At 71.4% G+C, this 91,370-nt stretch carries 107 protein-coding genes and 2 pseudogenes; 67 read left to right on the top strand and 42 right to left on the bottom strand.

Going from position 1 to position 91,370, the window contains the following annotated elements; all coding sequences use genetic code 11:
• Positions 1-1,006: 1,006 nt before the first annotated feature.
• From ACFW6A_RS28355 to ACFW6A_RS28345, 3 genes are all read left to right on the top strand, one after another.
• Positions 1,007-1,720 carry a hypothetical protein gene (locus tag ACFW6A_RS28355; RefSeq protein ID WP_386643989.1) on the top strand — a complete coding sequence of 238 codons (714 nt, stop codon included), beginning with the start codon at positions 1,007-1,009 and terminating at the stop codon, positions 1,718-1,720.
• Positions 1,717-2,163, top strand: coding sequence for a helix-turn-helix domain-containing protein (locus tag ACFW6A_RS28350; RefSeq protein ID WP_386643986.1), 447 nt, complete (start codon positions 1,717-1,719; stop codon positions 2,161-2,163). The genes ACFW6A_RS28355 and ACFW6A_RS28350 overlap by 4 nt, the downstream gene beginning before the upstream one ends.
• 185 nt (positions 2,164-2,348) lie before the next feature.
• Complete coding sequence (locus ACFW6A_RS28345) at positions 2,349-2,780, top strand: hypothetical protein (protein WP_386643983.1); 432 nt, start codon at positions 2,349-2,351, stop codon at positions 2,778-2,780.
• A gap of 203 nt (positions 2,781-2,983) precedes the next feature.
• Here the strand turns inward: ACFW6A_RS28345 and ACFW6A_RS28340 are convergent, their stop codons facing one another.
• From ACFW6A_RS28340 to tpg (ACFW6A_RS28315), 6 genes are all read right to left on the bottom strand, one after another.
• On the bottom strand, positions 2,984-4,012 hold the full coding sequence (locus ACFW6A_RS28340; RefSeq protein ID WP_386643980.1) for a restriction endonuclease: 1,029 nt from the start codon (positions 4,010-4,012) through the stop codon (positions 2,984-2,986).
• A 133-nt stretch (positions 4,013-4,145) separates the two neighbouring features.
• Complete coding sequence (locus tag ACFW6A_RS28335) at positions 4,146-4,418, bottom strand: hypothetical protein (protein ID WP_386643977.1); 273 nt, start codon at positions 4,416-4,418, stop codon at positions 4,146-4,148.
• Entirely contained in the window at positions 4,418-4,651 is a 234-nt protein-coding gene (locus ACFW6A_RS28330; RefSeq protein ID WP_386643974.1) for a hypothetical protein, read from the bottom strand. The genes ACFW6A_RS28335 and ACFW6A_RS28330 overlap by 1 nt, the downstream gene beginning before the upstream one ends.
• A 293-nt stretch (positions 4,652-4,944) precedes the next feature.
• Positions 4,945-5,715: a hypothetical protein gene (locus ACFW6A_RS28325; protein WP_386643971.1), complete on the bottom strand. Its 771-nt coding sequence runs from the start codon at positions 5,713-5,715 to the stop codon at positions 4,945-4,947.
• 116 nt (positions 5,716-5,831) lie between these two features.
• Complete coding sequence (locus tag ACFW6A_RS28320) at positions 5,832-5,972, bottom strand: hypothetical protein (protein WP_386643968.1); 141 nt, start codon at positions 5,970-5,972, stop codon at positions 5,832-5,834.
• Between the two features lie 12 nt (positions 5,973-5,984).
• Positions 5,985-6,407 carry a telomere-protecting terminal protein Tpg gene (gene tpg, locus ACFW6A_RS28315; protein WP_386643965.1) on the bottom strand — a complete coding sequence of 141 codons (423 nt, stop codon included), beginning with the start codon at positions 6,405-6,407 and terminating at the stop codon, positions 5,985-5,987.
• A gap of 94 nt (positions 6,408-6,501) precedes the next feature.
• On the opposite strand from tpg (ACFW6A_RS28315), the pseudogene ACFW6A_RS28310 reads away from it, so the two are divergent.
• Positions 6,502-6,735: pseudogene (locus ACFW6A_RS28310) on the top strand (hypothetical protein); the annotation flags it as partial.
• A 101-nt stretch (positions 6,736-6,836) separates the two neighbouring features.
• On the opposite strand, the gene ACFW6A_RS28305 reads toward ACFW6A_RS28310, so the two are convergent.
• The 4 genes from ACFW6A_RS28305 to tap all read right to left on the bottom strand — a co-directional run bounded on the left by ACFW6A_RS28305 (position 6,837) and on the right by tap (position 11,507).
• The gene (locus ACFW6A_RS28305; RefSeq protein ID WP_386643962.1) at positions 6,837-7,814 is read right to left on the bottom strand and encodes a hypothetical protein; all 978 of its coding nucleotides are present in this window, start codon (positions 7,812-7,814) and stop codon (positions 6,837-6,839) included.
• Positions 7,815-8,073: 259 nt separating this feature from the next.
• The gene (locus ACFW6A_RS28300) at positions 8,074-8,202 is read right to left on the bottom strand and encodes a hypothetical protein (protein ID WP_386643959.1); all 129 of its coding nucleotides are present in this window, start codon (positions 8,200-8,202) and stop codon (positions 8,074-8,076) included.
• 482 nt (positions 8,203-8,684) lie between these two features.
• A complete protein-coding gene (gene tpg, locus ACFW6A_RS28295; protein ID WP_386643956.1) occupies positions 8,685-9,242 on the bottom strand; it encodes a telomere-protecting terminal protein Tpg in 558 nt (185 codons plus the stop codon).
• 6 nt (positions 9,243-9,248) lie between these two features.
• Entirely contained in the window at positions 9,249-11,507 is a 2,259-nt protein-coding gene (tap, locus tag ACFW6A_RS28290) for a telomere-associated protein Tap (RefSeq protein WP_386643953.1), read from the bottom strand.
• A 362-nt stretch (positions 11,508-11,869) separates the two neighbouring features.
• Between tap and ACFW6A_RS28285 the strand changes: the two genes are divergently transcribed.
• Complete coding sequence (locus ACFW6A_RS28285; RefSeq protein ID WP_386643950.1) at positions 11,870-12,118, top strand: hypothetical protein; 249 nt, start codon at positions 11,870-11,872, stop codon at positions 12,116-12,118.
• Between the two features lie 99 nt (positions 12,119-12,217).
• Here ACFW6A_RS28285 and ACFW6A_RS28280 read toward each other — a convergent pair whose 3' ends face one another.
• The 4 genes from ACFW6A_RS28280 to ACFW6A_RS28265 all read right to left on the bottom strand — a co-directional run bounded on the left by ACFW6A_RS28280 (position 12,218) and on the right by ACFW6A_RS28265 (position 14,517).
• Positions 12,218-12,592, bottom strand: coding sequence for a hypothetical protein (locus tag ACFW6A_RS28280; RefSeq protein ID WP_386643947.1), 375 nt, complete (start codon positions 12,590-12,592; stop codon positions 12,218-12,220).
• Positions 12,593-13,022: 430 nt separating this feature from the next.
• Entirely contained in the window at positions 13,023-13,190 is a 168-nt protein-coding gene (locus ACFW6A_RS28275) for a hypothetical protein (protein ID WP_386643944.1), read from the bottom strand.
• 92 nt (positions 13,191-13,282) lie between these two features.
• Positions 13,283-13,996 carry a hypothetical protein gene (locus tag ACFW6A_RS28270; protein ID WP_386643941.1) on the bottom strand — a complete coding sequence of 238 codons (714 nt, stop codon included), beginning with the start codon at positions 13,994-13,996 and terminating at the stop codon, positions 13,283-13,285.
• On the bottom strand, positions 13,993-14,517 hold the full coding sequence (locus tag ACFW6A_RS28265; RefSeq protein ID WP_386643938.1) for an RNA polymerase sigma factor: 525 nt from the start codon (positions 14,515-14,517) through the stop codon (positions 13,993-13,995). Before ACFW6A_RS28265 ends, ACFW6A_RS28270 begins: the two co-directional genes overlap by 4 nt.
• 490 nt (positions 14,518-15,007) lie before the next feature.
• Here ACFW6A_RS28265 and ACFW6A_RS28260 point away from each other — a divergent pair, with 490 nt between their 5' ends.
• From ACFW6A_RS28260 to ACFW6A_RS28250, 3 genes are all read left to right on the top strand, one after another.
• The gene (locus ACFW6A_RS28260) at positions 15,008-15,694 is read left to right on the top strand and encodes an HNH endonuclease family protein (RefSeq protein WP_386643935.1); all 687 of its coding nucleotides are present in this window, start codon (positions 15,008-15,010) and stop codon (positions 15,692-15,694) included.
• Between the two features lie 193 nt (positions 15,695-15,887).
• Positions 15,888-16,463 (top strand): hypothetical protein, encoded by a 576-nt coding sequence (locus ACFW6A_RS28255; RefSeq protein ID WP_386643932.1) that lies wholly within the window; start codon positions 15,888-15,890, stop codon positions 16,461-16,463.
• The gene (locus ACFW6A_RS28250; RefSeq protein WP_386643929.1) at positions 16,460-17,002 is read left to right on the top strand and encodes a hypothetical protein; all 543 of its coding nucleotides are present in this window, start codon (positions 16,460-16,462) and stop codon (positions 17,000-17,002) included. The genes ACFW6A_RS28255 and ACFW6A_RS28250 overlap by 4 nt, the downstream gene beginning before the upstream one ends.
• 240 nt (positions 17,003-17,242) lie before the next feature.
• Here the strand turns inward: ACFW6A_RS28250 and ACFW6A_RS28245 are convergent, their stop codons facing one another.
• The 4 genes from ACFW6A_RS28245 to ACFW6A_RS28230 form a co-directional block, all read right to left on the bottom strand.
• Positions 17,243-17,491, bottom strand: coding sequence for a hypothetical protein (locus tag ACFW6A_RS28245; RefSeq protein WP_386643926.1), 249 nt, complete (start codon positions 17,489-17,491; stop codon positions 17,243-17,245).
• Complete coding sequence (locus tag ACFW6A_RS28240; protein ID WP_386643923.1) at positions 17,488-17,784, bottom strand: hypothetical protein; 297 nt, start codon at positions 17,782-17,784, stop codon at positions 17,488-17,490. The genes ACFW6A_RS28245 and ACFW6A_RS28240 overlap by 4 nt, the downstream gene beginning before the upstream one ends.
• Positions 17,785-17,846: 62 nt before the next feature.
• The gene (locus ACFW6A_RS28235; RefSeq protein ID WP_386643920.1) at positions 17,847-18,239 is read right to left on the bottom strand and encodes a hypothetical protein; all 393 of its coding nucleotides are present in this window, start codon (positions 18,237-18,239) and stop codon (positions 17,847-17,849) included.
• A 243-nt stretch (positions 18,240-18,482) separates the two neighbouring features.
• Entirely contained in the window at positions 18,483-18,755 is a 273-nt protein-coding gene (locus ACFW6A_RS28230; protein WP_386643917.1) for a hypothetical protein, read from the bottom strand.
• A 95-nt stretch (positions 18,756-18,850) separates the two neighbouring features.
• Between ACFW6A_RS28230 and ACFW6A_RS28225 the strand changes: the two genes are divergently transcribed.
• Positions 18,851-19,288 carry a hypothetical protein gene (locus ACFW6A_RS28225; RefSeq protein ID WP_386643914.1) on the top strand — a complete coding sequence of 146 codons (438 nt, stop codon included), beginning with the start codon at positions 18,851-18,853 and terminating at the stop codon, positions 19,286-19,288.
• A 64-nt stretch (positions 19,289-19,352) separates the two neighbouring features.
• Here the strand turns inward: ACFW6A_RS28225 and ACFW6A_RS28220 are convergent, their stop codons facing one another.
• Complete coding sequence (locus tag ACFW6A_RS28220) at positions 19,353-19,715, bottom strand: hypothetical protein (RefSeq protein ID WP_386643912.1); 363 nt, start codon at positions 19,713-19,715, stop codon at positions 19,353-19,355.
• 35 nt (positions 19,716-19,750) lie between these two features.
• A complete protein-coding gene (locus ACFW6A_RS28215) occupies positions 19,751-20,512 on the bottom strand; it encodes a hypothetical protein (protein WP_386643909.1) in 762 nt (253 codons plus the stop codon).
• 738 nt (positions 20,513-21,250) lie between these two features.
• Here ACFW6A_RS28215 and ACFW6A_RS28210 point away from each other — a divergent pair.
• The 3 genes from ACFW6A_RS28210 (at position 21,251) to ACFW6A_RS28200 (ending at position 22,678) form a co-directional block, all read left to right on the top strand.
• Entirely contained in the window at positions 21,251-21,724 is a 474-nt protein-coding gene (locus ACFW6A_RS28210) for a hypothetical protein (RefSeq protein WP_386643906.1), read from the top strand.
• Positions 21,725-21,969: 245 nt separating this feature from the next.
• Positions 21,970-22,167, top strand: coding sequence for a hypothetical protein (locus ACFW6A_RS28205; protein ID WP_386643903.1), 198 nt, complete (start codon positions 21,970-21,972; stop codon positions 22,165-22,167).
• 145 nt (positions 22,168-22,312) lie between these two features.
• Positions 22,313-22,678 carry a hypothetical protein gene (locus tag ACFW6A_RS28200; RefSeq protein ID WP_386643900.1) on the top strand — a complete coding sequence of 122 codons (366 nt, stop codon included), beginning with the start codon at positions 22,313-22,315 and terminating at the stop codon, positions 22,676-22,678.
• 100 nt (positions 22,679-22,778) lie between these two features.
• Here the strand turns inward: ACFW6A_RS28200 and ACFW6A_RS28195 are convergent, their stop codons facing one another.
• The gene (locus ACFW6A_RS28195; protein ID WP_386643897.1) at positions 22,779-23,306 is read right to left on the bottom strand and encodes a hypothetical protein; all 528 of its coding nucleotides are present in this window, start codon (positions 23,304-23,306) and stop codon (positions 22,779-22,781) included.
• Positions 23,307-23,547: 241 nt separating this feature from the next.
• Here ACFW6A_RS28195 and mobF point away from each other — a divergent pair, with 241 nt between their 5' ends.
• The 3 genes from mobF to ACFW6A_RS28180 all read left to right on the top strand — a co-directional run bounded on the left by mobF (position 23,548) and on the right by ACFW6A_RS28180 (position 28,861).
• Complete coding sequence (gene mobF / locus ACFW6A_RS28190; RefSeq protein ID WP_386643894.1) at positions 23,548-27,573, top strand: MobF family relaxase; 4,026 nt, start codon at positions 23,548-23,550, stop codon at positions 27,571-27,573.
• 128 nt (positions 27,574-27,701) lie between these two features.
• Positions 27,702-27,965, top strand: a complete 264-nt coding sequence (locus tag ACFW6A_RS28185) for a hypothetical protein (protein WP_386643891.1) — start codon at positions 27,702-27,704, stop codon at positions 27,963-27,965.
• A gap of 95 nt (positions 27,966-28,060) precedes the next feature.
• Positions 28,061-28,861: a DUF6461 domain-containing protein gene (locus ACFW6A_RS28180; RefSeq protein ID WP_386643888.1), complete on the top strand. Its 801-nt coding sequence runs from the start codon at positions 28,061-28,063 to the stop codon at positions 28,859-28,861.
• Here the strand turns inward: ACFW6A_RS28180 and ACFW6A_RS28175 are convergent.
• Positions 28,851-30,248 (bottom strand): IS4 family transposase, encoded by a 1,398-nt coding sequence (locus tag ACFW6A_RS28175; RefSeq protein ID WP_386643999.1) that lies wholly within the window; start codon positions 30,246-30,248, stop codon positions 28,851-28,853. The genes ACFW6A_RS28180 and ACFW6A_RS28175 overlap by 11 nt on opposite strands.
• A 345-nt stretch (positions 30,249-30,593) precedes the next feature.
• Here ACFW6A_RS28175 and ACFW6A_RS28170 point away from each other — a divergent pair, with 345 nt between their 5' ends.
• From ACFW6A_RS28170 to ACFW6A_RS28140, 7 genes are all read left to right on the top strand, one after another.
• Complete coding sequence (locus ACFW6A_RS28170; RefSeq protein ID WP_386643885.1) at positions 30,594-30,794, top strand: hypothetical protein; 201 nt, start codon at positions 30,594-30,596, stop codon at positions 30,792-30,794.
• A gap of 441 nt (positions 30,795-31,235) precedes the next feature.
• Positions 31,236-32,681 carry a pentapeptide repeat-containing protein gene (locus ACFW6A_RS28165; protein WP_386643882.1) on the top strand — a complete coding sequence of 482 codons (1,446 nt, stop codon included), beginning with the start codon at positions 31,236-31,238 and terminating at the stop codon, positions 32,679-32,681.
• A 201-nt stretch (positions 32,682-32,882) separates the two neighbouring features.
• On the top strand, positions 32,883-33,029 hold the full coding sequence (locus tag ACFW6A_RS28160; protein ID WP_386643879.1) for a hypothetical protein: 147 nt from the start codon (positions 32,883-32,885) through the stop codon (positions 33,027-33,029).
• Complete coding sequence (locus tag ACFW6A_RS28155; protein WP_386643876.1) at positions 33,026-33,421, top strand: hypothetical protein; 396 nt, start codon at positions 33,026-33,028, stop codon at positions 33,419-33,421. The genes ACFW6A_RS28160 and ACFW6A_RS28155 overlap by 4 nt, the downstream gene beginning before the upstream one ends.
• Positions 33,414-34,364: a recombinase family protein gene (locus tag ACFW6A_RS28150; protein WP_386643873.1), complete on the top strand. Its 951-nt coding sequence runs from the start codon at positions 33,414-33,416 to the stop codon at positions 34,362-34,364. The genes ACFW6A_RS28155 and ACFW6A_RS28150 overlap by 8 nt, the downstream gene beginning before the upstream one ends.
• 7 nt (positions 34,365-34,371) lie before the next feature.
• Entirely contained in the window at positions 34,372-34,644 is a 273-nt protein-coding gene (locus ACFW6A_RS28145) for a hypothetical protein (RefSeq protein ID WP_386643870.1), read from the top strand.
• A gap of 9 nt (positions 34,645-34,653) precedes the next feature.
• Positions 34,654-35,115 (top strand): hypothetical protein, encoded by a 462-nt coding sequence (locus ACFW6A_RS28140; RefSeq protein ID WP_386643867.1) that lies wholly within the window; start codon positions 34,654-34,656, stop codon positions 35,113-35,115.
• A gap of 64 nt (positions 35,116-35,179) precedes the next feature.
• Here the strand turns inward: ACFW6A_RS28140 and ACFW6A_RS28135 are convergent, their stop codons facing one another.
• Both ACFW6A_RS28135 and ACFW6A_RS28130 read right to left on the bottom strand, forming a co-directional pair.
• Entirely contained in the window at positions 35,180-36,898 is a 1,719-nt protein-coding gene (locus ACFW6A_RS28135) for a pentapeptide repeat-containing protein (protein ID WP_386643864.1), read from the bottom strand.
• Between the two features lie 111 nt (positions 36,899-37,009).
• Positions 37,010-37,744: a hypothetical protein gene (locus ACFW6A_RS28130; protein ID WP_386643861.1), complete on the bottom strand. Its 735-nt coding sequence runs from the start codon at positions 37,742-37,744 to the stop codon at positions 37,010-37,012.
• A 105-nt stretch (positions 37,745-37,849) separates the two neighbouring features.
• Here ACFW6A_RS28130 and ACFW6A_RS28125 point away from each other — a divergent pair, with 105 nt between their 5' ends.
• Entirely contained in the window at positions 37,850-38,137 is a 288-nt protein-coding gene (locus tag ACFW6A_RS28125) for a hypothetical protein (RefSeq protein ID WP_386643858.1), read from the top strand.
• Positions 38,138-38,336: 199 nt separating this feature from the next.
• On the opposite strand, the gene ACFW6A_RS28120 is transcribed toward ACFW6A_RS28125, so the two are convergent.
• On the bottom strand, positions 38,337-38,477 hold the full coding sequence (locus ACFW6A_RS28120) for a hypothetical protein (RefSeq protein WP_386643855.1): 141 nt from the start codon (positions 38,475-38,477) through the stop codon (positions 38,337-38,339).
• Positions 38,478-38,589: 112 nt separating this feature from the next.
• Between ACFW6A_RS28120 and ACFW6A_RS28115 the strand changes: the two genes are divergently transcribed.
• Complete coding sequence (locus tag ACFW6A_RS28115; RefSeq protein ID WP_386643852.1) at positions 38,590-38,961, top strand: hypothetical protein; 372 nt, start codon at positions 38,590-38,592, stop codon at positions 38,959-38,961.
• A 24-nt stretch (positions 38,962-38,985) separates the two neighbouring features.
• On the opposite strand, the gene ACFW6A_RS28110 is transcribed toward ACFW6A_RS28115, so the two are convergent.
• Together ACFW6A_RS28110 and ACFW6A_RS28105 are read right to left on the bottom strand one after the other, a co-directional pair.
• Positions 38,986-39,354, bottom strand: a complete 369-nt coding sequence (locus tag ACFW6A_RS28110; protein ID WP_386643849.1) for a hypothetical protein — start codon at positions 39,352-39,354, stop codon at positions 38,986-38,988.
• Between the two features lie 147 nt (positions 39,355-39,501).
• Positions 39,502-40,536 (bottom strand): IS110 family transposase, encoded by a 1,035-nt coding sequence (locus ACFW6A_RS28105; RefSeq protein ID WP_351853620.1) that lies wholly within the window; start codon positions 40,534-40,536, stop codon positions 39,502-39,504.
• Between the two features lie 319 nt (positions 40,537-40,855).
• On the opposite strand from ACFW6A_RS28105, the gene ACFW6A_RS28100 reads away from it, so the two are divergent.
• Complete coding sequence (locus ACFW6A_RS28100; RefSeq protein WP_386643845.1) at positions 40,856-42,070, top strand: IS110 family transposase; 1,215 nt, start codon at positions 40,856-40,858, stop codon at positions 42,068-42,070.
• Positions 42,071-42,087: 17 nt separating this feature from the next.
• Here the strand turns inward: ACFW6A_RS28100 and ACFW6A_RS28095 are convergent, their stop codons facing one another.
• A complete protein-coding gene (locus tag ACFW6A_RS28095) occupies positions 42,088-42,339 on the bottom strand; it encodes a hypothetical protein (protein ID WP_386643842.1) in 252 nt (83 codons plus the stop codon).
• A gap of 367 nt (positions 42,340-42,706) precedes the next feature.
• Here ACFW6A_RS28095 and ACFW6A_RS28090 point away from each other — a divergent pair, with 367 nt between their 5' ends.
• Both ACFW6A_RS28090 and ACFW6A_RS28085 read left to right on the top strand, forming a co-directional pair.
• Positions 42,707-43,558: a hypothetical protein gene (locus tag ACFW6A_RS28090; RefSeq protein ID WP_386643839.1), complete on the top strand. Its 852-nt coding sequence runs from the start codon at positions 42,707-42,709 to the stop codon at positions 43,556-43,558.
• A gap of 145 nt (positions 43,559-43,703) precedes the next feature.
• The gene (locus ACFW6A_RS28085) at positions 43,704-44,393 is read left to right on the top strand and encodes a hypothetical protein (protein ID WP_386643836.1); all 690 of its coding nucleotides are present in this window, start codon (positions 43,704-43,706) and stop codon (positions 44,391-44,393) included.
• A gap of 27 nt (positions 44,394-44,420) precedes the next feature.
• Here the strand turns inward: ACFW6A_RS28085 and ACFW6A_RS28080 are convergent, their stop codons facing one another.
• Positions 44,421-46,064: a hypothetical protein gene (locus tag ACFW6A_RS28080; RefSeq protein ID WP_386643833.1), complete on the bottom strand. Its 1,644-nt coding sequence runs from the start codon at positions 46,062-46,064 to the stop codon at positions 44,421-44,423.
• A gap of 248 nt (positions 46,065-46,312) precedes the next feature.
• Between ACFW6A_RS28080 and tcmP the strand changes: the two genes are divergently transcribed.
• Complete coding sequence (gene tcmP / locus ACFW6A_RS28075; protein WP_386643830.1) at positions 46,313-47,440, top strand: three-Cys-motif partner protein TcmP; 1,128 nt, start codon at positions 46,313-46,315, stop codon at positions 47,438-47,440.
• 52 nt (positions 47,441-47,492) lie between these two features.
• On the opposite strand, the gene ACFW6A_RS28070 is transcribed toward tcmP, so the two are convergent.
• The 10 genes and pseudogenes from ACFW6A_RS28070 to ACFW6A_RS28025 form a co-directional block, all read right to left on the bottom strand.
• Positions 47,493-48,239, bottom strand: coding sequence for a DUF5131 family protein (locus ACFW6A_RS28070; protein WP_386643827.1), 747 nt, complete (start codon positions 48,237-48,239; stop codon positions 47,493-47,495).
• A 313-nt stretch (positions 48,240-48,552) separates the two neighbouring features.
• Positions 48,553-49,395 carry a DciA family protein gene (locus ACFW6A_RS28065; RefSeq protein WP_386643824.1) on the bottom strand — a complete coding sequence of 281 codons (843 nt, stop codon included), beginning with the start codon at positions 49,393-49,395 and terminating at the stop codon, positions 48,553-48,555.
• Positions 49,392-51,980, bottom strand: a complete 2,589-nt coding sequence (locus tag ACFW6A_RS28060; protein ID WP_386643821.1) for a hypothetical protein — start codon at positions 51,978-51,980, stop codon at positions 49,392-49,394. The genes ACFW6A_RS28065 and ACFW6A_RS28060 overlap by 4 nt, the downstream gene beginning before the upstream one ends.
• Before the next feature lie 859 nt (positions 51,981-52,839).
• Complete coding sequence (locus ACFW6A_RS28055; protein ID WP_386643818.1) at positions 52,840-53,106, bottom strand: helix-turn-helix transcriptional regulator; 267 nt, start codon at positions 53,104-53,106, stop codon at positions 52,840-52,842.
• 116 nt (positions 53,107-53,222) lie between these two features.
• Positions 53,223-53,687, bottom strand: coding sequence for a deaminase (locus tag ACFW6A_RS28050; protein WP_386643815.1), 465 nt, complete (start codon positions 53,685-53,687; stop codon positions 53,223-53,225).
• Positions 53,687-54,367 carry a RibD family protein gene (locus tag ACFW6A_RS28045; RefSeq protein ID WP_386643812.1) on the bottom strand — a complete coding sequence of 227 codons (681 nt, stop codon included), beginning with the start codon at positions 54,365-54,367 and terminating at the stop codon, positions 53,687-53,689. The genes ACFW6A_RS28050 and ACFW6A_RS28045 overlap by 1 nt, the downstream gene beginning before the upstream one ends.
• A 4-nt stretch (positions 54,368-54,371) precedes the next feature.
• Positions 54,372-55,412 (bottom strand): DNA-binding protein, encoded by a 1,041-nt coding sequence (locus ACFW6A_RS28040; protein ID WP_386643996.1) that lies wholly within the window; start codon positions 55,410-55,412, stop codon positions 54,372-54,374.
• Between the two features lie 219 nt (positions 55,413-55,631).
• Positions 55,632-55,802: pseudogene (locus ACFW6A_RS28035) on the bottom strand (helix-turn-helix domain-containing protein); the annotation flags it as partial.
• A gap of 115 nt (positions 55,803-55,917) precedes the next feature.
• Positions 55,918-56,505: an ATP-binding protein gene (locus ACFW6A_RS28030; RefSeq protein ID WP_030220465.1), complete on the bottom strand. Its 588-nt coding sequence runs from the start codon at positions 56,503-56,505 to the stop codon at positions 55,918-55,920.
• A complete protein-coding gene (locus tag ACFW6A_RS28025; RefSeq protein WP_386643808.1) occupies positions 56,502-57,260 on the bottom strand; it encodes a GntR family transcriptional regulator in 759 nt (252 codons plus the stop codon). The genes ACFW6A_RS28030 and ACFW6A_RS28025 overlap by 4 nt, the downstream gene beginning before the upstream one ends.
• A 339-nt stretch (positions 57,261-57,599) precedes the next feature.
• Between ACFW6A_RS28025 and ACFW6A_RS28020 the strand changes: the two genes are divergently transcribed.
• The 8 genes from ACFW6A_RS28020 to ACFW6A_RS27985 all read left to right on the top strand — a co-directional run bounded on the left by ACFW6A_RS28020 (position 57,600) and on the right by ACFW6A_RS27985 (position 64,018).
• Positions 57,600-58,484 (top strand): hypothetical protein, encoded by an 885-nt coding sequence (locus tag ACFW6A_RS28020; RefSeq protein WP_386643805.1) that lies wholly within the window; start codon positions 57,600-57,602, stop codon positions 58,482-58,484.
• Positions 58,485-58,591: 107 nt separating this feature from the next.
• Entirely contained in the window at positions 58,592-59,017 is a 426-nt protein-coding gene (locus tag ACFW6A_RS28015) for a hypothetical protein (protein ID WP_386643802.1), read from the top strand.
• Positions 59,018-59,262: 245 nt separating this feature from the next.
• Positions 59,263-59,529, top strand: coding sequence for a WhiB family transcriptional regulator (locus ACFW6A_RS28010; RefSeq protein ID WP_386643799.1), 267 nt, complete (start codon positions 59,263-59,265; stop codon positions 59,527-59,529).
• Between the two features lie 290 nt (positions 59,530-59,819).
• A complete protein-coding gene (locus ACFW6A_RS28005; RefSeq protein ID WP_386643796.1) occupies positions 59,820-60,155 on the top strand; it encodes a hypothetical protein in 336 nt (111 codons plus the stop codon).
• Between the two features lie 113 nt (positions 60,156-60,268).
• Entirely contained in the window at positions 60,269-60,634 is a 366-nt protein-coding gene (locus ACFW6A_RS28000; protein WP_386643794.1) for a hypothetical protein, read from the top strand.
• 67 nt (positions 60,635-60,701) lie between these two features.
• Entirely contained in the window at positions 60,702-62,981 is a 2,280-nt protein-coding gene (locus ACFW6A_RS27995) for a hypothetical protein (RefSeq protein ID WP_386643791.1), read from the top strand.
• A gap of 168 nt (positions 62,982-63,149) precedes the next feature.
• Positions 63,150-63,797: a hypothetical protein gene (locus ACFW6A_RS27990; protein ID WP_386643788.1), complete on the top strand. Its 648-nt coding sequence runs from the start codon at positions 63,150-63,152 to the stop codon at positions 63,795-63,797.
• A gap of 2 nt (positions 63,798-63,799) precedes the next feature.
• The gene (locus tag ACFW6A_RS27985; protein WP_190223666.1) at positions 63,800-64,018 is read left to right on the top strand and encodes a hypothetical protein; all 219 of its coding nucleotides are present in this window, start codon (positions 63,800-63,802) and stop codon (positions 64,016-64,018) included.
• A 384-nt stretch (positions 64,019-64,402) separates the two neighbouring features.
• On the opposite strand, the gene ACFW6A_RS27980 is transcribed toward ACFW6A_RS27985, so the two are convergent.
• Positions 64,403-64,753, bottom strand: coding sequence for a hypothetical protein (locus tag ACFW6A_RS27980; protein ID WP_386643785.1), 351 nt, complete (start codon positions 64,751-64,753; stop codon positions 64,403-64,405).
• A 16-nt stretch (positions 64,754-64,769) separates the two neighbouring features.
• Here ACFW6A_RS27980 and ACFW6A_RS27975 point away from each other — a divergent pair, with 16 nt between their 5' ends.
• The 11 genes from ACFW6A_RS27975 to ACFW6A_RS27925 all read left to right on the top strand — a co-directional run bounded on the left by ACFW6A_RS27975 (position 64,770) and on the right by ACFW6A_RS27925 (position 73,639).
• Complete coding sequence (locus ACFW6A_RS27975) at positions 64,770-65,240, top strand: hypothetical protein (protein WP_376602340.1); 471 nt, start codon at positions 64,770-64,772, stop codon at positions 65,238-65,240.
• 25 nt (positions 65,241-65,265) lie between these two features.
• A complete protein-coding gene (locus ACFW6A_RS27970) occupies positions 65,266-65,658 on the top strand; it encodes a hypothetical protein (protein ID WP_386643782.1) in 393 nt (130 codons plus the stop codon).
• Between the two features lie 16 nt (positions 65,659-65,674).
• Positions 65,675-67,906, top strand: coding sequence for a hypothetical protein (locus ACFW6A_RS27965; protein WP_386643779.1), 2,232 nt, complete (start codon positions 65,675-65,677; stop codon positions 67,904-67,906).
• Complete coding sequence (locus tag ACFW6A_RS27960) at positions 67,903-68,361, top strand: hypothetical protein (protein ID WP_386643776.1); 459 nt, start codon at positions 67,903-67,905, stop codon at positions 68,359-68,361. The genes ACFW6A_RS27965 and ACFW6A_RS27960 overlap by 4 nt, the downstream gene beginning before the upstream one ends.
• Before the next feature lie 14 nt (positions 68,362-68,375).
• Positions 68,376-68,582 carry a hypothetical protein gene (locus tag ACFW6A_RS27955; protein WP_376400353.1) on the top strand — a complete coding sequence of 69 codons (207 nt, stop codon included), beginning with the start codon at positions 68,376-68,378 and terminating at the stop codon, positions 68,580-68,582.
• Positions 68,583-68,682: 100 nt separating this feature from the next.
• The gene (locus ACFW6A_RS27950) at positions 68,683-69,018 is read left to right on the top strand and encodes a hypothetical protein (protein ID WP_386643773.1); all 336 of its coding nucleotides are present in this window, start codon (positions 68,683-68,685) and stop codon (positions 69,016-69,018) included.
• 173 nt (positions 69,019-69,191) lie between these two features.
• Complete coding sequence (locus ACFW6A_RS27945) at positions 69,192-69,431, top strand: hypothetical protein (RefSeq protein ID WP_386643770.1); 240 nt, start codon at positions 69,192-69,194, stop codon at positions 69,429-69,431.
• A gap of 27 nt (positions 69,432-69,458) precedes the next feature.
• On the top strand, positions 69,459-69,851 hold the full coding sequence (locus tag ACFW6A_RS27940; RefSeq protein WP_386643767.1) for an RRQRL motif-containing zinc-binding protein: 393 nt from the start codon (positions 69,459-69,461) through the stop codon (positions 69,849-69,851).
• An 88-nt stretch (positions 69,852-69,939) separates the two neighbouring features.
• Positions 69,940-71,067: a tyrosine-type recombinase/integrase gene (locus ACFW6A_RS27935; protein WP_351847695.1), complete on the top strand. Its 1,128-nt coding sequence runs from the start codon at positions 69,940-69,942 to the stop codon at positions 71,065-71,067.
• Positions 71,049-71,387, top strand: coding sequence for a helix-turn-helix transcriptional regulator (locus ACFW6A_RS27930; protein WP_014677494.1), 339 nt, complete (start codon positions 71,049-71,051; stop codon positions 71,385-71,387). The genes ACFW6A_RS27935 and ACFW6A_RS27930 overlap by 19 nt, the downstream gene beginning before the upstream one ends.
• A gap of 1,181 nt (positions 71,388-72,568) precedes the next feature.
• Complete coding sequence (locus ACFW6A_RS27925) at positions 72,569-73,639, top strand: hypothetical protein (protein ID WP_351847698.1); 1,071 nt, start codon at positions 72,569-72,571, stop codon at positions 73,637-73,639.
• A gap of 55 nt (positions 73,640-73,694) precedes the next feature.
• Here ACFW6A_RS27925 and ACFW6A_RS27920 read toward each other — a convergent pair whose 3' ends face one another.
• Entirely contained in the window at positions 73,695-74,312 is a 618-nt protein-coding gene (locus tag ACFW6A_RS27920) for a DUF6000 family protein (protein WP_351847746.1), read from the bottom strand.
• A gap of 263 nt (positions 74,313-74,575) precedes the next feature.
• On the opposite strand from ACFW6A_RS27920, the gene ACFW6A_RS27915 reads away from it, so the two are divergent.
• The 18 genes from ACFW6A_RS27915 (at position 74,576) to ACFW6A_RS27830 (ending at position 86,547) form a co-directional block, all read left to right on the top strand.
• On the top strand, positions 74,576-75,088 hold the full coding sequence (locus ACFW6A_RS27915) for a hypothetical protein (protein ID WP_386643762.1): 513 nt from the start codon (positions 74,576-74,578) through the stop codon (positions 75,086-75,088).
• 116 nt (positions 75,089-75,204) lie between these two features.
• Entirely contained in the window at positions 75,205-75,861 is a 657-nt protein-coding gene (locus ACFW6A_RS27910; RefSeq protein WP_386643759.1) for a hypothetical protein, read from the top strand.
• Positions 75,862-75,979: 118 nt separating this feature from the next.
• A complete protein-coding gene (locus ACFW6A_RS27905) occupies positions 75,980-76,288 on the top strand; it encodes a hypothetical protein (protein ID WP_386643756.1) in 309 nt (102 codons plus the stop codon).
• A gap of 146 nt (positions 76,289-76,434) precedes the next feature.
• The gene (locus ACFW6A_RS27900) at positions 76,435-77,403 is read left to right on the top strand and encodes an AAA family ATPase (protein ID WP_386643753.1); all 969 of its coding nucleotides are present in this window, start codon (positions 76,435-76,437) and stop codon (positions 77,401-77,403) included.
• Between the two features lie 86 nt (positions 77,404-77,489).
• Positions 77,490-78,332: a hypothetical protein gene (locus ACFW6A_RS27895; protein ID WP_386643750.1), complete on the top strand. Its 843-nt coding sequence runs from the start codon at positions 77,490-77,492 to the stop codon at positions 78,330-78,332.
• A 96-nt stretch (positions 78,333-78,428) separates the two neighbouring features.
• Complete coding sequence (locus ACFW6A_RS27890) at positions 78,429-78,809, top strand: hypothetical protein (protein ID WP_386643747.1); 381 nt, start codon at positions 78,429-78,431, stop codon at positions 78,807-78,809.
• The gene (locus ACFW6A_RS27885) at positions 78,806-79,348 is read left to right on the top strand and encodes a hypothetical protein (RefSeq protein ID WP_386643744.1); all 543 of its coding nucleotides are present in this window, start codon (positions 78,806-78,808) and stop codon (positions 79,346-79,348) included. The genes ACFW6A_RS27890 and ACFW6A_RS27885 overlap by 4 nt, the downstream gene beginning before the upstream one ends.
• Before the next feature lie 211 nt (positions 79,349-79,559).
• Positions 79,560-80,237, top strand: coding sequence for a GGDEF domain-containing protein (locus ACFW6A_RS27880; RefSeq protein ID WP_386643741.1), 678 nt, complete (start codon positions 79,560-79,562; stop codon positions 80,235-80,237).
• Positions 80,234-80,677 carry a hypothetical protein gene (locus tag ACFW6A_RS27875; RefSeq protein ID WP_386643738.1) on the top strand — a complete coding sequence of 148 codons (444 nt, stop codon included), beginning with the start codon at positions 80,234-80,236 and terminating at the stop codon, positions 80,675-80,677. Before ACFW6A_RS27880 ends, ACFW6A_RS27875 begins: the two co-directional genes overlap by 4 nt.
• A complete protein-coding gene (locus ACFW6A_RS27870; protein WP_386643735.1) occupies positions 80,674-80,928 on the top strand; it encodes a hypothetical protein in 255 nt (84 codons plus the stop codon). The genes ACFW6A_RS27875 and ACFW6A_RS27870 overlap by 4 nt, the downstream gene beginning before the upstream one ends.
• Positions 80,929-80,957: 29 nt before the next feature.
• The gene (locus tag ACFW6A_RS27865; RefSeq protein WP_386643732.1) at positions 80,958-81,131 is read left to right on the top strand and encodes a hypothetical protein; all 174 of its coding nucleotides are present in this window, start codon (positions 80,958-80,960) and stop codon (positions 81,129-81,131) included.
• Between the two features lie 7 nt (positions 81,132-81,138).
• Positions 81,139-81,981, top strand: coding sequence for a hypothetical protein (locus ACFW6A_RS27860; RefSeq protein ID WP_386643729.1), 843 nt, complete (start codon positions 81,139-81,141; stop codon positions 81,979-81,981).
• 3 nt (positions 81,982-81,984) lie between these two features.
• Entirely contained in the window at positions 81,985-82,476 is a 492-nt protein-coding gene (locus tag ACFW6A_RS27855; RefSeq protein ID WP_386643727.1) for a hypothetical protein, read from the top strand.
• A gap of 2 nt (positions 82,477-82,478) precedes the next feature.
• Positions 82,479-82,919: an NUDIX domain-containing protein gene (locus ACFW6A_RS27850; RefSeq protein WP_386643724.1), complete on the top strand. Its 441-nt coding sequence runs from the start codon at positions 82,479-82,481 to the stop codon at positions 82,917-82,919.
• Positions 82,920-83,027: 108 nt separating this feature from the next.
• Entirely contained in the window at positions 83,028-83,441 is a 414-nt protein-coding gene (locus ACFW6A_RS27845; protein WP_386643720.1) for a hypothetical protein, read from the top strand.
• The gene (locus ACFW6A_RS27840; RefSeq protein WP_386643717.1) at positions 83,438-83,941 is read left to right on the top strand and encodes a hypothetical protein; all 504 of its coding nucleotides are present in this window, start codon (positions 83,438-83,440) and stop codon (positions 83,939-83,941) included. Before ACFW6A_RS27845 ends, ACFW6A_RS27840 begins: the two co-directional genes overlap by 4 nt.
• Before the next feature lie 249 nt (positions 83,942-84,190).
• Positions 84,191-85,438 (top strand): ParA family protein, encoded by a 1,248-nt coding sequence (locus tag ACFW6A_RS27835; RefSeq protein WP_386643714.1) that lies wholly within the window; start codon positions 84,191-84,193, stop codon positions 85,436-85,438.
• Complete coding sequence (locus tag ACFW6A_RS27830; protein ID WP_386643711.1) at positions 85,435-86,547, top strand: ParB/RepB/Spo0J family partition protein; 1,113 nt, start codon at positions 85,435-85,437, stop codon at positions 86,545-86,547. The genes ACFW6A_RS27835 and ACFW6A_RS27830 overlap by 4 nt, the downstream gene beginning before the upstream one ends.
• Positions 86,548-86,718: 171 nt before the next feature.
• Here the strand turns inward: ACFW6A_RS27830 and ACFW6A_RS27825 are convergent, their stop codons facing one another.
• Positions 86,719-86,865 (bottom strand): hypothetical protein, encoded by a 147-nt coding sequence (locus ACFW6A_RS27825; protein ID WP_386643708.1) that lies wholly within the window; start codon positions 86,863-86,865, stop codon positions 86,719-86,721.
• A gap of 478 nt (positions 86,866-87,343) precedes the next feature.
• Between ACFW6A_RS27825 and ACFW6A_RS27820 the strand changes: the two genes are divergently transcribed.
• Together ACFW6A_RS27820 and ACFW6A_RS27815 are read left to right on the top strand one after the other, a co-directional pair.
• Positions 87,344-87,676 carry a trypco2 family protein gene (locus ACFW6A_RS27820; RefSeq protein ID WP_386643705.1) on the top strand — a complete coding sequence of 111 codons (333 nt, stop codon included), beginning with the start codon at positions 87,344-87,346 and terminating at the stop codon, positions 87,674-87,676.
• A gap of 161 nt (positions 87,677-87,837) precedes the next feature.
• On the top strand, positions 87,838-91,370 hold a 3,533-nt coding region (locus ACFW6A_RS27815), incomplete at its 3' end, for a tetratricopeptide repeat protein (RefSeq protein WP_386643702.1).

Raw genomic sequence — 91,370 nt, 5'->3', positions numbered from 1 at the left:
TGCGCCCGGGCGTTGCGCTCCCGCTCCGCGGGAGCGCCGGCGGGTGGCTGCGCCACCCGCACACCGAGCCTGCTGCGCAGGCTCGGTGACGGTCCGTCCGCTGCGCTCCCGGACCGGCGGGACTTCGTCCCGCTACCAGGCTTCCGCTTCGCTCCAGCCTGGCTGGCGGGTCCGCTGCGCTCCCCCGCCTGACGGTCCTTCCGGCTGCGCCTCCAGAACCGTTGGGCCCGCGTTGCGGGCCTGGCTGGCTAGGGGGAGGGGTGGGGGGGCTCGTTCGTGTGGGTTTCAGTGTAGCGGGTGCATCAGGTTGATGCAGCATGTAGCGTTGGCGAAAACACAGGACACCCCCAGACCGATCCGGGTGGGGCGCGGGTTTTGAAGCTGCATCAGAACCCTTGCTCGACCCGCCGATTGGGCGCGGAATTACTGATTGGGGCGGGTCGGGCCTCAGCAACAGAACGGTAATTGGAAATTGGTGAGTCGAAATTTCGGCATTCGGAGATACCTAAGCCGCCCGGCCCGTTGGGCCGGGCGGCGGGCCAGACGCGAAGGCTGACCTCGTCTCCCGGAGCTGACGCCGCCTACGTCCTGTGCGGCTCACGGGCGCGCACAGGACGTGCCCTCGGCGAGCTCGCGTGGGGCGGGTGCGGGTGACCTCAGCCACTGATATATGGCCAGATCAAGAAACCGCAGGTCAGAGGCTCGCGATTCTTGAGATACGTACCGGGTGAGGGGACGTATCGCGATCGATGTGTCACGAGTGAGGGGGCATACCGACCCTCCAATGTCAACTGGAGGCGACACGAATTCCCGCCGCATGTCAACTGGAGGCGACATGCGGCGGCAGATGTGTCCCGGGTGCGGGTCGCGGGACGCCAGGGGGGAGATCTGTCCCCCCTGAGGGGACACAACTCGTGCGGCATGTCGTGTCGAAGCGACATGCATGTCAAGCAGAGGTGACATACTGCTCCGCGTCGCAGAGATCAACAGCTTGGAGAGCAGCCTCGTGTCGACAGAGCCGCAGCGCCGCCGTCCGGGGGCCCGAGGGACGCCGCAGTCGCAGCCGAAGCTGCCGCTGACCGAGAACCCGGCCGATGCCTGGGACCGGCCGCTACGGCCCGTCAAGGACCTGGACGACGTCGCCCGCGCGTATCCCGGCCGCAAGCTCACCCTGGACAGCGAGCGAAAGCCGCTGGAGTTCTACGGCCCTCCGGACGAGCCCAACGCCTTCTCCATGGACAGCCTGGAGTTCTTCCTCGTCATCGCGCAGTTTTTCCGCGAGGCGCTGCCGCTCCGGCTGATCCTGCTGCTGATCGCGTGTCAGAAGGCCGGCGGGCGGATCCCTCTGACCCAGGACGAGATGGCCCACGTCCTGGACGTCGGCCGCACCAAGGTGAACGAGGCGCTGCAGGAGGTCATGGGTCACGGGATCGTGTTCCGGGTGAAGCGCGGCGTCTACCAGTTCAACCCGCCGTACTCCTACCGGGTCGCCGAGTTCATCCCGGGTACGGAGACCATGGACGCGCAGTACATCCGGGTCGACCAGCACGAGACCATTGCCAAGATCCGGTCGGACGAGAGCCTGCCCGAGCTGGTGCGCTTCCCCTCGCTGGAGCGGATGCGGCAGGAGATCGAGCGGCTGCGTGAGGAGCGGGCGAGCATGCGTGCTGAGCGCCGTCGGAAGCGGGTACAGCAGAAGGAGAAGGGGGCCGAACAGTGAGCGGTCTGCAATTCGCCGCGGTCAACGCCGAAGGCATCGTCGCCGACCTGGACCTGCTGCCCGCGGCCTACCGCGTGCTGCTGAAGATGCGCGCCCACAGCGAGCCGGGCGGCCGGATCGAAGTTGACCAGACCACCCTCGCTCAGATGCTCGGCCTGAGCCGGGCCGCCGTGAACGCCGCGCTGCGTGACCTCGACCTGGCGCAGCTGGTGAAGAAGAAGAGGGCCGGCATCTACCAGCTCAACCCCATGCTCGCCGCCTACTCCTCCCCCGAGGACGCGATCGCGGCCGTCAAGGCGATGCCGAAGAACGAGCGGCTGAACGCGCCCGGCTTCGTGGAGAACTACCGGAAGGCCGTGGCGGCCTACCAGGACCAGCTCGCCGAGAAGCGCCGGCTCCGCGAGGACGCCAAGCGTCGGCAGAACCTCAAGGCCGTGTCCTGACCCGACGATCCCGCCCGAACATGACGGCGCTGCATCCACGGTGCGGCGCCGTTCTCGCGCCAAGACGGCGTACAGCGTTCCCCTGGAGGGAAAAGCCGCAGGCCAAACGGCCCGTACGAGCGTTCCCCGAAGGCCCTGCCGCGCGCCGCCCGCACGAGTGCCGGCCGTCGCGGTACGAGTGGAGCGTGACGCACAACTTCGGCCTCCACCCCGCCCTGGAGCTGGGCAACCGCTTCGGCTCGCCCACCGGCAGCTGGCCTCCCAGTGCCGAGCCGGTGACCCCGTTCCTGGCGATCGTCGTCAACGCCCTGGGGGCGCAGGAGGCCGTGCGGTGGTTCGACGCGGCCCGCCGAGCTCACCAGAGCGTGGTGGCCGCAGACGAAGCCCGCACGCACCAGTTCGGCTTCCCCTCCTGCCTGGACAGGGAGCTGGGCCTCGACCGAGCGCCGTCTCTCGCTGTCGTGGCTGCGTGGGAGGCGATGAAGGCGCTGTACGTGGTCGCCCGCCGGGACGCCGCCCTCGACATCGACGTGCTCTTCGAGTGTGCGCTGCGGGCCTGCTCGCGCAGCAGCGGCCTGCCCGCCGACTCCCCGATTGCAGCAGCAGCGACCGCGTAGCCGTCTCGGACGCAGCGCTCCCTGCTGCACGAGGAAGGCCGGCCTTGCTACCCGAGCAGCACCCGCGTGCCGTCCGGGTCGTGCGAATGCTGCGATGCACTCCTCACCGGGGAGCAGCAGACCTCTTGCACCCTTCACCGCCAGGAGCAGTAGCTGTTGGCTTCCCGTCGAACGGTCGGCAGAGCCGACAGCAAAACTCGCCCCTACGGGGCGGCGCGATAACGACGGACCCGAGTGGAGACGTGCTCTTCGTACAGGTCGAGCGCGTGGATCTCACCGCTGAGCAGCCGTTGGATGTCGCTCTCGTCCCACAGCAGGACCGTGCGCTGGTTGGGCTCGCTCGCCGCGTTATCTCGGCAGGCGTCGGTGAAGCCCGACATCGCCACGTAGATTCCGGCGATGATCGCCGGGCGCCGGGCGAGCTTCCCGGTCAGGTCGTTCAGCGCGCGCGGCTGGAGCCTGGCCTGCTGCCAGCGGCATTCGATGATGGCGCGGAAGGGTTTGTGGACGAAGAAGTCGACCTGCTCACCAAGATGCTTCTTACCTCCCTCCGCCTCACAGCCGTGGGCCTGCAGGAGTTCGCCGACCCACGGCTCGAACTGGTTCCCGCGCGCGCTCGCTTTCAGCTGCCGAATTCCTTCCAACCGTTCGCGCAGCTCTGCGAGGGCCGCGTGGTCGATCGTTCGCCCGGTCAGAGCGTCGATCGCCTCCCGCCACTGCGGGGCCCTAACTGCATTCCTGGCGTCCCTATCGGCCTTCTCGCGGGCTTCGTAGCGTTCGTTCCCGCCGTGGAAGTTCAGGGCGTGCTTGACGTCGATCTTGCGGGTGTAGTCCTCGGCCTGAAGCAGCTGGAAGTCGTCGCCCACCGCGGTGACGCGCCGGACGATGCTCTCCGCGTCGGCGCGGTCCAGCAGGCCGCGCGTGGACAGCTGGGGGTCGTCCCATCGCTCGTCCAGAGTGAGGGCGTCCTGGGCGGCTGGGCGGATGAACGTCCACTCCCCCACCAGACAGACCACGATCCGCAGTTCCACGGGGCCGAGCAGCGCAAACTCTTCCGGGTGTGCCTTCGTCAGATCCGGGTATTCGGCGGCTCGCTCGCGGTAGCTGGCCAGGATGGTCTGCCATCGTGAGCGTGTGTAGGGCTGCCAGCTGTCCACGTACTCCTGAGATGGCACCCACCAGTCCTCGCCGATGCGAAGCGGGGCGGCGGGCCCGGGGTTCGGTGTAGTCATGTCCACAGGATCGCGCGCGGAGCCGCTGCCGGGCTAGCCGTACCGCGCGTCAGCGAAAGGACGCCGGAACACTCTACGAGTTGGAGGACTGCCTGAAGGAAAACGCGGTCGGCCTGGTCCAGGACGTCGCGGGTCAGAGCTCGAGGTAGGCGACCACGACCACGGTCCGCAGAGCCGTGACCCAGTACAACAAGCGCATGCGTTCGACCTCGTCAGCGTACTCGCGCAGATGGGGGCCGGCGGCGCTGCCGGGAATCGGTACGCCGACCTCGGGGTCGACGGAGACGACGACCAGGGCGCGGTCCAGGGCGTGGATCTCCGCCTCGCTGGTGATGTTCTCCAGTTGCTTGGCGGCGGAGTCGGGGAACGCGATCCGGGCGCGGCGCCGGGCGTGCTGTGGGGGCATCAGGCGACGGCCGGGCGCTGGGAGGTGAGGCGGGCGAGGTGGGCCTCGCGCAGCTCCTCCCAGGGGGTGCACTGCTCGGGGTCGGGCAGGCCGCTGGTGGCGATGTCCTCCAGGACGACGGCGAAGCGGTCGGCGTCGGCGCGGGTCTTGGCCGCGTACGCGCGGACGGCGTCGGCGGCCGCGGGCTCCAGCTGGCGGGCGGCGGTGTCGGCGGGGGCCGGCTGTTCGCTCATCGAGGGCTCCAGGCGGGGCAGAACTGGCAGTGCTCACCACGGTATCGCCGGGCCAGGGGGCCCGGGACCACTCCGGCGGAACCGACCCCCGCGACTACGGTCCGTACTGCTCGCGAGCGTTCAGGCGATCAACTCTCATGTGTCACGCTCGGCTCCCGAAGCGGCCCCAGAGGCCCCTTCGGGAGCCGCAAAACGGATATAGGGGCGCGTATTCGAAGAGCGTGACATCTTCCCGGGGCCGGATGTCACGCTCACGCTGAGTCAGCGTGACACCCGGCCGGGGCGTGGCGCGGTCAGCTGACCTCGGCCCAGGCGCGGGCGAGGAACGCGGCGAGGTCACCGGCGGCCTCGGGCTCGGTGGCGGCGAGCCGGGCCGCGAACGCCAGCTCGTCGACATCGGCGCCGGGGACCAGGCGGGCGAGTTCGGCGAGCAGCGCGGCGTGGGCGAGGACCGGCGGGGTGAGAAGGCAGGCGGCGGCTTCGCGGGCGGCCGGGTCGCGATAGTGTCCGAGGTGCGCGGCCAGGGCACGGGCGAGCCAGGCGTCGACGTCGGCCTGGACGTACCCGCCGGCTCGCCGGGTCAGCTCGTCCCGGGCGGCTTCGTCCCCGGCGCGGGGCTCGGTCTGCTCCAGGGCGTGGAGCTCGCGCAGCGCCTGGAGCTCGTCGGCGCGGGCCGCGACCCGGGCGGCTTCACGCAGCTCGGCTTCCCGGGCGGCGGCCGCCGCGGCTTCGGCGGCGAGCTCGTCCTGGACGACGGGGCCGGTGTCCGGGTCGTAGACGGTGCCCGCCGGTGCGGCGGCGAGCAGCTGGTCGAGGCGCTCCCACTCCGCGAGCTCCGCCCGGCCGCGGACGTCGTCGGCCAGGTCCTCGTGGCGGGAGTCCTGGCGCGCGTCGAAGCGGGCGTTCTCGAGGGCCGCCGCGACGGCGCCGGCGTTCATGCCCTTCGCCCGGCGCCGGACGGCGCGGCGGCCGATGCGGGCCGGGTCGACCGGCTCGCGGGGCGCGGCGACGCGCGGGGCGAGCGGGCGGCGGGCGGTACGCCGGAGCGGCCAGGGCGTGGTCATTGTCGGCCTCATCTTCGTGGTGCGGATTCATGAGCAGGCCGCCGCCAGAGCGATGTGCGGCGGCCCGCCGGATATGTTTCTAGCAGGTCGTGAATTCGTCCGGGTCAAAACCGGAATTATATTTTCAAGACCTGCGTGAAATCCGCGCGCAGGCCATCGGCGCGGGTGCCCCAGTCGGTGAAATACGACTCCGTGATGGCCTCCGCGACGATCGGATGCAGGTCCTCCTCCGTCGCACCGGCCTCCTGGAGCTCCAAGATCTGCTTCGCTTAGGTGGGCGAGATCTCCGTGGTGACCTGGCGCTCGCGGCCGTCGTCCGAGCTGCCCTTGCACGTGAATCCGAAGAAGGCCGTCACGTCCACCATCATCCCTCTGGAGGTGGCCGCTGCCGCGTGTACTTGTGCCCTGACCTGCTGTTGCCACTCCGATTCCGTCTCCTCCACCAGGGCGGCCCGCAGGCGCTTCTGCGGGGTCGTCAGGGTACCGGCGCGGTAGCGCCCCGCCGTGCGGCGTGAGACGCCCAGGCGCTCGGCCAGAGCCTTGGTCGAGCCCTTCGCCCGCGTGAGGAGGAATTTCATCTGAGCCTTTGCGGATTTCGGTGCGGACCTGGTGAACACCTGCCGCTCCGCCCGCGCGAGGGCCTCCAGGACCTTCCCGCGGCGCGGGGCCGGCTGCTGCTCGTGATCGTTCATGGAACCAGTCGGCCACGGCGTGCCTGTGGACGGAGGCCAGCGACCGTGCAGGCCGTGCCGATCGTCGTCCCGGCGCTCGTCCGTACGGTAGGGCATGACGACATCCTCCGACCCCGAGCCGGTGCCCATCCGGGTGCTGCTGCCCGGGGACCAGGAGGTCGTCGCCCGCCTGTGGTCCTGGTGCCAGACGCCCGACGGCTGGCGGTACAAGGTCGGGCTCCCGGCGTACCGCAACGGCCCCGGGGAGTCGGTGGAGCCTGCCGAGTACCGGGTCTGGGTCCGCGCGCCCGACCACGTGCGGCCCGTGGACGGCGTCTCGTACAGCAGGCGTAAAGCAAGCGAACCCGGCGAGGTCTGATCCGGAAGAAACCGCCTAACGAGCTCGTGCACGGTAAGCGATGAGACGTCGGGCCACGTGAGGACGTAGCCTCACCCGACATCGCCGAAGGAGCCCTTGACGAGCGGGGGAGGCGACTCGGCGACTCGTGGTCCTTGCAGGACGGGGCGGTTCTCCACGTACTCGCTTACTACAGAAGTGTCGTAGCGCACAGGGTTTCCCGCCACCTCGTACGTCATCCGCTGGCCGGGAAAGACCACGCGGTACCACTCACTTCCCCTGCCCGCGGCCATCGTGTTCACTTCGACGCCGAACTCGCAGTCCTGGTTGCCAGTGAAGAACCAGAGGTCGAAGGCTCTGGCATCGAAGTCCTCTCCGCCGTCGAGGTAGACGACCTTCGCGAACGCGTTGCCCGACAGGTACCTGCCGCCCTCGCCCGGCGCGGCGTTCTGGGCCCCCGGCTTCATCTTCCAGGGGCGTGGGACGGACTCTCTAAGATCGAACGCGACCATGGTGGGCAGCCCTTCCCCGCCGCTGTCCCCGAAGGGTGGGGGAACCACAACCGTTCCGGTGTGGCGGGTCGGCCGGCAGACGCGGTCGGTGATGCGCATGCCCTGGATTACCACGGTGCCCTGGTGGATGGGGAAGATCGTCACGCGCACGCTGCGCTTGTTGACCGGTACGCCCTTATTCTCGGCGAACCAGGTCCGGTACTCCTCCGACATGTAGCCGCTCTTCGGCAGGCCCTCTTTGCTCTCCGTACGGTGCGGGAAAGCGAAGGGACCTCCGAAGAAGAGGTTCGGCTCCGCAGACTGGATGTCGATCGCTGGTCCGACGGTGAGCCGCTCTTCCTTCTCCTCCTCCTGCTGGTCCTTCTTCCGTTCGCGCTCTTCGGCCTGCTGCGCGATGTCCGCGCTCCGTACGGCGACGGGAAGCCCCCAGATCGCGACGACCGAGGCGACCACGACACCGAGGGCTCCAATCCCGGCAAACACCCTCAGCGTCCACTCCCACCACCCACCCCCTTGGGCGATGGCCGTCTCCGAGCTCGCCGGGGGAGATGCGACCACAGGGGGTGACACTGATGGAACCGACTGGTCCACCGCCGTCGCGTTCGAAGGCGTGATCCCGGCCGGAGCTGCGGAGCCGGCCGGAGCTGCCGTCACGTTCGAAGGCGTGGACCCGGCCGGAGGAGTGGACCCGGCCGGGGTGTTCCCCTCTGGTGGAACGGAAGGAGGTGGAGCAGTAGACATGAGGCCCCCGTGAGTTGATGGCTCCGACCGATACTCGTTCTTTGTTCAACTCCCATGAGATATAAGCGTGTTGAGGTCACATTTCTTCGTCGGTGCGGGTCGATTCAATGCAGCTCCGTGGTCTTCCCAGGGCGTACGGGGTGCCGTCGAGCCCGGCGGCGAAGTACATGCTCCGGGTGAGCGGGGTGTTGATGTGCGGGGGCATGGGGTCGATGCCCCAGGCTGTGGGAGGCGCTGACCGAGCGCGGCCGGGCCGTTCTGCTGGCGGGGCTCGCCTGCGTGGGCGGCGCGGCCCGGGCCCGGATCGCCGGAGGCACCGACGTGCAGAGCGGCCTGGCGGGTCTGGGGTGCGGGGCGGAACTGCTGGCGCAGGAGAGGATCATGAGCAAGCAGGCCGTCGCCGCGCTGCGCAAGCCCTTCACCCGGATCGCCGCCGCGGCCGCCCCGACCCGGCGCTCGTCACCGCCACCGAGGAACTGATGAACGCCGCCGGGAACCTCGAGCACACCGCGCGTCTGGAGGAGAAGCTCGCGGCGTTCGGCCGGGCCGCCCAAGCCGCCCCCACGCCACCGCCGACCCGGCGGGAACGCCGCCCCGCTCCTCGGGCCGGCCGACCGTAGGATGCGAAACGCCTGGTCCCCGGCAGCTCCAATGCCGGGGACCAGGCGCGTGGTGCGCGGAGGCGGTCTACAGGTCGAACTCCAGGTGCTGCACGTCGGTGAAGCGGACTTCCTCCAGGGACCCGGCGCGGCGGCCGTTGTCCTGGAAGTAGACCTCCTTGAGGGCCTCGGCGGCGATCTCCTGGAGCTCGGCGTCGCTGGCGCCGGCGTCCTGGGCGTCGAAGAGGCGGGCGGCGTACTGCGGGGGCAGGGCGACGGTCAGGTGCCGGATGCGGTCCTGGTCCGTCGACCCGATCGGCGCGACGTAGCCCATGCGGGCGCGGGTGTCGATGACGATGCCGCCCGTGGACGCCGCCTTCGCCCTGGCCTTGGCGCGGATCTGCGGCTGCCAGCGCTTCTTCACCTCGCGCTCCAGGCGCGCGGCGAGGTCGGCGCGGGGCTTCTTGATCTGGTCCTTCACGTACCGCTCGACGGTGCGCTGGGAGATCCGCAGCATCTGGGCGACCGCCTTGGTGCCCTTGAGCTGCTTGACCAGGTAGCGCATCTGGGCGCCGGCCGACTTGGGTGCGGGGCGGGTGAAGGCCTTCTGCACCGCCTTCTCCAGGCCGTCCCCGAACAGGCTCATCGCGACCTACTCTCCGTTGTCTTCGTCGGTGACGGTGCCGTCCTTGATGTACCGGGCCAGGTTGAGCTCCGGAGCGTTGAACTGCTCGCGGACTCCTTCGCCCCACAGGACTTCCTGCGTGCCCTCGTGCTTGACCAGGCCGGGGTTGACGCCGAGCTTGAAGCCGCCGGGCAGCGGCTTGCCTTCCCGGTAGGGCAGGAAGTCCAGCGGCGAGGGCCCGTTCGCGGCGTAGACGACGCAGTCGGACAGGATCGCGATCGGGTACTGGCCGGTGAACGAGGCGTGCTTGACGATTTTGCGGTGGAGGTTGATCCGGGTGCGGGAGATGACCGCCGCCCGGATGTCGGGCCGCCACGTCGGGCGGGACAGCGCGCGCCACGGCTCGCCGGGCCGCCAGCCCTCGGCGCGGGGCCGCTCGCGGAGCTTGCCCAGGCCGCCCTTGACCGTGGCCTTGATCGCCCCGGCGACGATCGCCAGCTCGGGGTCGCGGTCCTTGTAGCCGTTCATCGCCACGAGGAAGTCCTCCGGCGACAGGTCGGCGTGGACGCCGAGGTCGGCCATCGTGGCGAGGTAGGCGTCACGGAGCCGGGTGTACCAGCCGTCCAGGTAGCGGCCGGTCTCGTACCGGACCCACGCCTCGATCGGCGCAACCTCGTAGCCGAGCTCCGCTGCGTAGGCGACGGTGGGCGTGGAGTACCAGGCCGGGCCCTCGGGCCGCTCGCCCTTCGGCGTGAACGGGGAGGGCAGCAGCGAACCGTCCAGGTTCACCCACTCCTTGCCGGCCTTCACGCGGGACAGGTCGACGTGGGAGAGGTCGACTAGCCAGGAGCCGGGCAGCTTCGGGTCGAAGACGGGGGCCTTGACGTGCGTCGCCTCCCCGAGGCCGACGGTCAGGCCGTTGGCGCCGGCGGCGAAGGCCATGTTGACGTCGATGCCGACGAGGTAGCGCAGGGCGTACTCCGCTTCGGTCATCGGACGGGCCCAGTCGTACGCCTCCTCGATCAGCTTCTCGTCGGCGCCGCGCACGTGGAACTTCGGGAGGTCCTTGAGGGCGGGGTGGCCGTCGGGGACCTCGCACGGCGGGAAGTTCAGCGGGTCGATCGGGTCCTTGCCCAGCGAGCCGGGCGTCTTGGTCTCGGCCTGCCGAAGGACGCCGGTCTCCTCGTCGCGCACGGCGTAGGTCGGCGGGTGCAGCGCGGTCATCAGCTCCAGGCCCGTGACGGCCGTGGAGCCGCGCGGCGTCATCACCCTCGACGCGTACACACCCAGGACGCGGGCGAGCTCCGCCGGCGGCAGCTGCCCGGCGTTACCCCAGAACCGGGTGTCCAGCGCGTTCCACGACGGGATGCACAACTGGACGCACTGCCGCTCCGAGCCCTTGGCCGGGCGGTAGATCCGCGCCCACGGCCCGAAGCCGCGCTTGGTGAGCTGCCACTCCGCGCGGGTCAGCTGCTTGATGACCTTGTGGCCCTCCGGGATCCGACCGGAGACCTTCTCCTCCTCCGTGAGCGTGACGGGCAGGCCGTAGCGCTCGCACGCGGCCGCGGTGAGCACGAGCAGCGGGTCGGCCGGCCTTCCCGGGCCCGACAGCTTCGGCTGCCCGAGCTTGGCCTCCTTGAGGGTCCAGTCGACCAGGGACGGCAGGGACTTGGCGGGCACGTCCAGGACCAGGCCACCAACGCAGTAGGCCAGCACCTTGCCGTCCTCGACGTCGACGACCGCCAGCGGCCCGTTCTCGAACCGCGGATCGGCGCCCGCCGGGGTTCCGGCCGGGGTCGCCTTCTTTGCACCCGGGCGGCGCGACGTCGACGACGGCCTGGTGGTGCGCGCCGGACGCGGCGCGGCCGCCGGAGTAGCAGGGGCAGGGGCCTGGGGGGTGTCGGGTGAAGCCGTGGCCACAGCCTCGGGGGCCGGGCCGGTGGACAGAGTCGGCGCTTCCGCCGGAGCGGGGGCGGCGAACGTCGTCGGCACCACAGCAGGAGCAGGAACCGGGGCGGGGTCGGGCGTGGCCGTGTCGGCCGGAACGGCGGGGTAGAGCTCCGCGAGCTTGTCCAGCAGCCGGGCGTAGGCGTCGCGCTCCGGCGGGCGGGGCTCGGTCTTTCCGGACTCCCAGCCGGACACCGTGGCCCGCCGCACCCGCAGTGCGGTGGCCACCTCGTCGATCGTCAGGCCGTGCGCGGCACGCAGCCGCTTGCGCTCCGCCGGCGGCGGCAGCACGGCGCGGGACGCGAGCAGGGCGTCGACCGCGTCGAACAACTCGGACATGAAACACCTCCTGAGCGACACCCTACACCGCGAAGCGCATCTTTCGCGTACGAACACCGTACGAACTGCGTACGCTCCCCGTTCGGTTGGGGTGTTGTCTCGAGTAGCCCTGGACGCCCGGGGCCTGCGGACCCTGTGTCCGCAGCGTGGTAAGCCCGACCTCTGCCTCCTATCAGCTCCGCTCTCAGCACCCCCTTCCACCTGGAAAACAGGGGCCCGGCCTATCAGGTCGGACCCCTCACTCACCACGGCCCGGCAGGCCGCCGACGCCTGCCGGAAACGCCGGTGCGCCAGGCTGGACCTCCAGCGGGGCCGCGCGCGTGAAGTCGCCCCTGACCAGCGCGACAGGAAGGACCGGCACCGTGGACAGCTCGGCCCGCGAGGACCAGGCCGCCGCGTACGCGGTGGAGCTCCGCTTCCGCACGGGCGGCCCGGCCATCTTCAGCGTCTGGTCCCGTCCCGAAGTCGCCGACCGCAAGTTCACCGAGTGGCTCGGGGCCTACAGCCGGCCCGGCGCCGTCCTCACCCTCACCTCCCTCACCGGCGGCACCGCCCGGCCGGTGAAGACCTGGACCTACGAAGGCGGCCTGACGACGACCGGGACCGTCTGACCCGAAAGCGGCCCCGGCGCGCACCACGGGCCTGTGACCTGCGGTGGTAAGCCCGGTGGTGAGTGTGATGGTGAGCGGGCGGAGCGTACTTCTACCGGCTTACCGCGAAGACCGGTCGAAGATGCCCTGCGCATCGGGGCCGAGGCCGCGCCGCCGGGGCCGGTGCCCCGTACGCGGGCCGGGCACGCCCGGCGGCGTCGCGGCACGGTCCTGCTCCTGGCCCGTGTCGGTGGGCAGGCCCAGGCGGAGACGGGCCCTGGTCGCCGCCGCCGTCACCGCGGCCAGTGCCTCGCCCACGTCCGGGCCGATCCGGGCGAGCGCGGCGGTCAGGGTGTCGATGGCGACCAGGACGTCGTCGTCGGCGGCCGCGCTCCAGGCGGATCCGGCCGCGGCGTCGGCGAGTTCGCACGCCGCCTCCGCCATCTGATCCGTCTGCTCCTCGATGCCGCGCCCCGCCCGGTCCACCAGCCCCATGCCGCCCCCAACGCCGCGTGCGGTCGCGGGGACACTGCCAGACCGCCCGGCAGCCTTTCTGCCGGGCTTCCGCCCGCCCGTGAGGAGATCGGCCTCGGCATGCACCGGCAGCTGGGCGGGCACGTCGGCGAAGGCGCCAGCGCCCCGCCGAAGCGCGGGCCCGGTCAGCAGCTCTACCTGTGCTCGCCACCGCACCGCTTTTCCCGGCGGTGCAACAGGCGCTGGCCGGCGGAGGCGGTTTCGGGTCTGGGCGCGGTAGTCGGCGAAGGCCGCCTGGGTGCTTGAGGGGATGCGGGGGTAGTCTCCGTCGCCGGGCGCGGCGAGACCGGCTGGGCGTGGCCCGCTCCGTCATGCATGCGCGAAGGTCCCCGCACCTGGTGGGTGCGGGGACCTTCGCGTGTGCGGGGTCCGGCCCGGGGATGCCGGAGGGTCAGATCTGCTGCTGGAGCAGGACGAAGCCGAGGCTGACGATGCCGGCGCCGGTGGCGTAGGCGGCGCCGCGCAGGGCGCTGGAGAGCACGGCGGTGCGGCGGCGGTGGATCCAGGAGCGCATGCGCGCGGCCCTGTCCCCGGCGCGGGGGCGGCGGTTACTGTGCATGGTGGGTACTCCGTTCTTCGGGGTGCTGTTGTGTGGTCCGGCGGGGGCTGGGCGGCCTAGGAACCATCAGCCCCGTGCCGGACCTCGCTGTTTCAGGGGCGGCCGGCGAGTTCATGGATGCGGTCGGTCAGCGCCGGGTCGGGGCGGCAGACCAGGCCGTCGCCGTCGTCGGTGTGCCGGCCGGCCAGCCGGTCGACGTCGGCCTCGAGGCCGCCGGTGAGCACAGCCCGGCTGGTGTCGTGGCGGGCGGAGTAGCCGGTGAAGTGCTCCAGCGCCTTCAGGAACGTCTGCGGGTCGACGGCGGGGCCGCGGTTGGGGCGGAACAGGGCGGTGATCTGGCGCTTCCAGAACTGGGCGTCGCGGTCGTCGCCGAGGGCGAGGTGATCGAGGTAGAGGCAGTACGCCGCGGCGCTGGACCCGGCGCCGGCCGCGAACCGCCACCAGAACCGGGCGCTCTCGGGGTGACGGGCGAGGTAGAGCATGCAGGCGAAGACGAGGACGCCTTCGATGTCGACGCCGGTGGTCCAGCCGTCGAACTGGGCGACGGTGTCGTCGTCGCCGAGGAGCGCGGTCAGCTTCTCCATGTGGGAGGCGGCCCCGGCCTGGGTGACCGTCACCCGCGCCATCACGCCGAGCCGGCGCCGCGCGCTGGGGTGTCCGGCCGCGGGCTGCGGGTCGGGGGCCGGCAGGTGGCTGGTGGCCTGGGCGATGCGGCGGAGGCCGGCGCCGACGTCGAAGGCGCGGCGGGGCTCGCGGACGGCGTTGTCGGCGGTGGCGAAGAGCTGCTCCCAGGTGGTGCTGCTCACTGGGTGTCCTCCTTCTTGATCGGCCGCGTGGCGCGGCGGTGGATGGGGGCCAGGCGCTCTTGGGCCTTGCGGATGTGGTGGGTGACGGTGCCAGGGGTGAGGCCCATGTACAGGGCGGTCTTCTTGGTGTCGTACCCGGCGATGTAGCGCAGGACGATCGCGTCGAACTGGCGGGGGGAGAGCTTGGCGAGGGCCGGGTAGAGGCCGATGCCGCTGTCGCGCGCCGCGAGTTCCTCGCGGAGGCCGCCCATCAGCTCGTCGAGGATGGCGCGGCGCAGGATCAGCCAGGTCTGCGCCTGGAGGTCGTTCTCTCCGAGCAGAGCGTCCCAGCGGACGCGGATCTCCACGTAGGCGTTGTGGACGGCGTTCTCGGCTCGTTCGTTGCTCAGCAGGATGCCCAGCGCGTACTCGTGGAAGGCTTCCTGGTTGGTGAGGTAGTGGGCTTCGTACTCCAGCGGGAACGGGAGCGGTGCCTCGGCCACAGGCACGCGGCCGTCCTCCTCACGCACGTTGTCGGTCATGGATCCTCTTCGTTGAGGTCTGATAGGGCTGGCGGCTCCCCGGCGCCGCCATGGATCACTCAACCGGCCCAATCGGCCGAACACGCATGCGCGCTCCCACTAATTTCACGCCCTGCGACGAAGTGGGGGCATTCCGTGATCACGCAACGGTCATACGTGCTCTGACGTGCGGAAATGAAGGTCTAATGCGTAGCACGTGTGCACTGAAGTGACGGACGTCACAGCCGGGGCTTCCGATGCGTGAGCGACTTCTTGCCACCAACGAGTGAAACCCGCCAACCCGCCTGCTTGGGAAGCGAGTTGGATGGATCCCGCTCTGCCCGTTCATTGCGTTGGACGCCTTGATCGGCCGGTCCCGGCTCCTGCGAAGAACCTGATCCGTCTGCGGGAGCGGAGGACCGTTTCCCCGGTGAACTTCGTCCCCCATAGGGAGGACACCCCTTTAGGTTCGTGCACGTCAGACCTGCCGGTCCCGCTATCTCTAACGTCCGTGATCAAGAACCTGGCGCGCACCGCCGCCCTCACTCTGCTCCTCGCCCCGCTCGCCCTCCCCACTCAGGCAACCGCCGCCGGCGCGCCCGCGACTGCCGCTCCGGCCGCCGCCGTGCTCGCCCTCGCCGACGCCGTCTCCCAGCTCCCGGTCGCGGACGAGGTCCGCGAGGGCTACACCCGCGACAAGTTCCGGCACTGGAACGCCGGCCTCGACCTGACCGACGGCTGCAACACCCGCGCCGAGGTCCTCCTCGACGAGGCGACCGCGGCGCCGGAGGTCGCGGCCGGCTGCAAGCTGTCCGGCGGCGCCTGGCTGTCGTACTACGACGGCCAGGAGGTGACCGACCCCGGGAAGCTCGACATCGACCACATGGTCCCGCTCGCCGAGGCCTGGGACTCCGGGGCCTCGAGCTGGGACGCGAAGCGGCGTGAGGCGTACGCCAACGACCAGGACGCCGCGGTGTCGCTGGTCGCGGTGACCGCGCGCTCGAACCGCGCGAAGGCGGACCGGGACCCGGCGGAGTGGATGCCGCCGCTGCCCGAGGCCCACTGCCGGTACGTCGGCGAGTGGACGGCGACAAAGCTGCGGTGGGGCCTGTCGGTGGACCAGGTGGAGGCCGACGCGCTCGCGGTGTACGCGGAGGCCTGCGAGAGCACCGTCGTCCACTACACGCCCGCCCCATAACCGCAGGCGCCCCGGCTCCCGCCCGGGCCCCCTTCCGGCCGGCCGCCGCTCGCTCCGCGGACGCGCACGCCCTCCCGGGCGCCCCGTGCGCTCCTTCGCCCCGCCCCTGAGCGGGTGACACGAGATCCGTTCGGGCCGGCCGGCCCCCGGCGGCCCTCTACCGTCCTGGTCCTGATCCCTGGAGGAGACGTCGATGACGACCCGCCCGCTGCGCATACTCCTGACGCTCGCCGTCGCCACGGCCACCGCGACCGCGAGTGCGACGGCCGCGCACGCTTCTGCGGCCGCCCCGCGGGCCGTCCAGCCGGCGCCGTGCGTGGGCGGCGCGAGGGAGACCCGGGGGTTCTCCGCGGTGGACGGCCGCGAGATCCGCTGGACCGAGGCCTCCCGGTACGACGCCCTGCGCTCGCACGCGATCGCCGAGTGGAACAGGTTCCGGAAGATCGATATCGCGCCGGACAGCGCGATCACGGTCAACGACCTGGAGTTCCGCGACTACTACAGCAAGAGCGACCGGGCCGCCGGCAAGTACGAGCGGCACGGCGACACCGCGCAGACCGACTTCATCTTCCTGAACAGGTACTGGCTGGACGAGGTCTTCAAGGACAAGGACGACTACCGCAAGAACGTCGTCATCCACGAGCTCGGCCACGCGCTCGGGCTCTGCCACAAGGCAGACCGCGTCAACTCGGCCCTGCACGTGGCGACGAACGACAAGTCCGCACCGACGGCCGTCGACAAGGCCAACTACCTGAAGCTGTGGGGATGATGAAGCGCACCGTACTGCTGTCGCTCGCCGGGGCCGTCGTCCTCGCGGCGTCGGTCACCACCACCGTCGTCGTCTTCCAGGACGACGACGTCACCGTCTCGGCCGTCTGCGTCCCGATCATGGACACCGACCGGGACAAGGCCGGCATCGCCGACAACGTCGCCGTGGTGACCGCCTGGGAACAGTCCGAGGCCGCCCGCGGCAGCGACGGCGAGCAGCGCGTCACCGTCCAGGTCCGGGTCGACGAGGTTCTCAAGGGCTCCCTGCCGAAGACCCTGCCCATCGACCAGACCGCCGGGGACACAGCCCGCCCGGAGGTTGAGCAGCAGCCGCTCGTCCCCGGCCACCGGTACGTCCTGGGCGTCCCGAACGCGCAGCCGGAGAACGGGGCCCCGGGCCCGGGCCGCTGGGCGTTCTTCGCCACCAGCGCCGACGGCGCGCAGCTCGAGACCGCACGGAAGCGCTGGACGGACGCCATCGCCCACCAGAACCCCAAGCGGATCGACCCCGCCTGCGAGGACACCACGTACACGCCGTAGGCCAGAACGCGCGGTGCCCCGCACTCGAGGAGCGCGGGGCACACAGGGAGCGGGTTCAACGACCAGTCGGCCCTCCCCCTGCAGACGACCGTAGCCGGGCCCGAGCGGCCGCCCGGCCCGTTCCCGGCGCCAACCACACGGACGAACTACAGGTTTACGCCCACGGTGAGAGGCCCGTTGATGAGGGTGATCCCGAAGGCGTCCCGGACGCCGGCGACGGCCTCGCGGGCGAGCAGGTCCTCACTCGCCGGCGTACGCGATGGCGAGCACGGTGATCGTGCCGGTGTGCTCACCGATGAGGATGACGGCGGTGACGTGGCCGCGGGCGACGGTGCGGATGATGCCGTCGTCCTCCCCGTACGGCTCGGAGACCTGGAGCGGGTCCTGCTGCGCATCGACCAGGGAGACGGCGAGGTCGCGGCGGGCGCCGTCGGGGAGCTGCTTGTAGGTGTCGAAGACGTCGGTGGGGAAGTGGAGCCGGTAGGTCACGCGGCGCCTCGGCCGGGCTGGCGGTCGCCGCGGTGTCCGGCGTCGTGCTGGATGTCGGCGGTCCGGTCGTCCGCGTCGTCGTGGTGCTGGCCGGCGGCGGCCTGGGCGCGCGCGACGGCGATCCGGCCGGCGGCGGCCTGGAGGGTCTCGGCGGCCCGCGCCCACCGGTCGAGGACCGCGGGCAGCCGGTCGAGCGGGGTGAGGTTGACGTCGGCGAGGAGCTGCTGGCGGGAGGCGGAGTGCGGCAGGGCGTGGTGGAGCCGGTCCACCGTCCACGTGTCTCGTGCCGTCACATCTGCCTCCCCGGGGCGGTCGTTCTCGTCTCCGGCCAGCGTACGCGGTGCAGTGCGTTCGGTCAGTCGGTCACGGCGGCTTCTGCGGTGTCCTCGGGCACGATGGCGCCGACGTAGGCCAGGCGGTTGACGACGTGCTGGAGGGCGAGGGACGCCTCCTGGACGGCCTTCACGGCGTCGAGGAGGTCGGTCTTCGAGTCGTCCAGCAGGTCGTCGACGTTGGTGTCGTTGTAGGCGTACAGGCGCTGCTGGCCGTTCACGGCATCGAGGCCCTGATGGATCTGGTCCAGGGCCTGGGGCAGGCCGAGGAGGACGGCGGCAAGGCCGGTGACGGTGTCCTGGATCTCGCTGGGGTAGGTGAACGCGGCGCGGGGCGTCAGGGTGCGGTGGTTCAGCGCGCGAATCTGTTCCCCGGCGGCTCGGGCGATCTCTGCGGGAGTACGGTCCAGGTCCATGCGTGCGCCTCCTCAGGCCGGCCGGGTGCCGGTGCCCGCCACTCTGCCAGCCGGCACCGGCCCCACGGTCGCGTTCCCGCCAGGTCAAGCCAGCTGACGGCTCTGCTCGTTGCCCGGTGGCGGGGCCGGGGAAGCAGGGCCACGTCTGACCCGACGGCCTCGGGCCGCTCGCCTCATCAACGAGCGGCCAGGGGCGCGAACCTCGGGGCAGCCAGCCGTGGGTCCGGCCTTCGGGCCCGCGCGCTACTCCGGGGTGGGCTCGCCGCGCAGCGCCTGCCCGACGTGCGCCGGGCTCAGGCCGATCAGGCGGGCGATCGTGTCCTTGTCGACGCCGCGGGCGTGGGCGGCGCGCATGGCGGCGTTCCGGCGGGCGACGGCGGCCCGGCGGCGGTCGCGGGAGGCGACGGTGTGCTGGAGGAGGCGTGCCCAGTGCAGGAGCAGGCGGCCGGTCCACAGGGTGAGGGGTCGGGGTTCGGGTGCGGTCGGGTTGGCCAACAGGTCCCCCTTCGTCGACACGGGTGTCGTCCTCGAAGGTGCCGGGCACCCGGTTCGGCCACAAGGGCGCGAATTCGGCCGTCGGGGCGGGTGGGGCGGGTGAGAGGATCCGCCGTATGAGTGAGTGGGGGATCGCCCTGATCGCCGCCGGGTCGGCGGTAGCGGGCAGCATCACGACGGGCTGGTTCGCGTGGAAGGCCGGCCACCGGCAGGCCGCCGCCGCAGAGGCAGCGGGGCAGGCACAGGCCAGCGCGCTGATCTCGACCGTGCAGGCCACCCTGAACGACCAAAGGCAAGCACGTACGGAAGAGCGTAGGCGGAGGGTGTATACCGACCTGTTGACCGCAGGGCAGGCGTGGGAACTCGGCGCCAGCGAGGGAGAGTCGAGAACACTGAGCGCCTTCCACGCCGTCGAAGTGGAAGGGCCTGACTACGTAGCTTCTGCCGCACTGGACTACGCGAGTGCTGCCGGAGGCCACGGCCGGGATATCACGTTCGGTTCTGCTCCCGCACGAGAGAGGTACCTGGAAGCCGTACGCCGTGCCCTCACATAGGGATGATGGCGTGGTGGCCTAGTCAGGCCCGAGACCACCACATCCCCTCTGCACCCGGCGCCGGTCAGCCCTCCTCGCGGTGCCTCGCGACTTCCTCGACGCTCCAGCCCACGACGGCGGCCACGTCCTCGTCGGTGGTGCTCAACCTGTCGAGCCACTCCTGCAGGGCTTCTGCGAGGCTCGCGGGGACCCCTGCGGGGTCCATCTGGGGGGTGTCCATGTGCTCGATGTGGTCAATGTGGATCCACTTGCCGTCGGGGTCGAGGCGCTGGCTGGCCTCTCCGTAGGCGTCATAGTCGCCGACGCCTTCCGCGATGGCCTCGCCGGTGCGCCAGTCAGTGATGTCCCAGGTGGCCTGCCCGTCTTCCTGGCGTCCGGTCTGGCCTCCGCCGACGATCCGGTGGCCGGCCTTCTCGAGCTCCTCCATGGTCCTCATCCTGGTGGATGTCCGCTGTTACGGAGTTACGGCGCCTGGTCCTCGCGGGTGCAGAGGTGCCCGGTCGGGCAGGCGTCGCAGCCCTTGTAGTCGACGTAGCCGGAGGCGTGGGCCTTGTCGTAGAGATCCTGAGCCCGTTCGAGGGTCTCCACACCGCGGTTGCCGAGGAGGGCCTCCGGATTGGCGTCCTGGAGCTGGGATTTGCGGGCCCTGAGGAGCATGACGGCGCCGGCGACTTCGACGGGAAGCTGCTCGATTCCGTGGGGGATGCAGGTGGTGGCGGCCGACACGGACTTGTCGTCCATGAAGCCCCACTGCTCCCCCGGGTGGTCCGGCTTCCTCGACACGAAACGGACGAGGGCGATGTCGTTCTCCTGATCGGAGACCACGAGGAAGGCGCCCACCGCGTGAAGCCGGTGGATCGATTCGCGAACGCCCTGATCGTCGAGGTCCGGGGCGGTACCGACGATCTGCTGGAGCGGAAGGAGGCTGGCTTCCTCCCCGTCGTGGTAGACGGGGAGGTGGCCGGTGTCGATCACCGTGTCGAGGACGAGGGCGGCCATGGGGACCTCGTCTCCGTAGAGTGGTCCGAGCCGGGCGGCCCGGCGCAGGAAGTCGATCTCCTGCTCCCCGACCTCGGGGTGTGTGATCTCGTCGAACCGCATGTTGGCCGGCACGCTGAGCCACTCGTCGTAGCAGTCGCCGGGCGGCTGGAGCTGGCGCAGCGTGTAGCCGCGCTGGCGGGGCATCTTGGCGCGGCGGGGCTTATTCGGCCGCTTCCGGCCCATGAGTCCTCCTGAGGTATGCGAGCGGCCCGTGCGGAGCAGGGGCAGCTGGGCAGCGGTGGCGGCTGCCGCAGCTGGAGAACTGCGATTGGCCCGTTTTGGTCGCGGCCAGATCTTCGGAGGCACCCCGGTTGGAGTACGGCTGGGTGCCTCGTCCGACTGCCAGGCCCGAGGCCGTGCCCCCCTGCGCCCTGCTCGCGGGTTAGACCTGGGCCATGTCGATGAAGCGGCTGTAGTGCAGCTGCGCGGCCGCGGTGACGGTGGCCAGGGGCCCGAACCGGTTCTTCTCGATTCAGCACGGCCCGGCTCGCCTACCTCGCCCAGCCGCCGGCCACCGACAATTGAGCCTCCCCACCAGCAGCGCCCCTGGCAGAGCACGCGCCAGGGGGCGCTCGCCGTCCCGAGACCCGCAGCCGGCCGCCGGGCCGGTGCCCGTACGGGCCCTCCCCCGGTGTGGGTGGCGGGGCGTGCCGGGGAGCTTGGGTTCTGGCCGGGGACGGCGGGGAGTTCTTCGGGCTCCCGAAGATTTTTTGGATTTCTCTCTCACACTTTGCCGCCGGCCCTGCTGATTACTTCTTGGTGGTCACGGCAACCCGGAGCCGCCGCCCCTGACCGGTCTCGACACGAGAGGCGACGGAGATGAGCAGCGACGGAGCGAAGGGAAAGATCCCGCGCCAGCGCGAGCCACTGAGCTCGGATGCGCAGGCGCAGTGGGATCGGATGAGGGTGCTGGAGGGCTCGGTGAGGCGCTTCATCTACTTCCGCACCAGCCTGCCGAGGTGGGAGATCGACGACATCGAGTCGGAGGTGTGGGAGTCGATCTACCGCAGGCTCCTGCTGTCCGGCCCTCTCGACCACATGGTCGAGCGCTACTTGTACATGGTGGTGGGCCAGAAGATCCGGGAGCGTCTGGCCGAGCTGGGCCAGCGGGCGGCGAAGATCGTTGAGGGCGGCGAGGAGGTCCTCGAGCGGATCGCGTGCCCGGGCCCGGAGGAGCAGAGCCTCGCCGATCTCGCTCCCGCCCTGAAGCGGCTGCGCAGTTCGACGAGCGAGTTCCAGCTGCGGGCCTTCGTGCTGGCCGAGGCCTACGACATGAAGGCGCCGTACATCGCGAAGGCGCTCGGCGGCACGGCGACGGCCGGGTCGGTCCGTGACGCCCTTCGTCACGCTCGCCGTAAGCGGGACCTGCTGTTCGGGGGCGTCGCCGAGGAGTAGCCGAGTAGCCGCTTCCAGGAGGCGCAGGCCGTGCGCAACGAGGACGTCCCGGCCTGCGGCCCCGAGTGGTTGCTACTCGCCACCGGACGCACCCGCGCCCAGGAGCAGTGCCAGGACACGAAAGGAGCGGAGCTGAACGACTGCGGGGAGCTGCCGGCTCCCGCACTCACACATGCACTCACCGGAGGGCCAGGTTGCGAGTGGCCCTCCTTCCTCAAGATCGTTTCTACCCAGAGGGAGGAATAGTGGAAGCTGTCATTTCGCCCATCCGAACCGTGGTGATCGTGCTCATCACGGTGCTCCTGGCGGTCGTCACATGGACTCGCTGCCGCCTGGAGACGCTGCTTGTGTTGCTGCCGGGCCGAGCCGCCGACGGGCCGGGCGGAGGGAAGAGGATCAGCCGTATCCGTCCGTTGTCGGGGGAGGTCGGCTTCGTCAAGTAGAGCGTAGCCGGGGGAAAGCCGGGCCGGGCCTCTCACAGAAGAGGCCCGGCCCGGCTGTTACTACGTACCGGCGCAAACGCGCCGGGGTCCGCGGCCTCCAGGCGACCAACCCAGGCGGCGGGCAGGCACTCAGCAAGGAATGCCCATGACCACCATGCCTCCCCGGAGCGGCGAGGGCCAGGACTTCCCCGTCCCGTCGCTGTTGAACAGCACCGTGGACGACCTCCTCGCCCAGATCGAGCACGAGGCGAAGTGCCGCCGGCGCGAAGCCCGCGCTCTTCGCCGCCGTATCCGCCGCCAGCGCCGGCAGGCACAGCCCCTGCACCTGCGCGTCATCAGGACCGGCAGCATCATCGTCTCCTCCGGCCTGGTCCTGACCGGGCTGGTCGCCTTCGTGGCCTCCGGCGTCATGTTCCTGAACGGCGACGAGGCCACCGCGAAGGCGCTCCTGGCCCTCGCCTCCGCCGCGTGGGGCGGGGCGGCCGCCGTGGCCTTCTTCTCCCGCAGGTAGCCGGAAGACCAAGAAGAGGGGCGCCCGAGTGGCGCCCCTCTTCGCGTTCTCGCCGCCGCCGAACCGGAAGGCCGACCTCGCCTCGGTTCGGATGGCTGGCCTATTCGGAGGTCCGTTCCGGGCGGAACTTTCCGTACCGCTCCCAGGCGGCCTGCTTGGAGATGCCGAGGGCTTCGCCGATCTGCGACCAGGAGTGGTCCAGGTAGCTCGCGCGCAGGGCCGCGTCGCGGGCCTGGCTGGAGAAGTAGCCGCCCGACATTCGAATCGCGGCCAGGGCGTTCATCGGCTTGTCTGCCTCGATCAGCGCGTCGAGCTGCTTGGCGACGGAGCGAATCTCATTGGCGAGGGAGGTCGGGACGAGCGTGTGCTCGATGTCGCCGATGTGCTCCTCCAGCCACTCCTGCTCGGCAGCGAGTTCGGCCTCTCCGTCGACGTCAGTGAGGTGGTGGGCGACAGGGCCGTTGTAGCCGCCCTTGCCCTCCATGCCGGGGGAGACGGTGGAGCCCTTCCAGCCGCAGCTGCATCTGGCGGCTACAGCTACAAGCTCGACGTCGTGAGGGTCGGGTCCGCGCTGGTCGAGGACGGGGATGGTGTCGAACCGGTGGCCATCAAATTGATTGGTCGTCATGTTCGTCAGGGTTCCATTACGGCGACCGGGAGTCAATTTTGCCGTCAGGATGTCATTACGGCGGTAGCGGAACTCTCATGATCAAATAACGGGGATGGACAAAGGCAGTTCCCCCCTCTCGGGGGGAGCTGCGGCAGGGGCCGGACAGGCGGAAGGGCGGGGACCTCGGGGTGCGTGGCTGACGAGGATCACGGCGGACGAGCAGGTCGACTACCGGCTGAGGCAGGGCGCCGGCTGCGACTTGGTTGTCGAGGAGCGGGCCGACCTCGTCGAGGGCGCCGACCCGGCGGTCGACTACCGAACGCGACAAGACGGCGAGACGCCGCTCGTCTGGCTGGGCTCCGGCCTGGAGGCCGTCGGGCTCCGCGCGGGCGACGTGCTGGACGAGGACGGCAAGGCCGCCGCCCGCCGCCTGATGAGCGGGTGCCACCCGCTGACCGGCGCCCGGCTGATGACGTCGGGGAACTCCTCCAGGGCGCACCCGGAGGCCAAGCTCACGGTCGCCCGGGTGCTCACCGCCATCGAGGCCGCGGCCGCCGAGCAGGGCGTCGAGCCCGCCGACCTCCTCGACGGCAAGCCGAAGCAGCAGCGGCTCCTCGCGCAGCAGCAGCGGATGGTCCACCGCCGTGGCGAGGCCCACCGGCTCCAGGTCGCCACCCTGAAGAAGCTCGCGGGCGCCGCCGGCGTCGACATCAAGGACGTCTTCACCGAGGAGGAGCTCGCCCGCGCGCTCGCCCGCAAGGAGGCCCGGGTCGACACCCGCGTCCGCGGGTTCGATCTCGTCCTCGACGTCCCGAAGTCCGACAGCGTCCTGGCCGGCCTGCTGCCCGAGGGCGCGGAGGCCGCGTACCGGGAGCTGGTTCACAAGGCGGCCCGCGACGCGGTCGCCCTGTACGAGCGGTGGATCGCCTACTCGGTCGGCGGCGAGGACGGCGACATGGTCCGCCTGTCGACCGGCGGCCTGCTGGCCTGGGCCACCGAGCACCGCAGCGCTCGCCCCGTCGGCGACGGCACCCCCGGCGACCCGCACCTCCACCTCCACATCAGCATCGCGAACATGGCGCTCTGCTCCGACGGGAAGTGGCGGGCGGTCGCCGCGCGCGGCCGGGACATGCACCGGCACGCCTCCGCGATCGACGCGTACTTCAAGGCCCGCGTTCGCGCCCTCGCCCACGCCCGCTTCGGTGTACGGCGGGAGCAGGCGGAGAAGACCCGGGCGTGGGAGGTCGACGGCGTCCCGGGCGAGGTGCGGGACCTGTACTCCCGGCGGGCCCGGCGGGTCGAGGAGATCGCGGGCGAAGGCGCGGGCCGGGAGGAGATGGCCCGGGCCTCGGCGGCGACCCGGCGAGCCAAGCACGCGACCGGCTCCGCGGGCATGAGGGCGTCGTGGCGGGAGCGGGCCGAGGACGCGGGCGTCGACGTCGACGAGCTGCTCGCCGCGGCCGCGCCCGGGCCGCCCGGACCGGACGGAGCCGGACTCGCCCCGGCCGGAGGCGGCCCGAGGATCCCGCCGTCGGCCGACCTCGCCAAGGTGGTCTTCGACCCCGAGACCGGCCTCACCGCCACCCGCAAGGTCTTCGACCGCGCCGAGCTCCTGGCCGCCGTCGCCAACGCCCTCCCGTACGGGATCGGCGGCGGCCCGCGGGCGCTGGACCGGCTCGCCGACGACGTCCTGCGCATCGAGGGCTACGCGGTCGCCCTGCCCCACCTCGGGCCCACCGTCATGTCCTCCACCGACCGGTACACCACCCGCGACGTCCTCGACGCCGAGGACGTCGCCGTCACCCAGGCCCGCGCCCGCCACAAGGACGGCAGCGCCGTTCTGACGCCCGCCCAGGCCGCCGCAGCCCGCGCCGTGTTCCAGGTGGCCGCCGGCTTCGAGCTGTCGAAGGAGCAGACCCGGGTCGTCGACCGGCTGCTCACGGCCGGGCACGGCGTCGACGCGGTCGTCGGCGTCGCCGGCGCGGGCAAGAGCACGTTGATGGACGCCTGCCGGATCGCCTGGGACGCCACCAGCACCACCTACGCCGGCGCCTGCCTGTCCGCGGTCGGCGCCCAGGGCCTCCAGGACGCCTCCGCGATCCCCTCCCGCACGGTCGCCTCCTGGCTCCAGCGGATCGAGACCGGGCCCGGCCTGGCGGGGATCGACGTCCTGGTCCTCGACGAGGCCGCGATGACCGACGACCGCTCGGCGGCCCGCCTGCTCGCCGAGGCCGCCCGCACCGGCACCAAGCTGATCGCGATCGGCGACCCCAAGCAGCTCCAGGCCGTGGGCGTCGGCGGCTGGTTCGCCGAGGTGCACCGGATCGTCGACGGCGAGGTCCTCACCGAGAACCGCCGCCAGGAGGACCAGGCGGAGCGGGCCGCGCTGGAGGTGTGGCGGACCGGCGACCACCAGGCCGCCCTCGACCTCCTCGCCGCCGGCGGCCGCGTCCACGCCGCCGAGACCGCCGACGACGCCCGCTCCCAGATGCTGATGACCTGGCAGGAGCTGCGCACCGACTGGCCCGACGAGCTCGACCTCCTGGACCGCCTGGTCGTCCTCGCCGCCCGCAACATCGACGTCGACGCGCTCAACGCCGGCGCGCAGCAGCTGCGCCGCGCACTCGGCGAGCTGGGCACCGAGCACACCTACGCGCTGCCCGGCGGCGACGAGCTCACCCTCGCCGAGGGCGACCTCGTCCGCGTCCGCACCAACGACTACCGCAGCCGGCGAGGCGCCGGCCCGGACGTCCTCAACGGCTACGGCGGCGTCATCACCGCCGTCGGCGAGGACCGGAGCGTCGAGGTCACCTGGCGCACCGCCCAGCGCCTGGCGGACGGCACCCGCGCCACCGCGTCCGCGTGGATGACCCCCGCCGACATCGCAAGCGGGACACTGTCCCTCGGCTACGCCATGACCGTGGCCGCCAGCCAGGGCATGACCTGCGACACCGCGCTGCTGTACGGGCACGGCGCCAACGCGTTCGCCGCCTACCCGGGCCTCACCCGGGGCCGGAAGGCCAACCACCTCTGGCTCCCCTTGGAGGTCATCGAGGACGAGCGGACGAAGACCGAGCTCGGCGCCGCCCGGACCGAGACCGAGCGCCTGCACCGCGCGGTGACGGCCTTCGCCCGCTACCTGGGGCAGTCCCGCCCGGACGTGATGGTCTCCGACGAGCTGCGGCCGGCGCCCGAGCCCGCCGCCCGGGTGCCGCACCAGGTCCAGCTCGACCAGGCCCGCCGCGACGCCCAGGCCGCCGTCGAGCAAGCCCGCCGGACGGTCTCCGCGCGGGCGGCCCGGATGCGGTCCACGACGGCCTCCGGCGCCCTGCGCAGGGACGCGGAGGACGAGGCCGCCCGCGGCACCCGCCCGGCGGGCGAGGGGCCCGAGGAGGAGCGGTCCTGGAAGGAGCGGCCGTACGGGACGCAGACCGACGAGCAGCTCGCCGCCACGATCCGGGCCTGCCTCGCCGAGGCGCACCGGCAGGACGCCCTGGCGGCGAAGACCCGCGAGGACTACGAGGAGCTCCGCGACCGCCTCGCCCGGCAGGACGCCGAGGGCCTGACCCGGGGAGCGCGGTGGGCCGCCGAGGCCGGCGCCGTCCTCGACACCGCCCTCGGACACCTGAAGACCGCCATCGAGGAGGCCGGCCGCGCCCGCTGGGCCGCCGAGGCCGAGCGCCAGGCCCGGGCCGTCCTGCCCGACCTCGACCGGCAGATGGAGACCTCCTGGCTCACCCTCCGCCTCGCCGGCAGCAGCAGGAAGGAGGTGAACGAGCTGCGCGAGCACTACCTCGCCCAGGCCCGCGGCGGCGCCGACGAGCAGGCCCGCGCCCGCCGGGCGAGTGACGACGCCCGCGCGGCCGCCTGGCGCACCCTGACGGACAGCCCGTACGCCCAGGCCCTCGGCGCCACCGGGCCCGCCCCGGTCCTCGACGAGCTGCCCAAGACCCTCGCCGCGATCCGGGAGACGGTCTCGCAGCACGCCCAGCGCATCGACGCCCGCGACGAGACCACGCTCAGCCGGCTGTCCGGGACGATCCGCTCGGCAGCGGCGGAGGCCGCCGACTGGCGCGGGCACGCCGCCCTCGCCGTCGCCGAGCAGCAGCGGCGCCGGCTCCTCGCCGAGACCCGGCCGGACGCCCACCGGGCGGAGACCCTCGCCCGCCGGGTCGCCGCCGACGCGCAGCAGCGTCAGCAGCCTGCGGCCCGGGCCTGGGCCCGGCACGAGGCGCCCGCCGCGGTTCAGCCGGTGCGGCAGCGGGGGCCGAGGGCGAGCAGGTGACCGCCGGTGGCCACGGGGGGCCTTCGCCGGCCAATGCAGTTGCCTTTGAGTTGTGGGGGATCGTTGCCCTGTCTGTGACGGAGTAGGGCGCGGGCCAGCAGGTTAGGCACACTCCGTACCATCCCTAGGTGATCAACCCGTTCTTCCGCACACCCGGACGCCGCTTCATCACCCTGGCCGTGCTGGCTGCCGTCGTCGCCTTCGGGTGGTACGCCGTTCAGCCGGTCTATCCACGATGCACGATCTACTCAGGGGTCGGCTCAGGGGCCATCATGTCCGCCGGCATCTCGGCGGAAGAGATGGAAGCCATAGCCCGGCAGGCTTACGAGGACGCCTTGGCCGACGGCGCATGCGGACCATCACACGCCCGATTCCGAGACTGGATTGGCTGATCTGAGCCCGCATCCCCGAAGCGCTGCGGCCCTTGGTGCCGTCGTGGGGCCCTCGGGCTGCAAGCCTGTCAGTGCGGGGAGGCAGACTGCTGTGCATGACTTTGGCAACTGCGCGGGATTACGCCTGGATACGCTCCTCCCGGATGTTCGGCGACGCAATGACGGGCGGATACGGCCTGGCCCTCGTCCACGGCACCACCCCCACCGACGTACTGCGTCTGATGGAGGCCGAGCCGAAGGGCACGGGTGAGGGACTGGACGCTCTGGTCGACGAGCATATGGAGCATCGCGATGCAACGGATTACTGGGACGACTCCTTCATCGCGGGAGCCTTCACCGTGCCGGGCACGAACGGCGAGTGGACGCTCGTCTTCGACTTCAACGGTGGCGTAGGGATGTCACGGTTCATGCCGTCCCTGGCGCAGAACGGGCGAGCCGTGTCGCATTCCACCAACGGGGGCGCGCCGATCGACCTTTTCGACTGGTTTGAGGACGGTGAGCTGCGGACCAGCTTCGAATGGCCCACGAACAGGTACGGCAGCACCCCGGACGAGCTGGTTCCGATGATGCGTGAGATCGGCTTCGACCTGACCGAGGACGAGGACGGCACAGGCTCGAGCACCGATACCAAGGCGGCGGTGCTTGCCCTCACCGAGCGTCTGACGGGCGTACGGCTCACAGAGGAACTTCTCAAGAATGCCGAGTACCACCTCGGACACGTTCCGGAGGCGCCCGCCGCGGAGTGGACCAAGATGGTCATCGACGTCACCGGCGCGGATGGGGAACGATTTTACAAAGAGATCACCCGAGAGGAGGCGGAAGCCGCCACTGCCCTCGCCCGGGCCCGGGCCGAGGAACCGATCGTGATTCTCGGTCCCTCGTCACCTACTCCTTAGGCGGTGACGGGGCTCGAGTTCCCCCGAGGACCGGTCTTCCAGCCCGGCGGTTGCTCTTCGGCTTCGTGGTCTGGTTGTGGGCCCAGCGGCCGGGCTGGACCATGTCCCGTCTGGCCCGGGTCCTCAGGACGGGCCAACGGTTCGGCTTCTTGATCGCACGTGGGCAGTCCCGGCCACGCCGGGCCGGCAGGAGGCGTGCACGTGCCTCCCACCCGGCCTCGGCGAAGGAACGGGTGAGTTTGGTGGCGGTCGCTCCGAGCTGGGACGGAACGCTGCGGCGGACGATGCGTACACACCTCAGGTAGGAGACACGGTCACTGTCCACGGTCGGTCGGGCAAGTGCGGCTGTGTGGGCGAACTGGCGGATCGCGTGGTGGACCGCGAGGTAGGCCCACAGTTCCTGCCGGACACCTTCCGGGGTCCGTGACCTGATCGGCCCGGCGGGGCCGAGGTGGTTCTTGATCTCGTCGAAGGCGAGCTCGATCTCCCAGCGTTCCCGGTAGAGCGCGACCAGCTCGTCGGCCGGGTACTGCTCGGGATCCAGCAGTGTCGTGCCCAGGTAGGCGACCTTGTCGCCCTTGGCGAAGGTGATGACGCGGTAGATCACGTGCCGGGGCAGAGTCCGGCCCTCTCGCGCGGCTCGGCGCCGGACATCCTTTCCCGGTCGCGCCATCGACAGGTACGAACCGTCCGGAAGCTCTTCCTGGACGGTTCCGAGGTGGTTGGACTGGAGCCTGACCAGCAGATCCGCGCCCGCCGTGGCGAAGGCGTAAGCGAACTCGACCGACCAGAAGCCGCGGTCGGCGATGACCAGGTCGCCGGGGGCGGTGGAGCCGGCCAGTGGGTAGGCGAGGCTGCGCTCACCGTCGCGGTAGCCGCCGAGGCGGGCATCGAGGACTCCGTGCGTTCCGATCTCGGTGAGGACCACCGCCCTGACCTGGGGGAAGCCGAAGGGGACGCCGCCGGTGGTGGATGGGCCATCGAAGGTGTCGCCGTTGCTCGTCGAATCAGGGAGATCGAACTGGGTGCCGTCCAGGGCGAGGAGCCGCAGACCTCGCCACCATGCACCGGGCGTGTCCCTGGTGGCGAGTGGGCCGGCCACCTGGCGGAACACGGTCTCCAGCACGTCCTCGCCGAGGCGGGCGCGGGCCCGGCACAACGACGACCGGTTCACCCGCGCGAGGGCCCGGCTGCCCGGGATGCCGTTGGTCAGCACCCGCAGCACCTCCTCGTACGACTCCCTGGCGAACAGGCACAGGGCCAGGACGAAGTACACGACAAGTCGCGCCGGAAGGAGGCGTCGCCGTCGCTCGGCACGGTCGTGCTTGGCTATCGCCGCGTCCACCAGCTCAGTGGTGAACACCTTCGTCAGGATCCCGATCCGCACCCGCTGGCCCGCGCCCCACCCTGTCACACGCGGGGCAACGATCCCCGCGACTCAAAGGCAACTGCATTGGCCTTCGCCGGCCCCCCGGCCCCCGCTCCGGTCACTGCCGACCGGCGCGGACCGCCATCGTCGTGGCCGGCCCCGGCACGCGCCGGACGACAGCGCCCTCGTAATCGAACCCGCCGCCCCATAAGACCCGCCGCCAGCGTCAACTTCCGGGATCCCTCTTACGTGCGGCTATGTGAAGCTGTCTCAGTCGTTCACCGCTGGGACCATGCCGTCATGTCTTGTACTTGCGCGGAAGGCTTCACCGTTCAGTTGCACGATGGCGGCTCCCGGTACCCCGTGGCGCCGGTCGCGGAGCACACGGAGATCTCGTACTACTTCGATGCGCGGTGCGCCAAGTGCCGCACGAGGTATGAAGCCCCGTTCGCCCGTATCGACCGCGAGGGCCAGGTCCTCGCCGACCAGATGCAGGACGTGCCGGTCGAGGACCGCGTCTGGTTCAGCAGGCAGTGCGGCCCCTTCACCTGTGGCTGCGGCTGATCCATCCGCGAACACCGAGCCCCTGGACCCACCTGGGGCCGCCGGTCACGTGATAGCGCCCGGCGGCTCCTGGGTAGTGGTCAGCGGTCTCGTTGCACCTCGGTGCTCTCCCTGATCGCGGAGGCGACTTCAAGCAGGGCGTACGCGATGGCGCCCAGCCCCTGGCCGATCGCCTCGACCTCGTTATCCGCCCCGTTCATGTCGGTCGCCATCCTCGCCGCGTACCTGGCCTCTCCCTCATAACTTTCCACGTACTCGCTCCCCTCCCGCGTCGCGCCGGACAGTCCGGCGCCGCCTGCACCCTGCCCGCCGTCTGGGGCGAGGAACCGTTGGGTCGAATCGTCGGCTGGTCCGTTCAACCTGGGGGGTGGAATCGGTCACCCGCGTCCTGAGGCCACAGGCGCCGCAACCACAAGCCTGCGAGTTCTTGTCCTCCTCACCGTGATAGCGAACCGACGGCCTCGGCCGACCTCAGACGACCGGGAGCTGCGGCTCTGGAAGGTCGGCCGGGCCCTGATCATCACCTTCGCCGCCGCGGTCCTGGTGGCCGGCGGCATCTTCTACGGCCTGGTGTACCTGCTGGACTTCCAGGAGATCGACACCACCAAGAAGCTCGATGCCAAGACGCTCTTCGACTTGGTGAAGCTCTCCTTCGGCGTGGTCGCCGGGGCCGGCGCGCTCGTCGCCCTGGTCGTCGCCTACCGCCGCCAGCGCGTCGACGAAGCCGGCGCGCACCGCGAAGCCACCCGGCTCCACACCGAACGCTTCTCCCAGGCCGTCGACAAACTCGGCTCGGACTCCCCCGCCGTCCGCCTCGGCGGTGTCCACGCCCTGGCCGGCCTCGCCGATGACGCCCCCAACGACAACCTGCGCCAGACCTGCATCGACGTCCTGTGCGCCTACCTCCGGCTCCCCCACACACCCGACCCCGGCACCGCCGATCTGGAGAACCACCACCTCTACCTCGCCCTGCGCGAGGTACGGCACACGATCCTGCGCCTCATCGGCGACCACTACCGCCGCCCCGAGGGCACCCACCACTCCTGGCAAGGCTGCGACCTCGACCTCACCGGCGTCACCATCGATGGCGACATGGACTTCAGCAACGCAAGGTTCGCCCGCGGCACGGTGACCTTCAGTGGCGCGACGTTCTCGGGCGGCATGCTGGACTTCGGCGGCGCGACGTTCTCCGGCGGCATGCTGGACTTCAGCGACGCGACGTTCTCGGGCGGCACGCTGGACTTCAGCGACGCGACGATCACCGGCGGCACGCTGGACTTCAGGGACACGACGATCACCGGCGGCATGCTGGACTTCAGCAGTACGACGATCACCGGCGGCAGGGTGGACTTCAGCAACGCGACGCTCTCCGGCGGCAGGGTGTTCTTCGCCGTCGCGACGATCTCCGGCGGCACGGTGTTCTTCGGCGGCGCGACGCTCTCCGGCGGCAGGGTGCACTTCGGCCACGCGACGATCACCGGCGGCACGGTGTTCTTCAGCGACACGACGCTCTCCGGCGGCATGGTGCTCTTCGGCCGCGCGACGATCTCCGGCGGCGCCGTGTTCTTCAGCCGCGCGAGGATCTCCGGCGGCACCGTGTTCTTCCGCGAGGCGAGAATCTCCAGCGGCACGATGGCCTTCAACGGCGCGACGATCTCCGGCGGCAGGGTGGACTTCGGCCGCGCGACGATCTCCGGCGGCGCGGTGCCCTTCATCCACGCGACGATCTCCAGCGACACAGTCTCCTTCGACAGCTCGACGATCTCCGGCGGCACGCTGGACTTCAGCGACACGACGGGGCCAGCTCCCTCCGGGCTTCTCACTGCCGTCGGCAGCCCTGTGCCGAGAACCGTGATCCTTCCCCAGGCATGGGCCCCGATTCCATAGTCACCAGGGGGCGCAATCAGTCGTATATGCCCCCTCTTGCCGATCCGATCACACGAGTCGCCCAGAAGGGTGAAAAACGGGCCCAGGACCCGCCGCGGTCCATTGGAATCCGATCCGTCATTGCGCCCCCCCTTTTCGCCTCTCCTAGGGTGGTCATCAGGCACCGAGCCATCCCGGCCCGGCCCACCCGAGGGGAAACCCATGTCCGAGCTCGACCAGAAGCACACCGAGCCCTCCAAGCACCACCGGAGGAAGCCGTTCGGCCTCGACGACGAGGAGTACGCCGCCGCGCTAGCGCTGTGCGCCCTCGGCGACGACGAACACAGCATCACCGGGGAGGGCCAGTGAACGCCGCTCAGCTCATCGACAACGGCGTCTCGGAGGGAGAGGCCGGCCGCATCGCCGCCCGCTGGAACTCGGTCTACGGCTGCATCCGGGAGGAACTCACCGCACAGGTGAAGACCTCGAAGGCGCTCGGTGGCGACCCGACCCGGCTCACGGAGCTGCGCCGGGAACTGGGCCAGCTCGACCGGTGCATGCACCGGGCCTGCACCCAGTCCCCGCCCGGCTTCTCCGCGAGCGCGGCCCTGCGCTTGGTCCAGGAGGTCCTGCGCCGCCTCCCCCTGGAGCTCCAGGGCGACACGCACCGCCTGGCGGCCCTGCTCGCCGACTGGGCCCGGGTCGAGCGCGAACGTGCCGAGCGCGCCGCCCAGCACGCCGAGGTGTACCGCCGTGGGTGACCGGCTGTACCTGCGGCACTCCACGGACGAGCAGGCCGACGCCCGGCAGAAGCACGCCCTGGCGGCGCTGCTCGCCGCCGGCGCCCCGGTCTACGAGGACCCCGCGACCTCCAGCCGGGTCCTGTGCCTGGAGCGGACCGGCTTCCAGCGGCTCCTCGACGAGGCCGCCGCCGGCGACACGATCCGCATCGCCGGCGCCGCCCGCCTGTTCCGGTCGGTCGCGGACATCGTCGCGCTGCGGCCGGTGCTCATCGGGCGGGGCCTGCACCTGCGGGTGGAGTCCGGGCTGCTGTCCGGGATCGACCTGGCGTCGGACGACCCGGCCGCCGCGATGACCGTGCAGGTCCTCGCGGCGGTGCTGGAGTTCCAGCGCGAGATGGTCTCGGAGAACACCCGCGAGGGCGTGGCCGCGGCCGCCGCCTCCGGCAAGACCCTCGGCCGCCCGGCCGCGCTCGACGAGGACCAGGCCGCCGGCGTCGTCGAGGCCTACCGCGACGGCGTCGCCGTCAAGGCGCTCGCCCGGCAGTACGCCGTCTCCCCCAAGACGATCCGCCGGGTCCTCGACGACGCCGGCGCCCGCGAGGTACCCGGCTTCGAGGAGGTCCTGGCCGACGAGGGCGTCGAACTCGCCTTCCTGGCCGAGGTCTCGGGCGCGGCTGCCAACCCGGTCCTGGTCGTCGACGTGCCTGGTCTCGTCGCCGAGCACCTCCAGACCGCGACCGAGGACGTCGCCATCCGCTACTCGCTCGCCGCCGGCCAGAGCGTCCGCCGGGGCCAGGGCTACTCGGTCAGGGTCACCGCCCCGGCCGACGTCCACCAGGCGATGGTCGCCGCCTCCGCCGGGCTCATGAAGTCCCCCGCCGGACGCAAGGCCCGCCGGATCCACACCGACCGGGTCACCACCGCCTACGACCGCGTCACAGCAGCAGGGATGGAGCCCTGACCCAGGGATGTTCATCGCTTCGGAAGGCACCATGCAGGAACCGGACATCGACGGCCGTGCCATCGGGCGAGGGCCGGACGGGATCCACTACGAGATCAGCGGCTATACGGCGGCCACCCGCGTGCGGCGTCTCCAGCCCACCGTCCGGGACGCCAGCCGCCCGCCGCAGACCTCCGACGAGATCCGCGCCGCCCTCGCCGCCGACGGAGCCGCCCCGGCCGGCCGGAAGGCGTACCGGGTGTACGCGGACCGGCTCAGCACCGCATCGACCACTGCCTGAGGAGGCACCGTGCACGACCTGTCCGCTCCCTTACCGCTGGCCACGTCCCCCGAGTACCATCTGCGGCTCGCCCGGAAGGGGGCCCTGGGCCGGGCCCTGCTCATCGCCGAGCGCTACCAGCCCGCCGACCGCACCGTTCCCCGCTACCTGACGGTCCTGTACGGCGCGGCCGTCCTCGACACCCTGGGGCTGGAGCCGGAGCCGGATGCCGTCGAGCAGGTCCTCATCACCGAAGACCAGGCCGCCCTGGACGAGATCGACCGGCTCTACCGGCCGCTCGACCGGGCGGCGCTGCTCCTCCCGGAAGCCCTTCCCGAGGAGCACATCGAACCGCTGCGGTCATACGGCGCCCGGGTGGCCGCCTCTCCCCGTCTGGCCCGGAACCCGCTGCACAGCGGCGCCCTCCACAATGTCCCGGAGCTGCTGGAGGACCGGCCCACCCTGTACGGCTACCCCGGCCTCGGGGAGTAAGGGTTCGGTGGGCAGCGAGTGGGTGTTCAGTTTGCTGAACAGCTTCTCGCGTCGGGGGGGGTGGTCAGCGTTTGATGCGTCCGCGGATGGCGAGGACGGCGAGGGCGAGGAGGGCGGGTTCGAGGATGCGGGAGGTCATCTCGATGTAGGTGCCGGCGGTGGTGAGGTCCTGCCCGCTGGAGCGGAACACCACCGAGTTCAGGGTGACGCTCAGGGCCTTGTCGAAGCGTTTGGTGCTGAACCGGTCCTTCACGGGGTTCTTCGGGTCCTGCTTGTCGATGACGAAGGTGACCTTGCCCCCGCCGACCGGGACTGTGCCGGTGGCCTCCTGCTTCGGAGAGGAGGCGGGCAGGCCGAACGCCATCAGCAGCAGGATCGTGGTGAGCATGGCGGCGGCGAGCCAACCCAGGGCACGGGAGGCGCGCAGGCCGTAGCCGGAGAGCGCCCAGTACGCCCACAGCAGACGGCGTTCCGTCTTGGGGGTGCCGGTGCGGTCGTGGCGGCGCATCTCGCACTCGCCGTAGTAGAAGTCCGCCGCGCCGGGTTCGTTCTTGCCGTCCTCGAACGCTTTGCGGAGTTGGCGGTAGAGGGCGGCGACGTCGTCGGGGTCGGGGGTACGGGCGGGGTCGCCGTGGTGCGGGCCCGTCCGCCACCGGCGGGGCTCGGGCGGGGCGCCCGCAGGTGCGAGGGGTTGCCCGGCGCTCTGGGCGCGCCAGTGGTGCTCCTCGGCCAGGGTGCGCCGGCGGGTCCAGCGGATCGGCGATATGCCCTTGCGGTGCCAGCCGGTGGGAGTGGGGGCGAGGGAGGTGCGGCCCTCCAGGCGGAGCTGGTCGAGATGGAAGGCGCCGGAGAACAGACAGTCGGACAGGTCAGTGTCGGTCAGGACCAGGTGCGCAGCGTCCACGCCCTGCACCGACGTCACCCGCACCCGGTCAGGACCGGTCAGCAGGCTCTCATCCATGGTCTCGGTGCCCAGGGCAATGCGGGTGGTGAAGGGGGCGGGGTGGGCGGTGACTGCGACCGGGGCCGCCAGCACCGCGTAGCCGAGATCCACCTCAGCCCGCCGCACCCGCACCGTCGCCGTTGACTCCCACCGCGTCCGCACACACGCCACTGCGCTCGCCGCGATCTCCAGCGTCACCGGCGCCCCGAACACCGCATTTGACAGATCCACCTCCCGTGCACACACCACCGGCCCCAACCAAGCAGACGTCAAGAACTGCGCCCCGCCGAACCTGGCGTAGTCGGAGAACTGCGCCCCGCCGAACCAGGCGTCGTCGGAGAACCGCGCCCCGGTGAACCAGGCGTCGCCGGCGAACTGCACCCCGATGAACGAGGCGTCGCCGGTGAACTGCGCCCTGAGGAACACGGCGCTGCCGGTGAACTGCGCCCCGACGAACACGGCCTCGCCGGCGAACTGCGCCCCGACGAACACGGCCTCGCCGGCGAACTGCGCCCTGCTGAAAACGGCGTCGCCGAAGAACTGCGCCCCGCCGAACATTGCGGTGCCGAGGCGGGGTTGTCGGGTCGTGGGGTCGGTGAGGGCGGCCAGAAGCTGCTTGAGGAGGTCTGCGGTGAAGGGGGTTTCGCGGTGGTCGATGTCGGCGCCCGGGGCCAGGCCCGCCAGGTACGCGGTGCGGTCGGCGTCATTCAGGTGGGCGAGGCAGGCCCTGTGGCCGGGGACGTGGATGCCGCGGCAGCCGACGGGATCGGTGACCGGGTCGGCGCCGTGAGTGCAGTGTGGCCAGGACGGTGCTTCCGTCGGGGGCGGGGGAGTGCTCATGGCGGGACGGCTCCAGAGGGGAGAGGCTGCGTGCCGGTGGTCGCCGGACGGGTGACGGGCGTCGGGAATGCGGGTGGCGCCGGATCAGACGCGCCGGGGATGGAACGGGTTTTACGCGGTGTACGGGTCCTGGTCCGTCTCGCCGCGGCGGTACCGCTCAGCCTGGTAGGCGTCCCAGGCCGTCTGACCCTGCTGGGTGGAGTGCCACGGCAGGTTCTTCCTGCGGGTGAACTCGGCGTACTCCAGGTCCGGCTCGGCGAGCCGGCGGCGGCGCTCGGCCCGCGGGCCGTCGCCGACACGGACGCCGGTCAGGTCGTCCACGTTCCGGGCGCGGGCGAGTTCGTCTACGCCGAAGGCGATCCGGCGCAGGATCGCGGAGAGTCTGGCGGAGTCCACCGCGACGTTTGCTCGGTCGGGGAAGTCGGCATCGGAGCAGAGGTCGGCGACGGGCATGTAGGACTCGCGGTCCAGGTGGTCGATCCAGTCGGCGCACTGCCGGATCCATCCCACCTCGTCCACCAGCCGCTCAGCGACGCTCGCACGGCCGGAGAGTTCCTCGTCGTCGCTGCCCTCCGGGTCCTCCGGCGCCGTCCAGCCCGCCGCTCGGAGCTCGCCCAGGACGACGTCCAAGGCGTCCAGGTCGGCGTCCTTCGTCAGCTGATGCACCCGGCTGGGCGACAGCCCGGCCGCCTCCGCGGCCTTCCGCACCGACACCCCCTCCACCCTGGCCGCCACCAACGCCCAGGCCCGCTCCCGCTCCGCCTGCTCCAACCGCCAGGCGGCCCTGCGTACGCGTGCCAGGACACGCCGTTGCCGCCGGACCTTCCCCAGCCAGTCGCCCTTCACCCCGCCCAGCCTGCCAGCCTCCGATCACCCCGCACAGGCCGTTCAGCAAACTGAACACCCCACCGCTACCCACGTCGGCCATGCTCCCCGAGGCCGTGCTCCCTGGTGGCGCCGTACACGGAGGCCGAGGCCGAGGAGCAGGTCCTCCTGCGCGAGTACGTCCCGGCGGCGCGCGAACCGCTCGCGGACCCCCGCATCACCCGTCTCGCCGCCCTGGTCCACGAGCTCCTGGGGGCGTACGAGGAGGCGACCGGCCGCCCGCCGCAGACCGCCGACCAGATCCGCGCCGCCCTCGCGGCCGTCGCGGAGATCCCCGAGGAGGCCCGGCGCCGGGCCAGCGCCGGACGAGCGGCGGCGGCACACGCGGCACACCAGCGGAGACGGCACAGGTAGCGGGCGGCAAGGAAGAAGGGCCGTGCCCTCGTGCAGGACAAGGCACTTCGCGCGTTGGTGGCCGGCGAGGACGGCGACGATCCGCTCCTGGTCGAGGCGCCGCCCGGCACGCACCCGTACCCCGGAAGTGCCGGCCGCCCCCGGGAACAAGCGAGGCCCGCACCGGGGTGCGGGCCTTCTCCTGTGTCCGAGGGGCGGGTCAGCCCCAGCCGATGTCGCCCTGGACGTCCCAGCCGGGCTCGAAGCCCCAGCCGGCGTCTCCGGCCGGGCGGTTCCAGCCCGGGTCGGCGGTGACGCCCCAGCCGGTGTCCGCGTAGCCCCATCCGCTGTCGCTGCTCATGACGGTCCCCTCCCAGTGCGCGGCGCTGCGGTGCTGCGCCGTTGGGGTGACCGTAGCCGCAGGTCTCGGTCGGCACCAGCCCCATGAAATCGAACAGGCATAGGATTCTGGTGTGAGCGAGCACGAGTTCCCCGACGACCTGACGAAGCTCCAGGCCGAGCTACACCGCGCGTACGCCGAGTACCGGGCGCTGTGCCAGACCCTGCCCTGGTCCACGGAACCCCTGCCGGGCTGGCCCGGGGTCAAGCACCCCCACACCGACGAGGTCGCCGCCAGCCGGGAAGACAGCCCCGGCTACACCCCCGAGCAGGCCACGGCCGAGGCGCAGCTGTGGGCGCGGATCCAGGAGCTGTCGATCGAGGTGTCCACGCACCCGTACTGGAGCACCCTGGAGCGCGGGCCGAAGCTCGTCGAGGCCAGGACAGCGCTGAAGCACCACGACGCGGTCCTGGCCGCTCTCGGCGACAACGCGCCCGCAGCCTGACTCCGGCCGGGACTGGGGCGGCTTCTACGGTCGGGTGATCCATACCCGGAGCTCGTAGCGGCCGCCCCGGTCGATCGCTGCGACCTGCTCGGCGAGGTCGGCGTCCGTGAAGGCGAACCGGGCGCCGACGGCGGCCGCGCGGAGCAGCGGCAGGATGTCGATGACCGGCCGGCCCCGCATCGTCGCCGCGAGGTCGGTGAACGCCCGCTGGTACGAGCCGCCCAGGCCCTCGCTTCGACGGTAGGAGCCCGGGCTGACGCCCCCGGCGGGGCGTCGGCTACTTCTTGACGGGCTCGATGCGCACGTCGGAGACGCCGGGCCCGGCGGCGGCATCGGCTTCGAGGTGATGTGGGCGCCGCCGGGCCCGTTCAGGGTGTCACGGAGGTCTGACATTGATACTCGTAGCGGGTTCCGGTGGTCGTGGCTCAGGGTCTGACTGACGTCCTGCTGGGCTGTCCTGCGACTGTTCTGTCCGGCCGCCGGGACCCGTTCTCCATGGCTCCGGCCAGGTGGAACATGACCTGATAGCGCCTCTGTGTGTCAAGCGGCTTGTGCGAGGTGGGTTCGCTGGTCTCGTTTCATGATCCGGTAGACCACGTTGGACAGCCTTCGCTTGAGAGCCCTGCGGGCTTCCGAGGGCGTCTTGCCCTCGCTGATTTTGCGGAGGTAGTAGTCCTGCCCGCGGCCGCCGTCGCGGATCTGGCAGACGGCGATGGTGTGCAGGACCGAGTTCAGCGCGCGGTTGCCGCCGGTGTTGAGCCGGTGGCGGACGTTGTTGCCGCTGGAGGCGTCCAGGGGTGCGCTGCCGGTGTAGCTGGCGAAGTGATGCTCGGTGGGGAACCGGCCGACGTCCCCGATGTGGCCGATGACCTTGGCGGCCAGCACGGTGCCCAGGCCCGGCAGGGTGGTCAGCGTGGTGCGGGTCGCGGCGACGGCCTCGCGCATTTCGGCTTCGTTGTCCTTGACCTGCCGGTCGAGTCTGCGCAGGTCGGCCAGCAGGTCGCGTGCTATGTCCCGGCGGCAGTTGTCGGTGGCCGTGACCGGCCGGATGCCCTTCATCAAGGCGGCGGCCTTGTCGGCCGACAGGCCGGTGGGTGCTCCGCCGGGCAGGAGATCGCGCAGGACGGCGTGGAGCCGGTTGAGGACGCGGGTGCGCTCGTGGACCAGGTCGTCACGTCGCTCGGTCAGCAGCCGCAGGATCGTGGTCTGGTCTTCCCGCACAACGGGGCGCAGGTCATGGCGGAAGAGGGCGACCTGGGCGACGTGCAGGGCGTCCTTGGCGTCGGTTTTGCGGTCTCCGCCGGTGGCCAGCAGTCGGGCCCGGGCCGACAGGGTGGAAGGCACGTCGACCACGTTCTCGCCTGCAGCGGCCAGCTGCTGGGCGAGCGAACGGCCCAGGCCGCCGGCACCCTCGACCGCGAAACGGCGGTCGGGCCACTGCTCGCACCAGCGCATCAGTTGGCGGAAGGTTCCGGCGTTGACGACGAACCGGCGCTGGGCCACCTGGTGGCCGGCGGCGTCGACGGCGACGGCGGTGTGGGACGACTTGTGGGGATCGACACCGATCAGGATCACAGGCTGCTGCCCTCGCACTCGATGAGACAGGAAGGGGAGTGCGGTGGGCACCCTGACTTGAAGTCACCGTGTCACCTTCATGCCTCTGTCGAGCCACACCGCGCGGGTGTCGGCCAGCGGCGGCACGCTATCAGTGAGCCAGCCCGAGGGCGGCAAGGAGCACTGCGGGCCCGTGCCGACCGACACCCTGGACGCTACGGCTGCAGACCGAGCGTCTGGGGCCGATTCAACAAGTCAGGAGCTTGGCCAGAGGCCCCCTCAATGTCCTGTCTGACCCACCCGGCCGGCGTCACCTCCGGCCAGAAGGGCAGCCCACAGGATGACAGCGACGACCACGCCCGCCACCGAACTGGATGCGGTGTTCGGCGGAGTGGACTCCCACCCGGACACGATCCACGTCGCTGTCATCACCGACCGGGGCGGCCACATCGCCGACGCCGAGTTCCCGACCACGGCGGCCGGATACGCCGCTGCGATCGCGTTCCTGAACGCCCACGGCACCGTGACCGCCGTCGGGGTCGAGGGGACCTCCTCCTATGGCCTGGGGTTCACCCGTGCCGCCCGCCACACGGGCCTGACCGTGGTCGAGGTCAACCGGCCCGACAAGGCCGAGCGTCGCCGGATCGGCAAGTCCGATCCCATCGACGCCTACGCAGCCGCCCGCGCCGCGCTGTCCGGCCGGGCATCGGTCATCCCCAAGGACGACACCGTCAGCGGCATACGCGCCCTCCACAACGCCGCCCGGTCCGCCGTCAAGGCACGCACCGCCACCCTGAACCAGATCGCGCACATCCTCATCACCGCCCCGGACGACATCCGCGTCAAGTACACCGCCCTGCGCGGCAAGACACAGGTCGACGCCATCTCCCGGCTCCGCCCCACCGGAGACGGACCGCGCGTCGCCCTCCTGACCGCGCTGAAGACCCTCGCCCGCCGGGTCCAGGCCCTGACCACGGAACACGACACCCTCACCGCCGCCCTGGACACCGCCGCCACCGAGAGCAACCCCGGCCTGCGCGCCGCGTTCGGTGTCGGCCCCGACACCGCGGCCCAGCTCCTGGTCACCGCCGGCGGCAACCCCGACCGCCTACGCACGGAGGCATCCTTCGCAGCGCTCTGCGGCGTCGCACCTGTCCCCGCCTCCAGCGGCAGGACCAACCGCCACCGTCTTTCCCGCGGCGGCGACCGCGGCGCGAACTCAGCCCTCTACCGCATAGCTCTCGTCCGCATGTCCAGCGACGCCCGCACCCGCGAATACATCGCCCGGCAGGCCGCCGCCGGACGCACGAAGAAGGAGATCATCCGCCTACTCAAGCGGGCGATCGCCCGGGAGATCTTCCGCTACCTCACCACACCGGTCACCGTCCCGGACATCTCCGACCTACGACCCGCACGCCAGGCCAAGAACATCACCCTCACCACCGTCGCCGAACACTTCGGCGTCTGGCCGGCGGTGATCTCCTGCATCGAACGCGGCACACGCCGCGACGACGACCTCGCCAGCGCCTACCGGGACTGGCTCACCGCGGCCTGACCGCTCCAGCAGCGGATTCACTCATAGACGGTGGCGGCCTGAAGTGCTCTGGCCAGGAAGGTCCAGTCCCCTTCCTCGGGGAGCTGCTTCCCGAGGTTTCGATACCAGCCCGGCGAGTCATCCATCCACGCCGCGAGGGCCTCAAGGAAGTGGTCGAGGCTCTGGTTCTCCCACTCATGGCCCCGGCGGAGGTGGTCCTGGCGCAACTCTCGGACGAAGGCGACCAGCTCAGCGCGGCTGCGGACCTCGCCGTCGGGAGTAAGTGACATGGAGTGAAGGTACCTCGCTCCTGCGAGCGCATCCTGACCCTTGACGATCAATAGGAGCATCAGGGGGCCGGTCGCCCGGGAATTCGACGATGCGCTGCGCGCCGGCCGGACCCCGGACCTCGACCACGGATCGCTGTCGGCGTACCGCAACGGCCGCTGCCGGTGCCCCGAGTGCCGGGAGGCCAAGGCACGGTCCGGGGCGTGGAGTCGGTAGGCGCCTGCATCCGGCCCCGCCCTGCCACCAGAACCTCAGCCGAGCGTCCGCCGACCCCGACGGCGGGCGCTCGGTGGTTCGGCGAGGGCCTGCACGACCTGCTGGCCCCGCCGAACGTGCGCGACGGTACGCGGCCTGGGCTTCCTGTACGGCGTGGAGGTCACCGCAGGCAGCCTGTGGCCCCTGATGCGGGCGGCGGAGGAGCGGGGCGGCGGCACGGCCGGGGAGGAACCGGCCACCGGGACCACGCCGGAGGCGACCGCGCCGGCGCTGTCCGAGGAGACCGTGCGCGAGGCCGTCCGCGAGGTCCTCGCCCAGGAGCTCACTCCCCTTGTCGAGCAGCTCACCACCCCGGCCGTCACGGCCGAAGAGCGGCCGGACGGCGCCGAGCAGCTGCGCCAGGCGGCCCGCGAGGCGGTCCTCGAGGTCGCCGGGCAGGTCCGGGACGAACTCGCCACCGTGCTGGAAGCGACCCGCGACGGCTTCGTCTCCCTCGCGCAGGAGATCGCCGGGCTGCGCAGGGCCGTCGACGAGCTCCAGGCCCAGCCCGCCGAGACCCCCGAGCCGGTGCTGCCGGACGAGGAACACACCGCGCTGCTGCGGACCGCGGCCCGTATCTCCTCCGCCGACCTGCGCTGCCACCGCGACACATGGGAGTTCCTCACCGCCCGTACCGCCGGCCACCCCCACTTCCGCGTCCCGCCCCGCGTCACCGACGAGGCCGACAAGCGTGTCTTCGCCCCGCTGTCCGGCCGCTCCCTGATCGCCCTGCTGATCAGCCTCCACACCGTCACCAGCTCCACCCCGGACGGCAGCGGCGACCACGAGCTCGCCGCCACGCTCTACGACCGGATCAAGCAGCGCCTGACCCGCCTTGGCCCTGGCGAGGGCGAACGCGTCACCATCGCCCTCGACGACCGCGTCACCCCCGAACCGGACGACGACGGCGACGACCAGGACGGCGAGACCGGCGGGACCGGGGCACCGAGCAGCTGGGGAGCGTAGAGGAAGCAGGTGTGGTGTCGGGCCCGCGCCCATCGGCACACGGCACCGGGCGGCAGCGGAACGCACGGCGGGGTGACTTCGCGGATCGCGCCCCGCCCGGGCCCGGGTGCGCCTTACGGTCGTCGACCCCGAATGGGCACCGGAGATGTTCGACTTCACCCCACTGGGCGGGCCGGTGCCGTACTCGGCCGTCCTGCTGCTCCTCGGTCTGCTGGCGCCCGCCAGCAGGTCCACCGAGCTGGAGCTGGAGTCCCGTAACGGCTTCCACTCCCTGATCGTGGGGTGCGGCGGCCGCCGCTTCGAGATGGTCCTCTCTCAGGACGACTACGTCACCGAGCGGTGCCTCATCCCCGGCTGCGAGTCCGGGCCAGTGTCGGCGCACTCGATCCCCTACTGCGCCCACCGGCACCTTCCCGAGCGTCCCGAGGACGAGCTCGTCGAGATGGCCCGGGCGTGGGGAGGCGCCCAGCGCGAAGAGTTCAGCGCTCGGAACCCCGCCGCCGTGCCGCTGGGCGAGGAGGGCGACCAGCTGATCGCGGCCGCCGTCGCCCAGTGCGCCTTCTTCCCGGTCAAGACCGCTCTGATCGAAGCGGCCTACGAGGAACCCGAGATGGTCGACGTCGTGTACTTCGGCGAGCAGGCCATGAAGGTGCAGCACGCGATGGACACCGAGCACTTCCGGCTGGAGCGGGTGGCCCAGGCAGCCCACCGCCGTATCCAGAGGATCGCCGGCGGGCGCTGTGCCTGCGGTGCGACGCTCCAGAACGGCGCAGGCCCGAAGGTGCCGCCCCAGTTCTGCTCGGCCATGTGTGCGGCCGCCGCAGGACGGCAGTAACAGCACGTCGGCCCCGGCCGGCCCCCTTCAGAGACGGGGCTTTTGCTGCTCGGTGAGTTTCCTGGCCTCTTTGGAGCGCGCGGAGTGGGGCTCGCCAGACGTGAGACACCAGGCTCCGGCATCCTGGCCGCAGTGAGGGCAGGGCACGTCGTACGCCCGCCACACGGTCCGGACGGCCCCATGCTGCTGCTGCTGTTCTTGGAGTTCGTCGATGACGGGGCGCAGCCGATCGGCGTGCGGTACTTCCCGTACGCGGCCGGCATGTGGCCCGCCGTCGATCACGCACTGCTGGCCGTGGTCCGCTCCGCACTGGGGGCACGGCCTTGTGGTCCAGTACGCGCGGCCGACCTGCTGGTGCAGCGGCACACGTTCTTGCGGCCTGGACGGCTTGGCCGGGCGGGGCGGGAAGGGCAGGTACCGAAGGCGCGTACTCCACAGGTCGAGCTGAGCCTGCCGGTGCTCCCCGAGCTTGCCGGCGCCGGTTGCTACCTGGAACAGCTGCTCGACCTTGGACTTCAGGCGCCACGGGTCCTCGTTCGCCGGGAGACGGCTGACGTCCTCGAGGAGCGTGTCCAGGCGCGCGAGCTTGGCCGCCTCGACGGCGGCCAGGTAGGCGGTGGCCTCGCGGACCGTATGCTCTTCCTCCTCGGTCCGGCCGCTCCGCGTGCCCGTCTTGATCTCCCCCAGGAGCGCCTTGACGCTCCCGGTCTTCTGAGCGGCCACCGCCCGGCTCAGGCGGGCGAACAGCTCCCGACGGGCATCGGTCTCCTTCTTCACCCAGGCCAGAGCGTTGCGCCGGGCAGCGTCCAGCTGGTGCTGGAGCTGGAGGCTCACCCCAGACAGTTCGGTGATCTCGCGGCACACCTCTTCCGCCAGCTCGGTGGACTCGGTCCGGCGGGCGTACAGCAGCCGACGCATCAGCTCGTGCGCCTGCACGTCCTGCGCCGGCTCCTGCTGCTTCTTGCCCGGCGTCCACCGGGTGGAAGGGGGCGCGCTGCGGGCCTGGACGATCCGCTCGATCGCCGGGGTGGAAAGGCCACGGTCGGTGATCTCGCATTCGTCCAGGGCGAACCATTCGGTGGGCCGGGCGAACGCCTCGGTGCCGATCCGGACGCGTCGGGCGGTGCCTTCGCTGTCCAGGCGGATGCGGTGTACGTACCAGCGGTCGATCAAGGTGTCGGAGTCCACCGGGATGGACACCCCGAGAACCGGTTCGTGCTCTGCGTCCCAGTCCGGCGCCACCTCCTGGTCCAGGTGCACGCGGAGTTTCTTGTGCGGGAGCTGGATGTCGACGATCGACCCGACCGGCACCCCGTCCGGCTGGACGAAATCGAAGCCGGCCTGCGTACCGCGAGCGCGCAGCCAGGCGTCGGCCGCGGCCTTCACATACAGATGGTCGGCGCTCGCCACGCCGCGGGCACTGCGGCCGCACAGGTGAGGGTGCCCATCAGGGCCGGGGTAGTGAGCGAAGTGGCAGACCCGGTCGGTGTACAGCTTGGTGGTCAGCTGCAGGCCACAGCCTCCGAGCAGCAGCCCGCACCAGAACGTGTCGTGCTCGTGCTGTTGGCGGAAGGCGTCCAGCTCGATCGCTTCCAGCGGGAGCATCAGCGGCTCTTCCGAGTCCGCGCTGCCCAGAACCGCCGTCTGAATCTGCCGCTTGTCACCCCGCACAAACCCTCACCTTTCGTCCTACAAACTCAGCGTGCCACCACACCCGCTGGGTCCGCAGCCGATCACCCTGTTCGCCGCGCTGTCTGCGGAGGCAGAAGCTCTCACCTGGGCAAGGCTCCAGCCTTGGGGCTCTTGCCGGGGTTCCCCGCTGTGCCTCACCATCTGTGATGGGGCGAACACGGAATCTGGGGGTGGCGATGTCGTCGGGTACCAGCGGGGGCTACTGGGCGGACAAGGCGTTGCCCAGTGTGCTCAAGCACGATCTCCTCAAGCGGTACCTGCCGCAGTTCGGAGGGATGACGGGCACGCGGGCGCATGACCGGCGCGTGGTCTACCTGGACGGGTACGCGGGCGAGGGCCGGTACGCGAACGGCGAGTCGGCGTCCGGGGAGATCGCGCTCCAGGTGGCCGCGGGACTGAAGACGAACGCCGGGATCACGCTGGAGTGCTTCTTCTCCGAGGCCCAGCGCAAGTCGTTCGACCGGTTAGACGAGGTCGTCCGGCAGTACCGAACCCAGGGCGTGCGGGCCCATGCCCACCGGGGAGAGGTCGACGGCGTACTCGACCAGGTCGTCGAGCGCGCCGTCAAGGAACCGCTGTTTCTCTTCCTCGACCCGTGCGGACTGGTCCTCCCGCAGGACCGGCTGGTGGATGTACTCGCCCACCGGCGGCTGGGGACGTGGCCTCCGACCGAGCTGCTGATGAACTTCAGCATGATGGCCGTCTGGCGGCTGGGCGGGCACGTCCGCTCCCCGCACGGCAACGAGAAGTCGCTTCAGCGGTTCGACGACGTGTGCGGCGGTCCCTGGTGGCGGGAGTACTTCGCTGACGCCGTGGCCTCCCACGACAAGGACGGCGCGGCCGAGGATGCCATCGAAGCGGTGGCGGCCGAGTACGGTCGCCGGCTGGAGCGGCGGACCGGGATGCTGGTGCAGTCGGTGCCGGTGTCGCACTCGCCGCGCAAGCGGGCGGTGTACCGGCTGGTGTTCGCGACCCGCAGTCCGTACGGGCTGTGGGTGTTCGGCGACGCCGTCGCCCGTGCGCGGGCGACATGGTGGGAGACGCTGGAGGAGCGCGAGGAGGATGCCCTCTTCTCCCTGGCCTCGGTGACGCGCCCGGACCCGAAGGAGATCGAGACCAAGGCGGTCCCGGAGATCGCCGCCAATCTGGAGAAGCTGCTGGCGAGGACCCAGCACCGCGTCAAGCTGGTGGACCACACGCTGGAGGTCTTCGGCTCCTACTACGGGCAGGTGACCGAGCCGGTGGTCCGCCAGGCGGTACGGCTCCTGCACTCGCAGGGCAAGACCCCGAGCACCGGAGCGCGGGTGAAGCGGACGCGCGAGATCGTCCTCGAGCCCGGGAACCTGATGGTCTGACGCGGGTGGCCGGGTCCGAGCAAGCGGGGCCCGGCCACCACAGTCGTGCAGGTCAGACCGCGACCGGCAGGGGCATCTGGTCCCAGGTGCGGCCCTCGAGAAGGCGACCACCAGCCTTCGGGGTACGGCCGCCCCACTGCTTGAAGAAGAAGGCGACGCCGGCGTCCTGGCAGGCGTCGCGGATCTCAGTGACCCACCCCTCTTCGAGGGGACGGTGGCTGGGGCCGGACTCACCGCCGGCGATGACCCAGTGGATGCCGTCCAGGTTCAGTCCGGGCAACGGGCCCAGCAGCGGTTCGCAGGACAAGAACCGTACGGCGGCGGGAACCTCGCGCAGGTCGTCGACTCGGACGAGTTCCTTCTCCGTCTCCACCGAGACGCCCATCCAGAGGTTGTTCGGCCAGTCCAGCCTCGGAGCGACCTGCCGAAGGCGCCGGGCCCGCTTGGTGAGGACCTGGTAGGTGTGCTGCGGAGTGTCGGCCATGACCTGGAAGACCTGGCGGACAAAGTCGAGCGGCACCCGAGCGTGGAACAGGTCGGACATCGAGTTCACGAACACCGTCCGCGGGCTCTTCCACCCGTACGGCACGTCCAGGGCATCCGGGTGCAGGGTGACATCGAACCCTGGCCCTGACGTACGCGGATCGCCGTCGTTCTGGTACTTCGCCGCTCCCATCGCCTTCAACCGCTTTGCCAAGGTCAAGGCGTAGCAGTTGTCGCACCCCGAAGAGACACGGTCGCAGCCGGTCGTCGGGTTCCAGGTCGCCTCGGTCCACTCGATCGCGCTGCGGTCGCTCACCGGTCTCCTCCTGCCCTCGCACACCCGGTCGCGCCGCCCAGGGCGGCTCCCGTGTGCTGCCTAACGATGCCCTCCGAGACGGGACACCCGGGCGTGGACGCCGGTATCCGCACGCGCTCGATCGCTTCTCGTAACTTCACCTGTCGAACCTCCGTTTCGAACCTAGTGCTTGCGATCAGCCCCGGTCGACCCGCCCTCAGCCGGCGCCTGGCCGCATGAGGCGACCTCCTCCCGGTGAAGAGGTCTTCGACCCGTGCCGGTGTGCGCAGACGCCTTGCTCGTGACCAGCGCGTGCCTTCCGACCGTTCGCAGGTCACGCCGCAGGCTCCTCGTACGAAACGGCACGCTCCTCGGGGCACGGGCCTGTGGTGTGTTGTCGGGCGGCTCGTTCCGCGCGTGCTCTGCGCAGCGCGGCTGCCTGAGTCAGGGCGGCCCGGTGCCGGCGCAGCAGCTCCGTCTCAAGGGAGACAGGCTCGTCCTCGGCCGGCTCGGGGAAGTCGAGGAGGCTGCGCTCGCGCATCGCCTGGATCTGCCGCTCGGCGACCCTTTCGGCGGCCGGGTCGGAGAACGGCTCGGGCGCGGCGGCCCGGTGCGCTTCGAGGGCGAGGCGGTAGCCGGCCGATGCGGTCTCCCTGGTCTTCACCGGCCCGGCCGGGACCGCGGCCGCGCCGGGGGCGGGCCGGTCGGCGGCCGGGGGCGGGGCGGTGTCGACGGCGCCGGGCGGCAGGACCCGCAGCGCCTTCACCGCGGAGGCGCCGACGTGTTCGTTGGCGGTGGCGATGATCCTGGGGGTCAGGAGGCGGAGCTGGGTGGCGTAGGCCGGGGAGTCGGGGCGCAGGTCGAGGCGGCCGGTGTCGGGGTCGTAGCCGGTGGCCTGGACGTGGCCGGGCAAGGTCGGGGAGACGGCGGCGGCGATGCCGGGCCACTGGGCCAGGACGCTGCCGCCGGCGGCCGGGGCGACCAGGCCGCGCTCGGTCATCATCATGCTGATCGCGGCGCCCAGCCCGAGGGGCTCGCGGCCGTCCCGCCGCAGGACCGTGCCGGTGCGCCGCTTCGGCTTCTTCGTCTGGGCGCCGTTCTTCTTCGCCGCCTCCCGGGCGGCGAGCAGGGCCTGGCGGGCGAGGTCGACGCCAGACAGCTCCGGGACGGTGCTCACGCGATCACCTCCAGGGCCTCGCCGTCCAGCGGGCGGACGGCGAGCTCGGGCAGGCGCCGCGACCACGGCGCGGGCCGGACCGGCTCGGGGCGGGCCTGGGTGTGCAGCTGGCCCAGTCGTGCGGCGAGCAGGTGCTCGGCGGTGCGGGTCTGCGCCTGCGCGGCGGCCTCGGTTGCGGCGCGCTGGGCGTCATCGCTGTCGGGCAGCGCCTGGAACCAGGGCTTGGCGAGCTCGGTCGCGTACGCCTTGCGGGCCTCGGCCTGGGCCTCCGTGCTGCGGCCGAGCATCACCAGGGCCTCGTGCCGGTACTCCCCGGCGGCGCTCTCCGCGACCACGAACGCGTTGTGCGCGGCGGCGTCCTCGACAACGTCCGGACCGGCGGCCTCCAGGGCGGCCGGGTCGGTGATCTGCTGGAACTGAGCCCACGAGGCGGCGATGGCGTCCTCGATGGCCGTACGGACCTCGGCGGCGACGGCCTCGACAGCGACCTGGTCGGTCGGGTCGGCCGACCAGGTCGCGGCGAGGAGACCGGCCTCGCCGATCAGGACCTCGGTCTGCCGCCTGTGGTCGCACGCCTCGCACAGCCCGGCCGACCGCTCCCGGCCGCAGTCCGCGCACGCCACGGCCTGCCGGACCGCCGCCTCGACCGCCGCCCGCTCCCGCTCGACTGCGGCCTGCACCTCGGCCTCGGCACGAGCCGCCGCACGCCGCTCCGCCCGCTCCCGGGCCTCGGCCTGACGGGCCACCAGGTCGGCGGCTTCGGCCTCGGTGTGACGGCGCATCCGGGCCTCGATCGCCCGGTAACGGGCGTCCGTCTCCAGGCCGGGCAGCTCCTGGTCGACCTCGGCCGCGATCCGCACCCGCCACGCTCGCCGAAGGTGGAGCACGTTGTCGCAGTTGTCGCAGTCGGCGCCGGTGTCGAGCCGGGCGCCGTCGTCGCACCGCACGTCCGAGCACGACGGCCGGCGCACCAGCCCGCGGTGGGTGATCCAGCCGTACGGGCGGGCGATCAGGGCCTCGCCGCCGGTCTCCTCGAGCCGGGACGTCAGCCGGGCGGCCAGCACCGACGGGGCCTGCCCCGCCCACTCCAGCACCTGGCGCAGCTGGGCGAGCTCCGCCTTCGCGGCCTTCACTACCTGGTCTTGCTGCCAGCGGTTCAGCTTCGTCCACAGCCAGGACACCGGCGCCAGAGCCACCCGCAGATCAAGATCGGCCGGAAACTCCGACCGCCCCTGCTGCTGCGTCTTTCGACCACCCACGACCGTCAGCCGGGCACCAGCACCAGCGGCAACGCCGCCTACCTGCTCCTGCCCGTCGACCGGTGACTCCTTCGGCTTTTCACCGCGAAGCGGGTCGGCCCCGGCCACCGGGCTCCCGAATCCGGCAACGGCGGACCTGCCGTCGACGGCCTGGTCCTCGCGCACGCATGCAGGTCCCGGCCGACGGCCTTCACCTTTACGGCCTTCGCCGGAAAAGCCACCAGAGAGCGAGAGATCCACAGCGGGAGTAACCAGGTGAGGGTGGTCAGTGTGAAGGGCTGCCGCAACGTCGGGGTCTGCAACATCCGGCTCATCCGTCACAGACGGGCCGCTGACCTGCGGTTCGGCCGCCGCCTTCAGGACCTCACTAGGCCCTGCCGTAACGTCGGGGTCTGAAAAATCGGGCTCCAGGTCCTCCTCGCGGTCCTCCTGGACATCATCGGCGGCCGTGCGGCCGTGCGCGGCGGCGACCGCCGGCACCATCAGCCGCGACCTGTTCGGCATGCCCGAGCCCGTCTTCAGCCGCACCCGCAGCACCAGCTCCCGGGCCTCCAGTCGCTCCAGCACCCGCTCTCCCGCTGATGCCGTGCACCCGAGCAGCCGGGCCACCGTCGCCGCCGCGCGGCCGCGCTTGGTGTCCACCGTGCCGCCGCACTGCCGCACCCGCCCGGACTCCCGCGCCTCCAGCACCAGCAGCAGCAGCGCCAGACGGTCCGTCGCCGCGCCCCGGCCAGTACGCGTACCGATCAGCCCTGCCGGAGTGACGCGGCCGTCCTTGTGCTTCCAGCCCGGCGCCATCACGGCCTCCATCAGCCGTTGGAGCGTCGCGTACTCCTTCTTTGCCAGGTTCAGCGGGTGCCCGACGATGTCCTGCGCCGCCCACAGAGGCAGCACCTTGCACTCCAGGCCGATGTCCTCGTGGTACTCGCCCTTCTCGGTCTCCACCGACACCACGCCCGAGCGGCGCAGCCCCGACACCACTGCGGACGCCGTGTACGACGCCGACATCCCCAGCCACCGGCCGAGCTCCGAGGTATGGATCTTCGCCACACCGTTCTCCGACGGCGTCCGCGACGCCAGCACCAGCACCGCCAGACGTACTGCGTCCGACGTGCCCGCCAGGCCCTCCGCATCCAGGAGAGAGCGCACCGCACCGCCCAGACGCGCACGCGCGTCGCGACCGAGCGACAGCGGATGACCCGCAGCCCGCTTCGGGACCGGCCCGGCATGCGCCGGCACCGACCGAAGCCGACGACGCGAGGCCCCGCCGGCGGACACCGTGCGGGAGCGCGGCAGCACAGCGGCCGACGCCGCCATGCCGCTCATCGAGCACCCGCAGCGGTCGGAAGGCGAAACGTGGCTGTGAGTACAGCGGTGCAAGTGATCATCTCGGCAGCCTGGACCGGACGACCTGTGGACAGAGTCCGCTCAGCGCGGATTGCCCCCCGCGCTCCCGCACGGCGGGCAACGACTTCGGATCGCGTTCCGCTACACGGGACGATCTCCTCGAGGACGCCATCGGCAAAGTCGTTGCAGACGCGGACGGGCACCGACCGGGTAGGCCCGGTCGGATTACGGCTTCCTACAGGAAGACCTTCTTCCTGTCCAAAAGGTGCGAAGGGGCGGATTGCGGGCGCCTGTTCCGTCACGCGATTCGCACGAACCGTGCGAATCGCACCGAAACGGACGGCGCTCGACTTTTCAGGGGACACCAGATCGGGCACTATGAGGACGTCCGCCTCTCTGTATCTCCCGGCGTATTGCCGGATGGATGTTTCAGCAGGTAGGTGGGTGCGCCCACTCCGTGAGGAGCGGGCGACCGGACGAAGAACCAGAGGCGAGTCCTTTCTCTCCTTTGCGTGATTCGAACGGGCGTTCTAAAGGCCCTTGCCGGGGTCGATGGAACGGAACTGCTGTGCAGCAGCCCCCTTGCCGAGGGGTCACTGCGGTACTGCGGTACTGCTGTTGAGGTAGAACCCAGCTCAATGAGCTGGAGCCGAGAGCCGGGTGCGAACCGGAGACTCGGCAGCCGACCTGGATGTTGATCTGGTCGGCGCGAAGGGCCGCGCGAGGCCGAAGTGGATTGCCGTCCACTCATCTGGCGCGCGCGGCCGGTGGCGGCTACGTCACCCCGACCCCCTCGAAACCGAAGGCGGAGTCGGCGTACCCGAAACCGGGGCCGAGGTCAGTCCTCACGCGGACCTCCCTGGGCAACGGCCGGGTGTTCCTTGGCCAGGCTCCGAAGGAACTCCGCGTACCGCAGTCGGTTGCTGCGGTGGGGCTGCGTGCGGCCGGCCTCCCATCCAACGACGGCGAGGCGCTTGACGCCGAGAGCCTCCGCGACCTCCTCCTGGGTGAGGTTCGCAGCGATGCGCAGCTGCCGGCGAATGTGCGGCGGGGGCAGAGTGTCAGCATCTACTAGGGCATCGTCGCGACGCAGCGGATCCGACATGGCAGCCTCCATCCCATCTGATGTTCTACGAAAACATACATCACTGGATCTTTGCGAGGGAAGCGCCTGGCCTGCCGCAAACGAAACGGCGATGCCGAATTCACGGACAGGCGCGGTCACGAGAACCCCAGATGCAAGTTCACGGCGCGTGCGGCCTCCGCGAGTTCCGGCAGCTCCACGACGTCCACGCCCGCCTCGGCGAGCTGCTCGACCCCTACGCAGTCGGCAACGAAAAACGGCGGTTCGCGCCAGGCGATGACGACGCGCGGGATCCCGGCTTCGAGGATCCGCTGCGTGCACGGAGTACGATCCGCGCTCCGCTGGGAGCACGGCTCCAGGGACGAGTAGATCGTCGCCGTGGCCAGCCGCGGGTCGCCCACCGGGAGCTTCGCGAGGGCGGCCTCCTCCGCGTGCTCACGCGGATCGGTCTCGCGCGAGTAGCCGGCTGCGAGCTCGGTGCCGTCCTCGGCAACGATGACCGCGCCCACCGAGTACGCCCCGTCGGCCGGGGGACACAGCGCGGCGAGGCCGATCGCGCGCCGCATCCAGCGGAGGTCCTCGTCTCGGTCGGGCACGTACATCAGCCGCGCTCCTTCGGGGCGTAGCGCATCAGCACGACGTCGCCGATCGCGCGGGCCTCCAGCAGACGCATCCGGGAGGTCGACCCACCCGGGTAGTCGGCGGCGCCCAGGAATTTCGGGGCGTCTGCCTGGCCCACGAGCAGCGGCGCGACGGCGAGGTGGACCTCGTCGGCCAGGTTCTGCGCCATGAGCTGGGTGTGGATCGTGCCGCCGCCCTCCACCATGAGCCGGCCGACGCCACGGCGCCCCAACTCATCGAGGACCAGGCCCCAGTCGAGGTCGGGCCCGACGCTGACGACGTCAGCGAGGTCCCCAAGCGTCGTACGGACCTTTTCCACCCCGCTGTCGACGGTGAAGACCAACTTGTCGCCGCCGTGGTGCCAGAACTTCAGGTCGGCGGCGAGGTCGCCGGTGCGGGTGACCGTGACCTTGAGCGGGTAGGCCGGCTTGCCGTCGGCGACGCGCTGAGCACGGCGTTCGTCGCTGTTGACCAACAGGCGCGGGTTGTCCCGGCGCATGGTGGTCGCGCCGATCAGGATGGCGTCGGACTCCGCGCGGACCTGGTCGACGCGGTCGAAGTCCTCGGGGTTGGAGAGCAGCAGCCGCTCGGAGCTGGTGTCGTCCAGGTAGCCGTCGACCGACATGGCGGCGGACAGCAGAACGTACGGGCGGGCAGTCATCTGCTCAGGCTTCCGTTTCGGTCTCGTGGAAGAGGGTGGAGTCGAAGGTGGCGCGGAACTCAGCTACGGCCGGTTCGCGCTGCCAGGGGATCAGGGCCTTGTCGAGCCGGACGAGCTCGTTCGTGATCCGGCCGGAGCCAGTGTCCTCCGCGACGGTCAGCGCGTGCATCCCGAGGGCGGCGGCTTGCTCTGGGTCGCGGGCGCCGGCCAACGCCACGGCCTGCCGCGCCATGTAGACGCCCCGGTCGCGGTGGTAGCCGTCCGGCATCAGCTGGATGGCGGCGCCGAACGCGTCCGCGGCCTGGTCGTGCTTGCCGAGGGCCTCGAGGCCCTGGGCGCGGTGGACCTCCACGTACGAGGCGTTCAGCCACACGCCCCACGGGGTGGGGTCGGCAGCGGTGCCATCGAGGGCGTTGCGGACGTCGTCGATTGCCCGCTCGCTTTCGTCTGCGTCACCGCGCAGCGCGTGTCCGTACGCCTCGTAGGTGCGTGCGACGGCGGCGAGGCGGCTGCGCGGACGGGCCATGCGCTGGGCGGCTTCGGCGAGGTCGACCACGTCGACCAGGTCGGCTGTGTCGCCGGCCAGCTGTGCCTTGCGGGCCATGACGTACGTGGTCAGGTCGTTGTCACCGACGGTGTGGGACCACTGCATAGCCCGGTCCAGCCAGTACGACGCCGCCTGCGGGTTGCCCAGGTCCTGGTAGAGCCAGGACAGGAACTCGCCGTACTGCGTCTGGAGCTCCATCAAGTCCCGCCGGTCGGCGCCCTTCGCGTCCCGGCGCAGCTCCTGGATGACCTGGATGTGGTCGCGCACTGCGGCGACGGCGTGCCGGGGTCCCAGCAGGTTGTCGTTGTCGATCAGCAGGCGGCGGGTGCGACGCAGGTGCTCCACCGGCGTCGAACCGTACGCGTACGCGGCCCGGGCCTTGCGGACCAGACTGGGAACGGCACCGGAGTCCGCGAAGGCCGGCGAACCGACGCCGACCGCGGCCGCAGCCCCGAGCCCCATCCCGGTGCGCAGCAGCGCACGCCGATTCAGAGCCACCCAAATCACCGACCCATCAGCTAGACGACACGGGACCGAGATCCCCTCGTCCGACGCTGCCTGGTCGGCCCTGGCGAAAGCTAGGTCCATTGATGATCTGGCCACATGGGACGGGGGATTGGCCACATGGCCACGCTCGTCACCGATCCGCTCCCACAGGCGGAGCAGCATGCCGCTGGCGTCCAGCTTGTCGTCCAGGACCACGGCCTGCGACCGGTCGGGCGTTCGCTCCGCTCGCTCGAATCGTCCCAGGTGGCTGTGGTCGATACGAGTGATCTTGCCGAGCTCGCGAAGGCTCAGGCCCCGTGAGGTCCGCAGCTCCCGCAGCTGGTACCCCCAGTTATGCAAGGGCGACACCCAGGGCGTCAGCTCCCTCGGCTTTTGTGCCATCCCGCCCCCAACCTCGTGGCCTGTGTGGCCAGATGATCCGGCCACATGTCAGATCTGGAACTCCCGAGTGTGGCGGACCTAGAACCGAAACGAACGGTCCGCCGACTCGGGAGGCTCAATGTTCTACGGTTCCATCCGCATCCGGCTGCTGCGCGCGGCGGAGCAAGGCGAGGACGCTGTCCGGATTGCCGTCGTACACGAGGTGCGGCTCGTCGTCGGTCGGCGGGGAGAAGCGTCCCGCATGCCGAAGGAGGTCCTCCTCGCTGAACTCGATGGAGTTCGCGTCGATCAGCGATTGCTCGTTGCGCTTCCGGATCCGGTCCCAGCGCACCTCGTGCGGGAGCGGCAGGTAGATCAGAATGGGCTCACCGCCCGCTCCCACCACAGTCGCTGCCCACTGGGCCCGCTCCTCCGGAGTCCAGAAGCCGTGGTCGACCACGGCGTCGTGTCCGGCCGCCAGGAGCTCTCTGAGCTCAAGGGCGATGTCCTTGAGCACGGGTGCCTCTCTGACCCTGAACTGTCCGCGGGGGAAGTCCCGGCCGTAGTGGCCGTAGCGGCGGAACATCTCCTCGTCGGGGCAGAGACGCCGGAAGCCGGCCTTCTCCAGGGCACGAGCGAGGGTCGTCTTGCCCGCGCCCTGCAGACCCGACATAAGGATCGCGCGGGGCGTGGGAGCCGGGCGGCCGGTGGCAGGCCCGGTCACCGCAGGACCTCGGACGTGGTTCGCCGGGTGCGGCCGGGGGCCCCTAGGTCCACGCCGTACTCCAGTAGCTCGCCGTCGGCGTCCAAGAAGCGCGCGGTCAGTACAAGGATCGCTGCGACGGTGTCGGGCTCCAGTTCCAGGAGCTCGAGGTCGCGGGCGGTGGCGATGCGTGCCGTCTCCTCATCCACACGCTGTACGGCGTGGCGACCAGTGGCTTCGGCGATGAGGTCCAGCGACAGCCCGCCCTTGAGGCGCTCGCTGCGGGCGAGCTCGGGTAGCGCCTGGGCGAACTCCGCCGGGATCCAGGACGTTGAGTGGGAGATGATCCCGTGAGCATCTCGGTAGACACGGCTTCGGCGAATCACGTCCTCACCAGGCTCGATGCCGAGCGCATCCGCGACGTCCTCGGGAGCCGACACCATGCCTGCGGTGTGGCCGGAGGATTTTTCCCCCACGCCCCAGGACGACTTCGTCGTGGCACTCCGATCGTGGCGCTCCGATCCGGAGGCGAGCGACACGGGACGCGCCATGACCTCGGTCCCAACGCCCGGGATGCCGTTGACCAACTTCTCGTCGCGCAAAAGTTTCATGGCGCGGTCGGCCGTTGCGGTGCTGACCTGCCACTGATCTGCCAGGGCGCGGATGCTGGGCAGCAGGTCGCCCGGCGCCAGCTCCCCAGAGCTGATGAGGTCGCGGTAGTGACCTGCGATGCGCGCGTATGGCGGCCGGTTGTCGGCCCGCGGTTGCCCTGGCATGTCGCCTCGCCCCTTCTCTTCCGTCTAGGTGCCTCACTATACCGCTTGACACCTGAGGGTACCTGAGGCAACCTGATGTAGGTAAGGCGGTGATCCTCCGGGAACACCGCGTAGTCGCACCACCGCAGTTTCTGCAGCTCGTCTCTTCGGAGTCGGGCAGGTGGCCGGAGGCGGTAGCCAAGACCAAACCCCCCGGCCGGCGGAACTGCTTGCACGACCTCAGCGCTGATGCGCTGTCTATCCGCCGGGACGCGGGCCTCTGGCTCGTGGGCCTGGTGGGTGGAGAAGGCATCCGCCCCGTGCACCCCCTCCCTCCCCTTCTCCTGCCGAGGAGTCGCCATGTCCGAGCTCGCCATGCCCAAGGCCGCCAAGCGCCGGGGCCGCACCCGTACCTCCCGCGTCAGTCCCCTCGCCCCGATCGTCCTGTCGACCCTGTCGCCCGGTCACATCGACATGCGGCGGGTCGAGTCCACCCAGAAGCGCCGTATCTCGCTGGTCTGCCCGAAGTGCGAAACCTGGGTGCCCGTCACCCCCCACCGCGGCACCTACCTCCTCAAGACGGTCCCGCACCACACCGGCCGGGCCGGCGTCGACGCCGCGATCCGCTGCAGCTCCAGCAACCGCCTCGTCGACGTCGACATCACCCCGGCCACCTGGAGCCGCCAGTACGAGGAGTGGGCGCGCGAGGAGCGCCTCGCGGTCGACCTGACCCGTCACCGCCGCGCCACCGTCCAGACCCTCAAGGTCGCCCGGCCCCAGGAGCGGCCCGCCGACCGGCGAGCCCAGTGGGAGCGTGCAGTTCCCGCCGCTCGCCAGGCCGACGCCGCCCGCGCGGTTCCCGCCGACGCGCTCCCCACCACGCGCGGTCGGGCCGTCGACGGACCCGCCGGCGCCCTGCCGGCCATGCCCCGGCAGAACGCCCGGGACGACAGCTCCGTCCAGGCCCTGGCCGCCGGCACCCTGCGCGTCCTGGCCGACGCCGCCCCGGGCCGCTTCGCGAGCGACGTCCTCGACGAGCACCTCGCCCGCGTCGCCTACACGCACCTGGCCACGCTCTGGCGCCGCCCCCTGACCCCGGACGACCAGTCCACGCACACCGAGCTGGTGGCCGCGGTCCGGGCCGCGCTGCCCACCCCGGCCCCGGGCGAGACCGCCGCCGCGTACACCGCCCGCTGCAAGCCCGTCTTCGGCGCCCGCCGCCGCAAGCCCGCTCTCGCGGCCTGACCCGCACCACCGACCCGGCCCCGGCCTCGGCTCCCGCACCGCGCGGGGGCCGAGGCCGGGGCCGTCTGCTCCCGTCCCTGCCCACTCACCGCACCCTGGAGGTTCCGATGCCCGCCACTCTGCCCCTGACGTCCCACCGGCCCAGCAGCGGCGAGGTGTTCGACGCCGAGACGCTCGCGCTCCTGGACGAGCTCGACATCCCGCTCCCCACCGACCTCACCGACGCCGAGATCGGCCTCGACGTCGCCTTCGGTACGCCGCTGGAGATGTACGAGCCCGCGGGCACCGCCCGGGAGATGCGCCGGTACGCGGCCGCGGTCCTGACCGTCCCGCCCGACCGCCGCCACGAGCTCGCCCTCGCGCACGGCGCGGAGATCGCCGCCCGCGTCGACGCCGGCCGCGACATCCTCGCCACCGACCCGACCATCACCGCCCGCGTCTGCGAGCGCCTGGTCGACGTCCTTCTCCCCCACGCCGCTCGGCTGCGCCGGACGATCCGCTCCGGATGCCGCCCTGAGTACGCCGCCGCCTGACCCACCGGCACCGGATGGACGCCCACGATCAACGGCCACCCCCTACTGCACCAAGGGGGTGGCCGCTGGTCGTGGCCGGTCGTACGACCCGCCAACACAACGACAGCCCCGGGGATTGGGCCCCCGAGGCTGTCCAGGACCTGTATGGAGGACCTGATGCAGAACAGCATCGCACGGAACAACGGCGACTCCGACACGGACATGGACGAGGCCCTGCGCCGCGTCCGCTCGGGACGGTGACCCCCATGGACTGGCGCCACAACGCGGTCTGCCGCGACGAGGACTCCGAGCTGTTCTTCCCCATCGGCAACACCGGTCCGGCCCTGCTGCAGATCGAGGAAGCCAAGTCCGTCTGCCGCCGCTGCCCCGTCATGGAGGCGTGCCTGCAGTGGGCGCTGGAGTCCGGGCAGGACGAGGGCGTCTGGGGCGGCCTGGCGGAGAACGAGCGGCGGGCGATGAAGCGCCGCGCCGCCCGCAACCGCGCCCGCAACGGACAGGGGACGGCGGCATGAAGACCTTCCTGGCCGTCCTGACCGCGCCCCTGCGGCACCTGTGGCAGTGCCCCACGTGCAGCTGCTGGTGGGACACCCCCTCCTGCCAGAGGTGCTGACCCGACACCGAGCGTCGCTCCGCCGACAGTCGGGCTCCCGGCCACCGTGACCGCCGGCCGGGAGCCCGACCCAGATCCCTTCCCGCTTGACCGCACGCGCCTTCACCGGCGGCCCGCCTGACGGGTCGCCGGCCTTCCTCACGCCCTCTACCGGGCATCGGCTGGAGCCGACGCCCGTCTCCAGGAGGCACCATGCGCACCATCCGCCGCGACGGCTGGACCGCCGCCGACTACGAATCCGAGCAGATCCTCCACCAGCTCGGGCACCGCGACGCCGCCGCCCGGGTCACCCGGGCCCGCCGCGCCCGCCCGCTCCGCCGGGCCTGGCGCACGCTGCGCGCCCGGCTCCACCGCCCCGCCCCCGCCGAGACGCCGGCGGCGCCGACGGGCATCGACTGGGACGCGGCCCGGGCGGCGGCCGACGCCGTCAACCGCGGCGACGTCGACGAGGCCGACCGCATCGTCCAGGCCACCGCCGACCCCCGCACGACCGCCTTCGCGGCCTTCCGCTTCGTCGGCGTCGAGTGACCCTTCCCCGCCTGTCGGTTGCCTCCCCCGCCCGTCCCGGCCCGTGTGCCGGTACGGACGGGGCCGAGGGGAGCCGGACAGCCCGGACCACCACGACCTGCGAGGAGAGCTGGATGCACGCCAAGGCCCGAAGCACTACTGAGTCGACCAAGTTCAAGGCGGGCGACCACGTCCTGTTCCGCGACCCGAGCCTGTTCTGGGCGGGTAAGCCGGACCACACCTTCGTCTGCCGCGTCGAGTACGGCTGGCTGAGCGGCGGCTACGACCTGGTCTGCCTGAACACCCGGCGCAAGGTCTCCCAGGCGGACCCGGACTACATGCGGCTGCTGCCCGCCGTCGACGCGATGCGCGACATCGACACCGCCCCGCTGCACGCCGACGGCGCGGCCAACGACATGACCGCGGCCGCGCTCGCCTGGCTCACCCAGCAGCACGCCACCGCGAACGGCCAGCCGGAGCTGCCCGCCCCGCGCGACTGACCCCACCCACCGAGTACCACCGCCGCCCCGGCCTCCCGGGGCGGCACCCGACCTGGAAGGAGGCGGCGTGGCCGCCAACCGAACCCGTAAGAGGGCCACCGCCCGCACCAAGACGCCGGCCACGACGGCCGTGAAGCCCGCCGCCTCCACCCTGCCCGCCCCCGCCCCGGCGCCGCTCTCCGAGATGGCGCCGGTCTCCGAGACGGAGACGACGGTGGCGCCGGAGACGGACTGGGTGGCGCTGGCCCGGGTCGCGGACGCCCGCGACCGAGCCGCCGACATCATCGACACCGCCCGCGAGCAGTCCCTCGCCCTGCAGACCCAGGCCGAGGAGCAGGCGGCGCGCACCGTCGCCGACACCCACGAGCAGACCACCGCCCTGCTGGCCGACGCGCGCACCCGCGCCGAGGCCGTCACCGCCGGCGCCCAGGAGGAAGCCACCGCCCAGCGGGCGGCGGCCACCACCGAGGCCGAGACGGCGCGCGAGGAGGCGCAGCAGCTGCGTGGCGAGGCCGACCGGCTCCTGGCCGAGGCCCAGACCCGCGCCGACCAGCTCCTCGCCCAGGCGCGGGCGCAGGTCGCGGAGCTGACCGAGCTCGCCGCCGCCGACCACCAGGCCACCGCGACGGCGGTCGCCGAGCTGCGGCGCCTGGCCGAGGCCGACCTCACCGAGATCGGCGCCCTGGTGGAGACCCGCCGCACCGAGGCCGGGCAGATCCTCGCCCGCGCCCGCGCCGAGGCCGACGAACTGCTCGCCGCGGCCCAGGCCGAGGTCGAGCAGGCCCGCGAGCGCCACGCCCAGCTCGCCAAGGCCGCCGCCGAGCAGTACGACGCCCGGCGCACCGAGGCGGAGGCGCTGCACGCGGACGCGGTCCAGGCCGCCGCCGAGCGGCGCCGCGAGGCCGACGCCCACGTCGCCGCCGCCCACACCGAGGCGGAGACCGCCCGCGCCGAGCTGCGCGCCGAGCTCCGCGAGCTCGGCGAGAAGTTCGACGCCGACGCCGAGGCCAAGCGCCAGGCCCTGGCCGAGGAGCTCGCCGGGCTGAAGAGGGCGTGCGACCAGCAGCGCGAGAAGCTGCGCACCGAGGCCACGACCGTCGCCCAGGAGCTGCGCGCGGCCGCGCAGAAGGAGGCCGAGCGCATCACCGCCGAGGCCGAGCGCAAGGCGAAGGCTGTCACCGAGCGGGCGCAGGCCGACGAGGCCCGCGCCCGACGGCTGCTGAACGAGGCCCGCGAGGCGAAGAAGGCCGCCTCGAAGTGGCGCGGCCGTCGTCAGAACCTCGGCGGCAAGCTGTGGAAGACGGCGCCGTGGGTCGCGCTCGCCGCCGGCGTCGGTCTCGCCGCCAGCGGCGAGTACGAGCTGGCCCGCATGGTCGGCATCAACCAGTACGTCGCCCCGCTCCTGCCGGTGTCGATCGACGTCTACTGCGTCACCGCGTTCCGCACCAAGAAGGACATCGCGCCGGCGCTGATCCTGATGGCGTCGGCCAACGTGATCTTCCACCTCTCCGAGCAGGCGCACCTCGTCCCCGAGGGCGGGTCGGCCCCGTGGTGGCTGACGACGTTCGTCGTCCTGATCTTCGTGGCCGTCATCTGGCGCGTACACACCCTCATGCACAACGACGGTACGGACGGCCACGGCGGTACGGACACCTCGTCCAGTACAGCCACCGGTACGCCGGACCGTACCGGTACGGACGGCGGAAGCGGAACGCCCGCCCGTACCGGTACGCACCGCCGGACGAACGGTACAGACAGCATCGCGTCCGGCCGTACGCAGCCCGCGTACGGCGACCTGTACGCCGCGAACAACGGCGGAGGAGCCGACGGTACGGGCGCCGGACACGACGGTACGGACCCGGCACACGCCCTTTCCCGCCCCGCGCACCACGACGGGGTTGAAGGGGCGCTGACCAGGCCGTACAGCGACCGTCCACACGGCGTACACACCCCCCTGGACGGGGCGGCGCGTACCGGTACGGCGCCCCGGGGGCGTACCGGTACGACGCACGCCGCCGTACAGGAGCGCAGCGGCACGGTCAGCGTCCGTACCCAGCTCGGCTCCGACGCCGTACAGGGTGGCCGTACCGGTACGACCACCGCTTCCTCCCGCGCAACCGGAACCGCCGGTACGGGCCGTACAGCCGGTACGGACCGACCCGGTACGCCCGCCCGTACGGACGCCGAACTCCTCCCGCTCGTACAGGCGCTGCCGCGCGATGAAGACGGCTACGTCACCCTCTACCGCGTCCGTACCGACCTCTCGGTCAACCTGCCCCGCGCGGTCCGGCTGCTGAAGGAGGCCGGCCTGCTGCGGCCCGAGGACGCCGACAAGCACCTCACCTGACCCACCGTCCGGCACACACCAAGGAGGGCCAGCCCGAAGTCAGCGGGCTGGCCCTCTTTGCGACTGCCGGAAGCAGTCACGACCAGTACAGCACGTTTCCCCTGATCAGACCCCGCTTCCGGCATGCCTGGGCGGGCTCGACCCACACCGAGAAGGAGTTCATCAGTCATGTCCGGCATCGACTGGGACAAGGAGCTCAGCCTCATGACCCCCCAGCCCCAGCCTCCGACCCCGCAGACCCCGGCCCCCGAGGCCCCGGAGAAGCCCGCGACCTCGAGGTTTTCCACCGCGGTCGACGGGATGCGCCGCAACACCGCGGCCCTCGCCGTGTGCGGCACGATCGCCGTCGTCGCCGTGTGCGGGACGGTCATCGCCGTCACCAACGCGCAGGCCGACCAGGCAGCCCAGGAGCGTGCGCGCGCCCAGCAGGACGCCGCGAACGCCCTGGTGGAGGCCGAGGCCGACAAGCAGCGGGCCCAGATTGAGGAGGCCACCGCCAAGGCCGCGTACGAGCGGGAGCTGACCGTCTACCGCGAGTGCATGAAGGACCGCGCGGCGGCCGTCGCCAAGGCGTCCTCCTTCGAGATCTCCCGGATCCCCGAGTGCCCCGCCCCGGTCTTCAGCGGCACCTCCGCCCGGGCCCAGCAGCCCGCCGGCGCCAGCTCCAGCAGCGGCATCACCTCCAGCCCCTGGCTGTGGGTGGCGCTCGTCGGCGGCGGCGGATTCATCGCCTACAAGAAGCTCTCCACGCCCTCCGGTTCGGGCGCGGCAACCCCCGTCAGCAACAAGGGATTCACCTTCGAGAAGGGTGCGTAAAAATGACGCTTCAGTTCTTCGCCCTCGCCCTGTTCTGCTGGGCCCTGTTCTTCACCTTCAAGAAGACCAAGGGGAAGCAGATGGTCGTCTGCATCATGCTCATCGTCTCCGGCATCTTCCTGCCGTACACGCCGTTCAGCGAGTCGATCCGCGGCACGCTGGAGTCCGTGTTCAACACGGCGAACACGACCGTGAACAACATCGGCTCCGGGTCGCGCTGAGTGAGCAAGCCCGGTTACCGGTTACCGGTTACAGCCCCCAGAGACCCCTCGAACCCCCCGCCGGAGGGCCCGAACCGGCGCTCCTGGGGGCCTGTAACCGGTAACCGGTAACCGACCTCAACCACACAGAGTCACAGAAGGGAGGGTCATGGAACTGCTCTTGCTCCTCGCCATCAGCTACGTGTTCGGCGTGGAGAAAACGCACGGGAAATACGAGCAGGCGGGAATCAAAAAACCCCCCGCTAAAACAAAAGAGAAATGGAATCCGACCCGGGCTCCGGAAACGTTCCGAAATACGCCGTACAACGTCGCGGCGAAAATGCATTACGGTCTTCTGGTGGGCGCGCATATGGCCGGTGGTCTGCGCGACGGATGGCGCTCGGCCTACCTCAAGGAGCCGACCGAGACGCCTTCCGTTTCCCCTTCAGCAGACCCCTCTGCGGCGAAGTCGCCGAAGGGCAAGCCGACGAAGGGGAAGCCGTCCTCGAAGACGGCGCCGACGGGGACCTCGTCCTCGACGACCGCGCCGACCGGGACCCCGTCCTCGGCGACTCCGCCGGCGGGCACCCCGTCCTCCACGGCGACGCCGCCGTCCGCACCCCCACCGCCGACGGCGCCTCCTCCCCCGACGACTCCGCCGCCGACGACCCCGCCGGTGACGGTGCCGCCGGGGTCCGCAGTTCCCCCGGCCGGGACCATTCCGCGGCCCCGCACCGTCAAGCTGCCCGACCACATCCGGAAGGACCCCTCTATGCAGCCCAACCCGCCCGTCCCGCACGCCGCGACCGTCGACGACAAGGGCGTCCACGTCACGACCGCCGCGGGCAAGTCCCGCACCTACAGCGGCGGCGAGGTCATGACCCTCACCCAGGTCATCGACCTCGCCGACGGCTCGGCCACCCTGTGCCAGGCCAGCACCGACACCGCCCTGGAGCTCATGGACGAGGCCTTGGAGCTGGCCACGGACTGCGACACGCTCATCGCCGACATCACCGCGAAGGGCGTCGGCGCGAACCTCATCGCCAAGTGCGAGGTGCTCAAGGAGCAGCTCGACCTCCAGGCCGCGGCCGCCAAGGACGTGCACGACAAGATTCAGGGCGGCGAGGAGGCGTGCCGCACCGCCTCCGCGAACGCCGAGGCCCGGCACGGCGGGATCTTCCGCGCCGTCGCCGACTCCCCCCTGACCAAGCCCGCCGAGCGCGACTTCTACAACGCCCGCTGACCTAGAGACACAGGAGAGGCCCCGCATGAGCGCCACCGAAACCCTCAAGGACGCCGCGAACTACGCGGCCCTGCGCACCAAGCTGGCCTGGCTCACCCACAAGGTCCACGCCCACGCCCAGACCGTCACCACGCTCGCCGCCGACATCGACGACGCCGCCGAACAGATGCTGGACGCCTCCGAGACGATGAAGGCGCTGGCCGTCGACGACGCCACCACCAGCGAGTTCGCCGACGCCGCGCTGACCATGACCGGCGTCAAGGACGCCGCCGGCGCCTACACCTCCGCCGCCGACAGCGCCTCCGCGGCCGCCGACGACGCGAAGACCACCACCGAGAACGACCACGGCGGCATCGCCGACGCCGTCGCCACCTCCCCCGTCGACATGGCCGAAGCCGGCTTCTACGCCCAGCAGTAAAGGAGATTGAAGGACCATGGGGCCGACCCGAGCACAGTTCATCCAGTACGCGCCCGCCGCTCTCGCGGTGGTGCCACTCGCCGCCGGCCCCTGGTCCGCCCTCGCCGCCGCGGCGGCCGGAGCCGGGGCGTGGGCCGTCGGCGCCTCCGCCCCCGTTCTGCGGTCCCTGATCGCGTGCGGGCTCACCACCACCGGCTGCGGCATCGCCGCCAGCGAGGCCCTCGCCGCCGGCATGAACCCGCTGATCGCCCTCGGGCTCGCCGTCCCGGCCGGGGCGGCCGCCCTGGCCCACCACCGCAACCTCGCCGGCCACCTCCCCGCCCCCGAGCTCATCCCCGTGACCACGGGAGCGGGAGCGGGAGCGGGGACGGGGGCGGCCACCGGGCAGACGTCGCAGGCGCAGCTCATCACCGCCTGGTGGCGCGAGTACATCTCCGGCCCGACCCAGACCGAGGGCCGCGTCCTCATCCAGGCCGGGGCCAACCTGGAGCACCTCGGCCTCGAGATCGACGCCGACCACGTGGCGTTCACCGGAATCATCACCCTGCCCCAGGGGCAGCAGGTGCGGGTCCGGGCCGCCGACATCGCCTCCGTCTACCAGATCCCCGTCTCCCAGGTGGAGCTGGGCGACCCCAAGCACTACGCGCCGAACGCCCTGCCGGTCACCGTGCACCTGAAGGTGCCGGCGGAGCAGCCGCAGATCGCGGCCGGGGCCCCCACGACGCCCGAGGAGCTGTGGGCCGCGTACGTCGGCGCCCCGGAGGGCGCGATGCCGGGCACCACCCTGACCCTGACCCGCTACGACGGGCCGCTGGACTGGGAAGGCATCGCCACCCGCGACCGCAAGGCGATCGGCACCGTCAACCTCCAGGACCTCGCGGGCAACTTGGACCTGGAGACGATCCAGATCGCCCTGGCCCCCGGCGACAAGCCGTCGCAGATGGGGATCCGGGTGATGAGGGAGCATGCGCTGATGCACGGCACGATGCTCTCCTCGGTCCTGGACGAGCTGGCGATGGACTCCCGCGGCTACATCCGCGCCGGCACCTACGTCGACGGCCGCCCCGCGCTCCTGCCCCTCGCCCAGCCCGGCTCCGGCGCCCGCCACCTCTACCTCGTCGGCGGCTCCCGCTCGGGCAAGTCGGGGCTGCTGGAGCAGATCCTGCTCTCCGCCCACCTCTCCGGCATCGCGGTGATCCTCGCCTCCCCGCAGGCCGGGACCATCGCCGGCGCCTCCCTCTCGGCCTACCTCGGGGACGGCTTGGACGAGGCGATGGGCGCGCTGCGCCTGGCCTACGCGATGCTCCTCGACCGCGAATCCCGCTACCGCAGCCCGGCGTTCCCGTTCACCGACCCGCTGGCCCTGGTCATCATCGACGAGGCCCACATGCTGCTGTCGGCCTCCTCGCCCTACGCCGAGGAGGCGAAGGCGATCGTGGAGCAGCTGACCCGCCGCTCCCTCAAGCGGGGCATCGGCGTCGTGCTGGCCACCCAGACCCCGCTCGCCGAAGACCTCGGCAACTCCACGGTCATCCGATCCCAGCTGCTGATCGGCGGCGGCGCGGTGTTCCTGCGCTGCGCCAAGGGCCAGGGCTCCCTGGTCGGCACGAACGCGGTGGAGGGCGCGGAGGGCCTCGACCTGTCGAGGATCCCCTCGCAGTGGCCCGGCCAGTACGCCAAGGTCGCCGACCGGGACATGTCCGGCCTGGCCACCGAGGCCGCCGCCGCTCCCGAGGACGGCACCTTCGGCCTGGGCTACCTCCTCACCCCCGGCAGCCAGGCCGTGCAGTTCCGTTCCCTGCACCTGGACGTGCCGCCGGTCTCCCTGGCCGGGGGCGAGCGGCCGGTCGGGATCGAGGACTGCGACGCCTGGCGCGAGCGCGACGCCATCGCCCAGACGCGGATGGTCGACAAGCGCGGCAAGAACCTGGTCGGCAGCCTCGCCGACCTCCTCGCCGCCGCCGAAGCCGCCTCCTCCTCGCAGGAGCCGGCGGCCCACCACAACCCCGCCGGTCTCCACGCCGTCCCCGGGCCCGCCCGGCCGGGCGGAGCACCGGCGGCCCCCGAGGGACAGGAGCTGATCAAGCCGCGCATCCTCGAGCTCCTCCAGGAGCACTCCATCCCCATGACCGCCGAAACCATCGCCCGCAAGCTCGAGATCCCCGCCACTCGCGTCAAGCCGCGGCTGTCCGAGCTGAAGAAGCAGAACAAGGTCATCAACGAGAGCGGCCTGTGGAGGGCAGCATGAACACCCACACGAAGACCGACTTCACCCCCGTCGACCAGGACCTGTACGAGAAGGCGTTCCAGCTCCTGGACCCCGACCCCGACCCCATTCCGGAACCCGCCGCCCCCGCCGCCCTCGCGGCGGTTCCCCTCACCGCCACCCTGCCGATGCGCCTGACCGGCCCGGTCGAGAAGGTCCTCACCGACGCGCTCAACTTCCTCGACACCCACGGCTGGACCAGGTACTCCCTCATCAACACGGAGGGCGCCCGCTGCTCCATCGGCGCCCTGCGCGCCGCGGCCGGCTCCCGCAACGCGGCCTACTGCGACGCCGGGAACCTCCTGCTGGACGAGGCCCGGCGCCAGCACGGCAAGAAGTGGGAGGCCATCCCGTCCTGGAACGACTGCCACAGCGGAGCGGAGGTGCGTAGCGTGTGGGAGGCCGCCATCCGGCGGGCCCACCACCTGAACATCTGACGCTGGAGCTGCCCGTGTCGTTCTCGTTCACCAACCCGCAGCCGGACCGCGGCGGCCGTTCGTTCTCCTTCACCGACCCACAGCCGGAAGATGACGGCCGCTCGTTCTCGTTCACCGGCCCGGACCCGGCCGACATCGACAGGCAGCTCCAGACGATCAGCGACATGGCCACCGAGATCCTCCGCCTCGTCGCAGACGTCCGCAGGCAGATCAACACCTGACACACCGCACAGCTCGGCCCAGCGCCCCGCCCGGAACCTCCTTCCGGGCGGGGCGTCGCCGTTCCCTGCCCGAACACCGCCCCCTCGGGAGACCGCCACCGTGCGCCGCTACCGCTACCGCTGCACCATCTGCCGCACCACCAGCCCCGTCGTCCTCCACCCCGACGACCTCGACGCCGAAGGCGACGCCCACCGCCAGGCCGTCCACGGCGGCCACTTCCCCGACGACGAACTCGCCGGCGAGATAGACCGCCTGGGCCGCTGGTACGCCGCCCTGTCCCCGCTCGCCGTTCTCCATGCCCGCATCGCCGACGGCCTCAGCGACCTGCGCGACGAGAAGACGCTGGGCCACTACTGGTGGGCCAGCGCCGGCGCCGCCCTCCTGATCGGCGGCTCGGCCGCCCTCATCGTCCTCGTCGTCTCCGCCGCCCTCTGACACCGGCACCGACCGACCCGCCCGGCCACCGGCACCGGCCCGCCCCGTTCCTCGGCGGCGGCCGGTCCCGGTGACCGGACAGGCCGACCGGCCACCACCCGCGCCCCGCAGACCCCCCGGTCGGCGGGGCGCCGCACTTCCCGCCCTGCTCCACCGCCCCTCGGGAGACCCCGATGCTCCGTCTGATTCGCACCCGCACCCTCCGCGAGCTCCACACCCACGTCCAGGAGCTCCACGACCGCGCCGCCAGCCAGGAGCGCGGCCGCCTGGCCGCCGAGTACCGCATCACCCAGGCCCTGGAGCTCCTCAGGACCGAGGACACCGAGCTGTCCACCCGCCTTGCCGACGCCCTGACCGGTGACGGCCAGTTCACCGTCGCCGCGACGAGGAACTCCGCCCCGCTCCCCCACTGACCGCCCGCCCACTCCGGGGAGGCACCCGTGTACGCCCACGAGACTGACGAGGACCTGGTCGACATCGACCCGCACGACCCCGGCGACGGCTCGCTGCCGGTCTTCCGGTGGCGCCAGGCCGGCCCCGGGCTCGCCACCCGCCGCCAGCTGCGGGAGATGGGCCTGCGCCCCGGCGGCCAGGAGCCCGTCGCCCGTATCGAGTGCCGCGGCGGTCGGCGGTTCGCGTGGCTGTACCGGATCGACCTGGCGAGGCCCAAGTTCCCGATGACCCTCGCCAAGGAGGCCCCGCTCGACGCCGCGATGGCCGCCCGCCAGACCTGCGGCACCTGCCGCCGACGCTACTTCCACTGCATCCAGGCTGCCGTATTCCATCGCATGCAACACATTTCGCACCGCGCCAACTCGCTGAGCTGCAGTTGATGCCCAGGTTAGCGTCGGCTCGGTGGTTGGTTGGGATGCGCTGACCTGGCACCCGTTACCGACTCAACGATGATGCGTTAGATGCATCGTGAGTGCTGTCGTTGATATGCCTGGAGCCGCGCGCCTGGTCCTCGCCGACGGAGTCGTGCACCTGGACCCCGAACCTGCCGTCCTGGAAGCGATGTTGGAAGGCTGGGCACTACAGCAGCGCACGCGTTTCTTGAGGGAGTCGACGATCAACCCCCGGATCGCGCTGGTCCGTCGACTGGCCCGATTTACCAATGAGTACCCGTGGCAGTGGGACCCCGCCGAGGTGGAGGCATTCTTCGACGCTCTTCGTACCCGGCGCCCTGGCAGGCCGCTCGCCGTGTCGACCGTACGGAATTACCAGAACGACCTTCGGCTGTTCTTCGACTACATCACCGACGCCCGCTACGGCTGGCCGTCCACATGCAACGAGCGATTCGGGCGGGCTCCGGTCCAGCTCCTGCACGAGTGGAACACGATCACCCACGCCAGCGAGTACGAGGGAGCCGCCGAACGGCGTCCGCTCACCTACGACGAAGTCCAGACCCTTTTCGACGCCGCCGACGGCCGTGTCGAGGAGATCCGCGCACGACGACGCAAGGGCTCGCTCGCGGCCCTTCGCGACGCCATGGTCTTGAAGACGGTCTACGCCTTCGGCCTGCGGCGCCAGGAAGCATGCGGCCTGGACCTGTGCGACCTGCGCCGGAATCCCAAGGTCGCCGACTACGGCCGCTTCGGAGCGATCTTCGTCCGTCACGGCAAGGCATCCAAGGGCGGACCTCCCAAGCGCCGCAGCGTTCTGACCGTCCCGGAAATGGACTGGATCGTCGACGTCCTGGACCAGTACGTCAGCGAGGTCCGCCCCGCTTTCGTGCCGGGCAAGCACCCGGCGTTCTGGATCACCGAGCGCCGCGACCGGATGTCCCTGAGACGGCTGAACGACGCCTTCGAGACAGTGCGCCGGGCCGCCGACCTGCCCGCGGAGCTGGACCTGCACTCGCTGCGGCACAGCTACGTGACCCATCTGATCGAGTTCGGTTATCCAGAAAAGTTCGTCCAGGACCAGGTCGGCCACGCCTACGCCAGCACCACGGCCATCTACAGCCACGTCTCGGACGAGTACCGAAACCGGCTACTACGACGCTCACTGCAAGCCCGGCACGGCGATCTATGGGGGCAGGAAACGTGATCAGAAAGATGGCCATCGACTGGCAGCTACGGATCCGGATGGCAGAGAAGGGCATGTTCCAGACCACGGAACTGGTCCCGCTGCTGGCCGAACGCGGCGTGCATCTGTCACGTGAGCAGGTCTTTCGTCTCGTGACGCAGACACCGCAAAGACTGTCCATGGACACGCTCGCCGCACTGTGCGACATCCTCGCGTGTGAGCCCAACGACCTGATCCGGGTGGAGGTCACCAACGCTGAGGTGCGTAAGACTGTCGGCGAGCAGCCGGTGTCCCGGCCGCAGGCGCGTCGCACGACGATCCGACGCCCTGGCGCGGAATGACCGCTCCCCTCCGCCTCGGCGAGGCACATCGACAGGTCGTCGCATACCTCACCTCCCAGCTCACAGGGGTGACCGGCGAGCAGGCTGCGGAGGCCCTGGAACGCGCGAAGATCACAGCACGTTCCTGCGTCGCCCTTGCCCGCCACTTCCAGCAGCACCAAGACGCCCTGACGAATCCGGGCCCGACGCCTCCACAGAACCTGGTGAGGCTCGCCCATGCCCTGGCGGCCGCCGGGCACGGCCCGGTCACCCTGCCGACGTGCGCCGGCTGCGGAAAGATCTCGCGCGAGCTCACGCATCGCCTCCCGGCCGGACACTGCTGTTCGAGCTGCGCCTACCGGGTGCGGCCGCCGAAGACCTGCTCAGGCTGCGGCCGCCAAATGAGGATCAATGGCAGCGGTCCGAACGGCCCGCTCTGCGGCACCTGCTACGGCAAACACGTTGCCACCGCATGCGGGCAGTGCGGGCGCGTACGCCGCGCGACCTACCGCATGCCCGACGGCAGTGTCCGCTGTCAGGGATGCCACCCACGTCCTGAGCGCACCTGCTTCGGGTGCGGAGTTCAGGCCCCAGTCCAAGCGATCTCGGCGGACGGACCGGTCTGCCGACGCTGCTACCGACAACCTGAGCGCCGCTGCGGCAGCTGTGGAGAAGTACGTACGGTCGACCGGCGCGGTGGCGACGATAGGCCCGATCTGTGCTCCCGCTGCTATCACGCTCCGCCGGTCGCCTGCTCCTCCTGCGGCCGGCTCCGGACCTGCGCGCGCAGGGTGGCGGGCAAGCCGTTCTGCCAGAGCTGCTGTCCTCGCCCTACGCGACCATGCGCGCGCTGTCTCCACGACCGTCCTGTCCATGCCTACTGGCCGATGGGACCGGTCTGCCAACACTGCTACGCGGCAGTGCGCGCACGCCCCGGCGCCTGCGCTCAGTGCGAAGAGCGACGTCCACTGATCGGTTCCGCCGAAACAGAGGCCGGCATCTGTGGACCGTGCGCCGGAGTCGATCTCACCTACGCGTGCCTACGCTGCGGCACGAGCGACAAAATCTTCCGCGAGCAGTTGTGCACCCGCTGCTTCATCACGAAACAACTGGCCGAAGCTCTCGGAGGGCGAGATCAAGCGGTCCCCGCACAGCGGCAGAACTTCCACTCGGCTCTCGCCACCGCAGGACGCCCCCGCAGAGTGGCGCATTGGCTGACCCGCGCCGGAGTGCCTGGCCTCCTGTCTCAGCTAGCCATTTCCGATGAGGAGATCACCCACCAACAGCTCGACGACCTCCCCAACACGCCGACCACTCGCTACATCCGCGACGTCCTCGTCGTCGCCGCGGTGCTGCCGCCGCGCGACGAACGATTGGAGGCCCTCCCCCGCTGGGCGGACGCCCTCTTGGCCCAGGCACCGCTCCCTCAGAGGCAGCTCGTCATCCCCTTCACTCATTGGTATCTGCTCCACCGCATCCGCCGGGCCCATCGGCACCGCCCGCTACGCGCCAGCACACAGCACCAGATGCGATCGCGACTGCGCCGGGCCCTGGAACTGCTCGACTGGCTCGACAAGCACGGCACCGCTCTCGGGGAACTCACACAGCCAGAACTCGAGATGTGGCTGGAGGAAGGGACTGTAGAACGTCGTGAGGTGCGTGCCTTCATCACCTGGGCGCGAGGTCGGAGCCTTGTCGGCGAGCTCGTAGTTCCCCGGGCACGCATCGCCGCACCCAGCGTCTTCATGACGGACGAGGAGCAGACCGAGCAGCTACACCGGTGTCTCGGCGACGATTCTCTGCCTCTCGATGTTCGTACGGCTGGTGCCCTGACGCTCCTCTTCGGCCTGCAGCACACCAAACTGCTCGAACTCACCGTGCGCGACGTCGTAGACGACAACGCGATGGTGGCGCTCAACCTCGCAGGCCATCGTCTTCTGCTGCCGCCCGAAGTCGCCCGGTTGGTCCGTGCGCAACGTGACCAGTGTCGGGCACGCTGGCAGCTTGATCAGACAGCCAGCACAACACCGTGGCTGTTCCCCGGCCAGGAACCCGCCCGCCCTCTCGGAGCCACCTACCTCAATTTGAAGCTCCGCCGACACGGCATCGCACCTCGCGCTGGCCGCAACAATGCTCGTCTCGCGCTCGCCACAGACCTGCCGGCGTCCGTCCTCGCCGACCTCACCGGCACCAGCATCAGCAATGCCACCCGCTGGACCGGATACGCCAGACGCGACTGGCTCGACTACATCGCGTCCCGCACGCAGATCTGACTGCTTCTCCGGGCGGCGGCCATGGTCCAGAGAGACCACCACGAGATGGGAGCGGTCATAGCGCCTCTGCGCATTCGTCAACGAATGCGCAGAGCCGACGAGTGAGGCTCAAAAAGTAGGGGGCGGGGTCCGAGTCGTCCTGCATGTGAGGTGCGTCCTGGAGCCACTGCTGCCACAGGCCACCCGGTTGCCGGAAGCGGTCGGCTTGACCGCCTCCGAGGTTCAGATCGATGAACTGGAGAGCGCCCATGACGACAGTCTGGTCGTATCCGAGGTCAGGACGACGGAGGTAGCGATCCAGATAGTCGGCGAGCAGATCAGCGTCGCGTGCCGTTCCAAAGCTGGCCAGGGCCACGCTGTAGGCCAGCCCAGCGCAGCAGACCTCGCTGGCCAGCAGGAGTTCCCCGAGACGCTCACGGAACTCGGTCCGGCGGGAGACGGCTACGAGCCAAGCCGCAGTTCTCCGCTCACGCCAGCTGCCCTCAAGAAGCTTGGCGATCTCCTCTGCGGTGATGAGTCCCGCGTCCTCACGAAGGTCTCGCATGAATCGGTCGGACTCAGGACTTTGCATGCTCAGCAAGCCACCGCCGAGCTTCAGGTAGCGCCGCTCGGGCGTGACGTACCGGCGAACCAGGGCTAGCAACTCGGCATCGTCACGAGGATCGCGTATCACACGACCGATCTTGCCTTGCTGATGCGGAACGGGGCCAGCCCGTTCCCTGCCCGGCTTGTCCGAGGACAGGCGATGGCCCACGCGGCTTCCGCGGCGCCTTGGCACTGGAATACCGCAGCTACGGAACAAGTGCACTCCGCCAACACCGCTCAAGACCTTGGGCTCGTGCCTGGAGTGCTACGACAGCACGCCCGCCGACCCCGCCTCCTACACCGCTCCCCCGGCCCCGCACCTTCTGGCCGCCTGACCCGAGAGGACCCCTCATGCAGGCTCACCGTCCCGCCGTCTTCGCCGCCCTGCTCGGACTGACCCGAGCCGCCAGCGCCGCCGGCGACTTCTGGGTGCAGAGCGACTTCTGCGCCCGGGTGAAGGGCGCGTCCGACGACCACCCGGTCACCTACCAGGACCCGGTCACCGAGAAGAAGACGGTCCACGGCACGGCCGACGGCCGCAAGGCGTGCCTGGAGCACTGCCTGACCTACACGGCCACGCAGGCGATCGTCGCCGGGCTCGGCGCCCGCGCGCTCGGCATCCGGGTCCACCCGACTGCCGCCGCGGCCGCCCTCGCCATCTCCTTCGGCACCCACTACGCCGCCGACCGGCGCGTCCCGGGCAAGGGCCTGCTGGAGAAGCTCGCCACCAGGACCGGCAAGACCAACTTCTACAAGCTCGCGGACTTCGGTATGAACGGGGCCTTCCACTTGGACGCCGCCTGGCACCACGGCTGGGAGACGGTCGCCGCCCTGGTCGCCACCACCGGCGCGAAGTCCCGGTAACCGGCCGCCCGCACACTCTCCGTCCGCGCCGCCCGGCCGGGCATCACGAACTCCCTCGCTGAACCGGCCCGCTGTCCTGCGGGCCGCCCTCCCCGCATCTCCGAAGGAGAACCGCTGTGCGCGCTTCCGTACGCCGCTCCATCCAGGCCCTGCTCGACGGCGCCGACATGGTCACCATGCTGGCCGGTGCCGCCAGCGGCGCCGTGGTCGGATACACCTACTACCCGGCCACCCTCGACGCCGACCTGCGCCTGGCCGCCACCGGCGCCGTCGCGCTCGGCGGCGTCTTCCTCTTCACCACGGTCGCCGACGCGCTGCTCGCCCCGGTGTGCCGCCGCTTCGCCCAGGCCGACGCCGCCGACATGCGGGCCGCCGCCCAGACCCGCGCGGCCGAGGCCCGCGGCGCCGCCGTGCCGAGCGGCCTGGGCGAGGCGCTCGACCAGGTCACCGCGGCCGCCGAGGACGACGCCGCACGCCGCGCCGCCCAGGCCGCCTACCGTATCGACCTCAGCGACCAGCTGCTGAGCAACCCCGGCCGGTGGCGCGGCTACATCAACGGCGAGGCCAGCTACTACCTCGCCCCCGGCACGGTCCTGCACTACAGCCGGGAGGAGAGCGAGCGGGGCATCGCCGAGCCCCGCTACACGCTCCTGACCGCTGACGACCCGACCCCGGTCCCCGTCACCAACGTCCGGGACATCCTCGACTACCTCGCCCCGCGCGCCCGCAAGACGGCCGAGGACCTCGACGCGGTGGCGCCGAGCACGGTCTGACGGCTCCCTGTGCCGCCCCCTGGCCCGCGCACCGCGCGGAGGTCCGGGGGCGGTGCGGAGGACCGGACAGCCCGGCCCCGGCCGCCACATCGGCCGAACCACCGTGCAGGAGACGACGATGACCGCCACCGTGCTCACCGCCGAGACCCTCATCCGCCGCTACGCCGACGACATCGCCTACGTCGCGCAGCAGCCCCCGGCCACCGACCTCGCCGCCCTCATCAGCCAGCTCGACACCGCCGCCCCGCGCTACGAGGCGGCCGGCATCAACGGGCACGAGGACCTGGAGACCGCCTCCCTCCACCTCGACGAGGCCCTGCGTGCCACCGGCACCGACCGCGACGTCTTCCTGACCCGGGCCCACGAGCTCCTGCGCCCGCTCGTCGGGGACATGACGCAGGAGTACCGCGCCGCCGCCGGCGACTGACCCGAACCGCCGGCCCGCTCCGCGTGCACCCCGCCCCCGTGCCCCTGACGAGGGGCGGGGCGCACCGAGCGGCGGCCCTCACCGCTTCCCTCGCTCTTCGCCCTCCGGTGCTCGCGCCCCTCCCCCGCGAAGGAGAAATCGCACTCATGGCACGTACCTTCAACGCCACGCTGCAGCCCCTCGACACGACCATCCCCGACCCGGCTGTCGTCGTCCTGATCGGTGCCGCCGGCTCCGGCAAGTCGACCTTCGCCTCGACCTGGAAGCCCTCCCAGGTGCTGGAGCTCGACGCCTTCCGGGCGATGGTCTCGGACTCCGCCGGTGACCAGGGTGCGACGGCCGACGCGGTCGCCGCCCTGCGGACCGTTCTGGAGGCCCGCCTGGCCCGCAAGAAGACGACCGTCATCGACTCGACGAACTGCGAGCGCGCCGTACGGGCCGGGTTGGTGCAGGCCGCCCGCCGCCATGGCGTCCCGGCGGTCGCGGTCCTCATGGGCACCCCGGTCTCCCTGTGCGTCATCCGGCAGACTGCCCGCACCCCCGACCGCGCCGTGCCCGCCGACACCGTCCGCGCCCAGCACGCCGCCGCCGTCACCGCCTACCCGGGCCTGCGCGGCGAGGGCTTCGACCACGTCGTTTTCGCCGACCAGCTTCACCGCCTGGAGCCGCTGCTGCAGCGGGCCAGCGACGCCCGCCGCGCCGACCTCGGCTGGGACGGCCACCCGGGTCTCGGCTCCCTCCTCCTGGTCCGCCGCGTCTTCGGCGACACCGTGCTGCCGCTGTGGCGGTGGGTGGAGGGCTCCACGCTCGCCGGCGGCGACCGCGTCGCCGAGATCACCCTCGGCGCCGACCGGCTCATCCTCGCCCTGCGCCGCGACGTCGACGGGGAGGGCGACTACGGCTTCGACCTGCTGACCGCCTGCCCCGTCGACGAGTGCACCGCCCCGGCCTGGGCCCCCGCCCACTCCGTCACCACGCTCCTCGACGCGCTCACCAGCTCCCTCACCGGCGCGGACACCGTCTGCACCGTCCACGGCGACGGTGCCGAGCACGACGACCAGGAGGACGACCTCGAGGACCTGGCCGCGCCGTACGCGGACGCGATCCGCGCCTGAAACGCCCCAACGCCTCGCCGGACAACCACAACCCGCCGCGCCCCGGCCCCGCCGGGCGCCCGCCGACCAGGGAAGGACCCCAGGCCATGAGCATCACGATCACCACCACGTACGGCACTCCACACAACGTCAGCGACACCAACCCGACCCACGTCACCAGCTGCGACCGGTACCGGCTGCCGCTCGTCGGCACGATCGCCCCGGGCACCCCCGGATACGAGGACATGGTCGAGATGCTGCGGGAGAACGACCACCACACCCGCGAGGGGTACGGGCTGATCTTCCTGGAGTCCGAGGAGTTCTCCGCGATCTACTTCGGATCGATCGAGCAGATTGAGCAGTACAAGCACGACAACGCCGACGGGTCGGCGACCTTCGATCCCTCGCAGGGCGTCATGTACGCGAAGTGGCCCCACGGCAAGGGCTGGGACGACTACATCCCCCGCACCTTCTGGAACGTGCAGGCGCGCGGCGCGGTCGCGGACGGCGTCGGTCTCGTCACCGCCTTCGCCCACACCCAGGTCCGGGGCGCCGAGGTCATCGTCTACGAGTTCGAGGGCACGTGGAGCCGCGGCGGCGAGCCGCAACAGATGGTCACCTACCACTGCACCGCCTGCCACCTCGACACCTTCCACAGCGGCGGGGACGTGCACGAGAACACCGGCCCCAGCAGCCGCCGCTGGGCCGCCCGCCAGGCCCGCCAGCACATCGTCAGCGCCCACCGGAACGGCGTCGGCACCACCAACAGCGCCTGCCGCCCCAGCGACGGCGAGATCCTGCGCGCCGTCAACGCGGTCGCCCGCGACATGTGGGGCGCCCAGGGCAACGCCCTGCCGGACACCGACGACGCGTACTGCGCCGCCAAGGGCCCCTGCTCGATCATCCGCGAGCTCCGGGCCGGCATCCGCCCGGCCGTCTACCGCGCCTGACGGCACCCCGCGCCGCTTCCCTCCTTCCGGCTCTCGCCGGGCCGGGCCTGCCATCACGGGCCCGGCCCGCTCTTCTCCCGCGTGAGGAACACCCACATGAACCCCGTCCCCTCTGCCGACCGGCTGCCCGAGATCCGGGCCCGCCTCGCCGCGCTGCCCGACGCCGCCTGGCGGCAGCGCGCCGGCGACAGCGGTCTGATCGAAGACCACACCGGCCGCCCGGTCGCCGTCCTCGGCACCAGCGGCGACGTCCCGCTCCCGGCGGGCGAGTTCATCGCCTGCGCCCCGGCCGACATCGCCTGGCTCCTCGCCGAGGTCACCCGGCTGCGCTGCCGCGACGCCATGGTCACCGCGCTCCACCAGCAGCTCGACCGGTCCGGCCACCTGCTCTCCACCCGGCAGATCGCCGCCGTCATCGGCCCCCCCGGCCGCCCCCACCACCACGCCCCCATGGCCGCCGACAGGAGCGCCCAGTGACCCGCACCGACACCGACCCGACCGTGCGGCCCGACCCGCTGGAGCGCCTCGGCGCCCTCCTGATCGAGCGCCTGGGCTCGGCCTGGGTGCCCGACACCCGGCCGGGCGACCGGGCGGTCACCCTCGTGCACACCGTCACCGACCGCAGGGTCGGCGCCGACCCGTACCAGGGCCGGATCATCCTGCAGGCGTGGACGAAGGGCACCACCGCCGTCACGCCGACCGGTGCCTACACCCCGGACCTGACCGGGCACGAGGGCCTGGAGGACTGGCTGTCGACCGGCGACCTCACCGACGCGAGCACGGTGATGGCCGCTGTGGTTCACCAGCTCCTCGCGCAGCTGCCCGCCGCACCGGGCGACACCGCGGCCGAGGAGGTCCTCGCGACCCAGGCGAGCGAGCTCGCCGAGAAGAGCACCGCCTTCGCCGCCGACCTGATCCACCGCCGACCCGTCCGGGACGCCGCGCGCGAGCTCCACCGCCTGGCCGCGCAGCTCGTGGAGACGGCCGACGTCGTCGACGACCACCGCGGCTACTGACCACGTGAGAGCACTCCGTGCCGCCCAACCCCCGAGCCCACACGGCCCGGGGGCGGGGCGGACGCGGTGGCCCCTCACGGCCTGTCCGGCACACCGCCGGACCATCGGCACCCCGACACGAAAACGCCCCGAGGCAGACGTCATGGCGTCCAAACCGGCGCCTGCCCCAGGGCTGAGCCCGTCCCGTACACGACGAGAGGGAAACCCCAGTATGGACCCCGTCACACAGCTGCGGACCCGGATCGAGACCCGCGCACTCCTGCTGACCACCGCCGCCGTGCCGCTCACCGGCTGGGCCGTCCACGCCACCGCCCTGCACCGCCGTCTGGCCGCCACGAAACGCGACCCGCTGACCGGCCTGCTGCGCCGCGACGCCTACACCCACCGCGCCCGCCGCCTCCTCGCCCGACACGGCGACAACACGGTCGTGGCCATGGTCGACGCGGACAAGTTCAAGGCCATCAACGACAGCCTGGGCCACGCCGCCGGCGACAGCGTGCTCGCCGCGTTCGGGGCCCGGCTCGCCGCGTGGGCCGGGCCGGCCGCCGCCGTCGGGCGTCTGGGCGGCGACGAGTTCGCGCTCGTCCTGGAGCTGCCCGCCGCTCGCCGCGTCCAGCGCCTGGAGCAGCTGGTGCGGATGCTGCACACCTCGGTCGTCCTCGACGACGGCCGGACGGTCGACGTCGCCGCGTCGGTCGGCGTCGCCACCCCGGCCGCGGTCGCCTCCCGCGACCTGAGCGTGCTTCAGCGGGCCGCCGACACGGCGCTGTACGAGGGCAAGCACTCCGGCCGGGCGGTCTTCGCCACCGCCGCGCACGCCTCCGTGCCGTCCGTCAACGGCCGCCGTGCCGGGCGTCCGGGCACCGCTTCGTGGGGACGGGCCGCATGAGCACCGCCCCTCTCCCCGAAGGCGACTGGATCCGGGGCATCACCATCAGGCAGCCCTGGACGGCCGCGATCCTCGCCGGGCACAAGACGATCGAGAACCGGCCCCGGCCGCTCTGGCGACCGGGCTGGGTCCTGCTGCACGCCGGCGGGCAGATCGACCGCCGGGCCCTGCGGGACCCGCTCGTCGCCCACGCGGTCCGCGGCCGCGAGCTGATGACCGGCGCCGTCCTCGGTATCGCCCGCATCGCCGCCCTGCACCAGGACCCCGACGACGCGGCCCCCTGCACGCCGTGGTCGCTCCCCGGGGCCTGGCACCTCGAGCTCACGGGCGTCCAGGAGCTCGCCCTGCCGGTTCCCGCGACCGGACAGCTCGGCCCCTGGCGCCCGGCGCCGGACCTCCTGGAGCGCGTCCTCGACCAGCTCCCCGAGTTCCGGCCATGAGCACCCGCCGCCCGACACCCGCACCGCCCGAGCCGCCCGTCGTGCCGGTCCGCCTCCTGGACTGGCGCGACGGCTCGCACTTCGCCTGGCCCGAGCGGTGCGTGCTGTGCCGCCAGTTCACCCCGCTGCGCTCCCACGACGGCGAGCCCGTGCACAAGACGTGCGCGGAGAGCTGGAACGCCGCCAACCCGGGCGCAGCCCGGTTCGTCTCCGACCCGCCCAAGAGCGGCAAGGGCAAGGACCACGCCTGACCTTCTCCCTCCACCGTCTGGAGGCACCTGTGAGCGACACCGACCACGCCCTGGCCTACCCCGAGCCGCCGGCCTCGCCGCTGTGGCACCGCGACGGCCCCCGGCCCCGCCGGCTCACCCCCGAGCAGCAGCGCCGTAACCGCGAGGTCCTCCTCCTCGCCCAGCGCCGCCCGCGCCCGACCACCACCGCCGAGGCCGCGTAGGAGAGCCGTGTTCGACGACTTCACCGAGAGCGCCAAGGCCCAGGCCCTGGCCCTGAACCCCAGCACCGACGACGAACAGGGCGCCGCCGCCCGCACCGTCGCCCGCCGAGCCCACGACAAGGACGACCTGGCCCAGCTCCTGGACGTCCTCGACCTCCCCCGCGACCCCGACACCCTCACCGACCTCTTCCCCCTCCTCCCGGAAACCGGAGACGCACCTATGACGACGAACCCCACCGCCACCGGTTCGACCCGCTCCGCGCACGAGGCCGTCGCGCTGTCGATGCACGCCGACGGCGCCGACGAGCAGGCCATCCGCGAGGCCACCGGCCTGACCGAGGCCGAGCTGAGCGACCTCATCGCCGACCAGGTCCTCGACCTCCCCCGCACCGCCGCCTCCCTGACCCCGGCGATCGACGTGCCCGTCATCCCGCTCCCGACCTCCGACTCCCTCCAGACGCTGGTCGACTGGGCGGCCGCGCACCAGGCCGCCTCGGTCCGCAAGGCCGCCGCCCGCATCACCACCGCCCTCACCGAGCTGTCCGCCCGCCGCGACAGCGAGGCCGCCCAGCGCGAGGCGGAGGCCCGCGTCGCCAAGGCCCGCCAGGCGCTGGAGCAGGCCGAGCAGGAGCTGCGCGCCGTGAAGGCCGGCACCCGAACTACCACGGCGGCCGTCACCGCGCCGATCCCGATCCGCACCGGCACCAGCGGCACCTACAGCCGCGACGAGCTCACCAGGATCCGGACCTGGGCGCGCGCCAACGGGCATCAGGTCGCCGACCGGGGCCTGCCGTCCAAGGCGGTCCTGGACAAGTACGCCGCCGCCCACCCGGCCCGGAAGGCGGGCTGACCGATGACCGCGATACCCCTGGTCCTCGACGGCTACCTCGACGAGATCCCCGTCCCCGGCGACGACGGCCTGACCGCCCGGTTCCGGGTGATCTCCTCGCCCACCGACGCCGCCGCCGACGAGACGGTCTGGGCCTGCCGCACCGTCCAGCCGCACTTCGCGCACGCGCTGCTCAACGTGATGCGGCCCGGCGACCTGCTGCGCGTCGGCGGCCACCTCGTCCTGCCCGGCCCCGGCGACGAGAGCGGCCCGCGCCTCGACGTCGACGCCCTGGAGCTCCTGGCCCCCGCACCCGCCCGGGACTTCGCCGAGATGACCCTCGACCGCTACGGCCCCTACCTCGTCGTCCTCGACCCCGAGAGCGACAGCGTGCCCGTCTTCACCGAGGCCGGCACCTGGGTCGGCACCGCCGAACACGCCGACGCCATCACCGACCTGATCCACGCCCACGAGACCCGCACCCGGTCCACCCACGACCCCGACCAGAAGGACTGACCATGGCCGGCCACCCCGAGAACATCCGCTACACCGCCGACGTCGTCGCCGTCACCGACGACGGCCGCGTCCTGCTCATCCGACGCGGCTGGGACCCCTACGAGGGCCACTGGGCGCTCCCCGGCGGACACGTCGACCGCGGGGAGACCTTTCTCCGGGCCGCCGTGCGCGAGCTGGAGGAGGAGACCGGCGTCCGCGTGACCGAGGACGAGCTGCGCCTGGTCGGCGTCTGGGACCAGCCCGACCGCGACCCGCGCGGCCGGTACGTCACCGTCACCTACCTCGCCACCGTCACCTACCTCGCCACCGTCCCCGCCGACACCCAGGCCACCGCCGGAGACGACGCCCGCGACGCCCGCTGGTGGCCCCTGACCGACCTCCCCCAGCCGCTCGCCTTCGACCACGCCGACATCCTCAACGCCGCCCTGCGCACCACCCGCTGACCCCACCGCACCCGTCTCCGCGCCCGGTGAGGCTGCCCAGACACCACAGGGCGGCCTTACCGGGCGTGTTCCGCACGTTCCCGCCTTCACCTTGAGCAGGAGACTCCCTTGCGTCCGATCCGCCTGATCTCGTTCGGCTACCTCCACCTGCCCACCGGCCCGGACGGCTCCCCCGTCCCGCCCGCCGCCGACCGGATCGAAGACGTCCGCGACCGCCTCCGCGACCCCGCCGCCGCCCGCGACATCCTCGACCTCGACGGCCTCAACCCCCGCGTCCAGGGCATCGTCCTCAACACCCCCGGCGCCCGCGAACTGCTCGCCAACCTCGCAGACTACGCCGCCCTCCCCGCCGGCCCCCGCCGCATCGCCCTGGGCTGCGCGGGCGGGAAGCACAGGGCCGCCAGCCTCACCGAACTCCTCGCCCGGGAACTCCGCGCCCGCGGCCGCCAGGTCGACGTCGAACACCTCCACGTCCACCTCCCCCGCGTCCTCAAGGCCACCGACATCGGAGCGAGCGCATGACCGCCGCCCCCCTGTACGACCTCGCGACCAGTGCGGGCGACGACGGCACCATGCACCCCGCGGAACGGATCTGGGCCCCCGACCAGGACCCGGCCGTCCTCGGCTTTATCCCGGTCCTCGGTGGCCTGCACATTACCGGCCTGCCCGCCCAGGGCGCCGACCCTGGTTCCCACCCTGCGGTCTTCCTTCTACTCGGCCACCACCGCTGGGCCACCACCATCCACGCCGCCGCCCTCTACATGCAGCGCATCCACGCCTGGACCCGCTGGTGCCTCTACCCCGGCGACGACCACGACGAGACGATCCCCCGCATCCCCCGCGCCATCCACGCCCACGCCACGATCCACTGTCGCCCCGATGACACCTGGCGCCTCGCCTGGGCCAGGCCCGAGGAACCCGGCGTTGTCCCGATCACCGCTATGAGGCACCCCGCCGCCCCGACCGCGGTCGTCGCTATTCCCGACCCCGACCACGGCGTGCTCTCCACCTCGGCTCGCTGATCCTCACCATCACGTCCAAAGGCCGGTGCCCGCGCGAAGACGCGCGGGCACCGGCCTTTTTGCGTTCCAGTCAGATCAAGGTGCCGGCGTGACGAACAGCCCGCTAGCGAGTTATCACGGCGTGATAGGTCGGTGGCTCGTCCTGGGTGGCTGGCGGGTTATCACGGCGTGATAACCCAGGAGAAGTTCGTAACCTTGCTAACGAGTCAATGGCAGATTTTGATCTGATCCGTTAGTACAGTGACGCCCATGACGTCACCTGACACGGGCGGCGACCGGGAGAAGGTCGTCACCAAACTCACCAGCACTCTCCGACAAGACCTGAAGGTCCGCGCCGCGCTCCACGGACTCGACATGCAGAACGCAGTCGAAGCAGGCATCACTGCCTGGCGCGGCCTGGGCTCGAACCTCTCCCCTGTCGACACCGCCGGCGCGGAAACCTACGCCACCTTCCTGCCCGGCGGGCTGTGGGACGGTTTCCGCGACGACTGCAAGAACCGCGGCGTCTCCCTCACCCAGGGCATCGCCCAAGCCGTAACCCTCTGGCTCGACAATCACCCCGCCCCGGAGGCCAAGCGCCCCGCCACAGTCCGGCGCATCGTCGTCTGCAACCAGAAGGGCGGCGTCGGCAAGACCGCCATCACCGCCGGTCTCGGCGAAGCCCTCGCAGAAGACCCCGCCACCCTCGTCCCCGTCCGCGTCTCCAAGCACTTTGCCGCTCTGCTCGAAGACGACGACCGCCCCGACGAGCCACTCACCCTTGAAGACCTCCCCGGTCTTGGACAGCGCGTCCTCCTGGTCGACTTCGACCCCCAGGGCCACCTCACCAAGCAGCTGGGGCACGAGCCGCTCCCCATGAACGGCGACTCCCTCACCAACCACATGGCCGGCGAAGCCAAGGGCGAACTGATCGACCTCGTCGTCGCCGTGGACGAGGACCGCTTCGGGAACAGGCTCCACCTCTTGCCAGCCTGCACCGACGCCTTCCTTCTCGATGTCCGCCTCGCCTCGGTCCGTGCCCGGGAGGCCGCTCTCGAACGTGCCCTGCGCGCTGTCGAAGCCGACTACGACGTCATCCTCATCGACTGCCCCCCGAGCCTCGGCCTCAGCATGGATGCCGCCTCCTACTACGGGAGCCGCCGCAACGACGAGGAAGCCGGCAACTCCGGCGTCCTCATCATCGTCCAGGCCGAAGACAGCAGCGCTGACGCCTACGGCCTGCTCACCTCGCAGATCGAGGACATGCGTACCGACCTCGCCCTCGACATCGACTACCTCGGCCTCGTCGTGAACCACTACGACGCCCGCCGCGGATACATCGCCACCTCCTCCCTCCAGTCCTGGATGGACATAAAGGATCCGCGCGTCGTCGGCGTCATCGGAGACCTCAAGGAGCAGAAGGAAGCCGTCCGCGCCAAGCGCCCCCTCCTCGCCTACGCACCTCGGTGCGAGCAGTCCGTCGCCCTCCGTGCCCTCGCCCGGGAGATCAGCAAGTGAGCAAGGCCAAGAACCTCGGCGCAGGTGCCTCCTTCGTCCAGGCCCGCCCCATCAGCGCCCGCCGCGCGGCGATCGGCGCCGTTACCGCCGCCCCCACCGAAGGCGTCCCCGATCCCACCGAACTCGCCCTCCACCTCATCAGCCAGAACCCCGACAACCCTCGCGAAGAACTCCGCGACCTAGAGGGACTGGCCGACAGCATCCGCGAGATCGGCCTCGTCAACTCCATCACCGTCGCCACCCTCGACTCCTACCTGGCCGAGCGCCCCGACCGATCTGGCGACGTGGACGAAGGCGCTCGGTACATCGTCGTAGACGGCCACCGCCGACTCGAAGCAGCACGTCTCGCTGGCGCCACCACGATCCGGGTCAGCGTCAACAACCGCCTTGTCGCCACCGACGAAGCCCTCCTCGAAGCCGCGTTCGTGGCCAACGTCCATCGCGACGACATGAACCCCATCGAGCAGGCCCACGCGCTGAAGAAGCTCGTCCAGTTCTACGGCTCACAGAACAAGGCCGCCAAGCGCCTCGGCATCGCCCAGTCGACCATCTCCTCCAAGCTCTCGATCCTCGACCTCGACCTCGAACTCCAAGCAGATCTCATCGACGGCCGACGGACGGTCGAGCACGTTCGAAACCTCTCCAAGCTGCCGCCCGAAGAGCAGCGAGCGAAAGCCGATGCCCGAGCGAAAGCGGCAGAGCAGAAAGCTGCCGCCAAGCGTGACCTATCACGCCGTGATAACCCGCCCCTCGAAGACCGCAGGCACGCCACAGATGATGTGCCCGCCCCCCGCAGCCCGGCAGAGCCGTCGCCAGCGAACACTCCGATGGAGAGCCCAGTTCCGGCCCTTGCAGCTGAGCCGACCCCAGCCAGCGGGGGAGCGACAACCACAGAAGTGGCACTGAGCGACGGCGCCGCCCTGATGGACCTGGCCTTCGACCACCTGCCTCCAGAACAGCGCAGCGCCTTCATCCAGCGCTACTTCAAGCGAAGCACGGGAGTCGAGGCGGTCGTGGCAGATCTGCGGGCCGATCTCGAACTGCCCGCCGTTGCCGCACTGGCTGAGATCCTGCAGGAGGTTGCCGCAAGACTGCTCGAAGAGAACTAACCGAGCTTGCCGGGCTTCGCCGCTCAGGGCCGGACGAGGATGTCGTGGGCGCCGATCCGACGCCAGATGACGTGCTGGACGCCCTGGACGAGTTCGGGACCGTACTGCCAGGTGGCCGCCGGTTGCCGTCCCAGCTCAGCTCGAAGACGCAGGCTGCGCTGCGGACGCCCTTCACGCGGAGGCCAGCGCGGAAGCGGCCGCGGCGGTGCGCAGGTCGTCGACGAAGGCGTTGACGGCCTGGCGGAAGCGGCGGCGCTGGGCGAGGGTGAGGCGGTCCAGGTCGGTGGTGAAGCAGGGCAGGGCTTCGTACGTCGGCACGGTCTCCTCCAGGAAGCACGAAGCCCCCTGTTTCTCCCAGCCAGCGGAGAACAGGGGGCTTTATCGAGGCGCAATGGCTGGACTGCCCCCAGCTACTGCAGCCGATCCCACCCGGCCGGATGGTTACCCGCTCTCCGCGAGCTCGCGGCCGGGCCGGGCGAGGCACTGAGGGTGAAGCCCGCGCCGAGGAGGAGCCCGGTCGGGATCAGCCAGCCACGCTCGGGGTCCTCCACCAAACCGGGCAGCCCCCAGCCTCTCGGCGCTAACGGATCGTGGAGCAGCTCACCTGCACGCGGCGGCGGCATCGCCTGGGAGACCTCCCCGGCGAGATGCGAGGTGTGGCTGCGCGGTTTTACCCGGGTGCCTGACGGAGGGTTGTGTCGGTAGTCGGGGCGGGTGTGGGGGTTCGCCTGCTGCGGTGGTGCCGACGGTTCTACGGTAGGGGTGTTGTCGGTTCGTCGGATGAGGGGCGGGGTCGGTGGATATTCCTCTGGTGGATGCGGTGGCGGCGGTGCGCGACGAGCTTGTCGCGGCGGCGGCACGGGGCGGGTCGGATCCGAACGTGGTGTTCGCGGTGGGGCCGGTGGAGATGGAGTTCGAGGTCGAGTTGCGGGCGGACGCGAAGGCGAAGGCCGGGTTCAAGCTGTGGGCGGTGGGCGCGGAGACCGAGGCCGGTGTATCGCGCGGCCGTACACACCGGGTGTCGTTCACGCTCACGCCGAGGAACGCGCAGGGCGGTGACCTGCTGGTCAGCGGGTCCCCGGACCGCCTTGCCGGCCCGGGGAACGTGTCCAGCCGTATCCCGGACTAGGCAGCACCGGGGCGGACCGTGTCGGCCGTCCGCCCGGTGGCCGGTGAGCGGGGTACGAGCAGAGCACAAGCATGGCGGGGGCTGGAGTGGAGCGGGGTCGTGTGCTGGGCGTGGCCGGTCCGGGGGGCCCGGGATCGGGCTATGCGGTGGGCGGGCGCCTGGTGCTGACGTCCGCCCACGTCGCGGCCCGGGCCGGCGGGCGGGTCGACGTGTTCCAGCCCGGCCGTGACAGCACCTGGAGCGGGCAGGTGGTGTGGTGCGGCACGCCCGGCGGGCGGGACGACGCCGCGCTGGTCCTGCTCGACGAGGACCCCGCATGGCCCTCGCCGGGGGCGGTGCGCTGGGGGCGGATGGTCACAGACGAGCCCGGCGCCGCCTGCCGGACGTGGGGCGTTCCCGATGTGGCCCAGCGGCCCGGGCAGCCGGTGGAGGCTGTCCAGGTGGAGGGGCGGATCAATCCGGGCAGCGGGTTCGTGGGCAACCAGTACGTGGTGGACCTGCTCCAGCACCCCCCGCAGTGGTCCAAGGAGAACACCTCGCCGTGGGGCGGCTTGTCCGGGGCGGCCGTGTTCTGCGGCCAGCTGCTGACAGGGGTGGTGGCCTCCGACCGGGCGCATTCCGGGCACGGCCAGCTGAACGCCGTCCCCGCCTACGTTCTGCACTACGACCCGGCGTTCCGTGCGGCCTTGGCCGAGCACGGCGGCCCTGCAGCCGGCCTGGAGGCGGTGGAGTTCCAGCACCTGACCGATGCCCAGGCCGGCGGCGGGGCGAGTACGGCTTCGCCCGCGGCGCTGCTGCAGGCGGGCCGGCAGACGGTGCCCTTCCACGGCCGCGAAGACCTGCTCACCGGCCTGCTCACCTGGTGCGGCCGGAACGGGTTCGGAGCGTGGCTGCTGCACGGACCGGGCGGACAGGGCAAGACCCGCCTCGCCCACCACCTGGCCGGACAACTGGCCGCCGACAACTGGGCGGTGCTGTGGCCGCGCTCGGACACCGAAGCGCCGGAACTGCGCGAGCTGCGGCATGCGGCCAGACCGCTGCTGGTCGTCCTGGACTACGCCGAGGCCCGCACCGGGCAGCTGACCGCGCTCGTCGAGGCCGCCGCCGGCTACGGCAGCGGCACACCGTTCAAGGTGCTGCTGCTGGCCCGCACCGACGGCGACTGGTGGACCCAGGCCAAAAGCGCCACCCGCCTCACCGAGGACCACCTCGACGAGGCCCCCTCCATCCCGATGGAACCCCTGGAACAGGCCCCAGGTTCGCGCGCGCAGGCCTACCGCACCGCCGCCCGCGCCCTGGCCGGCGCTCTCCCCCGGGTGCGCGGCTTGGCCCTCCACGACTGGGCCGCCGCCGCCGACGCCCTGCCCGCCCCGCGGCTCGACCACGACGGCTACGCGAACGCACTGACCCTGCAGATGACCGCCCTCGCCGACCTCCTCGACACGGCCGCCCCTGGCGGCAAAGAGACGGCGGAGGTATCGGTGGTCCAGCGGGCGCAGGAGGTGGAGGACCGGCTGCTGGGGCACGAGCGCCGCTACTGGCAGCACAGCGCCGCTACGCACGGTCTCTTCCCGGCCCTGAGCCGCGCCACCCTGGAGAAGGCGCTGGCCGCCGCCCACCTCGTGGGCGCGGCCGACCACGAGCAGGCCGACCGCACGTGGTCCAGACTCCCGGCCCTGGCCGACCAGACCCGCGACCGGCGCGACCAGGTCACCGCCTGGATCGCCGCCCTCTACCCCCCGGCCGTGCCGGGCCGGCCGTGGGGCGCGCTCCAGCCCGACCGGCTCGCCGAACGCCACATCGGACGCGTCCTGGACACCGACCCCGCCCTAGCTGAGCACCTCATCGACGGTGCCGACGACGCGCAGACCGCCCAGCTCCTGACCGTCTACAGCCGCGCCGCCGCCCACCCTGTCTTCGCCGGCCGCCTCGACACCCACCTCACCGGCCTGTGCACCAGCCTGCCGCAACAGCTCGCCTCCCACGTCATCGCCACTGCCGTCCAGGCCGACCACCCCCAGCCCCTCATCACCGCCCTCGACACCCTCACCACCGACCCCACCACCGAAATCGACGATCTCAACACCCTGTACGACCACTTGCCGCACTCCAGTCGGCGCCTCGTCCGCACCGCCGTCCACCTCGCCCAGAGCATCACCAGCCACAACCGTGCACTGGCGGAGGCGAACCCGGACATCTACCTGCCCGATCTCGCCATGTCCCTGAACAACCTGTCCAACCGTCTGGCGGCTGTGGGGCGGCGGGCGGAGGCCCTGGCCGCGATCGAGGAATCCGTACGCCACTACCGCGCGCTCGCCGAGACGAACCTGGAGACCTACCGGCCCACCCTCGCCACATCCCTGAGCAACCTGTCCCTCCGGCTGGCGGCTGTGGGGCGGTGGGCGGAGGGGCTGGCCGCGATCGAGGAATCCGTACGCCACTACCGCGCGCTCGCCAAGACGACCCCGGAGACCTACCGGCCCACCCTCGCCGCGTCCCTGAGTAACCTGTCCCTCCGGCTGGGGGATATGGGGCGGTGGGCGGAGGGGCTGGCCGCGATCGAGGAGGCCGTACGCCATTACCGCGCGCTCGCCAAGACGAACCGGGAAGCCTACCTGCCCGACCTCGCCGCGTCCCTGAGCAACCTGTCCAACCGTCTGGCGGCTGTGGGGCGGCGGGCGGAGGCCCTGGCCGCGATCGAGGAATCCGTACGCATCCGCCGCACGCTTGCGGAGGCAAACCCGGACGCCTACCTGTCCCCCCTCGCCACGTCCCTGAACAACCTGTCCACCCGTCTGGGGGATGTGGGGCGGCGGGCGGAGGGTCTGGCTGCGGTCGAGGAGGCCGTACGCATCCGCCGCACGCTCGCCGAGACGACCCCGGACGCCTACCTGCCCGACCTCGCCACGTCCCTGAACAACCTGTCCGCCCGTCTGGGGGATGCGGGGCGGTGGGCGGAGGGGCTGGCTGCGATCGAGGAAGCCGTACGCCATTACCGCGCGCTCGCCGAGACGACCCCGGAGGCCTACCTGCCCGACCTCGCCATGTCCCTGAACAACCTGTCCGCCTGTCTGCGGGATGCGGGGCGGCAACCGGAGGGCCTGGCTGCGATCGAGGAGGCCGTACGCCATTACCGCGCGCTGACAGAAGCGATCCCGGAGGCCTACCTGCCCGACCTCGCCATGTCCCTGAGCAACCTGTCCGCCTGTCTGGGGGATGCGGGGCGGCAACCGGAGGGCCTGGCTGCGATCGAGGAGGCCGTACGCCATTACCGCGCGCTGACAGAAGCGATCCCGGAGGCCTACCGGCCCGCCCTCGCCGCGTCCCTGAACAACCTGTCCAACCGTCTGGCGGATGCGGGGCGGCAACCGGAGGGGCTGGCCGCGATCGAGGAGGCCGTACGCATCCGCCGCACGCTTGCGGAGGCAAACCCGGACGCCTACCTGCCCGACCTCGCCATGTCCCTGAACAACCTGTCCAACCGTCTGGCGGATGTGGGGCGGCAACCGGAGGGGCTGGCCGCGATCGAGGAGGCCGTACGCATCCGCCGCACACTGGCCGAGACGACCCCGGACGCCTACCTGCCCGCCCTCGCCGCGTCCCTGAACAACCTGTCCAACCGTCTGGCGGATGTGGGGCGGCAACCGGAGGGGCTGGCCGCGATCGAGGAGGCCGTACGCATCCGCCGCACACT

Origin of the sequence: Streptomyces sp. NPDC058758, from assembly GCF_042746075.1 — a bacterium.
GTDB lineage: Bacteria > Actinomycetota > Actinomycetes > Streptomycetales > Streptomycetaceae > Streptomyces.
The sequence above is the reverse complement of the archived record's forward strand: the minus strand, read 5'-3'. Positions and strand labels throughout refer to the sequence as shown.

What these genes read in the sequence shown, in the direction of transcription:
- ACFW6A_RS28340 (WP_386643980.1), bottom strand. Translation starts at nt 4,012, where the DNA reads ATGACTACACCGAACCCCGGGCCCGCCGCCCCGCTTCGCATCGGCGAG.
- ACFW6A_RS28335 (WP_386643977.1), bottom strand. Translation starts at nt 4,418, where the DNA reads ATGCCCCCACAGCACGCCCGGCGCCGCGCCCGGATCGCGTTCCCCGAC.
- ACFW6A_RS28330 (WP_386643974.1), bottom strand. Translation starts at nt 4,651, where the DNA reads ATGAGCGAACAGCCGGCCCCCGCCGACACCGCCGCCCGCCAGCTGGAG.
- ACFW6A_RS28325 (WP_386643971.1), bottom strand. Translation starts at nt 5,715, where the DNA reads ATGACCACGCCCTGGCCGCTCCGGCGTACCGCCCGCCGCCCGCTCGCC.
- tpg (WP_386643965.1), bottom strand. Translation starts at nt 6,407, where the DNA reads ATGAACGATCACGAGCAGCAGCCGGCCCCGCGCCGCGGGAAGGTCCTG.
- ACFW6A_RS28300 (WP_386643959.1), bottom strand. Translation starts at nt 8,202, where the DNA reads ATGCCCCCGCACATCAACACCCCGCTCACCCGGAGCATGTACTTCGCC.
- tpg (WP_386643956.1), bottom strand. Translation starts at nt 9,242, where the DNA reads ATGAGCCTGTTCGGGGACGGCCTGGAGAAGGCGGTGCAGAAGGCCTTC.
- tap (WP_386643953.1), bottom strand. Translation starts at nt 11,507, where the DNA reads ATGTCCGAGTTGTTCGACGCGGTCGACGCCCTGCTCGCGTCCCGCGCC.
- ACFW6A_RS28280 (WP_386643947.1), bottom strand. Translation starts at nt 12,592, where the DNA reads ATGGGGCTGGTGGACCGGGCGGGGCGCGGCATCGAGGAGCAGACGGAT.
- ACFW6A_RS28275 (WP_386643944.1), bottom strand. Translation starts at nt 13,190, where the DNA reads ATGCACAGTAACCGCCGCCCCCGCGCCGGGGACAGGGCCGCGCGCATG.
- ACFW6A_RS28265 (WP_386643938.1), bottom strand. Translation starts at nt 14,517, where the DNA reads ATGACCGACAACGTGCGTGAGGAGGACGGCCGCGTGCCTGTGGCCGAG.
- ACFW6A_RS28255 (WP_386643932.1), top strand. Translation starts at nt 15,888, where the DNA reads ATGACGACCCGCCCGCTGCGCATACTCCTGACGCTCGCCGTCGCCACG.
- ACFW6A_RS28250 (WP_386643929.1), top strand. Translation starts at nt 16,460, where the DNA reads ATGATGAAGCGCACCGTACTGCTGTCGCTCGCCGGGGCCGTCGTCCTC.
- ACFW6A_RS28235 (WP_386643920.1), bottom strand. Translation starts at nt 18,239, where the DNA reads ATGGACCTGGACCGTACTCCCGCAGAGATCGCCCGAGCCGCCGGGGAA.
- ACFW6A_RS28225 (WP_386643914.1), top strand. Translation starts at nt 18,851, where the DNA reads ATGAGTGAGTGGGGGATCGCCCTGATCGCCGCCGGGTCGGCGGTAGCG.
- ACFW6A_RS28220 (WP_386643912.1), bottom strand. Translation starts at nt 19,715, where the DNA reads ATGGAGGAGCTCGAGAAGGCCGGCCACCGGATCGTCGGCGGAGGCCAG.
- ACFW6A_RS28215 (WP_386643909.1), bottom strand. Translation starts at nt 20,512, where the DNA reads ATGGGCCGGAAGCGGCCGAATAAGCCCCGCCGCGCCAAGATGCCCCGC.
- ACFW6A_RS28200 (WP_386643900.1), top strand. Translation starts at nt 22,313, where the DNA reads ATGACCACCATGCCTCCCCGGAGCGGCGAGGGCCAGGACTTCCCCGTC.
- ACFW6A_RS28195 (WP_386643897.1), bottom strand. Translation starts at nt 23,306, where the DNA reads ATGACGACCAATCAATTTGATGGCCACCGGTTCGACACCATCCCCGTC.
- ACFW6A_RS28180 (WP_386643888.1), top strand. Translation starts at nt 28,061, where the DNA reads ATGACTTTGGCAACTGCGCGGGATTACGCCTGGATACGCTCCTCCCGG.
- ACFW6A_RS28160 (WP_386643879.1), top strand. Translation starts at nt 32,883, where the DNA reads ATGTCCGAGCTCGACCAGAAGCACACCGAGCCCTCCAAGCACCACCGG.
- ACFW6A_RS28145 (WP_386643870.1), top strand. Translation starts at nt 34,372, where the DNA reads ATGTTCATCGCTTCGGAAGGCACCATGCAGGAACCGGACATCGACGGC.
- ACFW6A_RS28135 (WP_386643864.1), bottom strand. Translation starts at nt 36,898, where the DNA reads ATGAGCACTCCCCCGCCCCCGACGGAAGCACCGTCCTGGCCACACTGC.
- ACFW6A_RS28120 (WP_386643855.1), bottom strand. Translation starts at nt 38,477, where the DNA reads ATGAGCAGCGACAGCGGATGGGGCTACGCGGACACCGGCTGGGGCGTC.
- ACFW6A_RS28110 (WP_386643849.1), bottom strand. Translation starts at nt 39,354, where the DNA reads ATGTCAGACCTCCGTGACACCCTGAACGGGCCCGGCGGCGCCCACATC.
- ACFW6A_RS28100 (WP_386643845.1), top strand. Translation starts at nt 40,856, where the DNA reads ATGACAGCGACGACCACGCCCGCCACCGAACTGGATGCGGTGTTCGGC.
- ACFW6A_RS28095 (WP_386643842.1), bottom strand. Translation starts at nt 42,339, where the DNA reads ATGTCACTTACTCCCGACGGCGAGGTCCGCAGCCGCGCTGAGCTGGTC.
- ACFW6A_RS28085 (WP_386643836.1), top strand. Translation starts at nt 43,704, where the DNA reads ATGTTCGACTTCACCCCACTGGGCGGGCCGGTGCCGTACTCGGCCGTC.
- ACFW6A_RS28060 (WP_386643821.1), bottom strand. Translation starts at nt 51,980, where the DNA reads ATGAGCGGCATGGCGGCGTCGGCCGCTGTGCTGCCGCGCTCCCGCACG.
- ACFW6A_RS28055 (WP_386643818.1), bottom strand. Translation starts at nt 53,106, where the DNA reads ATGTCGGATCCGCTGCGTCGCGACGATGCCCTAGTAGATGCTGACACT.
- ACFW6A_RS28050 (WP_386643815.1), bottom strand. Translation starts at nt 53,687, where the DNA reads ATGTACGTGCCCGACCGAGACGAGGACCTCCGCTGGATGCGGCGCGCG.
- ACFW6A_RS28045 (WP_386643812.1), bottom strand. Translation starts at nt 54,367, where the DNA reads ATGACTGCCCGCCCGTACGTTCTGCTGTCCGCCGCCATGTCGGTCGAC.
- ACFW6A_RS28025 (WP_386643808.1), bottom strand. Translation starts at nt 57,260, where the DNA reads ATGCCAGGGCAACCGCGGGCCGACAACCGGCCGCCATACGCGCGCATC.
- ACFW6A_RS28020 (WP_386643805.1), top strand. Translation starts at nt 57,600, where the DNA reads ATGTCCGAGCTCGCCATGCCCAAGGCCGCCAAGCGCCGGGGCCGCACC.
- ACFW6A_RS28015 (WP_386643802.1), top strand. Translation starts at nt 58,592, where the DNA reads ATGCCCGCCACTCTGCCCCTGACGTCCCACCGGCCCAGCAGCGGCGAG.
- ACFW6A_RS28010 (WP_386643799.1), top strand. Translation starts at nt 59,263, where the DNA reads ATGGACTGGCGCCACAACGCGGTCTGCCGCGACGAGGACTCCGAGCTG.
- ACFW6A_RS28005 (WP_386643796.1), top strand. Translation starts at nt 59,820, where the DNA reads ATGCGCACCATCCGCCGCGACGGCTGGACCGCCGCCGACTACGAATCC.
- ACFW6A_RS28000 (WP_386643794.1), top strand. Translation starts at nt 60,269, where the DNA reads ATGCACGCCAAGGCCCGAAGCACTACTGAGTCGACCAAGTTCAAGGCG.
- ACFW6A_RS27990 (WP_386643788.1), top strand. Translation starts at nt 63,150, where the DNA reads ATGTCCGGCATCGACTGGGACAAGGAGCTCAGCCTCATGACCCCCCAG.
- ACFW6A_RS27985 (WP_190223666.1), top strand. Translation starts at nt 63,800, where the DNA reads ATGACGCTTCAGTTCTTCGCCCTCGCCCTGTTCTGCTGGGCCCTGTTC.
- ACFW6A_RS27980 (WP_386643785.1), bottom strand. Translation starts at nt 64,753, where the DNA reads ATGTGGTCGGGCAGCTTGACGGTGCGGGGCCGCGGAATGGTCCCGGCC.
- ACFW6A_RS27975 (WP_376602340.1), top strand. Translation starts at nt 64,770, where the DNA reads ATGCAGCCCAACCCGCCCGTCCCGCACGCCGCGACCGTCGACGACAAG.
- ACFW6A_RS27970 (WP_386643782.1), top strand. Translation starts at nt 65,266, where the DNA reads ATGAGCGCCACCGAAACCCTCAAGGACGCCGCGAACTACGCGGCCCTG.
- ACFW6A_RS27965 (WP_386643779.1), top strand. Translation starts at nt 65,675, where the DNA reads ATGGGGCCGACCCGAGCACAGTTCATCCAGTACGCGCCCGCCGCTCTC.
- ACFW6A_RS27960 (WP_386643776.1), top strand. Translation starts at nt 67,903, where the DNA reads ATGAACACCCACACGAAGACCGACTTCACCCCCGTCGACCAGGACCTG.
- ACFW6A_RS27945 (WP_386643770.1), top strand. Translation starts at nt 69,192, where the DNA reads ATGCTCCGTCTGATTCGCACCCGCACCCTCCGCGAGCTCCACACCCAC.
- ACFW6A_RS27930 (WP_014677494.1), top strand. Translation starts at nt 71,049, where the DNA reads ATGGGGGCAGGAAACGTGATCAGAAAGATGGCCATCGACTGGCAGCTA.
- ACFW6A_RS27915 (WP_386643762.1), top strand. Translation starts at nt 74,576, where the DNA reads ATGCAGGCTCACCGTCCCGCCGTCTTCGCCGCCCTGCTCGGACTGACC.
- ACFW6A_RS27905 (WP_386643756.1), top strand. Translation starts at nt 75,980, where the DNA reads ATGACCGCCACCGTGCTCACCGCCGAGACCCTCATCCGCCGCTACGCC.
- ACFW6A_RS27900 (WP_386643753.1), top strand. Translation starts at nt 76,435, where the DNA reads ATGGCACGTACCTTCAACGCCACGCTGCAGCCCCTCGACACGACCATC.
- ACFW6A_RS27895 (WP_386643750.1), top strand. Translation starts at nt 77,490, where the DNA reads ATGAGCATCACGATCACCACCACGTACGGCACTCCACACAACGTCAGC.
- ACFW6A_RS27890 (WP_386643747.1), top strand. Translation starts at nt 78,429, where the DNA reads ATGAACCCCGTCCCCTCTGCCGACCGGCTGCCCGAGATCCGGGCCCGC.
- ACFW6A_RS27880 (WP_386643741.1), top strand. Translation starts at nt 79,560, where the DNA reads ATGGACCCCGTCACACAGCTGCGGACCCGGATCGAGACCCGCGCACTC.
- ACFW6A_RS27875 (WP_386643738.1), top strand. Translation starts at nt 80,234, where the DNA reads ATGAGCACCGCCCCTCTCCCCGAAGGCGACTGGATCCGGGGCATCACC.
- ACFW6A_RS27870 (WP_386643735.1), top strand. Translation starts at nt 80,674, where the DNA reads ATGAGCACCCGCCGCCCGACACCCGCACCGCCCGAGCCGCCCGTCGTG.
- ACFW6A_RS27855 (WP_386643727.1), top strand. Translation starts at nt 81,985, where the DNA reads ATGACCGCGATACCCCTGGTCCTCGACGGCTACCTCGACGAGATCCCC.
- ACFW6A_RS27850 (WP_386643724.1), top strand. Translation starts at nt 82,479, where the DNA reads ATGGCCGGCCACCCCGAGAACATCCGCTACACCGCCGACGTCGTCGCC.
- ACFW6A_RS27840 (WP_386643717.1), top strand. Translation starts at nt 83,438, where the DNA reads ATGACCGCCGCCCCCCTGTACGACCTCGCGACCAGTGCGGGCGACGAC.
- ACFW6A_RS27835 (WP_386643714.1), top strand. Translation starts at nt 84,191, where the DNA reads ATGACGTCACCTGACACGGGCGGCGACCGGGAGAAGGTCGTCACCAAA.